The organism is Novosphingobium endophyticum (assembly GCF_014640675.1).
Lineage (GTDB): Bacteria > Pseudomonadota > Alphaproteobacteria > Sphingomonadales > Sphingomonadaceae > Novosphingobium > Novosphingobium endophyticum.
In genome coordinates this window covers 1-113,754 of sequence record NZ_BMHK01000008.1, presented here as the reverse complement: position 1 = coordinate 113,754, position 113,754 = coordinate 1, and the positions used below count along the sequence as shown (strand labels likewise).

General features: G+C 64.2%; 105 protein-coding genes and 3 tRNA genes (1 of these 108 only partly in view). 51 read left to right on the top strand and 57 right to left on the bottom strand.

The window, feature by feature from the left end; translation table 11 throughout:
- Positions 1-1,544, bottom strand: the 5' portion of a protein-coding gene (locus tag IEX32_RS08145; RefSeq protein WP_188770298.1) for a TonB-dependent receptor. It extends 1,846 nt beyond the left edge of the window; the window shows 1,544 of its 3,390 coding nt (coding positions 1-1,544); it begins with the start codon at positions 1,542-1,544; its stop codon lies beyond the left edge, outside the window.
- Positions 1,545-1,910: 366 nt separating this feature from the next.
- On the opposite strand from IEX32_RS08145, the gene IEX32_RS08140 reads away from it, so the two are divergent.
- The gene (locus IEX32_RS08140; protein WP_229736245.1) at positions 1,911-2,687 is read left to right on the top strand and encodes a hypothetical protein; all 777 of its coding nucleotides are present in this window, start codon (positions 1,911-1,913) and stop codon (positions 2,685-2,687) included.
- 6 nt (positions 2,688-2,693) lie between these two features.
- On the opposite strand, the gene IEX32_RS08135 is transcribed toward IEX32_RS08140, so the two are convergent.
- Both IEX32_RS08135 and gyrA read right to left on the bottom strand, forming a co-directional pair.
- A complete protein-coding gene (locus IEX32_RS08135; protein ID WP_268236721.1) occupies positions 2,694-3,056 on the bottom strand; it encodes a DUF952 domain-containing protein in 363 nt (120 codons plus the stop codon).
- Positions 3,053-5,812 (bottom strand): DNA gyrase subunit A, encoded by a 2,760-nt coding sequence (gene gyrA / locus IEX32_RS08130; RefSeq protein ID WP_188770295.1) that lies wholly within the window; start codon positions 5,810-5,812, stop codon positions 3,053-3,055. Before gyrA ends, IEX32_RS08135 begins: the two co-directional genes overlap by 4 nt.
- Positions 5,813-6,153: 341 nt before the next feature.
- Between gyrA and IEX32_RS08125 the strand changes: the two genes are divergently transcribed.
- Positions 6,154-7,503: a hypothetical protein gene (locus IEX32_RS08125; RefSeq protein ID WP_188770293.1), complete on the top strand. Its 1,350-nt coding sequence runs from the start codon at positions 6,154-6,156 to the stop codon at positions 7,501-7,503.
- Between the two features lie 132 nt (positions 7,504-7,635).
- Here the strand turns inward: IEX32_RS08125 and IEX32_RS08120 are convergent, their stop codons facing one another.
- Positions 7,636-8,289: a carbonic anhydrase gene (locus IEX32_RS08120; protein ID WP_188770291.1), complete on the bottom strand. Its 654-nt coding sequence runs from the start codon at positions 8,287-8,289 to the stop codon at positions 7,636-7,638.
- A gap of 89 nt (positions 8,290-8,378) precedes the next feature.
- Between IEX32_RS08120 and lipA the strand changes: the two genes are divergently transcribed.
- Both lipA and IEX32_RS08110 read left to right on the top strand, forming a co-directional pair.
- Positions 8,379-9,341 (top strand): lipoyl synthase, encoded by a 963-nt coding sequence (gene lipA / locus IEX32_RS08115; RefSeq protein WP_188770289.1) that lies wholly within the window; start codon positions 8,379-8,381, stop codon positions 9,339-9,341.
- 40 nt (positions 9,342-9,381) lie between these two features.
- The gene (locus tag IEX32_RS08110; RefSeq protein WP_188770287.1) at positions 9,382-9,828 is read left to right on the top strand and encodes a type II toxin-antitoxin system RatA family toxin; all 447 of its coding nucleotides are present in this window, start codon (positions 9,382-9,384) and stop codon (positions 9,826-9,828) included.
- 146 nt (positions 9,829-9,974) lie between these two features.
- Here IEX32_RS08110 and IEX32_RS08105 read toward each other — a convergent pair whose 3' ends face one another.
- Genes IEX32_RS08105 through IEX32_RS08095 form a run of 3 tightly spaced genes read right to left on the bottom strand, consistent with a single transcriptional unit; the run spans position 9,975 to position 12,262 of the window.
- On the bottom strand, positions 9,975-10,484 hold the full coding sequence (locus tag IEX32_RS08105; protein ID WP_188770285.1) for a CinA family protein: 510 nt from the start codon (positions 10,482-10,484) through the stop codon (positions 9,975-9,977).
- A 1-nt stretch (position 10,485) separates the two neighbouring features.
- Positions 10,486-11,052 carry a hypothetical protein gene (locus tag IEX32_RS08100; protein WP_188770283.1) on the bottom strand — a complete coding sequence of 189 codons (567 nt, stop codon included), beginning with the start codon at positions 11,050-11,052 and terminating at the stop codon, positions 10,486-10,488.
- 10 nt (positions 11,053-11,062) lie between these two features.
- Entirely contained in the window at positions 11,063-12,262 is a 1,200-nt protein-coding gene (locus tag IEX32_RS08095) for a bifunctional 2-C-methyl-D-erythritol 4-phosphate cytidylyltransferase/2-C-methyl-D-erythritol 2,4-cyclodiphosphate synthase (RefSeq protein WP_188770281.1), read from the bottom strand.
- A gap of 80 nt (positions 12,263-12,342) precedes the next feature.
- Here IEX32_RS08095 and dusB point away from each other — a divergent pair, with 80 nt between their 5' ends.
- From dusB to hflX, 7 genes are all read left to right on the top strand, one after another.
- Positions 12,343-13,359, top strand: coding sequence for a tRNA dihydrouridine synthase DusB (gene dusB / locus IEX32_RS08090; protein WP_188770279.1), 1,017 nt, complete (start codon positions 12,343-12,345; stop codon positions 13,357-13,359).
- Entirely contained in the window at positions 13,356-14,483 is a 1,128-nt protein-coding gene (locus IEX32_RS08085; protein ID WP_188770277.1) for a two-component system sensor histidine kinase NtrB, read from the top strand. The genes dusB and IEX32_RS08085 overlap by 4 nt, the downstream gene beginning before the upstream one ends.
- Positions 14,480-15,895, top strand: coding sequence for a sigma-54-dependent transcriptional regulator (locus tag IEX32_RS08080; RefSeq protein ID WP_188770275.1), 1,416 nt, complete (start codon positions 14,480-14,482; stop codon positions 15,893-15,895). Before IEX32_RS08085 ends, IEX32_RS08080 begins: the two co-directional genes overlap by 4 nt.
- 124 nt (positions 15,896-16,019) lie before the next feature.
- Complete coding sequence (locus IEX32_RS08075) at positions 16,020-18,191, top strand: sensor histidine kinase (RefSeq protein ID WP_188770272.1); 2,172 nt, start codon at positions 16,020-16,022, stop codon at positions 18,189-18,191.
- A 49-nt stretch (positions 18,192-18,240) separates the two neighbouring features.
- A complete protein-coding gene (ntrX, locus tag IEX32_RS08070; protein ID WP_188770271.1) occupies positions 18,241-19,638 on the top strand; it encodes a nitrogen assimilation response regulator NtrX in 1,398 nt (465 codons plus the stop codon).
- A gap of 132 nt (positions 19,639-19,770) precedes the next feature.
- Positions 19,771-20,340, top strand: coding sequence for an RNA chaperone Hfq (gene hfq, locus IEX32_RS08065; protein ID WP_188770268.1), 570 nt, complete (start codon positions 19,771-19,773; stop codon positions 20,338-20,340).
- A 19-nt stretch (positions 20,341-20,359) separates the two neighbouring features.
- Positions 20,360-21,700 carry a GTPase HflX gene (gene hflX, locus IEX32_RS08060; protein WP_188770266.1) on the top strand — a complete coding sequence of 447 codons (1,341 nt, stop codon included), beginning with the start codon at positions 20,360-20,362 and terminating at the stop codon, positions 21,698-21,700.
- Here the strand turns inward: hflX and mazG are convergent.
- The 11 genes from mazG to IEX32_RS08005 all read right to left on the bottom strand — a co-directional run bounded on the left by mazG (position 21,677) and on the right by IEX32_RS08005 (position 30,951).
- Positions 21,677-22,465: a nucleoside triphosphate pyrophosphohydrolase gene (mazG, locus tag IEX32_RS08055; RefSeq protein WP_188770265.1), complete on the bottom strand. Its 789-nt coding sequence runs from the start codon at positions 22,463-22,465 to the stop codon at positions 21,677-21,679. The two genes, hflX and mazG, sit on opposite strands and share 24 nt — an antisense overlap.
- 8 nt (positions 22,466-22,473) lie before the next feature.
- Complete coding sequence (locus tag IEX32_RS08050) at positions 22,474-22,779, bottom strand: ferritin family protein (RefSeq protein ID WP_188770263.1); 306 nt, start codon at positions 22,777-22,779, stop codon at positions 22,474-22,476.
- A gap of 109 nt (positions 22,780-22,888) precedes the next feature.
- A complete protein-coding gene (locus IEX32_RS08045) occupies positions 22,889-23,074 on the bottom strand; it encodes a hypothetical protein (protein ID WP_188770261.1) in 186 nt (61 codons plus the stop codon).
- Positions 23,071-23,850 carry an MBL fold metallo-hydrolase gene (locus tag IEX32_RS08040; RefSeq protein ID WP_188770259.1) on the bottom strand — a complete coding sequence of 260 codons (780 nt, stop codon included), beginning with the start codon at positions 23,848-23,850 and terminating at the stop codon, positions 23,071-23,073. The genes IEX32_RS08045 and IEX32_RS08040 overlap by 4 nt, the downstream gene beginning before the upstream one ends.
- Positions 23,847-24,623, bottom strand: coding sequence for a TatD family hydrolase (locus IEX32_RS08035; protein ID WP_188770379.1), 777 nt, complete (start codon positions 24,621-24,623; stop codon positions 23,847-23,849). The genes IEX32_RS08040 and IEX32_RS08035 overlap by 4 nt, the downstream gene beginning before the upstream one ends.
- 2 nt (positions 24,624-24,625) lie before the next feature.
- Positions 24,626-26,185, bottom strand: coding sequence for a methionine--tRNA ligase (metG, locus tag IEX32_RS08030; protein ID WP_188770257.1), 1,560 nt, complete (start codon positions 26,183-26,185; stop codon positions 24,626-24,628).
- 31 nt (positions 26,186-26,216) lie between these two features.
- Positions 26,217-27,191, bottom strand: coding sequence for a DNA polymerase III delta subunit-related protein (locus IEX32_RS08025; RefSeq protein ID WP_188770255.1), 975 nt, complete (start codon positions 27,189-27,191; stop codon positions 26,217-26,219).
- A complete protein-coding gene (tmk, locus tag IEX32_RS08020; RefSeq protein WP_188770252.1) occupies positions 27,188-27,826 on the bottom strand; it encodes a dTMP kinase in 639 nt (212 codons plus the stop codon). Before tmk ends, IEX32_RS08025 begins: the two co-directional genes overlap by 4 nt.
- Positions 27,823-28,971, bottom strand: a complete 1,149-nt coding sequence (locus IEX32_RS08015) for a D-alanyl-D-alanine carboxypeptidase family protein (protein WP_229736244.1) — start codon at positions 28,969-28,971, stop codon at positions 27,823-27,825. The genes tmk and IEX32_RS08015 overlap by 4 nt, the downstream gene beginning before the upstream one ends.
- Before the next feature lie 59 nt (positions 28,972-29,030).
- Positions 29,031-29,933, bottom strand: coding sequence for a septal ring lytic transglycosylase RlpA family protein (locus tag IEX32_RS08010; protein WP_188770250.1), 903 nt, complete (start codon positions 29,931-29,933; stop codon positions 29,031-29,033).
- Complete coding sequence (locus IEX32_RS08005) at positions 29,917-30,951, bottom strand: lytic murein transglycosylase (protein ID WP_188770248.1); 1,035 nt, start codon at positions 30,949-30,951, stop codon at positions 29,917-29,919. Before IEX32_RS08005 ends, IEX32_RS08010 begins: the two co-directional genes overlap by 17 nt.
- 143 nt (positions 30,952-31,094) lie before the next feature.
- Between IEX32_RS08005 and IEX32_RS08000 the strand changes: the two genes are divergently transcribed.
- The 3 genes from IEX32_RS08000 to IEX32_RS07990 all read left to right on the top strand — a co-directional run bounded on the left by IEX32_RS08000 (position 31,095) and on the right by IEX32_RS07990 (position 35,320).
- Positions 31,095-31,184 (top strand) — tRNA-Ser (locus IEX32_RS08000).
- Positions 31,185-31,442: 258 nt separating this feature from the next.
- Positions 31,443-34,232, top strand: a complete 2,790-nt coding sequence (locus IEX32_RS07995) for a TonB-dependent receptor (RefSeq protein WP_188770246.1) — start codon at positions 31,443-31,445, stop codon at positions 34,230-34,232.
- A complete protein-coding gene (locus IEX32_RS07990; RefSeq protein WP_188770245.1) occupies positions 34,232-35,320 on the top strand; it encodes a phytase in 1,089 nt (362 codons plus the stop codon). The genes IEX32_RS07995 and IEX32_RS07990 overlap by 1 nt, the downstream gene beginning before the upstream one ends.
- Before the next feature lie 108 nt (positions 35,321-35,428).
- Here IEX32_RS07990 and IEX32_RS07985 read toward each other — a convergent pair whose 3' ends face one another.
- Both IEX32_RS07985 and IEX32_RS07980 read right to left on the bottom strand, forming a co-directional pair.
- Positions 35,429-36,406, bottom strand: a complete 978-nt coding sequence (locus tag IEX32_RS07985) for a polysaccharide deacetylase family protein (RefSeq protein ID WP_188770243.1) — start codon at positions 36,404-36,406, stop codon at positions 35,429-35,431.
- Complete coding sequence (locus IEX32_RS07980) at positions 36,403-36,585, bottom strand: hypothetical protein (RefSeq protein ID WP_188770241.1); 183 nt, start codon at positions 36,583-36,585, stop codon at positions 36,403-36,405. The genes IEX32_RS07985 and IEX32_RS07980 overlap by 4 nt, the downstream gene beginning before the upstream one ends.
- A 315-nt stretch (positions 36,586-36,900) precedes the next feature.
- Here IEX32_RS07980 and IEX32_RS07975 point away from each other — a divergent pair, with 315 nt between their 5' ends.
- On the top strand, positions 36,901-38,211 hold the full coding sequence (locus IEX32_RS07975) for a UDP-glucose dehydrogenase family protein (RefSeq protein WP_188770239.1): 1,311 nt from the start codon (positions 36,901-36,903) through the stop codon (positions 38,209-38,211).
- A 45-nt stretch (positions 38,212-38,256) separates the two neighbouring features.
- Here IEX32_RS07975 and acs read toward each other — a convergent pair whose 3' ends face one another.
- On the bottom strand, positions 38,257-40,206 hold the full coding sequence (gene acs / locus IEX32_RS07970) for an acetate--CoA ligase (RefSeq protein WP_188770237.1): 1,950 nt from the start codon (positions 40,204-40,206) through the stop codon (positions 38,257-38,259).
- Between the two features lie 266 nt (positions 40,207-40,472).
- Here acs and IEX32_RS07965 point away from each other — a divergent pair, with 266 nt between their 5' ends.
- Positions 40,473-40,796, top strand: coding sequence for a PilZ domain-containing protein (locus IEX32_RS07965; protein ID WP_229736243.1), 324 nt, complete (start codon positions 40,473-40,475; stop codon positions 40,794-40,796).
- A gap of 71 nt (positions 40,797-40,867) precedes the next feature.
- Here the strand turns inward: IEX32_RS07965 and lpdA are convergent, their stop codons facing one another.
- From lpdA to IEX32_RS07950, 3 genes are read right to left on the bottom strand one after another with little or no spacing between them, the layout of a single operon-like run.
- Positions 40,868-42,283, bottom strand: coding sequence for a dihydrolipoyl dehydrogenase (lpdA, locus tag IEX32_RS07960; protein WP_188770235.1), 1,416 nt, complete (start codon positions 42,281-42,283; stop codon positions 40,868-40,870).
- A 2-nt stretch (positions 42,284-42,285) separates the two neighbouring features.
- On the bottom strand, positions 42,286-42,675 hold the full coding sequence (locus IEX32_RS07955) for an acyl-CoA thioesterase (RefSeq protein ID WP_188770374.1): 390 nt from the start codon (positions 42,673-42,675) through the stop codon (positions 42,286-42,288).
- A gap of 1 nt (position 42,676) precedes the next feature.
- Positions 42,677-43,999 (bottom strand): pyruvate dehydrogenase complex dihydrolipoamide acetyltransferase, encoded by a 1,323-nt coding sequence (locus IEX32_RS07950; RefSeq protein ID WP_188770233.1) that lies wholly within the window; start codon positions 43,997-43,999, stop codon positions 42,677-42,679.
- 163 nt (positions 44,000-44,162) lie between these two features.
- Between IEX32_RS07950 and IEX32_RS07945 the strand changes: the two genes are divergently transcribed.
- Positions 44,163-44,618 (top strand): universal stress protein, encoded by a 456-nt coding sequence (locus tag IEX32_RS07945; RefSeq protein WP_188770372.1) that lies wholly within the window; start codon positions 44,163-44,165, stop codon positions 44,616-44,618.
- 330 nt (positions 44,619-44,948) lie between these two features.
- On the opposite strand, the gene rnr is transcribed toward IEX32_RS07945, so the two are convergent.
- The 11 genes from rnr to IEX32_RS07890 all read right to left on the bottom strand — a co-directional run bounded on the left by rnr (position 44,949) and on the right by IEX32_RS07890 (position 55,868).
- Entirely contained in the window at positions 44,949-47,216 is a 2,268-nt protein-coding gene (gene rnr / locus IEX32_RS07940; RefSeq protein WP_188770231.1) for a ribonuclease R, read from the bottom strand.
- Positions 47,217-47,266: 50 nt separating this feature from the next.
- Positions 47,267-47,851: a DUF805 domain-containing protein gene (locus IEX32_RS07935; RefSeq protein WP_188770229.1), complete on the bottom strand. Its 585-nt coding sequence runs from the start codon at positions 47,849-47,851 to the stop codon at positions 47,267-47,269.
- Between the two features lie 19 nt (positions 47,852-47,870).
- Complete coding sequence (proS, locus tag IEX32_RS07930; protein ID WP_188770227.1) at positions 47,871-49,409, bottom strand: proline--tRNA ligase; 1,539 nt, start codon at positions 49,407-49,409, stop codon at positions 47,871-47,873.
- 100 nt (positions 49,410-49,509) lie between these two features.
- Positions 49,510-50,067, bottom strand: a complete 558-nt coding sequence (phaR, locus tag IEX32_RS07925) for a polyhydroxyalkanoate synthesis repressor PhaR (protein WP_188770225.1) — start codon at positions 50,065-50,067, stop codon at positions 49,510-49,512.
- A gap of 97 nt (positions 50,068-50,164) precedes the next feature.
- Positions 50,165-51,208, bottom strand: coding sequence for an alanine racemase (alr, locus tag IEX32_RS07920; protein WP_188770370.1), 1,044 nt, complete (start codon positions 51,206-51,208; stop codon positions 50,165-50,167).
- Positions 51,198-52,829: an MFS transporter gene (locus IEX32_RS07915; RefSeq protein WP_188770224.1), complete on the bottom strand. Its 1,632-nt coding sequence runs from the start codon at positions 52,827-52,829 to the stop codon at positions 51,198-51,200. The genes alr and IEX32_RS07915 overlap by 11 nt, the downstream gene beginning before the upstream one ends.
- A 57-nt stretch (positions 52,830-52,886) precedes the next feature.
- Positions 52,887-53,306, bottom strand: a complete 420-nt coding sequence (locus IEX32_RS07910; RefSeq protein WP_188770221.1) for an iron-sulfur cluster assembly scaffold protein — start codon at positions 53,304-53,306, stop codon at positions 52,887-52,889.
- Between the two features lie 8 nt (positions 53,307-53,314).
- A complete protein-coding gene (locus IEX32_RS07905) occupies positions 53,315-53,842 on the bottom strand; it encodes a CvpA family protein (RefSeq protein WP_188770219.1) in 528 nt (175 codons plus the stop codon).
- Between the two features lie 12 nt (positions 53,843-53,854).
- Positions 53,855-55,222, bottom strand: coding sequence for a DNA repair protein RadA (gene radA / locus IEX32_RS07900; protein WP_188770216.1), 1,368 nt, complete (start codon positions 55,220-55,222; stop codon positions 53,855-53,857).
- A 41-nt stretch (positions 55,223-55,263) separates the two neighbouring features.
- The gene (locus IEX32_RS07895) at positions 55,264-55,602 is read right to left on the bottom strand and encodes a PNPOx family protein (protein WP_188770368.1); all 339 of its coding nucleotides are present in this window, start codon (positions 55,600-55,602) and stop codon (positions 55,264-55,266) included.
- Positions 55,581-55,868 (bottom strand): PNPOx family protein, encoded by a 288-nt coding sequence (locus tag IEX32_RS07890; RefSeq protein WP_188770214.1) that lies wholly within the window; start codon positions 55,866-55,868, stop codon positions 55,581-55,583. Before IEX32_RS07890 ends, IEX32_RS07895 begins: the two co-directional genes overlap by 22 nt.
- Positions 55,869-56,023: 155 nt before the next feature.
- Here IEX32_RS07890 and IEX32_RS07885 point away from each other — a divergent pair, with 155 nt between their 5' ends.
- Complete coding sequence (locus IEX32_RS07885) at positions 56,024-58,333, top strand: patatin-like protein (protein WP_188770212.1); 2,310 nt, start codon at positions 56,024-56,026, stop codon at positions 58,331-58,333.
- Positions 58,334-58,378: 45 nt separating this feature from the next.
- On the opposite strand, the gene dnaJ is transcribed toward IEX32_RS07885, so the two are convergent.
- Positions 58,379-59,506: a molecular chaperone DnaJ gene (gene dnaJ / locus IEX32_RS07880; RefSeq protein ID WP_188770210.1), complete on the bottom strand. Its 1,128-nt coding sequence runs from the start codon at positions 59,504-59,506 to the stop codon at positions 58,379-58,381.
- A gap of 78 nt (positions 59,507-59,584) precedes the next feature.
- Positions 59,585-61,501 carry a molecular chaperone DnaK gene (gene dnaK / locus IEX32_RS07875; protein ID WP_188770208.1) on the bottom strand — a complete coding sequence of 639 codons (1,917 nt, stop codon included), beginning with the start codon at positions 61,499-61,501 and terminating at the stop codon, positions 59,585-59,587.
- A gap of 194 nt (positions 61,502-61,695) precedes the next feature.
- Here dnaK and IEX32_RS07870 point away from each other — a divergent pair, with 194 nt between their 5' ends.
- Entirely contained in the window at positions 61,696-62,217 is a 522-nt protein-coding gene (locus tag IEX32_RS07870; protein WP_188770206.1) for a copper chaperone PCu(A)C, read from the top strand.
- Positions 62,218-62,282: 65 nt separating this feature from the next.
- The gene (locus tag IEX32_RS07865) at positions 62,283-62,720 is read left to right on the top strand and encodes a basic secretory family protein (RefSeq protein ID WP_229736241.1); all 438 of its coding nucleotides are present in this window, start codon (positions 62,283-62,285) and stop codon (positions 62,718-62,720) included.
- Between the two features lie 61 nt (positions 62,721-62,781).
- Here IEX32_RS07865 and IEX32_RS07860 read toward each other — a convergent pair whose 3' ends face one another.
- The 3 genes from IEX32_RS07860 to hrcA all read right to left on the bottom strand — a co-directional run bounded on the left by IEX32_RS07860 (position 62,782) and on the right by hrcA (position 64,815).
- On the bottom strand, positions 62,782-63,039 hold the full coding sequence (locus IEX32_RS07860) for a YMGG-like glycine zipper-containing protein (RefSeq protein WP_188770204.1): 258 nt from the start codon (positions 63,037-63,039) through the stop codon (positions 62,782-62,784).
- Positions 63,040-63,170: 131 nt separating this feature from the next.
- On the bottom strand, positions 63,171-63,755 hold the full coding sequence (grpE, locus tag IEX32_RS07855; protein ID WP_188770202.1) for a nucleotide exchange factor GrpE: 585 nt from the start codon (positions 63,753-63,755) through the stop codon (positions 63,171-63,173).
- Between the two features lie 16 nt (positions 63,756-63,771).
- Positions 63,772-64,815: a heat-inducible transcriptional repressor HrcA gene (hrcA, locus tag IEX32_RS07850; RefSeq protein ID WP_188770200.1), complete on the bottom strand. Its 1,044-nt coding sequence runs from the start codon at positions 64,813-64,815 to the stop codon at positions 63,772-63,774.
- An 82-nt stretch (positions 64,816-64,897) separates the two neighbouring features.
- Between hrcA and rph the strand changes: the two genes are divergently transcribed.
- The 4 genes from rph to IEX32_RS07830 all read left to right on the top strand — a co-directional run bounded on the left by rph (position 64,898) and on the right by IEX32_RS07830 (position 68,424).
- A complete protein-coding gene (gene rph / locus IEX32_RS07845; RefSeq protein ID WP_188770198.1) occupies positions 64,898-65,614 on the top strand; it encodes a ribonuclease PH in 717 nt (238 codons plus the stop codon).
- 126 nt (positions 65,615-65,740) lie between these two features.
- Positions 65,741-66,367, top strand: coding sequence for an RdgB/HAM1 family non-canonical purine NTP pyrophosphatase (gene rdgB / locus IEX32_RS07840; RefSeq protein WP_188770196.1), 627 nt, complete (start codon positions 65,741-65,743; stop codon positions 66,365-66,367).
- A gap of 9 nt (positions 66,368-66,376) precedes the next feature.
- Positions 66,377-67,528, top strand: a complete 1,152-nt coding sequence (gene hemW / locus IEX32_RS07835) for a radical SAM family heme chaperone HemW (protein ID WP_188770194.1) — start codon at positions 66,377-66,379, stop codon at positions 67,526-67,528.
- On the top strand, positions 67,525-68,424 hold the full coding sequence (locus IEX32_RS07830; protein ID WP_188770192.1) for a tyrosine recombinase XerC: 900 nt from the start codon (positions 67,525-67,527) through the stop codon (positions 68,422-68,424). Before hemW ends, IEX32_RS07830 begins: the two co-directional genes overlap by 4 nt.
- Here IEX32_RS07830 and IEX32_RS07825 read toward each other — a convergent pair.
- The 4 genes from IEX32_RS07825 to rsmI all read right to left on the bottom strand — a co-directional run bounded on the left by IEX32_RS07825 (position 68,403) and on the right by rsmI (position 71,430).
- Complete coding sequence (locus IEX32_RS07825; RefSeq protein ID WP_188770190.1) at positions 68,403-69,020, bottom strand: DedA family protein; 618 nt, start codon at positions 69,018-69,020, stop codon at positions 68,403-68,405. The two genes, IEX32_RS07830 and IEX32_RS07825, sit on opposite strands and share 22 nt — an antisense overlap.
- An 18-nt stretch (positions 69,021-69,038) precedes the next feature.
- Entirely contained in the window at positions 69,039-70,010 is a 972-nt protein-coding gene (gene gshB / locus IEX32_RS07820) for a glutathione synthase (protein WP_188770188.1), read from the bottom strand.
- 233 nt (positions 70,011-70,243) lie between these two features.
- A complete protein-coding gene (locus tag IEX32_RS07815) occupies positions 70,244-70,606 on the bottom strand; it encodes a YraN family protein (RefSeq protein ID WP_188770186.1) in 363 nt (120 codons plus the stop codon).
- The gene (gene rsmI / locus IEX32_RS07810) at positions 70,603-71,430 is read right to left on the bottom strand and encodes a 16S rRNA (cytidine(1402)-2'-O)-methyltransferase (protein ID WP_188770184.1); all 828 of its coding nucleotides are present in this window, start codon (positions 71,428-71,430) and stop codon (positions 70,603-70,605) included. Before rsmI ends, IEX32_RS07815 begins: the two co-directional genes overlap by 4 nt.
- Positions 71,431-71,470: 40 nt before the next feature.
- Between rsmI and IEX32_RS07805 the strand changes: the two genes are divergently transcribed.
- Together IEX32_RS07805 and parE are read left to right on the top strand one after the other, a co-directional pair.
- Positions 71,471-72,622 (top strand): penicillin-binding protein activator, encoded by a 1,152-nt coding sequence (locus IEX32_RS07805; protein WP_188770182.1) that lies wholly within the window; start codon positions 71,471-71,473, stop codon positions 72,620-72,622.
- Positions 72,623-72,848: 226 nt separating this feature from the next.
- A complete protein-coding gene (gene parE / locus IEX32_RS07800; RefSeq protein ID WP_188770180.1) occupies positions 72,849-74,855 on the top strand; it encodes a DNA topoisomerase IV subunit B in 2,007 nt (668 codons plus the stop codon).
- 27 nt (positions 74,856-74,882) lie between these two features.
- On the opposite strand, the gene IEX32_RS07795 is transcribed toward parE, so the two are convergent.
- Positions 74,883-75,401 carry a hypothetical protein gene (locus IEX32_RS07795; RefSeq protein WP_188770178.1) on the bottom strand — a complete coding sequence of 173 codons (519 nt, stop codon included), beginning with the start codon at positions 75,399-75,401 and terminating at the stop codon, positions 74,883-74,885.
- 213 nt (positions 75,402-75,614) lie between these two features.
- Positions 75,615-76,331, bottom strand: coding sequence for an NYN domain-containing protein (locus IEX32_RS07790; protein WP_229736240.1), 717 nt, complete (start codon positions 76,329-76,331; stop codon positions 75,615-75,617).
- A 146-nt stretch (positions 76,332-76,477) separates the two neighbouring features.
- On the opposite strand from IEX32_RS07790, the gene IEX32_RS07785 reads away from it, so the two are divergent.
- The 3 genes from IEX32_RS07785 (at position 76,478) to IEX32_RS07775 (ending at position 79,111) form a co-directional block, all read left to right on the top strand.
- On the top strand, positions 76,478-77,323 hold the full coding sequence (locus IEX32_RS07785) for an AAA family ATPase (RefSeq protein ID WP_188770174.1): 846 nt from the start codon (positions 76,478-76,480) through the stop codon (positions 77,321-77,323).
- Positions 77,324-77,493: 170 nt separating this feature from the next.
- Positions 77,494-77,925, top strand: coding sequence for a GFA family protein (locus tag IEX32_RS07780; protein ID WP_188770172.1), 432 nt, complete (start codon positions 77,494-77,496; stop codon positions 77,923-77,925).
- A 4-nt stretch (positions 77,926-77,929) separates the two neighbouring features.
- Positions 77,930-79,111, top strand: a complete 1,182-nt coding sequence (locus tag IEX32_RS07775) for a vWA domain-containing protein (protein ID WP_188770170.1) — start codon at positions 77,930-77,932, stop codon at positions 79,109-79,111.
- Positions 79,112-79,269: 158 nt separating this feature from the next.
- On the opposite strand, the gene IEX32_RS07770 is transcribed toward IEX32_RS07775, so the two are convergent.
- Positions 79,270-80,472: an exo-beta-N-acetylmuramidase NamZ family protein gene (locus tag IEX32_RS07770; protein WP_188770168.1), complete on the bottom strand. Its 1,203-nt coding sequence runs from the start codon at positions 80,470-80,472 to the stop codon at positions 79,270-79,272.
- On the bottom strand, positions 80,469-81,005 hold the full coding sequence (locus IEX32_RS07765; RefSeq protein ID WP_188770166.1) for a DOMON-like domain-containing protein: 537 nt from the start codon (positions 81,003-81,005) through the stop codon (positions 80,469-80,471). The genes IEX32_RS07770 and IEX32_RS07765 overlap by 4 nt, the downstream gene beginning before the upstream one ends.
- 177 nt (positions 81,006-81,182) lie before the next feature.
- Between IEX32_RS07765 and tyrS the strand changes: the two genes are divergently transcribed.
- The 6 genes from tyrS to IEX32_RS07735 all read left to right on the top strand — a co-directional run bounded on the left by tyrS (position 81,183) and on the right by IEX32_RS07735 (position 88,192).
- Positions 81,183-82,412: a tyrosine--tRNA ligase gene (gene tyrS, locus IEX32_RS07760; protein ID WP_188770164.1), complete on the top strand. Its 1,230-nt coding sequence runs from the start codon at positions 81,183-81,185 to the stop codon at positions 82,410-82,412.
- A gap of 147 nt (positions 82,413-82,559) precedes the next feature.
- Positions 82,560-82,898, top strand: coding sequence for a PilZ domain-containing protein (locus tag IEX32_RS07755; RefSeq protein WP_188770162.1), 339 nt, complete (start codon positions 82,560-82,562; stop codon positions 82,896-82,898).
- 160 nt (positions 82,899-83,058) lie between these two features.
- On the top strand, positions 83,059-85,239 hold the full coding sequence (locus IEX32_RS07750; RefSeq protein WP_188770160.1) for a TonB-dependent receptor: 2,181 nt from the start codon (positions 83,059-83,061) through the stop codon (positions 85,237-85,239).
- Positions 85,240-85,294: 55 nt separating this feature from the next.
- Entirely contained in the window at positions 85,295-86,572 is a 1,278-nt protein-coding gene (locus IEX32_RS07745; protein WP_188770158.1) for an MFS transporter, read from the top strand.
- Entirely contained in the window at positions 86,562-87,479 is a 918-nt protein-coding gene (gene cysK / locus IEX32_RS07740) for a cysteine synthase A (RefSeq protein WP_188770155.1), read from the top strand. The genes IEX32_RS07745 and cysK overlap by 11 nt, the downstream gene beginning before the upstream one ends.
- Positions 87,476-88,192: a dienelactone hydrolase family protein gene (locus IEX32_RS07735; protein ID WP_188770153.1), complete on the top strand. Its 717-nt coding sequence runs from the start codon at positions 87,476-87,478 to the stop codon at positions 88,190-88,192. The genes cysK and IEX32_RS07735 overlap by 4 nt, the downstream gene beginning before the upstream one ends.
- On the opposite strand, the gene IEX32_RS07730 is transcribed toward IEX32_RS07735, so the two are convergent.
- The 4 genes from IEX32_RS07730 to IEX32_RS21000 form a co-directional block, all read right to left on the bottom strand.
- Positions 88,185-88,898, bottom strand: a complete 714-nt coding sequence (locus IEX32_RS07730) for a DUF4760 domain-containing protein (RefSeq protein ID WP_188770151.1) — start codon at positions 88,896-88,898, stop codon at positions 88,185-88,187. The two genes, IEX32_RS07735 and IEX32_RS07730, sit on opposite strands and share 8 nt — an antisense overlap.
- Positions 88,899-88,999: 101 nt before the next feature.
- Positions 89,000-89,374 (bottom strand): phosphoribosyl-AMP cyclohydrolase, encoded by a 375-nt coding sequence (hisI, locus tag IEX32_RS07725; protein WP_188770148.1) that lies wholly within the window; start codon positions 89,372-89,374, stop codon positions 89,000-89,002.
- A 361-nt stretch (positions 89,375-89,735) separates the two neighbouring features.
- The gene (locus IEX32_RS21005) at positions 89,736-90,032 is read right to left on the bottom strand and encodes a ComF family protein (protein WP_308421034.1); all 297 of its coding nucleotides are present in this window, start codon (positions 90,030-90,032) and stop codon (positions 89,736-89,738) included.
- A 13-nt stretch (positions 90,033-90,045) separates the two neighbouring features.
- On the bottom strand, positions 90,046-90,471 hold the full coding sequence (locus tag IEX32_RS21000; protein WP_308421032.1) for a ComF family protein: 426 nt from the start codon (positions 90,469-90,471) through the stop codon (positions 90,046-90,048).
- A gap of 73 nt (positions 90,472-90,544) precedes the next feature.
- On the opposite strand from IEX32_RS21000, the gene IEX32_RS07715 reads away from it, so the two are divergent.
- Positions 90,545-91,303, top strand: coding sequence for a class I SAM-dependent methyltransferase (locus IEX32_RS07715; RefSeq protein ID WP_188770146.1), 759 nt, complete (start codon positions 90,545-90,547; stop codon positions 91,301-91,303).
- Positions 91,304-91,324: 21 nt separating this feature from the next.
- On the opposite strand, the gene ppdK is transcribed toward IEX32_RS07715, so the two are convergent.
- The 3 genes from ppdK to IEX32_RS07700 form a co-directional block, all read right to left on the bottom strand.
- The gene (ppdK, locus tag IEX32_RS07710; RefSeq protein ID WP_188770144.1) at positions 91,325-93,988 is read right to left on the bottom strand and encodes a pyruvate, phosphate dikinase; all 2,664 of its coding nucleotides are present in this window, start codon (positions 93,986-93,988) and stop codon (positions 91,325-91,327) included.
- A 232-nt stretch (positions 93,989-94,220) separates the two neighbouring features.
- On the bottom strand, positions 94,221-96,605 hold the full coding sequence (glyS, locus tag IEX32_RS07705) for a glycine--tRNA ligase subunit beta (RefSeq protein ID WP_188770142.1): 2,385 nt from the start codon (positions 96,603-96,605) through the stop codon (positions 94,221-94,223).
- Positions 96,602-97,519 carry a glycine--tRNA ligase subunit alpha gene (locus IEX32_RS07700; protein WP_188770140.1) on the bottom strand — a complete coding sequence of 306 codons (918 nt, stop codon included), beginning with the start codon at positions 97,517-97,519 and terminating at the stop codon, positions 96,602-96,604. Before IEX32_RS07700 ends, glyS begins: the two co-directional genes overlap by 4 nt.
- Before the next feature lie 149 nt (positions 97,520-97,668).
- On the opposite strand from IEX32_RS07700, the gene IEX32_RS07695 reads away from it, so the two are divergent.
- The 6 genes from IEX32_RS07695 to IEX32_RS07670 all read left to right on the top strand — a co-directional run bounded on the left by IEX32_RS07695 (position 97,669) and on the right by IEX32_RS07670 (position 102,122).
- The gene (locus IEX32_RS07695; protein WP_229736239.1) at positions 97,669-98,613 is read left to right on the top strand and encodes a TraB/GumN family protein; all 945 of its coding nucleotides are present in this window, start codon (positions 97,669-97,671) and stop codon (positions 98,611-98,613) included.
- 6 nt (positions 98,614-98,619) lie between these two features.
- Positions 98,620-99,471: a TraB/GumN family protein gene (locus IEX32_RS07690; protein WP_188770136.1), complete on the top strand. Its 852-nt coding sequence runs from the start codon at positions 98,620-98,622 to the stop codon at positions 99,469-99,471.
- A gap of 155 nt (positions 99,472-99,626) precedes the next feature.
- Entirely contained in the window at positions 99,627-100,262 is a 636-nt protein-coding gene (locus IEX32_RS07685) for a 50S ribosomal protein L25/general stress protein Ctc (RefSeq protein WP_188770133.1), read from the top strand.
- Positions 100,263-100,347: 85 nt separating this feature from the next.
- Positions 100,348-100,917 carry an aminoacyl-tRNA hydrolase gene (gene pth / locus IEX32_RS07680; protein ID WP_188770132.1) on the top strand — a complete coding sequence of 190 codons (570 nt, stop codon included), beginning with the start codon at positions 100,348-100,350 and terminating at the stop codon, positions 100,915-100,917.
- A 199-nt stretch (positions 100,918-101,116) separates the two neighbouring features.
- The gene (locus tag IEX32_RS07675) at positions 101,117-101,395 is read left to right on the top strand and encodes a PEP-CTERM sorting domain-containing protein (RefSeq protein WP_188770130.1); all 279 of its coding nucleotides are present in this window, start codon (positions 101,117-101,119) and stop codon (positions 101,393-101,395) included.
- A 25-nt stretch (positions 101,396-101,420) separates the two neighbouring features.
- Positions 101,421-102,122, top strand: a complete 702-nt coding sequence (locus IEX32_RS07670; protein ID WP_229736238.1) for a cistern family PEP-CTERM protein — start codon at positions 101,421-101,423, stop codon at positions 102,120-102,122.
- A gap of 82 nt (positions 102,123-102,204) precedes the next feature.
- Here IEX32_RS07670 and IEX32_RS07665 read toward each other — a convergent pair whose 3' ends face one another.
- Complete coding sequence (locus IEX32_RS07665) at positions 102,205-103,731, bottom strand: tetratricopeptide repeat protein (RefSeq protein ID WP_188770128.1); 1,527 nt, start codon at positions 103,729-103,731, stop codon at positions 102,205-102,207.
- Positions 103,732-103,833: 102 nt separating this feature from the next.
- On the opposite strand from IEX32_RS07665, the gene ychF reads away from it, so the two are divergent.
- Together ychF and IEX32_RS07655 are read left to right on the top strand one after the other, a co-directional pair.
- Positions 103,834-104,934: a redox-regulated ATPase YchF gene (gene ychF / locus IEX32_RS07660; RefSeq protein ID WP_188770126.1), complete on the top strand. Its 1,101-nt coding sequence runs from the start codon at positions 103,834-103,836 to the stop codon at positions 104,932-104,934.
- Positions 104,935-104,953: 19 nt separating this feature from the next.
- Positions 104,954-105,400 (top strand): MaoC family dehydratase, encoded by a 447-nt coding sequence (locus IEX32_RS07655; RefSeq protein ID WP_188770124.1) that lies wholly within the window; start codon positions 104,954-104,956, stop codon positions 105,398-105,400.
- 20 nt (positions 105,401-105,420) lie between these two features.
- Here IEX32_RS07655 and mutL read toward each other — a convergent pair whose 3' ends face one another.
- Entirely contained in the window at positions 105,421-107,223 is a 1,803-nt protein-coding gene (mutL, locus tag IEX32_RS07650; RefSeq protein ID WP_188770122.1) for a DNA mismatch repair endonuclease MutL, read from the bottom strand.
- A gap of 185 nt (positions 107,224-107,408) precedes the next feature.
- Between mutL and IEX32_RS07645 the strand changes: the two genes are divergently transcribed.
- The 7 genes from IEX32_RS07645 to IEX32_RS07615 all read left to right on the top strand — a co-directional run bounded on the left by IEX32_RS07645 (position 107,409) and on the right by IEX32_RS07615 (position 113,404).
- Positions 107,409-108,455 carry a rod shape-determining protein gene (locus IEX32_RS07645; protein ID WP_188770120.1) on the top strand — a complete coding sequence of 349 codons (1,047 nt, stop codon included), beginning with the start codon at positions 107,409-107,411 and terminating at the stop codon, positions 108,453-108,455.
- 63 nt (positions 108,456-108,518) lie between these two features.
- Positions 108,519-109,397, top strand: coding sequence for a rod shape-determining protein MreC (locus IEX32_RS07640; RefSeq protein WP_188770118.1), 879 nt, complete (start codon positions 108,519-108,521; stop codon positions 109,395-109,397).
- Positions 109,394-109,939 (top strand): rod shape-determining protein MreD, encoded by a 546-nt coding sequence (mreD, locus tag IEX32_RS07635; RefSeq protein ID WP_308421031.1) that lies wholly within the window; start codon positions 109,394-109,396, stop codon positions 109,937-109,939. Before IEX32_RS07640 ends, mreD begins: the two co-directional genes overlap by 4 nt.
- Entirely contained in the window at positions 109,936-112,017 is a 2,082-nt protein-coding gene (gene mrdA / locus IEX32_RS07630) for a penicillin-binding protein 2 (protein ID WP_188770116.1), read from the top strand. Before mreD ends, mrdA begins: the two co-directional genes overlap by 4 nt.
- Positions 112,014-113,126, top strand: coding sequence for a rod shape-determining protein RodA (rodA, locus tag IEX32_RS07625; RefSeq protein WP_188770114.1), 1,113 nt, complete (start codon positions 112,014-112,016; stop codon positions 113,124-113,126). The genes mrdA and rodA overlap by 4 nt, the downstream gene beginning before the upstream one ends.
- A 102-nt stretch (positions 113,127-113,228) precedes the next feature.
- Positions 113,229-113,304: transfer RNA gene (locus IEX32_RS07620), tRNA-Lys, on the top strand.
- 24 nt (positions 113,305-113,328) lie between these two features.
- Positions 113,329-113,404: transfer RNA gene (locus IEX32_RS07615), tRNA-Lys, on the top strand.
- The last annotated feature ends 350 nt before the right edge of the window (positions 113,405-113,754 follow it).

Here is a 113,754-nt window from a genome sequence, read left to right as displayed (position 1 = left end):
TAATCGGCAAGGCCATTGGTGACGTTGGATTCAAGCACCTTTACCGCCGGCCGGCCAATCAGCGAACCACGAAATGCCAGGCGATTGCTCGTCGGAACGTAACCGACCGAGTTGGGATTGTTGTAATAGTCGTAGGGATCGAGGTTGAACGGATTGACGCTGAAGATGTTGGCATTGGACGGAGTGGTTCCGCCGGGAACCACGGCGGCAGCGCCGAGCACCGATGAGACCAGTTGATTGCTGGAATTGAGCGCCGTCGCGAAGGCGGGCGTCGTACCATAGAGTTCCTGGCCGCAATCCTGCGCTGGCACGAGGTCCGATCCCGCGTTGGGTACGCACAGGCCGGGATAAAGTGCGCGCGCGGCGCTCGGCGTCAGTGTATTCCCGGCGGTATTGTAGTTCGCATGGGTGTTATTGCGATTCAGGCCGACGGACGAAACCTGATGGTACGCGCTCTTGTTGCGAAAACGCGAATAGACGCCGTCTATGCTCAGCAAGGTGCGGTCGCTGATCTGCCACTGGTAGGCTGCGGTAAGGCCCAGCCGGTTGTTCTTCACGTCCTGCTGTTCGATCGACGCGAGGGCGGGAATGCGCACGGTCGAATCGTTGAACTGGCCGGGTGTGTTGAACGGGGCGCCAGGAAAGAGGTTGGCGTAAGCGGCGGGATCGGAGCCTGTCAGCTGCGCGATCGCCTCCGGGTTGGTGATCACCGACCCGAAGTTCGTACCCGTCGGGGCCGCGAAGCCGGCGCGGGGCGGCTGCTCGTTACCGGCCCAGGTCGAGCCGCGATAGAGATAGTCCGGCTGACCCGCCAGGCGGCGATACTGGTCGATTTCGTTCTGCGAGCGGCTGTAAGCGGCGGAGATCAAGAGGCCCATGCGGCCATCGGCAAACCGCGTCGAGGCGAGGCCGGCCAGGCGCGGGCTCCATTTGCCACTGTTCTTCTGATAGCTGCCCTCGCTCGATAGAGCCAGGGTGGACTTCTTGTAGTCGAAGGGGCGTCCGGTCTGAAGATCGATGGTCGCGCCCAGTGAGCCTTCGTCGGTTTCCGCCGAGGGCGTCTTGCGCACCCTCAGCGAACTGAACAGCTCGGATGCGAACGTGTTGTAGTCGAAGGACCGGCTTCGGTTCGGGCTGCTGCCCGCGTCATTCGAGCCGGCGGTGGCCAGCGCCTCAAGCCCGTTCAGGCGCGTGCGGTTGAAGTCCCCGCCCAGACCGCGAACGGTGATCGTGCGGCCCTCGCCATTGTCGCGGTCGATCGAGACGCCGGGAAGGCGCTGCAATGATTCCGCGAGATTGGTATCGGGGAAATCGGCGATGTCCTCGGCGTTGATGGCGTCGATTTGAACTACGGCATCGCGCTTCTCGCTGATCGCGCTGCGCAGGGACGCGCGATACCCGGTGACAAGGATCTCGTCGGCCGAGATACCTTCATCGGGCAAGCTTGGCTCGGTGTCCTGAGCGACTGCCGGCGAAGCCAGCAGCAGCAAGGCCAAGATCGAAGTTCCTGCCAGATAGCCATGGCGACGAGCATGATACGTCATCAGTCAACCCACTCCCGTTTTTGTCCTTGGCCGTCACGATTGTTTCGCTGCACGGCTTGCGGCCCCGTTTTCAAATCTCTGTCCGGATTGTCATGGGCTCTTTACGAGCGCTCTTTGACACCGGTTACCTGACTGGTTTTAGCGCAACCATAATTCTGCTGCAAGTCTGTGAAGGATTTACCTAACATGTTGAACTCCCGTATGATTATATGATCGCTATCGATAGCAAACACTTTCTAGATGCCCTTGCTGCGCCATTAACTCATGGTTCACTTCTCCCGATTCGGCCTGTCATGTGTCGCAGCCCGGTTCCTGAATGCGGCGGGTCCAGCCGGATAATCGACGCCCTGTCAGTGTGCATCGACATTGCTCGACACGAGCGGACTGGAAACTGGTCGGCGTGTGGGAATGGATTCTGGGGATGGGGATTGCGCGGGCCACCGGAAGCGTGAGATGCGCTGCCCACTATCAGGAAAAGGAACAACAAGGCTGATGCCCAAGCGTGCATTGATCGAACGCCGGCCATGGCTTTTCGGGAGCATCCTGTTAGCGATGGCTTTCGTCTCGTTGCAGGAAAGCCGTCTGCCGGGCCTTTATCTGCTGGCGCTGAAGGCCGCACCGCTCCTGTTTCTGGCGATCTATGCGCTGCTGCGCCATCGGGGGAACGATACGCGCATTCTCGCCGGTATGCTTGTCTGCGAGGGTATCGGTTCGGCGCTGATCGATTACTTTCCCTATGAGGCGATCACCCTGATCATAGTCGGCTTTGGCTTCGGCATCGGCCTGTTCATAATGCACCGTCGACCGATATTGGCCGCGTCGCAGAAGACGCTGGTGGTCGCGTTGCTCCTGTTGACCCCGCTTGTCGCGCATTTGCTGGCGGAACCCGACTGGAAGACGGCAGCGCTATTCTACGGGTTGGCGGCGGGCGGCATGGCGGCGAGTGCCTGGGGTAGTTCATTCCCGCGTTACAGGGTGGGTGCCGGTGCCGTCGTGATCCTTGCCGGTAATCTGATCGCCATCGAGGCAAGTACGGACATCGACACTCACCGGCTCTTTTGGCTGGGCAGTTGGCCGTTGTTCTACTTGGGCAACCTGATGCTTTCGACCGGGGTCACGGCCGAACTTCGGGCGCGCGGTTGACCAGCGTCAAACTGCGGCAGGCAGCATCAGGATTCCCGCATTGTCGAACCCCACCGAACCATGGGCAATCACGGCCTCGAGCGGCAGGTCCGCGTAGAGGTGCGGGAACAGCGCGCCGCCGCGCGAAACCTCCCATTTCACGGTATCGCCCAGCAGGGCGAGATCCACGGCGGCGATGTACAGGCCTGTCTGTCCCGCGAAATGCTTTTCCAGCGTTGTCCGCACTTGTCCGGCGGTGGACAGGTGAATGTACCCGTCGGCCAGATCAACCGGCGCCCCAGTGAAACTGCCGTTCTCGAGCAGGTTCGCCATCTGGGGCGCGGTCAGGATCTTGTAGGCGATTGTCTCGGCGGACAGTTCGCCACTCAATCCCCATCCCCCGGACTATCCGGGCCTTCCGGCGCCGACAGATCGGCAGCAGGAACCTCGTCACCCTCACCGACTGCCACTTCATCTTCGACGGCTTCGTCAAGGCGCACTGCGCTTACGACGTGCTCGTTGGCGGACACGTTGAACAGACGCACGCCAGCCGAACCACGGCCGATCACGCGCAGCGTGTCGAGCGGAAGGCGGATCAGCTTGGCCTGGTCGGTCACGAGCATGAGCTGCTGGGCCTGCGTTGCCGGGAAACTCGCCACCACAGGGCCGTTGCGGGCAATGTTGTCGATATTTGTGATGCCCTGGCCGCCACGGCCGGTGCGCCGGTATTCGTAGGCGGAGGACATCTTGCCGTAACCGTTGGCACAGACGGTAAGGATGAACTGCTCGCGCTCGGCAAGTTCCCCCATGCGCTCGGCGCCCAGCGAGGGCTCACCCTCCCTGTCGCCCTTCCACGGCGCGAACTTGAGGTATTCCTCGCGTTCCTCGGAGCTTGTGCCCACGCGGTGAAGGATCGAGAGCGAGATGACTTCATCGTCGCCCTTGAGCGTCATGCCGCGCACGCCCGTCGATGTGCGGCTGGTGAATTCGCGCACGTCGTCGCCCGCGAAGCGGATCGCCTTGCCCTGGCGCGAAGCCAGCAGAACGTCGTCGGTCGGTTCGAGCAGGGCGACGCCGATCAGGCGATCGTCCGAGCCGTCGTCGAAGCGCATCGCAAACTTGCCGTTGCTGGGGACGTTGGCGAAGGCGTCCATCGCGTTGCGGCGCACGCTGCCCTTGGCCGTGGCGAAGACTACCGAGAGCTTGCCCCATTCCGCCTCGTCTTCCGGCAGGGCGAGCACCGTCTGGATCGTCTCGTCCTTGTCCAGCGCTGGCAGAAGGTTGACGATCGGCCTTCCGCGCGTGGTCGGGCCGCCTTCGGGCAGCTTCCAGACCTTGAGGCGATAGACCTTGCCGGCGGTCGAGAAGAACAGCACCGGGTTGTGGGTCGAAGTGACGAACATCGTCGTCACCGCGTCTTCTTCCTTGGTCGCCATGCCGGCTCGGCCCTTGCCGCCGCGCGCCTGGGCGCGGAAGGTCGAAAGCGCGGTGCGCTTGATGTAGCCGTCCATGGTGACCGTAACCACCATGTCCTCGCGCTCGATCAGGTCCTCGTCCTCGATACCGTCGAAGGCCGCGGTGATTTCGGACACGCGCGGGGTCGCGTAGGCGTCCCGTACCGCCTGCAGTTCCTCGCGCATGACGCCGTAGAGCTTCGCGCGGTCGGCAAGGATCGAAAGGTATTCCTCGATAGCCACGGAAAGTTGCTTGAGTTCGTCGCCGATCTCGTCGCGGCCCATCGCGGTGAGGCGGTGCAGGCGCAGTTCGAGGATCGCCTTCACCTGCACTTCCGACAGGCGGTAAGTCCCGCCTTCCTCGTCGTCGGACGGGTCGATCGCCTCGACCAGGCGGATATAGGGCGCGATGTCTCCGATCGGCCATTCCCTGGCGAGCAGCTTGGCGCGGGCATCAGCCGGATTCGACGATCCGCGGATCATCACCACGACCTCATCGAGGTTCGAAACCGCGACGACGAGGCCGAGCAAGATGTGTGCCCGGTCACGCGCCTTGTTCAGTTCGAACTTGGTACGGCGGGTGATGACCTGCTCGCGGAACTGGATGAAGGCCTGGAGGATGTCCCGAAGGGCCAGGATCTCCGGCCGTCCGCCACGGATCGCCAGCATGTTGGCCGCGAAGTTCGACTGGGCCGGCGTGTTGCGCCAGAGCTGGTTGAGCACGACTTCCGGCGAGGCATCGCGCTTGAGGTCGATGACCACGCGCATGCCTTCGCGGTTTGATTCGTCGCGAATGTCGGAGACGCCTTCGATCCGCTTGTCCTTGGCGGCCTCGGCGATTTTCTCGACAAGGCCGGACTTGCCGACCTGATAGGGGATCGAGGTCAGCACGATCGAGCGGCGGTCGCCGCGCCCTTCCTCGACCTGGTGGCGGCAGCGCATCATGATCGAGCCGCGCCCGGTGACGGCGGCGTTACGCGCGCCGCCCCTGCCCAGGATCAGGGGCGCCGTCGGGAAATCCGGGCCGGGAATGATCTCGAACAGCTCTTCCGAGGTGATCCCCGGATTGTCCATCATCGCAAAGCAGCCGTCGATCACTTCGCCCAGGTTATGCGGCGGAATGTTGGTCGCCATGCCCACCGCGATGCCGCCCGCGCCGTTGACCAGCAGGTTCGGAAAGCGCGCGGGAAGGACCTGGGGTTCGTGCTCGGCACCATCATAGTTGGGCTGGAAATCGACCGTGTCCTTGTCGATGTCCGCCAGCAGCGCATCCGCGACCTTGGCAAGGCGCGCCTCGGTGTAACGCATCGAGGCCGGCGGATCGGGGTCCATCGAGCCGAAATTGCCCTGACCGTCTATCAGTGGCAGGCGCATGGACCAGTCCTGCGTCATGCGCGCCAGGGCATCGTAGATCGCCGCATCGCCATGGGGATGGTACTTACCCATGGTATCGCCGACGATACGCGCCGACTTGCGATAGGGCTTGCCCGAGACGAAGCCGTTCTCGTGGCTGGTCCACAGGATGCGCCGGTGGACCGGCTTCAGTCCGTCGCGCACATCGGGAAGCGCGCGGCTGACGATCACGCTCATCGCGTAATCGAGGTAGCTCGTCTTCATCTCATCGACGATGTCGATGCGAGTGTATTCGCCTTCGGGGCCGGAATGTTCGAGAATGTCGGTGTCGTCGCTCACGCGCTTGTGTCGTTCGTTGTTTCGATGAAAAGGGCGATGGTCGGCACTAGGCCATGCGCGCGGCGAATGCCACTGAAAGGGGTCTTCAACGGCGCTTGCCCTTGCCTTTTTCCACACTTATGGACCGGAGGCCGGCTCCCGCGCACACGCATGACCGTGCCTCCCTGTCTGAACAAGTGCGACGAAACGCATTCAATCGGCGTTCAGCGGCCCCCATCTATCCCTGCCGCCAGGTTGCCAAAGGCGCATTTTCCCGTCAGTACCGGCGCCGTTTGGTGAGAAGTCCGGCTCGCGGACGCGGGCTTGTGTGTTACGAAATTGTCTTGAGAGGAGTTGCCTTGATGGCGTCCAGGTTCCTGATTTCCCGTATTGCACTTGCAGTGGCGCTTTCCGGCGGAATGGCGGCAGCCATTGTTCCCGGCGCCGCGGTGGCGAAGGAAAAGAAGGCCGAGAAGGTCGAATTTTCGAAGGCGTATGCCACCGTCGCCGCCGAAATCGACAAAACCGTCTCGGAAGCAGACGGCAATGCCGCGCTTCAGGCCGCGACCGCAAAGGCCGGCGCCGCGAAGACAGACGCGGATCTCGCTTCCGCGCGCGCGGAAGTCGATGCTGCCCTCGGCGGCATCACCGCCAAGCTGCAGCAGGCCGGGGCTGCCGCCAGCACACCGCTTGACAAGCTCAAGCAGGGAGAGCTGACGCGCAACGTCGGTATCTACATGGCCGACCCGGCGATGCAGCATCGCGGTCTCGTCATGATGCTCGACAGCGGCCAGGTGCGGCCGGAAGGGCTGGGCCAGGTTCAGTACCTTGCGGGCGTGACCGCCTATCAGACCCAGCAATACCCCGAAGCGGCCCGCTGGCTGCAGGCGGCCTATGACGGCGGCTTTCGTGACCAGCAGGGCATGATCCAGGCTATCCTGGCCGATTCATACAAGCGATCCAACAATCCGCAGGCGGCGCTTGCCATCGTCCACAAGGAACTGGAAGCCGCCAAGGCCGGCGGTGCGAAGCCTGCCGAAACGTCGATCCGCACGGCCCTTCAGGCGGCCTACGACGCCAAGCAGCTTGCTCCTTCCACCGAATACGGCGCCATGCTTGGCCAGTACTATCCTTCACCGCAGAGCTGGAATTCCGCCATTTCGGTCGTTCGCCAGTTGGCCTCGCTGCCGAAGAAGGAAAACCTCGACCTCATGCGCCTGATGTACGTCACCGGCGCGATGCAGGACAAGCGCGACTACCTTGAATATATCGAGAACGTCGACCCGCGCGCCTATCCGGGCGAAGCGGTCAAGATCATGAACGATGGCATTACCAAGGGCAAGATCACGGCGTCGGAGCTGGGCGGCGAAAAGGCCAATGCCGAGGCCCGCGCGGCCTCCGACAAGGGTTCGCTGGCTGCACAGGAGCGAGAGGCGATGAAGACTGGCGCCTCGGGCGCGACGCTTGTCGCTGCGGGTGACGTTTTCCTGAGCTACGACCAGCCCGCGAAGGCGGAAGCGTTCTATGCCAGGGCGCTGGGCCAGCCCGGAGTCGACGCCAATGCCGTGGCGCTGCACCTCGGCATGGCCCAGGCGTTGCAGGGCAAGTCAACCGAGGCGCAGTCCAGCTTCGCCAAGGTCAGCGGCACGCGTACGCCGGTTGCGAAGCTGTGGTCGGCCTATGTCGCCAGCAAGGCAAGCCCGGCCTCCTGACCGGGCGTTTCCCGTAGACAATCGCAAGAAAGGGCGGCGGACAACGATTCCGCCGCCCTTTTCCATTGGGCTCGGCAGCGCGGCTGCCCTCATGAGGACAGCCATTGTCCACCGCAAGACAGTGTCAGATTGTCACGATACGGGTTCGAACTGCCCGGTCTTTCCATCCATCAGATGCAGCACGCCATCCGAGATGGCGAAGAAGGCCCCGCGCAGCCTGAGTTCTCCGTTGCGGACCTTGCGGCGTACGCAGGGGAAACTCATCAGGTTGTCGATGCTGACACGGACCGCCGCTTGCTCCATCTGCCGCTCGGCCGGGCGTCCGGTGGTTCCGAACTCATCTGCGACAGGCTTACGGGCTTCATCCAACAGTGATATCCAGTCGGCGATGAAGCCGCCTTCGCCGGGCTCCGCACCGTGCAGTTCCTGCGTCAGGGCGGCCTTGCAGCCGCCGCACATCCCGTGGCCCATGACCACGATTTCCTTCACCTTGAGGACCTGGACTGCGAACTCGAGCGCTGCGGAAACACCGTGATGGCCAGGCGAGGTCTCGAAAGGGGGCACAAGCGCGGCGACGTTGCGCACCACGAAGATTTCGCCCGGGGCAACATCGAAGATCTGGGATGGATCGACGCGGCTGTCCGAGCAGGCGATGATCATCACTTCCGGCTGCTGCCCCTCGCGCAGAGAAGCCCAGCGCTCGCGATCGGGCGTCCAGCCGGTGTCGCGGAAACGGCGATAGCCGTCGAGAAAGTGATCGAGAACGTGGCCATTGTTTTCAGTCATGGGGGACTCCGCCTCCTTGCATATCGGCGTATCCATTAGCCGGCATATTCACACTGGCAAGGCCGCAAACTTGAGACTATCTGGGCCGCATGAACGATCTTTCATCCGCTCCGCAGCCCGAACCCAAGCCAGAGCGCCAGCGTAAGCCGGACTGGATTCGGGTCAAGGCACCGACCAGCAAGGGTTATGGCGAGACGCGCCAGCTGATGCGGGACCTCAACCTCAACACGGTCTGCGAAGAGGCCGCCTGCCCGAATATCGGCGAATGCTGGACGAAGAAGCACGCGACGGTGATGATCCTGGGCGATACCTGCACCCGTGCCTGCGCCTTTTGTAACGTCAAGACGGGCATGCCCGGCCGCGTCGACCCGGATGAGCCCGCGCACGTTGCCGAAGCCGCGGCGAAGCTGGGGTTGGAGCACATCGTTATCACCTCGGTCGATCGCGACGACCTGCCGGATGGCGGCGCCGGCCAGTTCGTCAAGGTCATCGAGGAACTGCGCAGGAATACGCCCCGGACGACGATCGAGATCCTGACGCCCGATTTTCGCGGCAAGATGCGCGCCGCGGTAGAGGCGATCGTCGCGGCACGGCCCGATGTCTACAACCACAATCTCGAGACAGTCCCCCGGCTCTATCCGACGATCCGCCCCGGTGCGCGCTACTACGCCTCGCTGCGCCTGCTGGAAGAGGTGAAGCACCACGATCCTTCGATATTCACCAAGTCGGGCATCATGCTTGGCCTGGGGGAGGAGCGCCTGGAAGTTCATCAGGTCATGGACGACATGCGCAGCGCCGACATCGACTTTCTGACCATGGGGCAATACCTGCGCCCCACTCCGAAGCATGCGGAAGTGAAGGAATTCGTTACGCCGCAGGCCTTCAATGCCTATGGCGCGATCGCGCGCGCCAAGGGCTTCCTGCAGGTCGCATCCTCGCCGTTGACCCGGTCCAGCTATCACGCGGGAGAGGACTTTGCCGAGATGCGGGCCGCGCGTGCCCTTCGATTGGCAAAGGAAGAGCGGCGGCAGCCGGCCAAGGGACAGAAGTAATGTCCACTTGGGACAATGCCGCGACCGAAGAGGGCTGAAAATGCCCGGAATCCACGATGTCCAGCGCTTGCCATACAGCGCCGAGCGGATGTTCGATCTGGTTGCGGACGTCGGTCGCTACCAGGAATTCCTGCCCTGGGTCGTGGCCACGCGTGTCCGATCGGACAACCAGGCGGAAATGGTTGTCGACATGCTGGTGGGCTTCAAGGCACTGCGCGAAAAGTTCACGTCGCGGGTCGAGAAGCGCCGCCCGTTCGAGATCAAGGTCCATTATCTCGACGGCCCGATGCGGGATCTCGACAATATCTGGCAGTTCCATCCTGTTGACGCGAACAGCTGCGATGTCGAATTCGACGTGCGCTTTTCGTTCCGCAACGCATTGTTCGAAAAGCTGGCGGGGCAGCAGTTCGACAAGGCCTTTCGCAAGATGGTCGCAGCGTTCGAGGAACGTGCGGCCGATCTTTACGGGGCGCCGGAGCGATCCTGAAGGTGGCTTGAGTTACATTTTGTGACCAACGGTTTCGAAATGTAACTGGTCACAAGGCTCCACAGGTTACACAAAGTTACGTCCCGCCAGAACATAGGCACTATGTGTAACTGGTCGCGCGGTGAGAAACCACAACGCTTTGATAATCAAATGTTTTCTGGCAGAAGCAGCTCCAACGCCACGATCGCGGCCTGGTGCCGGATTTCCGCCCGGGTGCTGCCGTCGATCACCTTCTGCTCGGCATTGACATCTTCCTCGCCCCGGATGGCGCGGGCAAAGACGACCGTGCCGACGGGTTTCATCTCGCTGCCGCCCTCCGGGCCGGCAATGCCGCTGATGGCGACGGCGATATCGGCCCTGCTTTCGCGAATGGCACCTTGGGCCATGGCCCAGGCCGTCGCGGGCGAGACGGCTCCGAAGGTCTCGATGAGTTCGTCCTGGACGCCCAGCATTTCGTGCTTGGATTCGTTCGAGTAAGTTACGAATCCGCGATCGAGCACCGCCGAGGAGCCCGGAACTTCGGTGAGGGCCGCGCAAACGAGACCGCCGGTACAACTTTCGGCGATCGCCACCTTGCGGCCTAGTGCCCTGTTTTCGGAGATGACCCGCTCGGCCAGTTCGTAGAGGTCCTGCGGGAAGAGAAGGTTCCTGGCCATGTCAGTCCTCGCAGATGGCAAAGCCGCCTAGGCTCGCCTGCTTGTCGGAAGTCCGGGCGCGTTTGCCCGTTTCGGATCCGATCTCGATGAACAGCGCGATCAGGCCGGCGGTGTTTTCGGGTGGAAGCGGTGAAAGAAGGTCGATCGCGAGGTCGATTTCCTCGCAGGTCTCTGGGCGGATGCTCTGGGAAACCATGCCTTCGACGGTGAGATCGATCAGCGGCTGCATCGATTCGTCGGGAAGATTGCGGGCGAACTGGCCCAATTGCGGGTCGCTGGCGTTGCCGAGCTTGAGAAACGCCGCCTTGGCTTCCGGCCAGTAACGGGCCTTCTGCGCGCCGTAACGCGCGGCCAGTCCGCTGCCGTGCCGCCGCAGATAGGAGTTGTCCGGCAGAACCGCCTCGCACCGCTTGCGCGTCCCGTCGATGACCTGGGGCAGGGCGTAGACGAGGAGCGAGCGCGCCTCTGTCTTGCTGAGACACGCCGGCTGCGCGGCCGACGCGACCTGCGGAACAACCGCCAGCAGTGAGGCGGTCAGGGCGGCGGCGGCACGCAATGTTCGTTTCATGGTTGACCCTTCATGTCCGGATCAGGACAACCGCCGCCTGGGCGGCAATCCCCTCGCTGCGGCCGGTGAAGCCCAGCTTCTCGGTCGTCGTTGCCTTGACGCTGATCGTGGTGGGATCGACGCCGAGGATTTCCGCCAATCGCGCCCGCATCGCCTCGCGATGGGGGCCGATCTTCGGTGATTCACATATGATGGTGATATCCGCATTGCCAAGGGCATAGCCCGCCTGCGCCACCAGCGTACCGGCGTGGGACAGAAAGCGGTCCGAAGAGGCCCCACGCCATTGAGGGTCGCTCGGCGGAAAGTGCTGTCCGATGTCTCCCGCGCCGATCGCGCCGAGCATCGCATCGACGAGAGCGTGGATTGCGACGTCGGCATCGCTGTGCCCCGAGAGACCGTGCGTGTGCTCGATCCTGATCCCGCAAAGCCAAAGTTCCCCGCCTTCTGTCAGGCGGTGGACATCATAGCCTGTCCCCACCCGGACGGCCGGGGCCGGCGCGTTGAAGTCGGACGCGAACGTCAGCTTGTGCAACGCTTCATCTCCTTCGACGAGCGCGATCTCCATGCCCCATGCCTGCGCCACCTTCGCGTCGTCTCCCGCAAGGGCAGGGCCCTCCCACGCGCGATGGGCCGCGAGGATCTCGGCATAGTGGAAGGCCTGCGGCGTCTGGACACGGCGCAACTGCGCGCGGTCGGCCGGTGCGCCCATGATCGGACCGACGGTATTGTCGGAGACATGATTGTCGGACACATGGGTCAGGCTGTCCACTACGGACAGGACCGGGATTACGCCTTTCGAATGTTTCAGGGCATCGCGGATTCGCGCGATGACAGCGCCGGACAAAAGCGGCCTGGCGGCGTCGTGGATCAACACCAGATCGGGAGCATCGGCGGCAAGGGCCTCCAACCCCAGGCGTACCGATTCCTGGCGTGTCTCGCCGCCACCGATCAGCCGGACACCGGGAACGCCATCGAGGGCAGTCTGCGCCAGTTCCTCGCAATCCCGCGGGATCACGACCAGGATGGGGCCAATGCCGGCCGCCGCAAGCGCCTCGGCCGAATGGCGCACGACAGGCTTGCCCCGCCATGCTGCGAACTGCTTGGGCACGCCCTGGCCGGCGCGCAGTCCTTTGCCCGCCGCGACCACGACGGCAGCGATTCTGCGGGCGTCCGTACCGTGATCGGAGTCGGGGGGCGTCTCCTGCGACATTGAGCTTGCCGGTAATCGCTTGCCGTGAAGAGGGCAATCCACTATGCGCTGCCTGTTTTTTAGGCAGTGTTATAGACTTGATGACCCAGTTGCCCGCTCCTCCGGCGCTAAAGCCCATCCACGTCGGTCCGGTGACGATCGATTGTCCGGTCGTGCTCGCGCCGATGACGGGCGTGTCCGACCTGCCGTTCCGCAGGATGGTGCGCGGTTTTGGTTCGGGGCTCAACGTGACGGAGATGATCGCCAGTCCGGCGGCGATCCGCGAGACGCGCGTGTCGATCCAGAAGGCGATGTGGGATCAGATCGAGGATCCGGTCTCTATGCAACTCGTCGGCTGCGAGCCTGACCAGATGGCAGAGGCCGCCAAGCTGGTCGAGGACCGGGGCGCAGCGATCATCGACATCAACATGGGGTGCCCCGTGCGCAAGGTCGTCAACGGCGATGCGGGCTCGGCGCTGATGCGCGACGTTCCGCTGGCAACAAGGCTGATCGAGGCGACCGTCAAGGCGGTCAAGGTGCCGGTCACTGTCAAGATGCGCATGGGCTGGTGCCATGACAGCCTGAACGCTCCGGAGATGGCGCGCATCGCCGAGGATATCGGCGCTCGGATGATCACCGTCCACGGGCGCACCCGTAACCAGATGTACAAGGGCGAGGCTGACTGGGCCTTCGTGCGCAAGGTCAAGGACGCGGTGTCGATTCCCGTCATCGTCAATGGCGACATCTGCGGCATCGAGGATGCGGCGAGGGCGCTGGAACAGTCCGGCGCTGATGGTCTGATGATCGGGCGCGGCGCATACGGCAAACCCTGGATTCTCGCCCAGGTCATGCAGTGGTGGCGCGGTGGCGGCCGCATGCCCGAGCCATCCGTCAGCCAGCAGTACGAGATCATCGTCGAGCATTACGAGGCGATGATGTCGCACTACGGCCGGGATACCGGCGTGAAGATGGCCCGCAAGCACCTGGGCTGGTACGTGAAGGGGCTGCCGGGTTCGGCCGAGTTCCGCAACCGGGCCAATTTCATCGACGATCCCGATGAGGTCCTGCGGGCGCTGGCTCAGTTCTACGGCCCCTACCGGGAGCGCCAGGCGGCATGAGCCTGCTCAGCCGGACGGCTCTGCCTGAAGCCAGCCGGTTGCTAGCCAGCCTGCCCCACGCGGTTGTCCTGCTGGAGCCCGGCCTGCGTATCGCCTCGGTCAATCCGGCGGCGGAGCAGTTCTTCGGCCAGTCCCTGCGCCGCCTTGTCGGCAGCCGTCTGGGCGAGGTGATGTCCGTGCCGGACCCGCGCCTTCTTGAACGATTGAATGACTACGAGACGCCGGTTTCGGCGCGTGAGGTCATAGTAGCGCTGAAAGGCAAGGGGGCCAGGCGTATCGACATCAACGTGGCACCGGTGGCCGATACCCTGGGATGGCAGGTGCTCACCATTCACGACAACAGCGCAGCCGACGCGCTTGGCGACGATTCCGGCGTGGCCGACAATGCCTTCCTGCGCGGGCCCGAGATCATGGCGCATGAGATCAAGAATCCGCTGGCGGGGATCCGCGGCGCCGCGCAGCTTCTGGCGCGCAAGGTCGAGGAAAAGGACCGCGCCCTGACCAACCTGATCACATCGGAAGTGGATCGCATCGCCAACCTCATCGAGCAGATGCAGAAGCTCAGCCGACGGACGGCCCCTCCGGTAGAGCCCTGCAACCTGCACGAGGCCGCGCGCCGCGCCATCGACGTGATCGAGGCGGCAGCGGGCGAACGTCCGCAGCCGGTCAGGATAGTCGAGGAGTTCGATCCCTCGCTTCCTCCGGTCCTCGGCAGTCCCGACGGACTGGTTCAGGTGATCATCAACCTCGTGTCCAACGCGATGGAAGCGAGCAGTGACGCGGAATCGCCGAAAGTGACGATCCGCACGCGTTTCGCCAGCGGTCTTCAGCTTCATACCACCGACTCGGGCAGGCCCGTACGCCTCCCGGTCGAACTGCGCGTTACCGACAATGGCCCCGGCGTGGACGCCGGCATGCGCGAACACATCTTCGAGCCATTCGTGACGACCAAGAAGGCGGGCCAGGGGCTCGGCCTGCCGCTGGTCCGCAAGCTGGTGCGCGACATGAACGGCCGGATCACCCATGAACGGGACGAGGAGCTCAAGCTCACGCATTTCCGTGTCCATCTGCCGCTGGCCCGCGAAACGCGGAAGAAGCTCTTGAAATGGAGACCGGGCGCATGAGCGTTCTGCTCGTCGAGGACGATATGTCCATCGCCATCGTCATTACGGCAGCCCTCGAATCGGAGGGCTTCGAAGTGACGCACTGCCAGACGATCGAAGAACGCGACCGGCTGCTTTCCGAACAGTCGTTCCAGGCGATGGTCACGGATGTCATGCTGCCCGATGGCGACGGCATCGAGACGATCGGCCGGGTCCATTCGCTGCGGCCTGACATGCCGGTATTGATCCTGTCCGCGCAGAACACGCTGGATACGGCAGTCCGCGCGACGGACACGGGCGCCTTCGAGTATTTCCCCAAGCCTTTCGACATTGACGAACTCGCACGCACCGTGAGGCAGGCTGCCGGGGGCGGGCAGGGGCACGTGCCGAACGGTGAAGAGCCGATGGGCGACGGCTTGCCGCTCGTTGGCCGCAGCCCGGCGATGCAGTCGGTGTTTCGCATGATTACGCGGGTCATGCGCAATGATCTGACCGTCCTGATCCTCGGCGAGTCGGGCACGGGCAAGGAACTCGTGGCCGAGGCGATCCATCAGCTGGGCAACCGCCGGACAGGCCCGTTCATCGCCGTCAACACGGCGGCGATTCCTGCGGAGCTTATCGAAAGCGAGCTGTTCGGTCACGAGAAGGGCGCTTTCACCGGGGCGGTGGCGCGGCACGTGGGCAAATTCGAACAGGCGGCCGGCGGCACACTGTTCCTCGACGAGATCGGCGACATGCCTCAGCAGGCGCAGACCCGCCTGCTGCGGGCGCTGCAATCGGGCCGGATCCGGCGGGTGGGGGGGCGTGACGAAATCCTGCTCGACGTCCGCATCATCGCGGCGACGAACAAGGATCTCGAACCGGAGATCGCCGCAGGCCGGTTTCGCGAGGATCTCTATTACCGACTCAACGTCGTACCGATCCATATGCCGCCGCTGCGCGACCGGCCTGAGGATATCGATGCGCTGGCACGTCATTTTCTTCAGCACGCCGTAAACGAGGGCCTCCCACGGCGACAGCTTACCCAGGAGGCCACCGATCTGCTGCGGCGTCAGCCGTGGCGCGGGAACGTGCGCGAGCTCAAGAACTTCATCTACCGCCTTGCCCTGCTGGCCCGCGAGGACGCCATCGATGCGGAGAGCGTGCTGCCGCTGCTGGCTTCGGATCGGCAGGGACTGGAGGGCGGCGGCCGGGCAGGGGGAGACATCGCCGGAGCCATATCGCAATGGCTTTCGGACGAGAGGCCGGCGAGCGGAACCATCTACGCCACCGCCATGGCGGCCTTCGAGCGCCCGCTGTTCGCCGCGGTGCTCGCGCAAACCGGCGGAAACCAGTTGCGTGCCGCCCAGGCTCTCGGGATCAATCGCAATACGCTGCGCAAACGGCTCAGCGAACTGTCGCTGGACCCCGAGGAATTTGCCCGCCGTTCATGATTGTTCGCCCATGAGGCGCATTTGACGGAAAGGTCTTGCAACAGCGCAACAGCGGTGTTGTAACAACGCAACGATGTACGAACGGGCAGCACGGAAACGCACATGGCCACGCTGGTGGCGTCGTATGCAGGTTGCTGCGCGGCGGGCGAATTTCTTTGCCGTCGTGGAAGTCCTGTCGGTCGTGGCATTCCTGCTCATGACGGCGGCGACATGGGTGGCGCTCAACCACGGCGCCGACAAGGGCCAACTGCTGCCGTCCAATCTCACGGCGACATTGCTGATTGGCACGCTCGTGCCCGCAATGGCGATTCTCGTGCTGCTCGGCAGGCGGATGGCCTTGCGGCGGGGCGCCGAGAACATCGGCGGAACAGGGCGCATGCACGTGCGCCTGGTTTTCATCTTCTCACTGATCTCGGCCGTCCCGACGCTGCTGGTCGTGGTCTTTGCCTCCTGGCTGTTCCAGTCGGGCGTCGAGTTCTGGTTTTCTGACAGCTCGCGCGGACTGCTGGAAAACGCGAACAAGCTCGCGCGGGGGTATTACGAGCAGACGCAGCGCGATGTTGGCTACGAATCGGTCGCCATGGCCGAGGATACCCGCACCATGCTCAGCGAGTACCCGATCGCCAGTCCGGAGTTCCAGGCGTTCTACGCGGATCAGGTCTATCGCCGGAACCTCAGCCTTTCCGCCATCATCCAGATCGGCGGCGACGGCAGACAACGAACGCCGATCATTGTCGATCCGGAAGGAAGCACCGAAGACAAGCGGATCGGAGAGGAAGTCCTGAAGCGCCTCGATCAGGGCGAGCCGATGGTCGTTACCTCGAACCCCAACAAGATCGTGGCGGTCGTGCCGATCGAACGTGACGCTGGCGTCTATCTCTATGCGGCCCGCAGCAACGATCTGGTTTCGCTGAGCCAGGGGCAGCATGCGGAAAACATCGTCCAGGCCTATGAAGTGCTGACGAACCGCGCTCGTGTTCTGCAACTGCGCTTCAATGTCGCCTTGTTTGTGGCATCGCTGGCGCTGGTGGGGCTCGCGGTCTGGTTCGCTCTGCGCTTCGCGGACCGTCAGGTGAAACCGCTATACGAACTGGTCGACGCCGCGCGGCGGGTGGGCAGCGGCAATTTCGCTCTGCGGGTCGAGGGCCGTACCGGCGCGGACGAGATCGGCCTGCTGAACCGCGCCTTCAACCGCATGACCGCGCAGATCGAAAAGCAGACGCAGGCGTTGCTGGGTGCCAACCGGCAGCTCCACGAACGCAGCGTGTTCATCGAAGCGGTCCTTGAATCGGTCACTTCGGGCATCATCTCGCTCGACGAATCGGGGCGGATCCTGCTGATGAACAGCACCGCGCTGAAACTGCTGACCGATCGGGAAGAGGGTGTCCCCGAGGACATGACGCTCGCCCGGCTCGCGCCGTCGTTGTCGGATCTGGTGGAGCAGGGCGTCCCTGCGGGCATTGTCCAGTACAGCCGTAACGGCGAGCTCCTGACGCTTGCCGTAAAGACGAGCCGCGACGCCACCGGTTACGTCATCACCTTCGAGGACATCACGCGCCAGCTTCTCGACCAGCGCACGGCGGCATGGTCCGATGTGGCCCGGCGCATTGCGCATGAAATCAAGAATCCGCTCACCCCGATCCAGCTCGCGACCGAGCGCCTCAGCCGCCGCTATCGCAAGCAGATCGTCGACAACCCCGAGCTGTTCGAGGACCTGACCCGTACGATCATCCGCCAGGTGGGCGACCTCAGGAAGATGGTGGACGAATTCTCTTCTTTCGCGCGCTTGCCAAAGCCGCTGTTCCGCGTCGAAGACCCTGTCGCCCTGACGCGCCAGGCGCTGTTCCTTCAGGAAGTGGCGCGGCCAGACATCGATTTCGTGTTCGGAAGCGAGCCCGATATCGGCATGATCGATTGCGATCGCCATCAATTCGGTCAGGCCATGACCAATGTTCTCAAGAACGCGGTCGAGGCAGTCGAGGCGAAGGCGAAGGACAGCGGCGAAGATTATCGCGGCACGATCCGCGTCACCGTCTCCGGCGAGCCGGAATCGATCCTCGTCCAAGTGACCGACAACGGCATCGGCCTGCCCCAGGACGGCGAACGGATCATCGAACCTTACGTGACAACGCGCGAGAAGGGCACAGGACTGGGCCTCGCTATCGTGAACAAGATCGTCGAGGAACATGGCGGCGAGATGCTGTTCATGCCGGCCGAAGGCGGCGGCACGACGGTTTCGATGCGTTTCTCGACCGATCCGCTGGCGCAACGGCGAAAACCGGAGGCTGCTGAATGATGTCGCATGACCTTCCCCTCGAATTCACGAACACGAAGAAGAACTGACCATGGCCCTCGAAATCCTGATCGTCGATGACGAGCGCGACATTCGCGAACTGGTTGCAGGCGTCCTGAGCGACGAAGGGTATGAATGCCGCACCGCCGCCGGGAGCGAGGATGCGCTTGCCGCGATCGACACGCGGCGCCCATCGCTGGTTCTGCTCGACGTATGGCTTCACGGCAGCCCGATGGACGGCCTGGAAGTGCTCGACGCGATCAAGTCGCGTGAGCCGGAACTGCCAGTCATCATCTTTTCGGGCCACGGGAATATCGACACGGCGGTCGCCGCGATCAGCCGGGGGGCCGTCGATTTCATCGAAAAGCCGTTTGAGGCCGAGAAACTGCTTCACCTCGTCGGGCGCGCCACCGAAACCGAGCGCCTGCGCCGGGAAAACGCGCAGCTCAGGCAGGACTACTCGATAGGCGAGGAGTTCACCGGGTCGAGCGGCGCGATCAATCAGGTCCGCGCGACGCTCAAGCGCATCGCCAACACAGGTAGTCGTCTGCTCATTTCCGGCCCCGCCGGATCGGGCAAGGAAGTCGCGGCCCGCCTGCTCCACGCGTGGAGTCCGCGCGCGGGAAGCGCCTTCGTCAGCGTCAATTCCGCGCGGATCACGCCGGAGCGCTTCGAGCAGGAACTGTTCGGAGAAGAGGCCGATGGCGCGCTCGTGAGGCCGGGCCTGCTGGAGATGGCCGATGGCGGCACGCTCTATTTCGATGAAGTGTCCGACATGCCGCTCTCGACCCAGGCGCGAATCCTGCGCGTCCTGACCGATCAGGCATTCGTGCGCGTGGGGGGGACCCGGCAGATTCGGGTCGACGTGCGCGTGGTCTCGTCGACGTCACGCGATCTCGAAACGGAGATTGCCGAACGACGTTTCCGCGAGGACCTGTTCTATCGCCTGAACGTCGTTCCGATCTCGATCCCGGCCTTGCGCGAACGTCGCGACGACATTCCCGCGCTCGTCGATCACTTCTTCGCCCGCTATGCCAGCGAGCAGGGCGTACAGCCGCCGCGAATCAGCGGCGAGGCCATGACCGCGCTACAGGCCTACGAATGGCCCGGAAACGTGCGCCAGTTGCGCAATGTCGTTGAACGCACCGTTATCATGGCGCCCCGCGACAAGCTGGAGACGATCGAGGCCGACATGCTGCCGCCGGAAATCCTGAACAATCGCCCCAATGGCGACAACGGCATCACCGTCATGATGAGCGCCCCACTGCGTGAAGCGCGCGAAAGCTTCGAGAGAGAGTATCTCCGCGTCCAGATCCGGCGGTTTTCCGGCAACATTTCCAAGACTGCGTCGTTCATCGGCATGGAACGCTCGGCGCTCCACCGCAAGCTCAAGCTGCTTGGCATGTCGGACCGGCGCGAAGGCGAGAACGAAAGCGAGGAACAGGGGTAATCATCCGGACATATTCTTTTCGCATTTACTGCACTGCAGCAAATGGGTAGATTTCGATTCGACAACGGCATCCGAAGCTGCGGATGCCAGATCGCGGTTGGCTTTGCCGGCCGCCAAAAATAGGAGAAACGCATGGCTGGTCGAACGCTTTCGGTGCGATCGAAACCCACACCGCCCCCCGCGCCCGAGGCGGAAAAGCCAGCGGTCAGCGCCGGCACTTCGGCGGGGAAAGGGCAGAATTTGCAGGATCAGTTCCTCAATCTGCTCCGCAAGAACAAGACGCCGGTTACCATGTTTCTCGTCAAGGGCGTGAAGTTGCAGGGCATCGTCACGTGGTTTGACAATTTCTCCATTTTGTTGCGCCGCGACGGTCAGTCGCAGCTCGTCTACAAGCACGCGATCTCCACGATCATGCCTTCGACGCCGGTGGACGCCGCGCAGTTTGCGCCCGGTGTCGAATCGACGAAGAAGACCCGGCTGCTGCAGGATGTGTTCCTCTCAAGCATTCGCAGTGCCGGTGTGCAGGTGACCATGTTCCTCATCAACGGCGTGATGCTGCAGGGCAGGGTGGCTGCGTACGACCTGTTCTGCATGCTGCTTGAACGCGAAGGTTACGTGCAACTGGCCTACAAGCATGCCGTCTCGACGATTCAGCCCGTGACACCGGTCGATCTTCAGGCCCATGAAGAAGCCGAGGATTGAGAAGCGAAGCTGAACTGAATTGAACGACGAACTCAAGGGAGAGGTTACGCGCGGCGCGCGTGCCCTCGTCGTCTATCCGCAGATGCGCGGGAAGGGGGATATCGACCCCGACGCCCGTCTCGAGGAGGCGAGGGGGCTGGCGCTCGCGATCGGCCTCGTGGTGGCTGACGCCGTGGCAATTCCGATCCGCGAACCGCGGGCCGGAACGCTTTTCGGCGAAGGGCAGATTCAGAATATCGCCACCGCCTGCGAGCTGGGCGAGGCCGAACTGGTGGTCGTCGACGGCGCGCTTTCCGCGATCCAGCAGCGCAATCTCGAAGAAAAGCTGGGGCGCAAGGTCATCGACCGCACCGGCCTGATTCTGGAGATTTTCGGCGAGCGCGCGGCGACGGCCGAAGGCCGCTTGCAGGTGGAACTCGCCCATCTCGACTATCAGGCCGGCCGCCTGGTGCGAAGCTGGACCCACCTAGAGCGCCAGCGAGGCGGCTTCGGATTCCTGGGCGGTCCGGGTGAAACGCAGATCGAGGCCGACAGGCGCATGATCCGCGACCGCATGGCGAGGATCCGGCGCGAACTTGAACAGGTCCGGCGCACGCGCGGCCTGCATCGCGACCGGCGCGAGAAGGCGCCCTGGCCGGTCATCGCGCTGGTCGGCTATACCAATGCCGGAAAATCGACGCTGTTCAACCGGTTGACTGGCGCCGATGTGATGGCGCAGGACCTGCTCTTCGCGACACTCGATCCAACCATGCGCGCGGTTCGATTGCCTGGCCTCGAAAAGGCTATCCTGTCCGACACGGTGGGCTTCATCTCCGACCTGCCGACCCAACTCGTAGCGGCTTTCCGGGCCACGCTCGAGGAAGTGACCGCGGCCGACCTCATCCTCCACGTGCGGGACATAGCCAATCCCGACACCGATGCGCAGAAGCGCCAGGTGCTCGATGTCCTCGATGACCTTGGCGTGCTGGGCGAGGAAGGGGTCGACGATGGAGAGGGCGCAAGCGATCCGGGTATTCCCGTCATCGAAGTGTGGAACAAATGGGATCTGCTCGGCCCGGCGCGGTCCAAGGAACTGCGCGAAGTGATCGCGCATCGCGAAAGCGAAACCATCGTGCCGCTTTCGGCGATGACCGGAGACGGCTGCGAGCACTTGCTGGAAGTCATGGGTGGTGCGCTCACGCACGGCGCGAAGCTCTACAGCTTCGTCCTTCCGGCCGCCGATGGCCAGCGCATCGCGTTTCTCCATGCCCGAGGCGAAGTCGTCACCGAGGAGCCCGCGGGCGAGGGGCCGGAAGGGCCGCAACTGCGCATGCAGGTCCGGCTCTCGGAACGGGAACTAGGGCGTTTCGGCGCGCTCTGACGCCTTGACCGCCTGCCAGTACCGCTCCTGCTCATCGAGCGTCAGGCCGTCAAAGGCGTGGCCATCGCGGGCAGCGAGATCTTCCATGGCCCGAAAGCGCCGTTCGAACTTGGCGTTGGCGGCACGGAGTGCATCTTCCGGCGCAATGCCGTTGAGGCGGACGAGATTGACGGCCGCGAACAACAGATCACCGGCTTCCTCCGCCTTGTCTTCAACCGCCGCCTGTTCGAGTTCGTCCATCTCCTCGCGCACCTTTTCGGCGGCGCCGCCGGGATCGGGCCAATCGAAACCGACTCGCGCCGCCCGCTTTTGAAGTTTCTCGGCGCGCAAGAGGGCCGGAAGCGAAAGCGCGACTCCATCGACCGCGCTGCTGGCGCCCTTGGCCGCGCGTTCGAGTGCTTTCAGTTTTTCCCAGCGCTCGGTCTGCGCGTCTTCCGTGGCGTCCTCCCCGAAGATGTGGGGGTGCCGTGCTTCGAGCTTGTCCGAAATCGAAGCGGCAACATCGGCGAAAGCGAAATGCCCATCCTCCTCGGCCATGCGTGCGTGGAAAACGACCTGAAGCAGCAGATCGCCAAGCTCGTCGCGCAGCGCGGCAAGATCCTCGCGTTCGATGGCGTCGGCGACCTCGTAGGCTTCCTCGATGGTGTATGGCGCAATCGTCGCGAAGTTCTGCGCCCGGTCCCATTCGCACCCGGTTTGGGGATCGCGCAGGCGCGCCATGATGGAAAGGAGACGGTCGAGCTGATGGTGCCTTGTTTCGCGCATGCCGGGTTTCAGTCCTTCGACTGTTGCTCTTTTGCCGCGATGTCTCCGTCGGTGAAGAGGTACTCGCGAAGTTCGCGGTCGAAATCGGGGCTGTTGCGCCGCAGCCATTCGAGCACCATGGCCGCGTGCTCGATCTCTTCGCGCATGTTGTGCAGAAGGATGGCCTTGAGGGCGTCATCGTCGCAATCGTCGGCACGCTGGCGGTACCAGTCGGCCGCTTCGAGTTCTTCCATCAGCGACGTAATGGCCTGATGCATCGCAAGCGTCGTTTTGCTGAGGCGTTCGCGAGGGGCGTGTAGTCCTTCACTCGACATCTGCTTTCCTTTCAATTTCTCAGGTTCGTCAGCCGGGGAGTGTTGGTAGCGGAAGAATGATAATATATATTATGTTAAATCAAGGGCGATCCGAGAGAGGGCCTGACGATCATTGTTCCAAACTGAGCCCGGTCAACTGGACCACGAGCACCAGCCCGATGATGATTGCACCCCAGATCAGCGCCAGGCGCAACATCCGGCTCATGCCGAGATTGCGAAACTGCGCGCTGCTTGTCGCGAGTATCAGCGCGCCGAGCACCGCAATGATGGATACGATCGTAGCCGCCGTGTTCATGCCTCGATCACCATGCCGTCGTAAGCCACCTGGACGTTCTCGGGAACTTCGCGGGTCAGTGTCGCATAATCCATGCTCTTGTCGAGGTGCGTCAGCACCGCCGATTTCGCGCGGCAGGCTTCTGCAAGTTCAAGCGACATGGCGAGATGCGCGTGCGTAGGATGCGGTTCGCGGCGCAGGCAATCCACGATCAGGACGTCCGAACCGTGGAACAGATCGATCATGTCCTTCGTGATTTCGCTCAAGTCTGTCGCATAACTAACTGATTTACCGTCACACTCGAATCGATATCCGGTGGACTGCGCCGGTCCGTGCGGCATCTGCACATGCCCGATCCTGAAGCCCTCGCAGAGACGAAGCGTGTCGAGGTTGTCGAGGCTGACGATCGTGGGATAGCCGTGCTGCCCGGCGAACACATAGCCGAAACGCTGGCGCAGCCGCCGGACTGTCTCGGCTGCGGCAAAGCCCGGTATAGGACCGGCCCGTCCGTAGCGAAGCGGCCGCAAGTCGTCGATGCCGTGACAATGGTCGGCATGGTCATGTGTCCAGAATACCGCGTCGATCCGGTTTGTATCGTTCGCCAGCAACTGGGACCGCAGGTCGGTCGGCGTATCGACCAGAATGCGGCTTCCGGCATCGCTTTCGAGCAGGATAGCGACCCGCGTCCGTCTGTTTTTCGGCTCGCCGGGATCGCACAGTCCCCAGTCGATACCGTGCTCGCCGCCAAGGCGCGGCACGCCGGTCGACGTGCCACTCCCGAGGATCGTCGCTTTCACGCCGCGGCTTTCTTGAACAATGCGAAGAAGTTGCGTGTCGTTTCTTCGGCCAGTTGTTCGAACCCCACGCCTCGCAGGTCGGCCACGAAGCGGGCAGTGTCGGCGGTGAACGCCGGCTCGCATTTCCTGCCCCGGTGCGGGACCGGCGCGAGGAATGGCGAGTCGGTTTCGACCAGCAGCCTGTCTCCCGGGACGATCCTGGCGAATGCCTGCAAGTCGGTGGCGTTCTTGAATGTGATAATTCCCGACAGCGAAATCGTAAGACCGAGGTCCAGAACCTTGCCGCCGAATTCAGCCGAAGCCGTGAAGCAGTGGATAAGAGCGGGGAAAGCCCCCTTCCCCATCTCCTCTTCGAGGATCCGGGCGGTGTCTTCCTCCGCGTCGCGCGTGTGGACTATCAGCGGCAGCCCGGTTTCACGCGCGACCGCAATGTGGGTGCGGAATAGCGCTTGCTGCACCGCGCGGTCGGACTTGTCGTAATAGTAGTCGAGCCCCGTTTCACCGATGCCGATCACCCTGGGATGATCCGCCGCCTCCAGCAGGGCGCCCTCGCCCAGATCGGCGTGCTGATCGGCTTCATGCGGATGAATGCCCACCGAAGCCCAGACGTCGGGCTCGCGTTCGGCGGTTCCGACTACGCGATTCCACTCGCGCCGGCGGGTCGAGATATTGAGAAAACCTCCGATTCCGACCTCTCTGGCGCGATCGAGCACACTTTTCTGGTCTTCGACGAGCCCTTCGTATTCAAGATGGCAATGGGAATCGATCAGCATCATCAGGCCGGCGCTTCCTCCGGGAGTTCAAGGCGCGGAAACACACCCTGCGGCTTGTCGACCTTGAAGCCGGATGCGACCAGCGCTTCGAACCAGTCCGTCACTTCCAGAGCGGTGTATCCGCGAGAATCCGCGCTTTGCCCCATCTGGTCGAGCAGCTTGTCGATAGCGCCCGGAACGACCGGCCGCACCGCGATGGCAAGATCTCGCACAGCATGGAAAAGGACCATAAGAACGGCCTCCATGCGCTCCGGATCGGTCTTGCGCAGCGCCCAGGGCGCTTGCTCGTCCACGTACTGATTGCAGGCGAAGACGGCGCGCATCCAGCTTTCAAGGCCATCGCTGAAGGCGAGATTCATGAAAGCTTCGCGCAAGCTGGCGATTCCTTCTGAAACCGCCGCGAACAGTGTCGTGTCCGCTTCCATTTCGGGAAGTCCGGACTTAAGATTGCCGTCCATATTCTTGAAAATCATGGATAAACTTCGCTGCGCCAGATTGCCGAAGCTGTTGGCGAGCTCGGCATTGCAGCGCGTGACGATGGCCTCCGGCGAATAGGAACCGTCCTGTCCGAAGGCGACCTCGCGCATGAGAAAATAGCGCAGGGCATCGACCCCGAACCTCTCGGCAAGGCCGATCGGGTCCGTGACGTTACCGAGCGATTTTGACTCCTTCTGACCCCTGTTGAGCAGGAAACCGTGGCCGAAGACCTGTTTGGGCAACGGCAGCCCGGCGCTCATCAGGAAGGCGGGCCAGTACACCGTGTGGAAGCGCACGATGTCCTTCCCGATCAGGTGCAGGTCGGCCGGCCAGTATTTCGCATAGTCGCCGCTTTCGTCGGGAAAACCGAGGCCGGTGAGGTAATTGGTCAGGGCGTCGACCCAGACGTACATCACATGGTTCTCGCTGCCGGGTACCTTAACGCCCCAATCGAAGCTGGTGCGCGACACCGAAAGATCGCGCAGACCGCCTTCGACGAAGCGGGAAATTTCGTTCCTGCGGCTTTCAGGACGGATGAAATCACCGGAACCGTAGAGTTCGAGCAGCTTGTCCTGATACTTCGACAGGCGGAAGAACCAGGATTCCTCGACTGTCCACTCCACCGGCGTGCCCTGCGGAGAGAGTTTTTCCCCGCCCTCGCCCGCGATCAGTTCGCTTTCGTCGTAGTAGGCTTCGTCGCGAACCGAGTACCAGCCCTCGTAGCGGTCCAGGTAGAGATCGCCATTGGCTTCCATGCGCCGCCACAATTCCTGTGAGGCCGCGTGATGGCGCGGTTCGGTGGTGCGCAGGAAAACATCGTAACCGACATTGAGAGTATCGCACATGTCAATGAAATACTGCGACATTTCAGACGCGAGGTCAGCCGGCGTCATGCCCAGGTCGCGCGCCTTTTGGGCCATCTTCAGGCCATGCTCGTCGGTTCCAGTCTGGAAGCGGACATCGTACCCTTCCGCTTTGCGGTGGCGGGCGATGATATCGGCGGCGATCGCTTCGTAGGCATGGCCGATATGCGGCCTGCCGTTGGGATAGCTGATGGCGGTGGTGATGTAATAAGGCTCGGCCATGCGGGCTTCGCGGCTTTCTCTTCAGGTGTTGTCAGCGTGCCGCTTCTCTAGGCATCGCGGCCGAGGCCAGCAACCCGCCAATTTCCATTATCAGAAGCCCGGCGTCGAAATTGTAGGTCGGTGCCTGCGTGGACAACTTCGTCAGCGCGCCGTGAGCCTCGATAATCCGCAGCTGACGCGCACGCGGCGCGTCGGGCAATTCGTGGGCGAGCACCGTACGGGCCAGTTCCAGTGCGGCGAGCTGTCGTTCGCGGCCCGGACGGACGCCCATCTCCTCGGCCAGGGCGCCACGAAGGTGAAAGTCCGCGTCACCCTCGCGCAGGATCCGCAGCATCAGTTGGTGGATCGTCCCGAGTTCCTGTTCGACAAAACTGAGGGCGACGCCGGGTGAGCCGTTCGAGGCGGCGATGGCGGCCTGCCGTGCCCCGGTATCGGCCTGCGGAAGATCACGCCGGATCACGGCGTCGATTTCATCCGGATTCAGCGGCGCAAAACGCAGGATGCGGCAGCGGGAACGAATAGTCGGCAGAAGCCGACCGGGCTGGTGCGCCACGAGTAGGAAATACGTGCCCGAGGGAGGCTCCTCGAGGCTCTTGAGCAGGGCGTTGACAGCGCTCTTCTCAAGATCGTCGGCCGGATCGATGATGATGGCGCGGCGAGCGCCGAGCGTGGGACGCGTCGTCAGCCGCTGTTGCATCTGGCGGATTTGTTCGATCGTGATGTTGCGTTTGGTCTGGAACGGCTTGCCTTCCGCCTTCTTCTTCGCCTCGTCGTCATTGGCCGGAAGATGCTCGAGCACGTGGATGTCCGGATGAGCATCCGCGTCAGGCAGCCTGGCGCCCGGCTCGCGCACCAGTTCGCCTGCCGCCGCGCGGGCGAAGGCGCGCTTGCCCAGCCCCTTGGCACCGGAAAGCAGCCACGCGTGGTGCATCCGTTCCGACGCCACGGCGGCGAGCCATTCGTCCCATGCCGCCTCCTGGCCGATGAAGGGCTTGCCGGCCTTCATGGCACATCCGGCAGCAGCCGGCCAATCGCCTCGAACACGCGGGCCTGCGTCTCTTCCAGCCTGCCATCGCCATTGATGCGGACGAACCGCCCGGGCTCCTCGTCGGCATAGCGCACGAATGCGGCCGCGACGCGGGCATGGTAGGCCGCATCGCGGCTGCCGATCCGGTCGGTGCCTTCGGGATCGCGCCGGGAAACCCGCTCGGCGGCGACTATCGGTGAGACTTCCAGCAGAATCGTGAGATCGGGCAGAAGCCCCGTGCTGCCGATACGGTGCAGTTCGCGGATATCCTCGTCGGACAGTCCGCCCCCGCCTCCCTGATAGGCCCGGCTCGAATCGAGGAAGCGGTCGCAGACGATCCACGCGCCGCGTGTCAGTGCCGGCCGGATCAGCTTCTCGACGTGGTCCGAGCGCGCGGCGGCGAAGAGCAATGCTTCCGCCCGCGGGTTCCAGCCTTCGCCTTCACCGTGGAGCAGCAGTGCGCGAATCGCCTCGGCGCCCGGCGTCCCACCCGGCTCGCGAGTAGTCACGACTTCAAGACCGCGCGCGCGCAGGGCATCGGCGAGGAGGCGCGCCTGGGTGGACTTGCCAGCCCCCTCTCCGCCTTCGAGCGCGATGAATCGTCCCGGTGTCATGAGAAGATGTTGATAATCCCGTTCAGCAGTCTGTCCAGCGGACCTGCCTCTTCCACATCGCGGCCGACGTAGAGCGGGACCTTGCCGGGTGCCAGATCCCCCACCCTGATCTCCAGTTCTCCGACCTGTTCTCCCTTGCGCAGCGGCGCGACCAGCGGGCCGCTGTAACGGACCGAAAGGGAGACCGGCTGGTTGCCTGCGACGGGGACGCTCGCATGCAATTCGCGGTCGGCAACGAGCGGGACCGTACGGACGTCACCCCCTTGCACCTTTGCCTCGATCACCGGCTGCCCTTTGTCGAACAGGTGCCGCGCGCGCCACTGCGAAAACCCCCATTCGAGCAGGCTGCGCGCGGCGGCGTCGCGGATTTTCGGAGTGGGCGATCCGGCCAGGACCATGACCAGGCGCCGTCCTTCGCGCTGTGCGCTCCCGAGGAAGTTGTAGCCGGCCTCCCGGGTATACCCAGTCTTGATGCCATCCGCGCCGGGTACGACGCCCACTGTGGGATCGTGGCTGCGCATCGAAACATCGCGCCAGAAGTAGCGCTTTCTCCCCGAGAATTCGCGGTAGAGCGCGCCGTGCCGGGTAATCATGGCATCTGCCAGCTTCACCAGATCGCTGGCGGTGACATAAGTGTGCCCTTCGTCCATCCAGCCGTTGGGCGTGCTGTAGCGGCTGCGGGTCATGCCCAGGCTTCTTGCCGCCTCGTTCATCTTCGCGGTCCAGTTCGCGACGCTGCCGGCATAGCCCTCCGCCAGCACGATTGAGGCATCGTTCGCGGATGCGGTCATGATGCCGTGAAGCAGTTCCTTGGTGGTGGGGCTGTCCTTCGGCGTGAGATACATCGATGTGCCCTTGGCGAACCATTCCCGGCTCGTTTCCGGCTTGACCGTGAACCGACGATCGAGAGGCAGGCGCCCCGCGTCGATTTCCTCGAACGCCACGAATGCGGTCATCACCTTGGTCACCGAGGCCGGCAGGAAGGGCACGTCGGGCCGGCGTTCCACGAGAACCTGTCCCGATCCCAGATCGACAAGCAGGCTTACCGGTATCGGTGCGAGTTCGGGAGGCGGTGCGGGCGTTACGGCACTGGCAGAACCTGCGCCGAGCATGCAGATCAGGATAAACTTCAGAAACGATTTCAAGACCCGGACTCTCCCGCGCGCCCTCGTGGCGCCCCGAGCGCGCGGAATCGGCCGTCAGGTCAGTCCGCGCGCTGGATTCGTGCGTCCCTATAACCCGCTGCCCGGGCCTTCTCCAGCGCCGGTGCGGCTTGTGCACCGTTCGCGAAGGGCCCGAGGCGAACGAGCCAGTATTTGTCCGGTTTGCTGACAAAGCCGCCTAGTGGCTTGGCGACCTTGGTCGCACTCGCTTCAGTGGAGAATGCCGCAACCTGGACGATGAGGGAATCCTTCGGCACGTGCTCCGCCTCAGGCGGTTTTGCGGAAGCCGTTGGCGGCGCGGGTAGTTTCTGGGGCTCCAGCATTGACGGCGAGGGAGAAGGCGTTTCCTGCGGCGCGGCAGGCGGTTTCGATGTCGGCGCCACAAGGGGGGACTGCTCGGCCAGCTTGCGGCGCAGGACTTTCAGGAGCGGTTCCGGCGTTTCCATGCGGTCGGGTGCGGGTTCGCCGCCGCGCAGCATGGCCCGCTCCTGCTCCGGCGGGTTCGTGCGGCGCAGACGGACCGCAAGCCGCGAGCCCGCCGCCATGCCGAGGTGCCGCGCGGCATCTTTCGAAAGCTCGATCAGCGTGTCGTTGACCATCGGCCCTCGCCGCTCGACCCGCACCAGAATGGTCCGCCCGGTATCGAGCGAAGTCACTTCGGCGTAGCTCGGCAGGGGCAGTGTCTTGTTGGCGGCCGTGATCCCTGCGTGATCGTCGGTTCCGACCGAAGCATGGCCGACCGCGTCGTAGTTGAGCTGGTCCGAAGGCGTCCAGGTCCTGTCGCCGATGGTAAAGGCATCGCCCACCACCACCGGGTAGTCGGCCGCCGGTCCGTTTTGTGGCTGGGCGAGTTGCAGCGCCGCCCCGGCTTGCCCTCCACCGGCACACCCGGCAAGAACGATCAGCGCCGCAAGCGGCAGGTATTGATTAACGGGCAATCTCATCTGCAAGCAACCCCACGGACAACGCGTAGTAGTTCGAGCAGTTGTACTGGAGGATGACCCGATAATTCCCGGTTAACAGGTAAGCAGGCGTGCCGGGACCATCGGGCTGGAATAGCGAAGCGAGCACGTCGCCGCCGATGGGAGCCATCGGAGCCACCCCCAGCGCCCGCCATTCGGAAACGGACTTCCACCGCGAGTGGCGTTCGTGAACGCGCTCGCACCGCGGAGCGGTCAACCGGGTGGAATAGGCGCCGACGTTGAACCCCGAAGGAACCGAGGCGCGCACGCCCCAGGGCTGTCCTTGGCGCCAGCCCGCGTCGCGAAAATAATTGGCGATGGAGGCAAGAGTATCAGACGGACTGGAAAAGATGTCGGCGTGCCCATCCCCGTCTCCGTCCACCGCAAGACGAAGATAGACGCTCGGCAGGAACTGCGGATAGCCGAAGGCGCCCGCCCAGCTTCCCTTGAGTTTGTAGCTCGGAACGCCCCGATCGACCATCTTGAGGAGCGCGATCAATTCACCCTCGAACAGGTCCCTTCGGCGCCCTTCCCAGGCGAGCGTTGCCAGCGAACGGGCAAGGTCGAAGTCTCCGACATAGCTGCCGTAGTTCGTCTCGTGCCCCCAGATCGCGAGCAGCACCGGCCCGGGAACGCCGTAGCGCGCTTCCACTTTGCGGATGACGCCGGAAAGCTCGGCATGTCGCCCGCGTCCGCGTGAGACGATGCTGGGGCCGACGTGCCTTGCGATATAGGGCGCCATCGGAGGCGGTCCCCCTTGGCTTCCGGGCTGGGCGGAGTCGAGTTCGATCACGCGCTGGTTGGGCGTGAGGCCGCTCAGGGTGCGCGTGATCGCCGTCTCGCTGATCCCTTCGCGCCGGGCCTTGGCCGCGACGGTCTGCAGATAGCCCGAAAAGCTTTCACCCTGAGGCTGCGCCAGCGCGGCCGGAAGCGGCCAGACCGCCAGTGCGGCTACCAGGAATAAACATTTGAGCGAAGGGGATTTCGATGCAGGCTTCATCGCTGCCAAGTCTCGCACAAAGTTCCGACCTTGCAAATGGCCCTCGCGCAACCTCCCGTGGACGGCCGCCACAAATGGATTTCTTCTCGGCGACAAGCAGGGTCTTGCAAGGCCCGGACTTTGCTCTATGCGCGAAAACCAGCGGACAGGTGGCCGAGTGGTTTAAGGCAGCGGTCTTGAAAACCGCCGTGGGTGCAAGCTCACCGTGGGTTCGAATCCCACCCTGTCCGCCAAGTACCCTTCCGCGGGGGTTCTCAAGCTGCCGCCAGATTGACGTTTTCCCATAAAAACCGACGCTTAGGCGGTCAGGCTCTCGTCCAGCCGAAGGATTCGCTGCGGAGCCGGTTGTCATCATTGATCGCGGGCATCCTCTCCGTTCGGGTCATTGCATATCGCGGCTGTCACCAAACTGTCTTGGCTATGGCACGGCGGTGTCATTAACCAGCCTTAGTGGGCGCTCCCGAAACAGACGTTACCAGGGGGTATCCACGATGAGATCTTCGATCCGCGTTCTTGCGGGACTGCTTGCCACGGCATCTTCCGCCACCATCGCCCATGCGGGAGAAATCTCGGGCAGCATTCACGATGCGACGGGCACCCGGTCCCTCCAGGCGGTTAGCGTCAGGATACTGGAACTCGACCGTTCGGCCCGCACCGACCGCAGCGGCAGCTATATCTTCGCGGATGTGCCGGCCGGCACCTATACGCTCGAAGTCAGCTATGTGGGCGCCGAGGTGGAGCGCAAGGCCGTGACGGTGCCGTCGGCGGGCCGCGCCGCGGGTGATTTCGACCTTGCGGGCATCGGCGGCGGCGACATCCTGGTCATCGGCCAGGCGGCCAATCTCAGTAGCGCACTGTCGCGCCAGAAGGCGGCGGACGGGGTTATATCGGTCCTGACCCGCGACGCGATCGGTCAGTTCCCCGACCAGAACGTCGCGGAATCGCTGCGCCGTCTGCCCGGCGTCAACATCCTCAACGACCAGGGCGAGGGCCGCTTCGTCTCCGTCCGCGGCCTCGATCCGGAGCTGAACGCCACGTCACTGAACGGTGTACGCGTTCCCGCGCCGGAGTCGGATGTGCGCTCGGTCGCGCTCGACGTCATCTCCTCGGACACGATCGAATCGATCGAGGTGAAAAAGTCGCTCACCCCCGACATGGACGCCGACACCATCGGCGCTTCGGTCGAGATCAAGACCACCAGCGCCTTTGACCGCAAAAAGGACTACTACGCTGCGCGCGTGGAGGGCAGCTACAACGACTATTCGGGTGACGTCACGCCGAAGGGCAGCTTTGATTTCTCGAAGCGCCTCGGCGACGATTTCGGTATCTCGGGCGGGATCAGCTACTACAAGCGCAGTTTCGAAACCGACAACATCGAAACCGGTGGCTGGGACAGCGCAGACGACGTCGCCTACGCCGAGGCCGTCGAATATCGCGACTATGATGTCGCGCGGGAGCGCCTGAACGCCACGCTCAACTTCGATTGGCGGGTCTCCGATACGACCGCGGCCTTTGTGCGCGGCAACTGGAGCCAGTTCGGCGATCACGAATACCGTCGCCGCACCACTTTCGACTTCGGCGATTCGACCGACATCAGCGGGAATGGCGCGAGCGCGCGGATTTCCGATGCGCTCGATGCCAACGATGAAGGCGGCTTCACCATCGAGCGCGATCTCAAGGACCGCGTCGAGCGCCAGCGAATCCGCACGGTTTCGATCGGCAGCGACACCGATACCGGCACCTGGAAGTTCAACTGGCACGCCAGCTACGCCAAGTCGACCGAGCGCGAGAATTTCTCGCTCGACCCGCTGCGCTTCGCCCATGATTTCGAAGGCGACGGTGTCGTCATCGACTGGGACTACTCCGACCCGCGCGCACCGCTCTATTCGCTCTCGAGCGGCGCGGATGACGTCAATGACGCGACGAACTACACGTTCGACAAGCTCGAGGTGACGACGCTTTCGGACAGCCGGGACCGTGAATACGCGGTCAAGGCCGACCTCGCCCGCACTTTCGCGATGGGCAACGGCGATTTCACCATCCAGGCGGGCGCCAAGCAGCGCTGGCGCAAGAAGTCCTACGATTTCAACGTATCGGTCTTCAAGGACTACGACGGCGACTTCACCCTGGCCGACGTGCTGGGCGAGCAAACCTATCGCCTCAGGGGCATCAGCCTCGGCCCCGTTGCGAGCAAGACCGGTCCCAGGGACTTCTACCTGGCGAACGAAGGCAACTTCGAGCTCGAAGCCTATGACACCGCGAACGATTCCGCCGCCGACGACTACGCAATCAGGGAAGATATCACTGCGGCCTATCTGCTCGGGCGCTGGGATTCGGCCGCGCTGCGCGTGATCGGAGGCGTGCGCATGGAGCGCACGAAGAACGTCCTCAACGGCAATGTCCTCACCGAGCGCGACGATGACGACTTCGCTTCGCCGCTGATCGAGCCGGTCCGGTTCAAGCGCAGCTACACCGACTGGCTGCCGAGCCTGACCTTGCGCCTGGCTCCGCAAGACGATCTCGTTTTCCGCGCCGCCGGCTACAAAAGCCTGGTGCGTCCCAAGCTGTCAGACATGGCGCCGCGCAATGCCGTCAACGAGGACAACGAGGCCGTATTCGGAAACCCCGATCTCAAGCCCTACGAGGCCTGGAACGCCGATATCGGCTTTGAGTACTATTTCTCCAGCAACGGAGCGGTCTCGGTCGGCGGCTTCTACAAGTCCATCAGGAACTATGCCGTCACCCAGACTTTCGACGACTTCACTTTCCAGGAAACCACGTACGACGAGTTAAGGACCACGATCAACGGCGACAGCGCCGAGATCGTCGGCGTCGAGGCGAGCTACAGCCAAGTCTATTCGATGCTGCCTGCGCCCTTGGATGGGCTCCTGACCCAGCTCAACTATACCTACACATACTCGAAGGGCACGCTGGCGGACGGCCGCACGATCTCGTTGCCGAGCTCGTCGAAGAACACTTTCAATGCCGTGCTCGGCTACGAGAAGGGTCCAATCGACCTGCGTTTGGCGGGTACGTATCGCGACCGGTATCTCGACGAGATTGGCGATGGCGCGGACGAGGATCGCTGGGTGGACAACCACTTCCAGCTCGACTTCTCGGGCAAGTACAAGGTGAGCGACTTCCTGCGCTTCACGGTGGACGTGATCAACATCAACAATGCCAAGTACTTCGCCTACCAGAATTTCGCGGGCGCCCAGCGCCTCTTGCAGTTCGAGAAATACGGCCCGACCTTCAAGTTCGGCGCAAGGCTGACCTTCTGATGAAGGGTCGCAACATAACGCAATACGGGCCGGGAGCACTGCTCCCCGCCATCCTGCTTTCGGCCTGCGCCACCACCTCGGCGTCCAAGGCTTACCTCCCGGCGGTCGATGTCCCGGCCATGGCCGAGACCGTCCCCGTCGGCACCGCCAACGACGACGCGGCGGACGATCCGGCGATCTGGCGCAATGCGGCCGATCCCGGCGCGAGCCTGATCGTCGGCACAGACAAGAAGGCGGGGCTCTACGTCTACGGCCTCGATGGCAAGGTGCGCGATTTCGTCGCAGCAGGCGCGCTCAACAATGTCGGTTTGCGCGAAGTCACGATGGCCGATGGCTCGCGCCGCATCCTCGTCGCGGCCAGCGACCGCACCGACCGAGCCGTGCCGCGCATCGCGCTCTTCATGCTCGGCGGCGCGAGCGGCAAGCTCTCCAGCCTCGGCGCGGTCACCTTCCTGCCGCCCGGCCATGCCCCGGCCGAGGCCTACGGCTTCTGCATGGGCGGTCCGCTCAGGGCCGGCGAACTGGCGCGCGCTTACGTCGTGCTCAAGGACGGCACAGTCGCCGAGGGCGCGCTTGTCGAACAGGGCGGCAGCGTCGCGGCCATGCATCTGCGCGACGTGAAGCTCGCAACGCAGTCGGAAGGCTGCGTGGTCGATGACGCCGCCCGCACGCTCTATGTCGCCGAAGAGGACATCGGCATCTGGAAAGTACCGCTCGATCGCGAGACGCTCGGGGCGGAGGCTTTTGCCCGTGTGAGGGACGAGGATGGTCTCGTCGATGACGTGGAAGGCCTCGCCGTCGCGCGCGGGGCGGATGGCAAGGGCTGGCTGGTCGCTTCGAGCCAGGGCGACAATGCCTATGCGCTCTTCGATCTCCAGACCGCGCGGCTCGCCGGCCGATTTCGCATCCGGGGCGGCGCGATCGACGGCACCAGCGACACCGATGGCATCGAAATTGCGCTCGGCGATTTCGGGCCGGCCTTTCCCGAGGGCCTGTTCGCCGCGCAGGACGGAGACAACGCACCCGACGCGCAAAACTTCAAGCTGCTGTCCTGGCACGCGATCCGTACGGCCCTCGGTCTTGACTGAGAGCGGACCCCGCGTCGCGGGCTGCTTGAGGGTCCCACCACAAGGCCGCCTCGGCGAGGGATTCGGGAGCGTTGCGCAAGTGTAAGGACGTCCATACTGATCCCCACCCTACCTGGCACCATACACGACATTGGCAATGGCCTGTTCGGCATAACGTAGCCCGGTTCGCAGCATGCTGGGCGGCAAGGGCTCGGCAACCTTGCCGGCGAATGGCGTCGGGGGCGCGCTCCGGTACGTCGCGTGACCCACCCCCTCAAGCCCCGACAAGGCTGCACAGAACCTTTCAAAGCGTCTTTTGACAATGTGGTTCACACTACGCCTGTCGCGACTGAGCAGCTCAAAGCTGTGAGAGACAAGCGTGATGCTGGGCTGTTTCTCGTCGCGGGCGTGTCGCAAGGCGGCGACCATCTCGCGGTCTGTCAGCGCGGTCAGTTGAAAATGCCGCAGGCCATTGACGGCTCCGGCAATGCATCCCACCGGCACCTCCGTTACCCCGCAATGTCTGAGCGGCAGGCGATCTTCTGGGCCGAGCGAAATGCGACAGGCTGAGTTCGCGATACCCGGACAGTGGCTGGAATCGTACGCAATGCCAATCTCTGCAAGAGCGCGTAGCGTGTCGTCGTTCGCTCCGTAATTGCCCGCCCTGAACGCAACCGGTTTTTGGGCCCCCGCCGCGACCAGCGCCTGACTGGCATAGGCAAGAATCTCACATTGCTCCTCAAATGTGAAATCGGCCATATTCTGGCCAGTTCGACCGCCTAACGGGTTTTGCGAGCCGGAAAGGGCCAGCCATTCGCTATGGGCATGCAACTGCACATCATGCCCACGGTCGATGATGGGCCCGACGACATCCGTAATTGCCTCAATGCCCCAAACGAGCGCCGGCATCGGATCGACGAAAAAGACTGCCTTGAGGCCGTGACGTTCAAAGACATCCATTTGATAGCCGATGCCCGCGCACCCGCTGTCCGTCCGCCCCTCGATCGACAAGCGAAAGTTCTCGCGTCGGTCCGCTGCGCTGAGGACGCCACGCGCGGCGAAGCCAGCGGCGTATTCCGTGTCGATGGTGATATACACGGCCGTCATGACGCGACGCCGCCGGGCGAGAGCGATGCCGCGAGGGGGGCCAAGGCATCCAGAGACACAAGCGGATGTCGCCCCAGATCATTCAAGGGCTCGCCGGCCTGCTTCGGAAAATCCTCCCCGAAAGCGGCCTTCCCGGCGTTCTGGAACACGCGTTGCATCGAATATACTTCGCTAGCCATTCCCGCCTTCCCTAACCGGGAATGGTAAAATTCCGGTTGTCTTTGCGGTGTCCTGCCAGGATGGTCGCCTGTCAAAGTGGGTGCCGGAGCCTGAAGTTCGCATCCTTGCTCTTTCGTCATCCTCCTGACCAAGATCGATCCAGCGTTCAGGCGCCAGCCGATGCGAAGCGTTTGCCGCTGCTTTGCAACATCTTATCGCGGGTTTTCGCACATGCAAAAAACAAGAGTGGAAATTCGCCGCCCTGTTCGCCTAGGGAACGAATTTCCTGAAGAAGCTCAACGGGTCCTTGAGCGTATGACAATGGTGGCAATGGCATGAAGATCGCGATGGTTGGTTCGGGCTATGTGGGCCTGGTTTCGGGCGCCTGTTTCGCCGATTTCGGGCATGAGGTCGTCTGTATCGACAAGGATCAGTCAAAGATCGATCGGCTGCGCGACGGCGTGATGCCGATATACGAGCCGGGTCTCGAAGCTCTGGTGGCGAACAACGTCAAGGCCGGGCGGCTGTCTTTCACGACCGATCTGGCCGAAGGAATAGGCGGCGCCAGCGCAGTCTTCATCGCCGTGGGAACGCCATCGAGGCGCGGGGACGGTCACGCGGACCTTTCGTTCGTCTATGCCGTGGCGCGCGAGGTTGGCGAGCACCTGACGAACGATGCCGTGGTTGTCACCAAGTCGACCGTACCCGTCTGCACGGGCGACGAAGTCGAGCGCATCATTCGCGAGAGCGGCACGCGATACCGGATTGCGGTGGTTTCCAATCCCGAATTCCTGCGTGAAGGCGCCGCTATCGGCGATTTCAAGCGGCCGGATCGCATCGTCATCGGCGCGGAGGACGATTTCGGCCGCGAAGTCATGCGCGAGGTCTATCGGCCGCTGTTCCTCAACGAATCGCCACTCCTGTTCGTCAGCCGGCGCTCCGCCGAGATTACCAAGTATGCGGCCAACGCCTTCCTCGCGACCAAGATCACCTTCATCAACGAAGTCGCGGACTTGTGTGAGAAGGTCGGTGGCGACGTCCAGGACGTGGCGCGCGGCATCGGTCTCGACAACCGCATCGGATCGAAATTCCTTCATGCGGGGCCGGGCTATGGCGGTTCGTGCTTCCCCAAGGACACGCTGGCCCTGCTCAAGACGGCGGAGGACTACGACAGCCCTCTGCGGATTGTCGAGGCCGTGGCCAAGGTCAACGACAGCCGCAAACGCGCGATGGGGCGCAAGGTGATCGAGGCGCTGGGGGGGATGGATGCGGCCCGGGGCAAGCGGGTCGCCATGCTGGGCCTGACGTTCAAGCCGAACACCGATGACATGCGCGACAGCCCCTCGATCGCCATCGCGCAGACGCTCATGGACGCGGGGGTCGCGGTTACCGCCTACGACCCGGAAGGCATGGAACTGGCCGCGCCCCTGATGCCCGAGGTCGAGATGTGCAAGGATCCCTACACGGCGATCGAAGGCGCCGATGGGGTTGTTCTCGTCACCGAATGGGACGCTTTCCGCGCGCTCGATCTGGAGCGCGTCAAGCAGCTTGCCAAGGCGCCCGTGCTGGTGGACCTGCGCAACATCTACAAGCCGGACTTCGTCCGCGCGGCAGGCTTCGAATACTCTTCGGTCGGTCGGGGCTGAGGCCCGCGGCAAGAGCGCTATTGAGGCGCTCTTGCCGCGCCGTTCTCAGGTCGATCCGGTCCGCGGCCGGTTGGCGATCAGGTGGTCGACCACCGATGGATCGGCCAGCGTCGAGGTGTCGCCCAGATTCGAGAAATCGTTTTCGCCGATCTTGCGCAGGATGCGGCGCATGATCTTGCCCGAGCGGGTCTTGGGCAGACCCGGCGCGAACTGAATCACATCGGGCGTCGCGATCGGGCCGATCTCCTGACGCACCCATTGCACGAGTTCCTTGCGCAGCGAGTCGTCCGGTTCGACCTCGGCATTGCAGGTGACGAAGGCGTAGATGCCCTGCCCCTTGATCGCGTGGGGCATGCCGACGACCGCGGCTTCGGCCACCTTGGCGTGGGCAACGAGGGCGCTTTCGATCTCAGCGGTCCCCATGCGGTGGCCCGAGACGTTGATGACATCGTCGATGCGGCCGGTGATCCAGTAATAGCCGTCCTCGTCGCGGCGGCATCCGTCGCCGGTGAAGTAGTAGCCCTTGAAGGTGCTGAAATAGGTCTGGAAGAAGCGATCGTGGTCGCCCCATACGGTGCGCATCTGGCCCGGCCAGGAATCGGCGATGACGAGGCAGCCGTCGGTTGCGCCCTCGAGAATCGAGCCGTCGTTGTCGAGCAGCATGGGCTTCACGCCGAACATCGGCTTTGACGCGGCCCCGGGCTTGAGCGCCGTCGCGCCCGGAAGCGGCGTGATCATGGCGCCGCCGGTCTCGGTCTGCCACCAGGTGTCGACGATCGGGCAGCGCCCCTCACCCACCACGTCATGATACCAGGCCCAGGCTTCGGGGTTGATCGGCTCGCCCACCGAACCGAGCAGGCGCAAGCTCTTGCGCGACGTCTTCTTCACCCATTCGTCCCCTTCGCGCATCAGAGCGCGCAGGGCGGTGGGAGCGCCGTAGAAGATCTCGACTCCGAACTTGTCCACCACCTGCCAGAAGCGGCTCGGATCGGGGAAGTTGGGCACCCCTTCGAACATCACGGTGGTCGCCCCGTTCATCAGCGGGCCATAGACGACGTAGGAATGGCCGGTGACCCAGCCGATATCGGCCGCGCACCAGTAGATCTGGCCGGGGCGGTAGTCGAAGACGTATTCATGCGTCATTGACACCCAGACCGAGTAGCCGCCCGTCGTGTGGAGCACGCCCTTGGGCTTGCCGGTCGAGCCGGACGTGTAGAGGATGAACAGCGGATCTTCCGCGTTCATTTCCTCCGGCTCGCACGCGGCGGCTTGGCCCGCGACGCCGGTGGCCCAGTCGATGTCGCGTCCTTGCGCCATCGGCACGTCCGCGCCCGTGTGCCTGAGCACGATCACCGTATCGACGCTGGTACACTGCTTCAGGGCCTCGTCGACATTGGCCTTGAGCGGAACCTTCCTGCCGCCGCGCAGCCCCTCGTCGGCGGTCAGGACGATGCGGCTGTCGCAGTCGGTGATGCGGCCCGCCAGCGCGTCGGGCGAGAAGCCGGCGAAGACGATCGAGTGGATCGCGCCGATCCGCGCGCAGGCCAGCATGGCGACGGCCGCTTCGGGCACCATCGGCAGGTAGATCGTGACCCGCTCGCCGCGCTTGACGCCGTGGGCCTTGAGCAGGTTGGCGAACTTGCAGACCTGCTCGTGCAATTCGCGATAGGTGATGCGTCGTTCCGGATTGCGCGGATCGTCGGGCTCCCAGAGGATTGCCACCGCATCGCCGCGCTGTGCAAGGTGACGGTCGAGGCAATTGGCGGAGAGGTTTAGCGTGCCGTCCGCAAACCAGGAAATGCCGAAGTCAGCCTCGTGAAAACTGGTCTGCTTCACGGCGGTGAACGGCTTGATCCAATCGATTCGCCGGGCTTCCTCGCGCCAGAAGCCATCGGTGTCCTCCACGGAACGTCGATACATTTCCCGGTATCGCGCTTCGTCGATCAATGCATGTTCTGCCCAATCAGCGGGGACGGGGTAGACGGTCTCAGCCATGTTTTCTGAATCTCCTACGGTGGAGCCTTCCGAACCCTGTGTTCCACCAGCACAGTCGACGGGTTCACAGGAACATTAGCCAATGGCCGCAGATTTGCGACCCATTTCCGACGCTCTTTGGGGCATATCCTGCGGCAATCACAATCCGGGACGAGCGCGGGAAAGGATGTGTCCGTCGATTTCGTGAGACAATAAACCCGTCCACGATAACCCGTTGGTAACCTGCTGGCAGCCAAAGGGATTTCCGATCAGCCAGGAGTCCCCAATTGCTCTACGAACGCATCGCGGGCCGCGACGGGCGGCACGTTTCACGTTCAGCGCGCGCCGGAGTCGCGCTCGTGTGCGATGCGCGCCAGGGTACGCGCCCGTGGAAGAAGGTACGACTGGAGGACCTTTCTGCCTGCGGATTTCGTATCGCATGGTTTCCCGCTGCACGGCCGGACATGCCGCTGCGCCTCAAAATCCCCGGCATGCAGATCCTGAGCGCACAAATCGTCTGGCAGAGCGAGAATAGCGTCGGCTGCAAGTTTTCCGCGCCGCTGCACATCGCGGTCTTCGAGCACATCGTTCGCTCGTCCGGCCCTGCCTGACCTTACAAGAATGGCGCGCGCTCCCAGGAACGCGCCCCTTTTCCGGTCCGGGGCCGGTCCCGCGGCAGCCGTCAGATGTGCAAGGCGCGCCCGTAAGCGGCAAGCGTCGATTCGTGCATCATTTCCGAGAGCGTCGGGTGCGGGAATACAGTGTTCATCAGTTCGGCCTCGGTGGTTTCCAGCGTCTTGCCCACGACATAGCCCTGGATCAGTTCGGTCACTTCAGCACCGATCATGTGCGCGCCGAGCAGTTCGCCGGTCTTGGCGTCGAACACGGTCTTGATGAAGCCTTCCGGCTCGCCCAGGGCAATGGCCTTGCCGTTGCCGATGAACGGGAAATTGCCGACCTTGACCTCGAACCCGGCTTCCTTCGCCTTGGCCTCGGTCATGCCGACGGAGGCGATCTGCGGGTGGCAGTAGGTGCAGCCGGGGATGTTGTTGCGGTCCAGCGGATGCGGGTGGACGTCCTTGTTGCCCATCTCCTTCGCAATGGCCTCTGCGGCAGTGACGCCTTCGTGGCTCGCCTTGTGCGCCAGCCACGGGCCTTCGACGCAGTCGCCGATGGCCCAGACGCCCTTGACGTTGGTGCGGCCATAGCCGTCCACCTTGATGTGGAAGCGCTTGTCCGGCTCGATGCCGAGATCTTCCAGGCCGATGTTCTCGACATTCGGCACGATACCGATGGCGACGATGACGTGGCTGAACTCGGTGGTTTCTTCCTTGCCGCCCTTGTCCTTGATCGCGACCTTCACGCCGGACTTGGCCGCTTCGATCGTCCCGATGTTGGCGCTGGTCATGATCTTCATGCCCTGCTTCGTGAGCGCCTTTTCGAGGAAGGTGGAAACATCGGCGTCTTCCACCGGAACGATGCGGTTCAGCATCTCCACCACGGTCACGTCCGCGCCCATGTCGTTGTAGAAGCTGGCGAACTCGATGCCAATCGCGCCCGAGCCGATGACCAGCAGCTTGCTCGGCATTTCCTTGGGCGTCATCGCGTGGCGGTAGGTCCAGATCCGCTCGCCGTCAGCCTTGGCCTTGGGCAGGTCACGCGCGCGGGCGCCGGTGGCGATGATGATATGCTTGGCCTCGAGCGTCTCGGTGCCCTTCTCGCCCACGACTTCCAACTTGCCCGGCGCGACGAGCTTGCCGGTGCCCATGTGCACGGCGATCTTGTTCTTCTTCATCAGGTGCGTCACGCCCTTGTTGAGCTGCGATGCGACCCCGCGCGAACGCTTGACCACGGCGTCGAGGTCGGCCGTGATGTTCTCGGCCGCCAGGCCATAGTCCTTGGCGTGCTTCATCTGGTGGAACATCTCGCCCGAACGCAGCAGCGCCTTGGTCGGGATGCAGCCCCAGTTGAGACAGATGCCGCCCAGCAGCTCGCGCTCGACGATGGCCGTCTTCAGGCCAAGCTGTGCACAGCGGATAGCCGAGACGTAGCCGCCGGGGCCGGAACCGAGAACGATGACGTCGTATTGTTCGGACATGCTTACTCCATCAAATCTCTTAATTGGACCGCACAGGGACGGTCATTTTCATCCAACGCCACGAACGTGAAGTGGCCCCGGGCAACTTCGATTCGGTCCTCGCTGCTGCGCGCGCGACCGATACCTTGCGCGGCAATGAGAACAGAGGTGCGGCCCACGCGCTTTATCGCGGCGTAGACCGAAAGTTCGCCCCCGACAGCCATGGCATCGGGAAACGAGAAATTGGTGGCGCCGACGAGGATCGCCTTTCGACCGGTGCGCCGCGTCGCCAGCGAACTGGCGCCAAGGGCAAGCTGGCTCATCAACCAACCGCCGAAGACGCCGCCGTAAGGATTGAGGTCAGCCGGCATCGCCGTCACACGCGTGACAAGCTCCCCCGCGCCCGCAATCATCTCAGGCAACCATACCCAGCGGGCTCTCCACGTATTCCTTGAACGCTGCCATCAGCCGCGCGCCGTCTGCACCGTCCACCGCGCGGTGATCGAAGCTGCCGGTCGCGCTCATGACCGTCGCCACGCCCAGCGAGCCGTCCGGCATGACCCAGGGACGCTTTTCGCCCGCGCCAATGGCGAGGATGGTCGACTGCGGTGGATTGATGACCGCGGTGAACTGTTTGATCCCCATCATGCCCATATTGGAGATGGAGGCGGTGCCGCCCTGGTATTCTTCCGGCTTGAGCTTGCCTTCCTTGGCGCGCTTGCCAAGGTCCTTGGTGGCATTCGCGATCTGCGACAAGGACTTGCCGTTCGCATCCTGCACGATCGGCGTGATCAGCCCGTTCGGGATCGAAACCGCGACGGAAACGTCGGCACGTTCGTACCGGATCAGCTCGTTCCCGGCGAAAGTCACGTTGCAATCCGGCACGTCGATCAGCGCCTTGCCCAACGCCTTGATCAGCATGTCGTTGACCGAGACCTTCACGCCCTGCTTTGCAAGCGCGGCGTTGAGTTCGGCGCGCATCGACATCAGCTTGTCGAGCCGGACGTCCACCGTGAGGTAGATGTGCGGTGCTTCCTGCATCGACTGGGTGAGGCGGCGGGCGATGGTCTTGCGCATGCCCGAAAGCTTTTCGACCGTGTGCGGAATGCGATCGTCCAGCAGCGCGCGGGTTTCGTCCGCCATTTCGACCGTGGCGGGCTTGGCCGGCGCTGCGTCATTGGCGGCCACGGGAGCGGCGGCCTTCGGTTTCGCGGTGCCGGGTTGGGCGGCCTCGACGTCGGCCTTGACGATGCGGCCGCCCGGACCCGATCCGGTCAGGCCTTCAATATCGACGCCCTTTGCGGCGGCGAGGCGCTTGGCAAGCGGAGATGCAATCACGCGGCCTTCCTTCGAGCTTGTGGTTTGTGGAGCGGCCGGAGCAGGTGCCGGCGCGGATTTGGGAGCCTTGGATTCCTCGGCGGCTTTCTCGGGTTTCGGCGCCTCGGCTTTGGGCTTTTCGGGGGCGGAGGTTTCCGCGACGACCGAGGCATCTTCGTCCTCGCCGGCGAGCAACGCGATTACGGTGCCAACTTTCACGCCCTCGGTCCCTTCGGAAACAGTGATCTTTCCGATGGTCCCCTCGTCGACGGCTTCGAATTCCATCGTCGCCTTGTCCGTCTCGATCTCGGCCATGATGTCGCCGGAACTGACGGCATCACCTTCCTTCACCAGCCATTTCGCCAGCTTCCCTTCTTCCATGGTTGGGGAAAGCGCGGGCATCTTGATCTCGATGGGCATGGAAGTGTTATGGTCCCTTGCTATCGTGGGGGAGGTTTTTGGATCGCCCTCTCCTTGAACAACTTGAAGCCGCCAGACAAGCGCCTTGGCGTCCCTTTTTCGCATTCCCGATGCTTGCGCCGGCCATCGAATGGCCCGATAAGCCGCCGACGAGAGGAACATGATGCGCGTCTATCTAGTAATCGTCGATGAAACCGAGGAAGCGCTGGTTGCCCTGCAGTTCGCCGCACGTCGCGCCGCCAAGACCGGCGGGTCGCTGCACCTGCTGGCACTGGTGCCGTCCCAGCCTTTCAATGCCTTCGCCGGCGTGCAAGCCACGATCGAGGAAGAGGCCCGCGCACGGGCCGAAACCCTGGTCACGGCCGCCGCGGGCAATCTTCTGTCCCAGGGCGCGAAAATGCCGGTGATCGCCGTAAGAATGGGCGAAGACGTGAAGGTGGTGCGCCAGTACCTGAAGGAGCATCCGGAGGTTTCGGCGCTCGTGCTCGGCGCCGCGAAGGAAGGAGGACCGGGACCGCTGGTCGCGCACTTCACCGGTGCGGGTATCGGTCAGATGTCCTGCCCCGTCTTCGTGATCCCCGGCACGCTGGACCCGGCTGCGATCGAACGCCTGAGCTAGGCGGCGCGGACAGATTCCGACGTCAAGGATCGTGCGCTATCAAGATGACAACTTGGTTGACCGAATGACCGAAAGGTTGGGGGGAGCGGTCGTTGCGGATGCCCACCCGGCTGCGGCTACGCTCGCCTGACGGCTCGCCAAGTCTCGCACCCTTCCCGCAGGCGGGAGGGGTTGGGGGTGGGCTTTTTACGCAACGTCCGCAATTTGGCGGGTCCGGTAAGCCCGCTTTCGGATCAACACCCTGAAAATGCTACCGATGAGCGCCGTGCCGAATTTGTCCACGCGGTCCAGCCGCTTGTACCGTTCCTGTCGCGGAACGATTGAGCTGGCCTACCGTTTTTTCCTGCCCTGATGGCGGATGTTCACGGGACGCCCGCGTTTTCCGGCGAGATGCTTGCCGCGCTTTTTCAGGGGGACTGGTTTGCCGCGCGGTTCGACGCGGCCGGAGCCGCCCTCCTCCAGCTCGAACTTCAGCGCGCCGGTGAGCGGGTTGGCCTCTGCCAGACGCAGGCGCAGAATCTGGCCGATCGCATAGCTGGTGCCGCTGTCTTCCCCTTCGAGGACATGCGCCTTTTCATCGTAGGCAAAGCGCTCGTCGCCCAGCGTGGAGACCGGCACCAGGCCGTCGCCGCCAAGAGCGATGATGGTCGCGAAAAAGCCGAACTTCTGCACGCCGGTGATGCGCGTTTCGAACACCTCCCCGACGCGTGAGGACAGCCATGCCGCGACGTAGCGGTCGATCGTTTCGCGCTCGGCTTCCATCGCCCGGCGCTCGGCCGACGAAATGGCCTCGCTGATGCGGCCGAGATCATCCCGGTCGCGTTCGGAAAGGCCTGATGCGGGCGGGATGTCGCCTGTGGGTTTCGGCTGCTCGAGCCCATAGGCATCGACGAGCGCGCGGTGGACCAGCAGGTCGGCATAGCGTCGGATCGGCGAGGTGAAGTGCGCGTAAGAGCCTAGAGCGAGGCCGAAGTGCCCCTCGTTGCGCGGGCCGTAGTAGGCCTGCGTCTGGCTGCGCAGCACGGCTTCCATGATGAGCGCCTTTTCCGACTCGTCGGCGATGTCCTTGAGCATGCGGTTGAACAGGCCCGGCGTGATGACCTGCCCCAGAGCCAGCTTCTTTCCGAACGTGGCGAGGTAGTCCTTCAGCGCGACCAGTTTCTCCCGGCTCGGTGTCTCATGGACGCGGTAGACGACCGGCGCGACTTTCGCTTCCAGCGCCTTGGCGGCGGCGACATTGGCGGCGATCATGAAATCCTCGACCACGCGGTGCGCGTCGAGCCGTTCGCGGATCGCGATTTCGGTGATGCGTCCTTGATCGTCTAGCTTCACGCGCCGTTCGGGCAGCTCCAGTTCCAGAGGATCGCGCTTGTAACGCGCGGCGGCGAGAGCTTTCCAGCAAGCCCACAGGTTCCGGAGACCGTCGATGGAGGAGGCTTCGCCGCCAGCGTCTATCCGCGCCTGGGCATCCTCATACGCGATCACTTCCGAAATCCGCACGATCGCCCGGGTGAAGCGCCAGTCCGTTACCCTCCCCTCGCCGTCTATACGCAGATGACAGGCCATGGCCGCCCGGTCCTCGCCGGCGCGCAGCGAGCAGACGTCCGCGCTGAGTACTTCGGGCAGCATCGGCACCACGCGGTCGGGGAAATAGACCGAATTGCCGCGTCGACGTGCCTCGCTGTCGATCGCTCCGCCGGGACGAACGTAGAACGAGACGTCCGCAATCGCGACGAGCGCCTTGAAGCCCCCTTCCCCGTCCGGCTCGGCCCAGATCGCATCGTCATGGTCACGCGCATCCGACGGGTCGATCGCGACGATGGGCAAGTGCCGCAGATCCTCGCGCTTGTCCGCGCTGAGCGGAAGCTTCGCGGCACGCTCGGCCTCGTCGAGCGTCTCTTCGGAGAAGACGTTGGGAATGCCGTGCTTGTGGATGGCGATCAGGCTGAAGGCCTTGGGCGCGAGCGGTTCCCCCAGCACTTCGGTAACCTTGACCGAAGCCCGCGCTGATCGGCCGATCGGTTCGGCCAGCACCAGTTCGCCGGCCTCGGCCCCTCCAAGATCGGAAATCGGCGAGGAATTGCGGATGCGCTTGTCGACCGGGGCCAGCCAGGGTTTGCCCGCGCCGTCGACCTCCACCACGCCGAGGAGCTGTTCGGAGCGCAGCGTCAGCTTTTTCATCGGCCACGCGCGCCAACCGGTATTGCTCTCCTCGGTCCGCGAAAGCACGCGGTCTCCCTTCTTGAGAGCACTGCCCCGGCCCTTCTCGACAAGCCGGATGCGCGGCGGCGGCGTGGCATCGTCGGGCTGCCAGGTGTCCGGAACGGCGATCGCCTCGCCCTCATCGATCTCGATGACCCGCAGCACCGTGACCTTGGGCAGGCCGCCCATCTTGTGGAATGCGGTGCGCTTGCCGTCGATCAGGCCTTCCTCGGCCATGTCCTTGAGCAGGGCTTTTAGCTGGATTTTTTCCTGCCCTTTCAGGGCGAACTCGCGCGCGATCTCGCGCTTGCCGGCGGGTTCCGGCGAGTTCTGGATGAAGTCGAGGATCTGCTTGCGCGTCGGCAGGCCGGGCGCGGGCCGGTTCTTGGGAGGCATGGCCCCTGCAATGGGGCCGAACGCGCCTTATTGCAATGGCGCGCGGGGCGTCAGAGGTGGTCCGGCTCGGGTCCGTAGCGATTGTCGCCGTCGCTCGAAGGCCAGACGCCGAAGACGATGACGATCAGATACCCGATCCAGGATAGGGCGCTGGCCGCAAGCAGCGGCTGCTGAGCCTCCAGAGCCGCCGCCGGATTGGATGCATCCATGCTCGCCATCGCCTCAAACACCGCGTCCATGTTCGCCATGGAGATCGATTGCGCGGCCAGCACGAGCAGGAACGGAATAGCCGCGATCCAGCCCGGCCGGTTGGAATCGTGCAGGCGCCGCACAAATGCGGCGACGAGGCCAAGCGCGCAAATCAGGGCCACGGCCATCGAAAGGATCATCGTCGTGCGCATCGTTCCACTCATGGTCGCGAACATCTGTTTCTGAAGCTCGGCCTCCGATGCGCCCTGACGCACGGCGTCGAACGCATCGCGCGCTACTCCGCCCATCATGGGCAACGAGATCAGCAAGCCGGCCACGAACTGCACGATCACAATGAACAGGACGTAGAACCAGAACGTGGACCGCCCGTCGCGTCCCGCGAAGTTTGTCAGATTGCCGAGATTATGCCTGATCGCGCCCAGCATGCAGTGTTTCTCCTGCGTTTCAGTAAGCCCTTGCGACGTATATCCTTTCAACGGCGGGGCGTCCTGTGAAAATACAGTCACCGTCCACCGGCTCGGCATCGAGCGGGATGTTGCGCATGGTCAGCTTGAGCGCCTTGAGCTTCTGCACGACCTGTTCCAGTTCGGCCCCGGTCGGCCGCGCCCATTCGACTTCCACCCAGCCCGGATAGCGCTTGTCCTCGGAGAAGAACGCCTCGACCTCAGCGAAGCTGGAGGCACGGGCAATGTTTGCGTCCCGCTTCGCCTCGGCTTCGGTGAAGAGCGAGGACTGGATGTCTCCCAGTTCCGCGGCGGCGCGGGCGATGAAGTCTTCCCTGGGCATTGCCTGAATGTTCGCCTTGGCCTTGTCGTTCCAGAGCCGGTCGCGGCGCAGCATGGAAACCTGTCCACCAGCGGCATCGCGCCCGCCGATCTCGAGGATCAGCGGCGCGCCCTTCTTGACCCAGGCCCAGCGCTTCTGCGTGGCCTTGCCGGGCCGCTTGTCGAGCAGGACGCGGATCGGTTCGCCCAGCGCATGCTGCGCAGCAATTGCCGCGTGCAGCTCTTCGCAATAGGCCAGCAGAGCCTCGTCCTCGTCGTTCTCGCGCAGCATCGGCAGGATCACGATTTGGTGCGGCGCGACCGCCGGCGGCACGCGCAGGCCGTCGTCGTCGCCGTGAGTCATGATCAGGCCGCCGATCAGCCGCGTAGAGACGCCCCAACTGGTGGTGTGCGCATATTGCTGCGTGCCTTCCCGGTCCTGGTACTGGATGCCCGAAGCTTCGGCGAAGCCGGTTCCGAGGTAATGCGACGTGCCGGCCTGGAGCGCCTTTCCGTCCTGCATCATCGCTTCGATCGAATAGGTCGCGACCGCGCCGGGGAACCGCTCGTTCTCCGGCTTTTCACCCGCGATCACCGGCATCGCCAGCACCTGTTCGGCAAAGCCGCGGTACATTTCGAGCGCGCGCAGCGTCTCGTTCATCGCATCGTCGCGGTCGGCATGGGCGGTGTGCCCCTCCTGCCAGAGGAACTCGCTGGTGCGCAGGAACATCCGCGTGCGCATTTCCCAGCGCACGACATTGGCCCACTGGTTGGTGAGCAGCGGCAGGTCGCGCCAGGACTGGATCCAGCGTGACATGGCGGCGCCGATCACCGTCTCGGAGGTGGGGCGCACGATCAGCGGCTCTTCCAGCTTCGCTTCGGGGTCGGGTATCAGCCCGCCCTTGCCGTCGGCGATGAGCCGGTGGTGCGTGACGACCGCCATTTCCTTCGCGAAGCCTTCGACGTGCTCGGCTTCCTTGGCGAAGTAGGAAAGCGGAATGAACAGCGGGAAATAGCAGTTCGAAACGCCCGCGGCCTTGATCCGGTCATCCATCAGACGCTGGATACGCTCCCAGATGCCATAGCCCCAGGGCTTGATGACCATGCAGCCCCGGACGCCTGATTCCTCGGCCATCTCGGCCTCGGAAATGACTTCCTGGTACCACTGGGCGAAATCGTCCTCGCGGCTTGTCGAGAGGGCGTGGCGAATGGCGGACAAGGGTGCGATCTTCCTGACATGGTGCAATGCGGCGGACCATCCGCCGCACTATCCGAAACGGCGGCCGGTTGAGCCGCCGCTGGTTCGCACCCGCTGGCCCTTATTTGCCCAGCGCGTCAAGCCTCTTCTGCATTTCGGCCATCTGTTCGCGCAGCGCGGAAAGGTCGTCGCTCTCGGTCGGCGATGACGGCTTGGCCTCGTTCTTGTCGGCGCCGGGCATGAAAGCGGAGGCGGCGGCCTTGAACATCGCGATGTTCTGTTCGGCCAGCTTGGCAAGCGGATTGTTGCCCAGGCTGTCTCCGAACGTCTTGGCGAGCTTCGTCTGGTTGGCGCGGAAGTTTGCCATCGACGCCTCAAGGTAGTGCGGGATCAGCGACTGCATCGAATTGCCGTACATGCTGATCAGTTCGCGCAGGAAACTCACCGGCAGCATCTGCTCGCCGTTGGATTCCTCTTCCATGATGATCTGCGTCAGGATCGTGTGCGTAATGTCGGTACCGGTCTTTGCGTCCAGCACTTTGTAGTTCACGCCTTCGCGGGTCATCTTCCCCAGATGATCGAGCGTGATGTAGCTCGACGAGCGCGTATTGTAGAGCCGCCGGTTGGCGTACTTCTTGATGATGACGGTGTCGTCGTCGTTCGACGTTGTTTCAGGCATGACCAATCCCCAGTCCAAGCAGGGCGTATGGTACCACTCCGCATTATCGCAACGCAACACAAATTGCTGCGCAGCAAAAGTCGATGCGGGCCGGGGATCAGCGGCTGAAACGGCCGCCAAGCAAGGTCAGCAGCTCGTACTGAGACAGGCCGGACGCAGTGGCCGCTTCCGCGAGTGCGTAATCCGCCGTCACCCAGTCGCCTTCACCGAGACCGGGCGCATTGCTCAAGTCCACGACCGTCATGTCCATGCTCACCCGGCCCAGCACGGGCAGTTCATACCCTCCAGCGCGGAACGTGCCCTTGCCCGACCAGCAGCGCAGGTAGCCATCCGCATAACCGAGCGAGATCGTGCCGACGCGCATGCGCGCGGGCGCGGTGAAGGTCGCGTTATAGCCGATGCCTTCGCCGGCCTCCACATCGCGGACCTGCATGATCATCGCCTGCGGGCTCACCACCTGACGGATCAGGTGCGCCATATCGGCACGCGGAACGCCGCCATAAAGCGCAATGCCCGGCCGGGTCAGATCGCCATGATAGTCGCTGCCCAGCGCGATTCCGGCGCTGTTGGCCAGGCTGGCGCGAGTGTGCGCAATTGCTGCGCGCGCCTCACGCCACTTGCGGCATTGGCGGGCATTGTTCGGGCTGTCCTCCTCCGCCGCGATGAGGTGGGAATGCAGGACATCGACCCGGAGGCGCGCAAACACCTCGTCACCGATTTCGCTCATCGGCACGCCGAGCCGGTTGATGCCCGTATCGACCATGAGATCGCAGGCTCCGCCACCCGCGTCCAGCCAGCGCCGGGCCTGTGCGGCCGAATTGATGACCGGTTTCACCCCGCTGGCGATCGCATAGCCTGCATCGGCGGCTGATTGCAGTCCGTGCAGCACCGCGATCGACGGGGCCGGCACGAGGTCCAGTAACTCCGCCGCCTCGGTCCAATGCGCGACGAAGAAATCCCGGCAACCGGCCTGGTGCAGCAACGGAACGACGAGGCGGGCGCCAAGCCCGTAAGCGTCCGCCTTCACGGCCGCGCCGGCACGGGCCTTTCCCGAGAGGCGGTCGAGCGCCTGCCAGTTGGACGTCAGGGCATCGCGATCAAGCGACAACCGCAGCGGCGGTTCGGGTACTTCAGGCAGCATCTTCACCAAAATCGCGCGGCGGGCCGCCCTTCAGACCCCACAGTGAAACGATCAGAGCGAAGGCCACGACGCCCCACGTGTACCACAGGCCCTGATAATGATTGCCGCTGCTCGCGACCATGTAGCTTGAGATCAGCGGCAGGAAGCCTCCGAAATAGCCGGTGCCGATGTGATAGGGAATGGACATCGAGCTGTAGCGGATGCGCGGCGGGAACATTTCCGACAACAGCGCCGCGACCGGCCCGTAGGTCGCGCCGGACAGCGCCATGAATACGAGCAGCGTCAGACTGATCATCACGGCGTTTCCGAGCGTCGGAGTGACTTGGTCGAAATCGTAACCCGCATTGGTCAGCCAGGCTTTGAGCTGCGCGTCGCGGGCTGTCTTGTCGTCCCAGTCATAGCTTTCGATCGGCACGGCCCGCTCGCCTATGCGAAGCTCAAGCTCGGGACTCTCGGTCAGTTCGTAGGAAATGCCCGCGCCGGTCAGGTCGCCCAGCAGTTTGCCGCAATTGCTCTCCTGCTCAGACTCGAACGGGTTGTAACTGCACTCCGGCCCCGAAACGAAGATGGAGGCTTTAAGGCTGGCGGTGTTGAGGCCGGGATTGGCGTGGGCGCCGATGTTCCAGAACAGCGGGAACATCAGCACCAGCGTCAGCCCGTAGCCCCAGACGATCGGCTTCTTGCGGCCGATCCGGTCAGACAGGGCGCCGAACAGCACGAAGAAGACCATGCCGAACGCGGCGGAAATGCCAATGATGATTTCCGCCGTCGTCGCCTCCATGCGCATCGCGCCCTTGAGGAAGCTCAGCGCCGAGAACATCGCCGTGTACCAGATCACAGTCAGGCCCGCCGCCACGCCGAACAGGGCGATGAAGATCCGCTTTTTGTTGCCCGGATAGGTGAAGCTCTCGACAAAGGGATTGCCCGCGATCTCACCCTCTTCGCGCATCGCCTTGAAGACGGGGCTTTCCGAAAGTTTCAGGCGCATCCACAGCGAGATGCCGAGCAGAGCGATACTGAGGAGGAAGGGCACGCGCCAGCCCCAGTCGTTCCACAACTCGTCGCTCATCACCGCCTTGCAGCCGAGCACGACAACGAGGCTGAGCACGAATCCGCCGACGACACTCGCCTGGATGAATCCGGTGAAGAAGCCGCGCCGGCTGGGCGGGGAATGTTCGGAGACATAGATCGCCGCGCCGCCATACTCGCCGCCGAGCGCCAATCCCTGAAGGACGCGCAGCAGGAGCACGATCGCCGGTGCCGCATAACCGATTGTCTCTGCAGAGGGGATCATGCCGACGCCGGCCGTGGCGATGCCCATCAGCGTGACGGTAACGAGGAAAGTGTATTTGCGGCCCAGTTTGTCGCCCAGGTATCCGAAGAGGATCGCCCCCAGGGGCCGGAAGCCAAAGCCGACCGCGAAACCGGCCCAGACGAGCAGCGTTTCCAGCGTGGCGCTGCCGGAGGGGAAGAAGGTCTTGCCGATGATCGCGGCGAGCGTTCCATAGATGAAGAAGTCGTACCACTCGAACACCGTGCCCATCGAGGACGCCGCGATGACGAGCTTTATGTCCGAAGCGCTCGGTTCCGGTGTCTGCGGATGTTGCTGCGCGTCGGCCATGATTCCGTCTTTCCCCCTGCCCGATTCCGAACGTCGGACGGCCGTTTAGACCGGCATTCAGCTTGAGGGAAGGACTCCGATGGCGGCAGTCCACGGCAGGATCACCGCGCCGTGGCGACCGGGATAGTCGCGCGCCGCAGCGATGCGCCCAAGGCCCGGCCAGTCCGGCAGACCTTCTTCACCCGCGAGCCAATCGGCCACGGCCTTGCCTGCCGCGCGTACTCTCGATGCTTCCATGCCGATGACCGCCTGGGCAAAGATCGCCGCTGCCGCCTGCCCTATCGCGCAGGCCTGGCTGCGCACGGCCACATCGGTAATCACGCCGCGTTCGTCGATATCGAGCCCGAGCGTGATGGTGCTGCCGCAGGATTTGGAGCGCGCCTCGCCCCGCAGCGGCAGGTCTTCCTTCCAGGGAAAACGCGAAAGCTCCACCGCGAGAGCCAGGACATCGGGAGTATAAAGTACGGTTGCCGACACGTGTCTGCTCAGTTCTCTTCGTTTCCGGCGCCTTCGTCGTTCAACTGGCGGCGCCGTTCGCTGATCGTCTTCACCAGCGCCTCGCTGCTGGCGTCGATGAACGGATAGGTCCGTGCCGTAACGATCCAATCGGGCCGGCCGGCAACGCCCCACACCGTATCATATCCCAGCACCAGTACCGAAAAGCCCAGTACGACGATGATTATACCCTTGATCGCCCCGAACCCGAAACCCAGCACGCGATCGATCGGCCCCAGCAACGAGGCCCGGCTTTTCTTTCCGGCCCAGCTCGCCACAAGTTTGACCGCTGCATAAGGGACAAGGAGGAGCAGCGCGAACGCCAGAATGGCGGAGCCCGATCCCGCGCCGACATAAGGCACGAGCGCCTCTGTCACCGGCGTGTGCAGCATGCGGATCGCGAAGATCGCGAAGATCCACGAGCCCAGCGCCAGTACTTCCTGCACGAACCCGCGCATGAAACCTGTAATGGCCCCGAGACCGACGAACAGGAGTACAACGATATCGAAGCCGTTCATGGTGCCGAGGAATTACGCATCCGACAGAATTCGGTCAACGAGATTGGGAAGCATGCTCAAACCGGAAAACCTTATCCCCTTGTCCGCGGCGGGACCGTTCGCGGGCCCGAACGCCCGTCCGAACCCGAGCTTTGCCGATTCCCGCTGTCGGATGGATGAATGGGCGACCGGCCTGATCTCTCCGGCGAGCGAGACTTCGCCGAACCACACGGCGTCGGTCGGCAGCGGTCTGTCACCAAGGGCCGAGACGAGTGCGGCGGCGACCGCAAGGTCGGCCGCCGGATCGGACAGGCGATACCCGCCCGCGACATTGAGATAGACTTCCGCACCGGAGAAATTGAGGCCGCAGCGCGCTTCGAGCACGGCCAGCAACATCGCCATGCGGCCATTGTCCCACCCGACAACGGCGCGGCGCGGCGTCGCGCCGCTCTGGAGGCGGACGATCAGCGCCTGAATTTCGACCAGGACGGGGCGGGTTCCCTCCATCGCCGGGAAGACCGCGCTGCCCGCCATCGGCTCCTCGCGCCCCGAGAGAAACAGCATCGAGGGATTGCCGACTTCGGCAAGGCCGTCGCCTTCCATCGCGAACACCCCGATCTCGTCGACCGGACCGAACCGGTTCTTGAGGCTGCGCAGAATGCGGTACTGGTGGCTGCGCTCGCCCTCGAAGCTCATCACCACGTCCACCATGTGCTCCAGCACGCGCGGTCCGGCGATGGTGCCGTCCTTGGTGACGTGGCCCACGAGCACGAGCGTGACGTTGCTCTCCTTGGCGTAACGGATCAGCTCGAAGGCGCATCCACGCACCTGGCTCACCGACCCCGGCGCGCCCTCGATCTGGTCCGAATGCATGGTCTGGATCGAATCGATGATGAGCAGCGCGGGCGGCTTTTCCATACCGAGCGTCGTCAGGATATCGCGTACCGACGTGGCCGACGCGAGCCGGATCGGCGCATTCGACAACCCCAGACGTTCCGCCCTGAGCCTTACCTGCCCCGAAGCCTCCTCCCCGCTGACATAGACCGCATCGCGGCCCGCCCTGGCAATGTGCGCCGAAACCTGAAGCAGCAGGGTCGACTTGCCGATGCCCGGGTCGCCGCCCATGAGTATCGCGGAGCCTGGAACGAGGCCGCCGCCGAGCGCGCGGTCGAATTCGGCAATTCCGCTCGCTTGCCGCACCGGAAGCTCGCCCGGCTTGTCGAGCGGCGTGAATTCGATGGCCCGCCCTCCGGACGACAGGTCATGCCTCGCGGAAAAGACAGTCTGCGGCGCATCCTCGACCAGCGAGTTCCACTCCCCGCAATCTCCGCACTGCCCCTGCCAGCGGGTCGCGACGCTCCCGCAGTTCTGACAGACATAACGGCGCTTCGGCTTTGCCATGGCCTTTCGCGTAATGAGAACAGATTGTGAACGCAAGCCCTTCAATAGAGCTTGCTGTCGCTTTCGTCAGCAATCCTGTCGAAAGGCTCGCGCAGGTCCGGTTGTTCCAGTGCTTCGGCATAGATGCGCCCAAAGGAGATTCGGGTCGTTGCGTCCCAGCTCGCCGGATCCCATAGCTTCGCGCGCCGGGCGGATCGGACGCAATGAAACGCGGCGCGCTCTATTGCGACACGAACGACCAGGACGGCTGGCTTGCCGCCAGCCGACAGCCGTTCGCACAGATCGGCATCGTCATGCAGAGTAGCCCGACCGGAAATCCGGAGCACTTCATCTGTTGCCGGCCGAACCAGCATCAACCCTACCCGGGGGTTAGCGAGAATGTTCTGGAGGCCGAGCGCAAGGTGGTTCCCCGCATATTCGGGAGCAGCAACGTGCGATCGTCCACCTGCCGGACAAAGCCGGGCTCCCCGCCTTTCGGGCTGAGTTCAATTCCTGCCGGGCCAATCGTTCCGAGCACAAGGAAAGGACAGCGGTCGATGAACGCCCTCCCCTGATCGCAGATGCGATCGCGGATCTTGGCGGCGCCGCGAGGACCGTAGTCGGCTATTATCTCGCGCAATCGACTGACGGTCTGGATCTGGGCCATGAGGTTTCTCTCCCGTGCGGGCGGACTGCATGCCACAAATTGCGCTGCGACGTATCAATCAACGATGCAGACATTGCCAGCACGATTGAACGGTCCGTTCGATCGTGGTCACGATAGGTGTGGCGCTCCTGCGCAGTCTCTGTCATTTCAGTGGCATGCAGCAGAAAGAACTGCGGATAGCACTCATCTGTTACGGCGGCGTCAGTCTCGCTGTCTACATGCACGGCGTCACCAAAGAGCTGTGGAAGGCGCTGCGTGCCAGCCGTGGCTTCTGGGCCTGGGAGATGATCGATGAGGGCAGCGAGGCCGTTTACGTGCGCCTGCTGCGCCGCCTCGAACATGGCAGCAACCTGAAACTGAGAGTGCTTTGCGACATCGTCGCCGGGGCCAGTGCCGGGGGCATGAACAGCGTCTTTCTGGCGCAGGCGATCCATTCCGGACAGTCGCTGGAGCCTTTGACCGAACTCTGGCTGGAATGCGCCGACGTCGACGTGCTGCTTGATCCCGATGCCCGGCCCTGGTCCCGGGTCGCGAAGTTCTGGGCGAACCCGCTGGTCTATTACCTGCTGCATCGCCGTGGCAACGCGGTGAGCGCATCCGTCGCGCCGGAGACGCGCAATGAAGTGCGCGAAAAGCTCTCCCGCCTGATCCGCTCGCGGTGGTTCGAGCCGCCGTTCAGCGGCATCGCCTTTTCCCGCCTCATCAACCGGGCCATGGTCGCGATGAGGGGCTCGAGTGCCGGCAAGCCTCTCCTTCCCGAGCACCACCCGCTGGACCTGTTCGTCACGGCGACGGACTTCAAGGGACATCTTGAGACCCTGCGACTCCATTCGCCCGAACTCGTGCTGGAGAGCGAGCATCGGCTGACGATCGACTTCCACGCGAAGGCGAGCACGCAAGGCGGGCACGACTTTGCCGCTATTCCCGAACTTGTCTTTGCCGCGCGCTCCACGGCCAGTTTTCCTGGTGCCTTCCCGCCGCTCCAGATCGGCGAGATCGACCGTCTTGTCGCCGAGACGGGAAGCACGTGGGAAAACCGGAACGCCTTCCTGGGACGAATCATGCCTGAGCATTTCGGGCGTGGTGATGTCGAAAGCGTGTCCCTGATTGACGGTTCGGTGCTGGTAAACGCGCCGTTTGCCGACGCCATGGCCGCGCTGCGTGATCGCCCTGCGGCCCGCGAAGTCGACCGGCGCTTCGTCTACATCGATCCCACGCCCGATCCCACCGGCGCCCGCGCAGGCCGGGAATCCGGGCCTCCCGGCTTTTTTCCGGTGATCTTCGGATCGCTCTCCGCCATCCCGCGCGAGCAGCCCATCCGCGACAACCTCGAAGCGCTCGAACGCGATTCACGAGAGAGGACGAACCTGCGCGAGATCGTGCGAGCGCTCCGGCCCGAAGTCGAAGAGACCGTCGAAAAGCTGTTCGGCAATACGTTCTTCCTCGACCGGCCTACCCCCAAGCGCCTTTCCGCCTGGCGCGCGAGGGCACAGCAGGCCGCGCTACAGCAGGCGGGCTTCGCCTATCACGGTTACGCCCAGGTCAAGTTCAGCGGCGTTCTGGCGACGATGGCGAGAATGGTGGACGAGGCCGTGCCCGAGCAGGAACTGTCCTCAACCGAACCGATCGTCGAGCGACTGCTCGATCACCTCGCCCGGAACGGCCTGGATCGTGGGCAGGCGCTGCGCGATGGCGCGACGGCGGCCATTATCACGTTCTTCCGAACGCATGACATCGCCTTCCGCGTGCGCCGACTGCGTTTTCTCGCCCGCCGCGTGACGCAGGACTGGGAAAAGGACGAAAGCATCACCGAGCAGGACCGCGACGACGCGCGCGCTGCCTTCTACCGCGCGCTGGCGCTCTATTTCGAGCGTGAGCCGGTGTCGTTCCTGGGCGAGGATTTTGTCCCCGTCGCCCGCAATTTCTTCGCCGCGCCTGGTGCCGTCATCGACTACATCGCTGAGCGGCGCGCCCTCATCGAGGTCGACGAGCAGGTCGACCTCATGCTCTGCGAGGCGTTCGCGCAAATGACGCCGACGTTGCGCCGGCCGGTTCTGCTCACCTATCTGGGCTTTCCCTTCTACGATACGGTGACGCTGCCGCTGCTGCGGGGCGAGGGGCTGACCGAATTCGATCCGATCAAGGTCGATCGTATTTCGCCCGAGGACTGCCACGCGATCCGCAAGGGCGCGGCACATGACATGCTGCGCGGTTCGGAATTCTACAACTTCGGGGCCTTCTTCAGCCGCGCCTATCGGGAGAACGACTATCTCTGGGGCCGGCTTCACGGGGCCGAGCGCATGATCGACCTCATTGCCTCGACACTGGAAAGCGGCCACGAAATCCCGGCGCGGGAACTCGATGTCTTCAAACGGGAAGCCTTCCTCGCGATTCTGGAGGAAGAGCGTGACCGGCTCCGCGCCGATCCCGGGCTGTTGGAGCGGATCAGGAGCAAGATCGCGTAGCTCGCGGTCAACAAACCGGACTTGCTCGGGCTTGCCGACCGCGCGCTACGTCAGGTCGTTCCAGGCGTCCTTGATGCGATCGAAGAAGCCCTTCGATTGCGGGCATTCATCGCCGGTTTCGGTCGCCTGCAGTTCTTGCAGCAGTTCCTTCTGGCGAGTGGAGAGCCGGGTGGGCGTCTCCACCGTAATCTCGATAACGAGATCGCCCCTGCCCCTGCCCTGCAGCACCGGCATGCCCGCGCCGCGCTTTCTCAGCTGCTTGCCGGACTGGATGCCGGCGGGAATATCGAGCGCGAGCTTGTCGCCATCGATCCCCGGAATGTGGATCAATCCGCCGAGCGCGGCTGTCGTGAACGTGATCGGCACGCGCGTCATCAGCGTGGTGCCGTCGCGTTCGAACACATGGTGCCGCCTGACGTGCAGGAAGATATAGAGATCGCCCGGCGGCGCGCCGAAGGGACCGGCCTCGCCCTTGCCGGAAAGGCGGATGCGCGTGCCCGAATCCACGCCCGGCGGGACATCGACCGTGAGCGTCTGCGGCTCGTCCACACGCCCCTCGCCGCGACATGCGCGGCACGGGCTTTCGATCACTTCGCCCCGGCCGTGGCACGTCGGGCAAGTGCGCTCCACGACGAAGAACCCCTGCTGCGCACGGACCTTGCCGTGGCCAGCGCACATGTTGCAGGTGCGTTTGCCGGTGCCCGGCTCGGCCCCGGAGCCGCCGCAAGGCTTGCAGACCTGCGAGACTTCTATCGTGATATCGCTCTGCTTGCCGTGGAAGGCCTCCTCAAGGGTCACCTCCATGTCGTAGCGCAAGTCGGCGCCGCGCCGCGCCTGCTGGCGCGCACCACCGCCGAAGGCGCTGCCGAAGATCGATTCGAAGATGTCGCCGATGTCCCCGAATTCGGCGCCCATGCCGGGGCCGCCGCCGCCCATACCCTGCTGGAACGCGGCATGACCGAAGCGGTCATAAGCAGCGCGCTTCTGCGGATCCTTCAGGCAATCATAGGCCGCGTTAATCGCCTTGAAGCGCGATTCGGCCTCGGCGTCTCCCGGATTCTTGTCGGGATGATAACGCATGGCAAGCCGGCGGTAGGCCGACTTGATGGCCTTGTCGTCGGCGCCCCGCTCGACCTCGAGCAGTTCGTAGAAATCCAGTTCGGTAGCTGACACGTATCCAACCCCCATAGACAACCTAGGCGCCACCGGCGCGAATTGCACCGGTGACGCCTGCGGTCTTCATCAGGACGTTCAGCCCTTGTTTTCGTCGACTTCCGAGAACTCGGCGTCGACCACGTCCTCGTCTCCACCCTGCTGCGCCTCGGCGGCGCCAGGAGAAGCGGCCGCGGCCTGTTCCTTCTCGTAGATCGCCTGGCCCATCTTCATGGCGACTTCGGTGAGCGCTTGGGACTTGGCGGTGATTTCCGCGGTATCGTTGCTTTCGATCGCGGTCTTGGTCGCGGCGATCGCGGCCTCCACCTCGGACTTGAGCGAGGCGTCGATCTTCTCGCCGTGCTCGGCAAGCTGCTGCTCGGTCGCGTGTACGAGGCTGTCGGCGTTGTTCCGGGCCTCGGCGCCCTCGCGGCGCTTCTTGTCCTCTTCAGCGAACTTCTCGGCATCCTTGACCATCTGGTCGATGTCTGCGTCGGACAGGCCGCCCGATGCCTGGATGCGGATCTGCTGCTCCTTGCCGGTACCCTTGTCCTTGGCGGACACGTTGACGATGCCGTTGGCGTCGATGTCGAAGGTCACTTCGATCTGGGGCACGCCGCGACGCGCCGGCGGGATGCCGACAAGATCGAACTGGCCGAGCAGCTTGTTGTCCGCGGCCATCTCGCGCTCGCCCTGGAACACGCGGATCGTCACCGCCTGCTGGTTGTCCTCGGCGGTCGAATAGACCTGGCTCTTCTTGGTCGGGATCGTGGTGTTGCGGTCGATCATGCGGGTGAACACGCCGCCCAGCGTCTCGATGCCCAGCGACAGCGGGGTCACGTCGAGCAGCAGCACGTCCTTGACGTCGCCCTGCAGCACGCCGGCCTGAATCGCGGCGCCCATGGCCACCACTTCGTCCGGGTTGACGCCGGTGTGCGGTTCCTTGCCGAAGAACTCCTTCACCGTCTCGCGCACCTTGGGCATGCGGGTCATGCCGCCCACGAGCACGACGTCGTCGATCTCGGAGGCGGAGATGCCGGCGTCGGCGAGCGCCTTGCGGCAGGGCTCGATGGTGCGCTTGATGAGATCGGCGACCATCTTCTCAAGGTCGGAGCGGGTAACCGTTTCCACGAGGTGCAGCGGCGTGGTGCTGCCGCCTTCCATGCGCGCGGTAATGAAGGGCAGGTTGATCTCGGTCGTGGCGGTCGAGGAAAGCTCGATCTTCGCCTTCTCGGCTGCTTCTTTGAGGCGCTGCAGAGCGAGCTTGTCGGTCCGCAGGTCCATGTTTTCCTTGGCCTTGAACCGATCGGCCAGCCACTCGACGAGCTTGGTGTCGAAGTCCTCGCCGCCGAGGAAGGTATCGCCGTTGGTCGACTTAACCTCGAATACGCCGTCGCCGATCTCGAGGATCGAGACGTCGAAGGTGCCGCCGCCGAGGTCATAGACCGCGATGGTCTTGCCTTCCTGCTTGTCCAGACCATAAGCGAGCGCGGCCGCGGTCGGCTCATTGATGATGCGCAGCACCTCGAGGCCCGCGATCTGACCGGCGTCCTTGGTTGCCTGACGCTGGGCGTCGTTGAAGTATGCGGGCACCGTGATGACCGCCTGCGTGACCGTCTCGCCGAGATAGGCTTCGGCGGTTTCCTTCATCTTCTGCAGGGTGAAGGCAGAGATCTGCGAGGGGCTGTATTCCTCCCCGCCAGCCTGGACCCAGGCGTCGCCGTTCTTGCCCTTCACGATGTGATACGGGACGAGCTCGGTGTCCTTCTTGGTCACCGGATCGTCAAAGCGGCGGCCGATGAGGCGCTTCACCGCGAAAATCGTGTTGTCGCCGTTGGTCACGGCCTGGCGCTTCGCCGGCTGACCGATCAGGCGTTCGCCTTCCTTGGTGAAGGCGACGATGGACGGCGTCGTGCGCGCGCCCTCAGAGTTTTCGATGACCTTGGGCTTGCCGCCGTCCATCACAGCGACGCAGCTGTTGGTGGTGCCGAGGTCGATGCCGATTACTTTTCCCATTATCCCCATTCCTCACGTCAGTGGTTGACACCATGCGGATCGCCTCCCCGAAAAGAGGCAAGGCGGCTTGCACGGCTCGATGACGTTCACGTCGTCGCGGGGCGATATAGGGTCGGTTTTTCTTGGAACAAGACTGTCTCAATGGCATTACCCCGGCTAAATTTTCGCGGATTTCCGGCAAGGATGATTCTAGAGTGAAAATCTTTCGTGCGCTGACCCTTTCGTCCGCCGCCCTCGCGGCTGTCTCGCTCGCTGCCTGCCAGCAGGCGGAGCCCCCTGTAGAGCAAGAGGCCGGGGTGGCGCAGACCGGACCTGACGCAAAGCCCGGGTTCTCGGCCACCGGCGGCCGCCTTGTCCTGCCGGCCGTCGCCGAACGCCCCTCCGCCGTCTACTTCACGGTGCGAAACGACGGTTCCGCTGCCGCGACGCTGGTGGGGGTTCACGTCGACGGTGCCGGCGAGGCAGAGATGCACAAGACCGAGGGCGGCTCCATGAGCCCGGTGGATCAGCTCGAGATCGCACCGGGAACCGCGATCGAATTCGCGCCTGGCGGCCTGCACGTCATGGCCTTCGGCCTGAGCAGGGAGCTCACGGCGGGCGGAAATTCCGAGGCGACGCTGACCTTCTCGGACGGAGACAAGATCTCGATCCCGCTTCAGGTCGAGGCGATGGGTGCAGGGACGAGTGACGGGCATATGCCGGGCATGGACCACTGATCGCCACTGTCGGAGCGCAAGCCTGTGAGCCAGGCGGCGAGCGCGGCCTGACTTCCGGCGAGATCGTGCTCGCCAGATCGGTCTTTGGCAGTTCCGTCGATCTTGCCACTGTGAGGATCAAACGCAGGCGCTGGTTTCCGTTTCAGCCCGTCGAAACGGTCATGGCGCCATGCGGGCATATCCACTTCCACCCGCGTTGCGAACGCTACGCGAACGACTTCTCCCTCGCGCCGCACGCCATGCAAGGGCTTTTCATCCATGAGATGACCCATGTCTGGCAGGCCCAGACCCGGGGGCGGTGGTACCTGCCGCTGATGCGCCATCCGCTGTGTCGCTACGAATACGCACTCAAGCCGGGTTGGAAACTCGAACGCTACGGCATCGAGCAGCAGGCGGAGATCGTCCGCCACGCCTTCCTCCTGTCATGCGGACAGCATGTGCCCGGTGCGCCGCCATTCGCGTCCTATCGCGGCATCCTGCCGTTCGACGGCTCGCTCGCATAGACAAATGGGGCACGAGGCAACGTGTGCCCCGCGCCCCATTCTCGGGCTTACGCAACTGCGTTCAGCAATCGCGGTCCCAATAACGCTCGCCGTAGCGGTCGTAGCGATAGCAGCCCTTGTCCTTGTCGACCTGTGAGCCCACGGCCGCGCCGGCCGCTGCGCCGATCGCCGCCCCGGTCCCGACGTCGCCGCCGGTCACTGCTCCGACACCAGCGCCCAGTGCGCCGCCGGCGAGAGCGCCCTCGCCGGCATAGTGGCCTGCGCAGGCGCCAAGCCCAAGTGCCCCGGCTGCGATTACGGGTAGGATGAACTTGCGCATGAATCGTCTCCGAAAGATCAGCAGTAATCTGCCTGATTCAACGGAAAGACCCTGCGTATTGTTCCCGAGCCCGCTTCGAATCGTCGTCGGCCTGCACCCGGTCGCCCCGGCGCGCGGGGCCTCAGTCCAGGTCAGTCCGGCTTCTTGGCGACAGCAACCATGGCGGGACGCAGCAAGCGGTCCTTGATCATGTACCCGGCCTGCATTTCCTGCACGACGGTGCCCGGTTCGGCCTCGTCGGAAGGAAGCTCGATCATCGCCTGATGCTGGTTGGGATCGAGCGGCAAGCCCATGGCGGCAATTCGCGTGATACCGTGGGCGCTGAAGACCTTTTCGATCTCGCGGCTGGTGGCTTCGATACCGGCCACGAGGTTCTTCATCTTCTCGTCCTCACGCAGATCGGCGGGAATCGAAGAAAGCGCGCGGGAAAGATTGTCCGCCACGGACAGGATGTCGCGTGCAAAGCCGGTTGCCGCGTAATTGCGCGTGTCGGCTATGTCCTTTTCGAGGCGGCGGCGGACATTCTGGGTTTCGGCGCGGGCGTAGAGCACGTCCTGCCTGGCGGCATCGAGTTCATCGCGCAGCTTCGCGATCTCGTCCTCGCCTTCACTGTCACGGCCATTATCCAGCATTTCTTCCGGCACACCTTTCAGTTCGTCGGCCACTGCGCGATCCGCAGCCCGATCCTCCGGCGGCTGTGTCTTGTCTTCAGTCATTATGCAAAAGTTCCAGCTATCCGATGAGCTTGCCCAGGCTCTGGGCGGTGAAGTCCACCATGGGGACGACTCGCGCATAATTCAACCGCGTCGGGCCGATAACCCCCACCACGCCGACGACCCGCCCTTCGCGGTCACGATAGGGCGATGCGATCACCGATGAGCCTGAAAGCGCGAACAGGCGATTTTCCGAGCCAATGAAGATTCGCGTCGCGTCCGCCTCGCGCGCCATGTCGAGCAGGTCGGCTACCGACTGCTTGTTTTCCAGGTCGTCGAGGAGCGATCGGACACGCTCAAGGTCGGAAATCGCCGCTTCGTCGAGGAGATTGGCCTGTCCGCGCACGATCAGCACCGGTCGCTGCATGGCGTCTTCGCTCCACGCCGCAAGGCCGCGCTCCACCAGATCGCTGCTCGCGGCGTCCAGCGCGGACCTGCCCGAGGATACCTCCGCCTGCATGAACCGCGACGCCTCTTCCAGCGTGCGCCCGGCAAGCCGCGCCGAAATATAGTTCGATGCTTCCTCCAGCGCGCCCGAGGGTAATCTGGCGGGAAGTTCGACCACCCGGTTTTCCACCGCACCGTCATCCCCCACCAGCACGGCCAGCGCCTTGTTGGGGCCAAGCGGGACGAGTTGAAGCTGCCGCAGGCGCGGTTCGCGCTTGGGCACCATGACCACGCCGGCGCCCGAAGACAGATTGGAAAGGAGCACACTCGTCGCCTCGAGCGCCACCTCGATGGGGCCGGGCGCGGAAAGTCGGCTTTCGATCGCCGCACGCTCTTCCGCCGTGGGTTCGGCCACTTGCATGATGCCGTCGACGAAGAGCCTGAGACCCGCTTCGGTAGGAAGACGCCCCGCGCTCGTGTGCGGTGCCGCCAGCAGTCCGTAGGCTTCGAGGTCGGCGAGAACCGACCGAATCGAGGCGGAGGAAAGATTGACCCCGCCTGGCCCCGCCAGCGCCTTGGACCCGACGGGCGTGCCTGTGGCAAGGTACCCCTCGACCACGAGACGGAATATCTCGCGTGCGCGGGTGGTCAGCTCGGTGATGGGCGGTGTCGACATCGCCTGCAATTTAGGCATTGGGCTTGCGGCCTCAAGCCTAATGCGCGAAGGGGCGCGAGATAATCCACCACGAGGAATTCCCATGCGACCTTCCGGCCGTGCGCCTGACGAAATGCGCGCCATCGACATCCAGACCGGTTTCACCAGGCATGCCGAGGGCTCGGTACTGATTTCCTTCGGCGATACCCGCGTGCTCGTCACCGCCTCGGTCGAGGAAAAGATACCGCCGTTCCTGCGCGGCAAGGGCGAAGGCTGGGTCACCGCGGAATACTCGATGCTCCCGCGCGCTACCCATACTCGGGGGTCGCGCGAGGCCGCCAAGGGCAAGCAGTCCGGCCGCACGCAGGAAATCCAGCGCCTGATCGGCCGCTCGCTGCGCGCCGTGGTCGACATGAAGAAGCTGGGCGAGCGGCAGATCGTCCTTGATTGCGACGTGCTCCAGGCCGACGGCGGCACCCGCACCGCCGCGATTTCGGGCGCCTGGGTGGCGCTGCGCCTCGCGGTCGACAAGCTGATGGCCGAAGGGAAGATCACTGCCGACCCGATCGAGGGACGCGTCGCGGCGATCTCCTGCGGCATCTGCGAGGGAACGCCGGTGCTCGACCTTGATTACGATGAGGACAGCAGCGCCGATGCCGATGCGAATTTCGTCCTGATCGAAGGCGGGAAGATCGCGGAAGCACAGGCGACGGCCGAAGGTGCGTGCTATGACGAGGAAGGCCTGCTGCGTCTCCTGCGTCTCGCCCGCATCGGCTGCGACCGGATTTTCGCCGCGCAGGCGAAAGCCGTGGGGCGCTAACAAACGCCCCGTCCTCCCGGCGAAAGCCGGGACCGGTAGCAGTCGTTCGGCGAAATGGTGCGGCGAGGCGGTGGGTAAATACCGGCACCGGTCCCGGGGCAAGCCCGGGATGACGAAGGAGGATTTATGCGCAAGCTCGATACCAAACGCCTTGTCATCGCCACGCACAACGCCGGCAAGCTGAAGGAAATCGGCGCCCTCCTTGCACCCTACGGCATCGAGTGCCTGTCCGCCGGCCAGCTCGGCCTGCCCGAGCCTGACGAGACGGGAAAGACCTTCGTCGAAAACGCGCTCATCAAGGCTCGCGCCGCGGCCAAGGCGTCACAGCTTCCCGCCTTGGCGGACGACAGCGGCCTGTCTGTCGCCGCGCTCGATGGCCGCCCCGGCGTTTACACCGCCGACTGGGCCGAGCGGCAGTGGTTCGAAGGCCCCTCGGGCCGCGACTGGTATATGGCCATGGGCAAGGTCGAGGGCCTGCTGTGCGAGCAAGGGCCGGATGTCGATCGCTCGTGCTGGTTCTCGTGCGTCCTCGCGATCGCCTGGCCCGACGGCGACAGCGCGGTCTATGAAGGCCGCGTCGATGGAACCTTCTCATGGCCGCCGCGCGGAACGATGGGCTTCGGCTACGACCCGGTTTTCATGCCCAAAGGGGGCGACCTGACTTTTGCCCAGTTCGATCCCGAAGAGAAGCACCGGATCAGCCACCGCGCCGACGCCTTCGCCAAGCTGGTCGCGGAGCAGTTTGGCGGCTAGAACTTCGCGATGGCCCGAGCCCTTTACATCCATTGGCCCTTCTGCCTGGCGAAGTGCCCATACTGCGATTTCAACAGCCATGTCCGCGCCTCCGTCGATCATGCACGGTGGCAGGACGCGCTGCTTGCCGACATGCGCCATGAGCACTCCATGGCCGGGGGCGAGGCACTGGATTCGATCTTCTTCGGCGGGGGCACGCCTTCGCTGATGCCCCCCGCGCTCGTCGCGCGGCTGCTCGAGGAGGCGGACAGGCTCTGGGGTCTGTCCAGCGGAATAGAGATTACGCTGGAGGGCAATCCCTCGTCGGTTGAAGCGGCTAACTACGCGGAATTGGCCAGCGCGGGTGTCAACCGCGTTTCCCTGGGCCTGCAGGCGCTGGAGGATGAGACCCTGCGTTTCCTGGGGCGGCTCCATGATGCGCGCGAAGGTCTTGCCGCGCTCGACGTTGCCCAGCGTCACTTCGCGCGCGTCTCGTTCGATCTGATCTATGCACGCCCCGGCCAGACGGTGGAGCAGTGGCGGCAGGAACTCACGCGCGCGCTGTCCTTCGGGACCGGCCATCTGTCGCTCTACCAGCTCACCATCGAGCCGGGCACGCGCTTTGCGACAATGGTTCGCCAGCGCGAATTCGCCCCGCTCGACGACGATGCCTGCGCCGACATGTTCACGCTGACGCGGGAGACGACGGCAGCGGCGGGGCTGCCGGCCTACGAGATCAGCAACCACGCCCGCCTCGGCGAGGAGAGCCGGCATAATCTCACATACTGGCGCTATCAGGACTACAGCGGCATCGGTCCCGGTGCCCACGGGCGGCGCGCAGGCGCGGCGACGGTCCGCCATCGCAAGCCCGAGAACTGGCTCTCGGCCATCGCCGAACAGGGCCACGGTATCAGCGAGGAGCGGCCGCTGGGCCGCCGCGAGCAAGCCTCCGAAGCCATGGTCATGGGCCTGCGCCTGCGCGAAGGTGTCGACCTAGACGTCATGGCGTCCCGTTTCGGTCTCGACCGTCCGGCGCTGTGCGACCATGCAAAGGCCGAGTTCTACGACCGACAAGGGCTCGTCTGGCGAGATGGCGCGCGTCTGGGCGTCACCGAAGCCGGGATGCCGCTGCTCGACGCGCTGCTCGGCGAACTGGTGCCGGGGGAACTCGTCGAAACGTGAGCGCAAAGGCGGACATCCTCGAAGCCTGGGGCGGCCATCTGACGCAAGCGCGGCGGCGCAGCCCGCATACGGTTCGCGCCTATCTCGCCGCGGCCTCGCGGCTGCTCGACAGCCTTGGCGATGCCGACTGGCCGACGCTCGCCCGGCTCGAGGCTGCGGCGCTGCGGCGGCAACTGGCGGCGCGGCGGCAGGACGGGATCGGCAATGTCTCGGCCGCGCGAGAGCTATCCGCGCTCAGGGCATTCCTGGCTTTCGCGCGTGAGCAAGCCGGCGTCCCCGACGCTGTACCGCCGCGCTTACGCGGGCCGAGGGTCAAGAAAGGCATCCCGCGCCCGGTCACGCCCGACGAGGCGGTGAACCTGGCCTTCACGGTCGAGGAGGAAGCGCGCGAGCCGTGGATCGGCGCGCGCGACCGTGCCGTTCTGCTGCTGCTCTACGGCGCGGGGCTGCGCATTGCCGAGGCTCTGTCGCTCACCGGCTCGGCTTTGCCCCTCGGCGAAACCCTGATGGTCGCCGGCAAGGGCGGCAAGCAGCGGATCGTTCCGCTGCTGCCGATCGTGCGCGAAGGCGTCGCCGATTATGTCGCCAAATGCCCCTGGAGCGTGGAACGGGACAGCGCGCTCTTTCGCGGCGCCAAGGGTGGTCCGCTATCGCAGGGCATGGTGCAGAAGGCCGTGGCGCGGGCTCGTGTGGCGCTCGGCCTGCCGGCCACGGCAACGCCGCACGCCCTGCGCCACAGCTTCGCCACGCATTTGCTGGGCGCCGGCGCGGACCTGCGCTCACTGCAGGAACTGCTGGGACACGCCTCGCTGGGTTCCACGCAGATCTATACCAAGGTGGATGCGGCCACGCTGCTCGACGTCTACCGCAGCGCTCACCCGCGCGAGCAGGACTGATCGCGCGGTTTCCAGCGCACGACGCGCCAGAGATACGCGGCGAGCGTGGCCCCCACGAACGCCAGCGTCATCCAGCCCAGAAACCCTTCCGCGGCGGACAGCGCACGGCCAAGCCATTGCCCGCCCAGAATCAGCAGCGCGTTCCAGATCGCGGCACCCGCCGCGGTGAATATCAGGAACTTGACATGCGGCATGTGCGCAAGGCCGGCGGGTATCGAAATCACCGTCCGGAATATCGGCGCGAACCGCAGGGCAAAAACGACCCAGTGACCGTTCCGCCGCAGGAAGCGCCCGGCGGCTTCGATATCGTGCCACTCAAGCGTAAGCCAGCGTCCCCAGCGCTCGACGAAAGGCTGTAGCCGTTCGTAGCCGAGCCGGTCCGCCATGAAGAACAGGATGTAGTTGCCGATGGTGACCCCAACGGTTCCCCATAGCAGCAGCGGCCAGAATTCCATGTGTCCGCGCGCGACCGCGATCCCGCCCAGCCCCATGATGAGTTCGGACGGGATGGGCGGAACGATATTTTCCAGCGCCATCAGGAACACGATGCCGAGATAGCCGCCCTGCCGGACGATCTCGTATATCCATTCAGCCATGGCCCGCCTCGCGCCGGGTTACAGCGCCGCGTGGCGCGCTTCTATCGCGTCCCATATCCGTGCACCGGTATCGGTCCCGTTGAACCGGTCGATCGCCACGATGCCTGTGGGCGAAGTCACGTTGATTTCTGTCAGCCATTTGCCACCGATCACGTCAATGCCAACGAAAACCAGTCCTCTCGCCCTGAGTTCCGGCCCGAGCGTCGCGCAGATTTCCTCTTCCGCCGAAGTGAGTTCGCACGCCTCCGCCGACCCGCCTACCGCGAGATTGGAACGGAACTCGCCCTCGCCCGGCTTGCGGTTGATGGCCCCGGCGAACTCGCCGTCGACCAGCACGATGCGCTTGTCGCCTTCGCTCACGTCCGGAAGGAAGGGCTGAACCATGAAAGGCTCGGCCCACGCATTCTGGAACATCTCGACGAGCGCGCCCAGATTGCTGCCGTCGGCGGGAACGCGGAACACCGCCTTGCCGCCGTTGCCGTGGAGCGGCTTGATCACGAGGTCGCCCGGATGCCGCTGCTGGAACAGGCGCACGTCCTCGATCCGCCGGGCTATGAAGGTCGGCGGCATGAAGCGGGCGAAGTCGAGCACGAAGACCTTCTCGGGCGCATTGCGCACCGACACCGGATCGTTGACCACCAGCGTCTGCCCGGCAAGCCGTTCGAGCAGGTGCGTGGCGGTGATATAGCCGAGATCGAAAGGCGGATCCTGACGCATCAATACCACGTCGACGTCGCTTGCAAGGTCGATCAGCCGGTATTCGCCGCGCGTGAAATGCGCACCCTCGACGCGCTGAAGGGTTACCGGCGCGCCCCAGCAGGTCATCCTCCCGCCAGCGCCCTGTGAGGTGTCATAGGCCAGCGTGCGCACATCGTAGTGGAACAGCGTATGCCCGCGTGCCTGCGCCGCCAGCATCAGCGCGAACGAGGAGTCCCCGGTTATGTTGATGCTTTCGAGCGGGTCCATCTGGACGGCGACGCGTAGAGTCATGGGTACTGATCCTGGAGGTTGCTGTTCGGGGGCGGCTTAGTCGGAATTGCGATCCGGCGCGACCGGTTTTGGTCCGATGAGGGCAATGATGATGGCGACCGTCATCCCGGCGAACGCCGGGACCGCTGGCCGCCTTCAGGCACGCCCTCTCGTGAGAGAACCTCCGCCGCGAGGCTGCGCGTAAACACCTCCAGCGGTCCCGGGTCGAGCCCGGGATGACGGGCCTTCCTGCCTTAGGTCCCCGGCTGCCACGCATTGACGATCCGACGCGGCCAACGACCCGGCGCGAGCAGCAGGACGTCTAAGCGCAGATCGTCGCCGGGCTTCGCGTAGCGTGCCGCCAGTGCCTCAGCAGCGGCGGCGACGCGGCGCAGGCGATAGGAATCGATCGCCGATTCGCGCTCGGCCGCCCTGGCCCGCCATTTCACTTCGACGAAGCAAATCACCCTGCCGCGCCGCGCGACGATATCGACCTCGCCGCGCGGGGTTCTGGCGCGGCGGGCGAGGACACGCCAGCCCGTCAGGCGCAGGGACCAGACCGCCAGTGCCTCGCCGCGCCGGCCGCGCTGTTCCGCTCGCGTTCTGCGGTTGCTCACTTGAGTTCGAGCGCCCGCGCGTAAAGCATCTTGCGGTCAAGCCCGGTCGCCCGCGCCACTTTTGCCGCCGCCTGCGACGTCTTCGATTCCATGAGTTCCGCGCGCAGCAGCGCATCGATGTCGATGTCACCGGCAGGCTCGTTCGATGGCGGAGCGACCAGCAGCACGATTTCCCCCTTGGGCGGATGCTGCGCGAAATGCGCGATCAACTCTTCGGGCAGGCCGGTCCGGCATTCCTCGAATTTCTTGGTGAGTTCCCGCGCCACGGCGACGTCACGGCCCGGCAGGACGGCCGCAATCGCCTGAAGCGACGCTTCCAGTCGCGGCGCGGTTTCGTAGAAGATCAGCGTCGCGCGAACCGGCGCCAGCTCCGCCAGTACCGCTTCGCGCGCTTTCGCCTTGCCGGGCAGGAAGCCGGCGAACAGGAAACGGTCGTTGGGAAGGCCGGAAAGCGTCACCGCCATCACCGCCGCATTTGCTCCCGGCAGGCTCGTCACGGCAATGCCGCGCTCACGTGCCATGCGCACGAGGCGGTAGCCCGGATCGGAGATCAGCGGCGTTCCCGCGTCGCTCACCAGCGCAACCGGCTGCGTTTCCATCAGAGCCAGCAACCGCTCGCGGTCGCTTTCGCTTGCATGGTCATCGTAGCGGATCATGCGCTGCTTGATATTCAGATGATGAAGCAGCTTTCCGGTGACGCGCGTGTCCTCGCAGGCTATGGCGCCCGCACCACGCAATACCTCGACCGCTCGGTGCGTTATGTCGCCCAGATTGCCAATGGGGGTTGCCACTATGTAGAGGCCCGGCGAAAGAGTGTGTTCCATCGCGGGGACTCATGGCCCAAGCACTGCGGGAGCGGCAAGCATGTTCGACAAACGCCTGAACCGACGCAATCTTCTGGCAGCGGCGGCCATGGCGGCGCTCAGCGCCTGTACCATCGTCCCCAAGGCGACCCCGCCGGCGCCCACCCCGACGCCGACGCCGAGCGAGATCCCCGAGGATACCGAACATCATCGCGTGGCCCTGCTCGTGCCGATCTCGGGCGCGAACGGTGTGGTCGGCCAGTCGATCGCCAATGCCGCCAACATGGCGCTGCTCGATACGAACGCTACAAACCTCAGAGTAACGACCTACGACACTTCCGCGAATCCGACCGAAGCGGCCCGGCGCGCCATCGCCGACGGCAACAAGCTGATCCTTGGCCCGCTCCTTTCCGACAACATTCCCGCCGTCTCGGGAGTGGCGCGCCAGGCCAAGGTGCCGTTGATCTCGTTCTCCAATGACGAGGAGGCCGCGTCCAAGGACGTCTTCATCATGGGCAACCTGCCCGGGCAGTCGGTGAGTCGGACCGTCGAATTTGCCCGCTCGAAGGGAATCACCAGCTTCGCCGCGCTGATCCCCCGGGGCGAGTACGGCGACCGCGCCAGCAGTGCCCTGCTATCCGCGGTGCGCGGTAATGGCGGCAGCGTCATTGCCATGGAACCGTATGATCGCACCGCCGCCTCGATCAATGCCGCAGCCCAGCGCATCAAGGCCAAGGACGGCTACGACGCGCTCCTGATCGCCGATGGCGGCAGTCTGTCGAACAGGGCAGCGACGCAGTTCAAGGCGGGAGGGGCAAAGGCGTCCGTCCGCCTGCTCGGCACCGAACTGTGGAGCGGGGAGCGCGTGGTTTCCACGACGCCCGCCCTCAGCGGCGCCTGGTTTGCCACCGTTTCCGACCAGCGTTTCGGTCAGTTCGCCAAGAGTTACCGCAGCCGTTTCGGCAGTCAGCCCGCGCGCATCGCGACGCTCGGCTACGATGCCGTGCTGCTCACGCTGCGCGTCGCGCGCGAATGGAGGGTCGGCCGCAGCTTCCCGACCTCGGAGCTGACCGGCGGCGGCGGGTTCCTCGGCCTCGATGGCCCGTTCCGCTTCACGCGCGGCGGGTTGATCGAGCGGGCGCTGGAAGTGCGCGAGGTGGAAAAGGGCGCGGTCAAGGTCGTGAGCCCTGCCCCGGCCCGCTTCGGCGAATAGCGCCGGTATATTATGTATATTACAACGTCGTCATCCCGGACCTGATCCGGGACCGCTGGCGCCCGTTCGGCGGGATCTCTCGCGCAGGCTCCGACGCGGCACTCCGGGAGGCTGTGCGTAAACACCGCGCCCGGTCCCGGATCAAGTCCGGGATGATGACGACGCCTGCGGATAAGCGTCAAGGCCTGCTTGATCGCGGATTCCTCCGCACCGTATAGGATGGGGCATGTCCGATGACCTGTTCGACAAGCTTCCGTCCGCCGGCGGTGAATCCTACGACGGTTCCGCTATCGAAGTTCTGGAGGGGCTTGAGCCTGTCCGGCGGCGCCCCGGCATGTACATCGGCGGCACCGACGAACGCGCGCTGCACCATCTTGCCGCCGAAGTTCTCGACAACGCGATGGACGAAGCGGTTGCCGGCCATGCCAATCGCATCGAAGTCTTGCTGGAAGAAGAGCCCGGTACGGCTGGCCGCCTGACGATCACCGACAACGGGCGCGGCATTCCGGTCGACGAGCATCCGAGGTATCCGGGCAAATCAGCGCTCGAGGTGATCCTTTCGACGCTCCATTCGGGCGGCAAGTTCTCAGGCAAGGCCTACGCAACTTCAGGCGGCCTTCACGGCGTCGGCATTTCCGTGGTCAACGCGCTTTCTGTGAAGACCCGCGTCGAAGTCGCCCGCAACAAGGAGCTATTCGCGCAGGAATTCTCCCGCGGCGAGACGCTCGGCCCCTTGCAGAAGATCGGCGCGGCGCCCAACCGGCGCGGCACTTCGGTCACCTTCACGCCCGACCGCGAGATCTTCGGCGACCAGAAGTTCAAGCCCGCGCGCCTGTTCAAGCTGGTGCGCTCCAAGGCCTATCTCTTCGCGGGCGTGGAAATCCGCTGGAAATGCTCGCCGTCCCTGGCGGCGGAGGATGTGCCGGCCGAAGCCACGTTCCAGTTTCCCGGCGGCCTTGCCGATCACCTTGCCGAACAGGTTGGCGGCCGCGAATGCGTCACCAGCCAGTTCTTCTCGGGCTCGCAGGACTTTGCCCCCAGCGAGGGCGGGATCGAACAGGGCCGCGTCGAATGGGCCATCGCCTGGCCGCTCTACTCCGACGGTTCCTATTCCTGGTACTGCAACACGATCCCCACGCCCGATGGCGGCACCCACGAACAGGGCCTGCGCGCCGCGCTGACCAAGGGCATTCGCGCCTTCGCCGATCTGGTCGGCCAGAAGAAGGCCAAGGACATCACGCCCGATGACGTGGTGACCGGCAGCGAAGTCATGCTCTCGGTCTTCGTGCGCGAGCCGCAGTTCCAGAGCCAGACCAAGGATCGCCTGACCAGCCCCGAGGCCGCGCGCTTGGTCGAGAACGCCGTGCGCGATCACTTCGACCACTTCCTTGCCGACAACATGGATCGCGGCAAGGCGCTGCTCGGCGCGGTCATGGAGCGGATGGACGACCGCCTGCGCCGCAAGGCGGAGCGCGAGGTCAAGCGCAAGACCGCCACCAACGCGCGCAAGCTGCGCCTGCCGGGCAAGCTCACCGACTGCTCGGGCGAAGGCAGTGGCGAGACCGAGCTGTTCATCGTCGAGGGCGACAGCGCGGGCGGCAGCGCCAAGCAGGCGCGCGACCGCAAGACGCAGGCGATCCTGCCGATCCGCGGCAAGATCCTCAACGTCGCCAGCGCCACCGCAGACAAGATCCGCGGCAACGCGGAGATCGCCGACCTCCTGCTGGCGCTCGGCTGCGGCAGCCGCAAGGACTGCAATCCGGACAACCTGCGCTACGACCGCATCGTCATCATGACCGACGCCGACGTGGACGGCGCTCATATCGCCACGCTGCTGATGACGTTCTTCTTCCAGGAAATGCCCGAGGTCGTGCGGCGCGGCCACCTCTACCTCGCGCAGCCGCCGCTCTACCGCCTGACCGCGGGCTCGACCTCAGCCTACGCCCGCGACGATGCGCATCGCGCCGAACTGGAAGCGACCATGTTCAAGGGCAGGAAAGTCGAAGTCGGCCGCTTCAAGGGCCTCGGCGAAATGAACCCGCAGCAATTGCGCGAGACGACCATGAGCCCGGCCACGCGCTCGCTCGTCCGCATAACCCTGCCGCCCGAATATGAAGGGCGCGCTGCAGTGAAAGACCTCGTCGACCGGCTGATGGGCCGCAATCCGGAGCACCGCTTCATGTTCATCCAGAACCGCGCGGGGGAGATCGATCCGGAGCTGATCGATGCGTAGGCGAACCGATCAGCTCCGGATCATGCCTTACTCAGGCGCTATTTCGGAAGCTTGCGCGGCGGCAACGGGGACATCCACCACCTTCGGCTGAACAGCAACGGTCCGGAAGACGATGTCCTCGTCAAGAAAACCCTTCACTGCTGAACCCGTAGGGATCATTGCGCTGGTGCCTGTAGTGAAGAAGCCGGCGATCGGTACAAGAGCAACCGCCGCCACAACGCCGCCAGTTCCGGTCACACCCTTATCGTCGAAAGTACCCGTCAGGCGAATGTGCCGATCGCCCAGACGCAGCGAGACAATTCGGGCGTTGATGTAGCCCGACTTGCCCCACATCCCTTTGTTGCGCACTTCGGTGATCTCACCCACCGCTGGGGTTCCTGCCGGAACGACCACCACTCCATTGCGCTCGATATTGCTCGCCACTTCCATCTGAAAACGCTGACCGACACGAAGCTTTTTTTTCTTCGTCGTCAGTTCCTCGCGTGTCAGCAGGGGAACCTCGGCTCCCGCACGCAGTATGTTGTCTTCGCTCGCCGGTGCGACCACCGCCGCCTACAAGATCGGTGTTTTGGGTGCCTCCACAACTGCCGCGTCCTGAGCATGAATCGGCAGCGCAGCGGCAAGCAGCAGGCCGCAGCCCGCAAGAAAAATCGTTCGCATCGAAATCCCCCTTTAGAAGCGGCACTCAAAGAGCACCGCAGCAGGTAACTTGTCCCAACCGGTGATGCTGTCAACTTTCAGTTTGTTAATGGTAACAGTTCACCGCAACCGCCTTACAAACAGCCCGCTCTCCCGTTTCTCGGTGGCGAAGTTCGGCAGGCTCTGCACCAGTTCCGACAGCCGCGAAAATCCATAGCTCCTGGCATCGAAGCTCGACCGGTTCGCCACGCGCTGTCCGACTTCGGACAGGCTGGCATAGCCATCGTCATCGCGCTTGCTGGCCTTCCAGGCATCGCTGAGCAGCTTGATCAGTTCCTCGTCGATCGGCGTAGCGGTGCCCTTGCCAGTGCCCGGGGTTTCCTCGTCGCCCGGCAGCGCTTCGAGATCGATGAAGCGCGTGCAGGCCTCGCGAAAAGCCTCCGGCGTGCGCGACGAGCCGAAGCCGTAAACCGGCGTGCCATTCTGGCGGATGCGGATGGCGAGCGGCATGAAATCGCTGTCGCTGGTCATCAGCCCGAACCCGTCGACATGCCCGCCATAGAGCAGGTCCATGGCGTCGATCGTCATTTTCATGTCGGTGGCGTTCTTACCCTTGGTCAGGTCGAACTGCTGCTGCGGCTCGAGCGCGTGCCGATGGACGAGCTGCGACCAGCCCTTGAGCGCCACCTTGCTCCAGTTGCCGTAGACCCGCCGGACATTGACCGTGCCGAGATCGCCGAGGATCGTCAGCGCCGGGTCCAGCGTGGCCGGCGAGGCGTTGTCGGCGTCGATCAGCAGGGCGATGTTGCTGCTCTCTCGGGGTTTGCGTTCAGACAATTTCGGTTCCTCTCGAATGCTTTCGCCGGGATTTGCAACGCCTGCGCGAGGATGTCCATCGTTCCCGTGTTCCGCAATCGGTCTTGCCATGCTGCGGCGCACCAAATAGGGGTTAATCGGACAGTTAAGTTATGCGAGAATGATTGATGCAGCGTTTCGAGGGCACCAGCAGCTACGTGGCGACCGAGGACCTCAAGGTCGCGGTCAACGCGGCGGTCCATCTGCGCCGTCCCTTGCTGGTGAAGGGGGAGCCGGGCACCGGCAAGACCGTTCTGGCCGAGGAAATCGCCCGCGCCGTGGATGCGCCGCTGATTACCTGGAACGTCAAGTCGACCACCAAGGCGCACCAGGGGCTCTACGAATACGACGCGGTGGCGCGCCTGCGCGACGGCCAGCTCGGCGACGAGCGGGTGCATGACATCTCCAACTACATCCGCAAGGGCAAGCTGTGGGAGGCCTTCACCTCCGAACGGCTTCCCGTCCTGCTGATCGACGAGATCGACAAGGCCGACATCGAGTTTCCCAACGACCTTCTGGCCGAACTCGATCGCATGGCCTTCGACGTCTACGAGACCGGCGAGCATATCGCGGCCGTCGACCGCCCGATCGTGGTCATCACGTCGAACAACGAGAAGGATCTGCCCGACGCCTTTCTGCGCCGCTGCTTCTTCCACTACATCAAGTTCCCCGATCGCGAGACGATGGAAGCGATCATCGACGTCCACTTCCCCGGCATCCAGAAAACGCTGGTGCGCAAGGCAATGGAGATCTTCTACGAACTGCGCGACGTGCCGGGGCTTAAGAAAAAGCCTTCGACCAGCGAACTGCTCGATTGGCTCAAGCTGCTGCTGAACGAGGACATGCCGCTCGACGTGCTGCAGGCGCAAGACCCGACCAAGGCGATCCCGCCGTTGCACGGCGCGCTTCTGAAGAATGAGCAGGACGTGATGCTGTTCGAGAGGCTCGCGTTCATGGCAAGACGGGGGAACTGATTCACTGTCATCCCGGACTTGATCCGGGACCGGAGGCGGTGTTTACGCACGGTCTTGCATGGGAATGCCTCGCCGGGAGAGCCTGCCTAAAGACAGCCAGCGGTCCCGGATCAAGTCCGGGATGACGACTCATTTTGAATGGGGCATCATTCCAGAATCGGAGAAAATGCATGACTTACACCGGACGCTGCAACTGCAGTGCCGTTACCGCAAGGCTAACCGGGGAAGCACAATGGGTGCGCCAGTGCTGGTGCCGCCAATGCCAGCGGATCGCGGCGGGAAGCGCGACGACCAACGCCCTGTTCGCCGTCGATGCGATCGAACTGTCGGGCGACCTGTCATGGTTCCGTTACGAGGCGGAGAGCGGCAATACCGTCGAGCAGGGATACTGCCCATCCTGCGGCACTCCGGTAATCGGCCGCAACTCCGCTCGTCCGAACGCCTGCGTGGTCCGGGTCGGCTTTATCGAGCCGCCGCACGACCTCAAGCCGACATCAGCGATCTGGCTCGATGAAGCGCCGGAGTGGGCGGCGATCGATCCCGCGCTGGAGCAATTCCCGCGCCAGTTGCCGCCACCGCCATCGCCATCGCCGACGAGTTGATGCCATGCTTTTGAACTTCGTCGACGAATTGCGCGCCGCCGGGATTCCCGCCTCGCTCAAGGAGCACCTCGTGCTGCTCGAAGCGCTCGACAAGGACGTGATCGAGCAGACACCCGAGGCGTTCTATTATCTTTCGCGCGCGACGTTCGTGAAGGACGAAGGACTGCTCGATCGCTTCGACCAGGTGTTCCAGAAAGTCTTCAAGGGCATTTTCACCGACTACGGCCAGCAACCTGTCGAGATTCCCGAGGACTGGCTGAAAAAGGTCGCCGAGCGCTATTTTTCCGAAGAGGAGATGGAGAAGATCAAGTCCCTGGGGTCATGGGACGAGATCATGGACACGCTCAAGAAGCGGCTGGAGGAGCAGCAGAAGCGCCACCAGGGCGGGAACAAGTGGATCGGCACGAGCGGCACCTCTCCTTTCGGGCATTCGGGATACAACCCGGAAGGCATCCGCATCGGCGGTGAAGGCCAGCACGGGCGCGCGATCAAGGTCTGGGAGAAGCGCGAGTTCGCCAATCTCGACAACACCCGCGAGCTGGGTACCCGCAACATCAAGGTGGCGCTACGCCGCCTGCGCCGCTTCGCGCGGGAGGGCGCGGCCGAGGAACTCGATCTCGACGAGACGATCCGGGGCACCGCCAAGCAGGGCTGGCTCGACCTGCACATGCGGCCAGAGCGGCACAATGCGGTCAAGGTCCTGCTGTTCCTCGACGTTGGCGGTTCGATGGACCCGTACATCAGGCTGGTCGAAGAGCTGTTCAGCGCGGCGACCAGCGAATTCAAGAACATGGAGTTCTTCTACTTCCACAACTGCCTCTACGAAGGTGTATGGAAGGACAACCGCCGCCGCTGGTCGCAGCGTACGCCGACCTGGGATATCCTCCACAAGTACGGCCACGACTACAAGGTGATCTTCGTCGGCGACGCCTCGATGAGCCCGTACGAGATCAGCCACCCCGGCGGCTCGGTCGAACACATGAACGACGAGGCAGGGGTAGTGTGGCTGAACCGTGTGATGCAGACCTATCCGGCGACGGTCTGGCTCAACCCCACGGCTGAACGGCAATGGGACTACAGCAGCTCGACTCGCATGATCCGCGAGATCATCGGCGACGCCATGTTCCCGCTCACCCTCGACGGGCTGGACGCGGCGATGAAGGAATTGACGAGAAAAAAGGGGTAACCCCCGTCATCCCGGGCTCGACCCGGGACCGCTGGCGGTCGTTCGGCCCGGCCTCTCGGCGAGGCTCTTCCGGGCGAGGCTCTTGTCCGCGAGGCTTTGCGTAAACACCGCCACCGTTCCCGGATCAAGTCCGGGATGACGGGGTCAATAGACGGGGGTCAATAGATCAGGAGTTCTCCGACGTTCTCCCGCCACGCGGCCTCATCGCGCGTGGCAATGGCGTCGAGATCGCCCGGTAGCGCCACGGGATCGTCCACCCATTCGCGCAAGGCCGGGCCGCCATTGATCACGTCGATCGCGAGCCGCTCGAATTCGTACTCGTAGGGAAAGTCGCGCCAGATGGGATAGTCCGGCATAATGTTCCGGATCGCCTTGAACGCCAGCGCCTGAAGCCGCCACGGGCGGAACGCGCGGTGATCGTAGAACGGCCTCTCGGCATGGATCATCAGGGCATTGCAGAGCTTGCCCTGATGCTTGTGGAAAGTCGGCTCGAACCAGCATTCACGCAAGGCGCAGCCGGTTAGCCAGTCGGAGGCGAGCCGCTCCATCTCGGCAAGGACGGCCCTGGCGTCGACATCAGGCGCACCGAACAGCACTTCAAGCGGGCGGGTGGTGCCCCGCCCTTCGGAAAGCGTCGTGCCTTCCAGCATCACCGTGCCGGCATAGGCGCGGGCCATGTTGAGGTTCGCCGCGTTGGGGCTGGGATTGATCCAGATCCGGCTTTCCGGCCAACCGAAGCCGGGCGCGCTTTCGGGTTGCCAGCCTTCCATGGCGATCACGCGGTAATCCACCTTGAGCCCGAAATGGCGGATAAACCAGTGGCCCATCTCGCCCAGCGTCAGGCCGTGGCGCATCGGCATGGGACCGGCCCCGACGAAGCTTTCCTGCCCAGGCAGCAGTGTGGTCCCTTCGGCCGGGCGGCCGGCCGGATTGGGACGGTCCAGCACCCACACGCTCTTGCCTTGCGCCGCAGCCGCCTGAAGCATGTAGAGCAGCGTGGTCACGAACGTGTAGATGCGGCAGCCGAGGTCCTGCAGGTCGAACAGGAAGACGTCAGCGGTATCCATCATCGCCGCCGTCGGCCGGCGCACTTCGCCGTAGAGGCTGAACACCGGGATGCCATAGGCGGGATCGCGCTCGTCGGCGCTCTCCACCATGTTGTCCTGCTTGTCGCCCTTGAGCCCGTGCTGCGGACCGAAAGCGGCGGTCAGGGTGATATCGGGGCAAGCCGCGAGGGCATCGAGCGAGTGGACGAGCCCTTGCGTGACCGAGGCGGGATGCGCGACGAGCGCGGCGCGCCTGCCGATCAGGGGCTTGCGCAGTTCAGGTTCCGCCAGCAGGCGATCGATACCGAATTTCATGGCGCACCGGGTGCCGCAACCTCGTGCGTGAAGCAAGCCGGATCGTGGAAATCCGGCGCGGAGGCATCGCCGTGCGCCAGCGCCCAATAGGACTTCGCGCCGCCTTCCTCGATCACGGCGCTCATGCCGCAGCGCCACGGGTACGGCGGGAGGCCAGCGGCAGGAATGGCGGCATCGAAGATCGCCATGTCGGTGCCCTGGCGCATCGCGCAGTCCGGTTCGCGAGGCATCGGCCGCTCGCTCATGCCTTCGCGGCGGCCGGTGAAATCGTAGACGTTCCAGCGCTCGGAGGGCGAGAGGTTGATCTCGGCGTAACCGGCCTCGCCGGGAGCCTGGAGGAACAGTTCGAAGCAGGTGGTCTTCCACAGCTCGTCCGCCCTCCCCTTGCCGGAAAACGCCGGAACCACGAGATTCGCCGCCCCGAGAACCTTCCAGCGTACACGAACCCAGGTATGGTCGAAGCCGATGAACCGCGCCTCGACGCTGCGCACGAGCGAGGGCGAATGGGCGGGGTGGTGTATGAGGTTGGGCATGACCGGGGGGACTACGGCGCATCGGGCGTCAAAAGGCAATCCCAATCGTCACCGATCCCGAGCGGCGATACGATCACTCGCCCCGGATGTGCGGCGCAGTCGCGAGCGGCTTTGTTTCGCGCGTCCTGCGTGCTAGGCGCGCCGCTCCGACCAACCCTAGCCGATCCGAACAAGGCCATGACCTACAGCTCATCCCTTCTCCGCCTGCTCGACGAGCGCGGCTACATCCATCAGATGACCGATGCGGCGGGGCTCGATGCCCTGGCTGCCAGACAGGTCATTCCCGGCTACATCGGCTTCGACGCCACGGCACCGTCGCTGCATATCGGCAGCCTGGTGCAGATCATGATGCTGCGCCGTCTGCAGCAGGCCGGGCACAAGCCGATCGTGCTGATGGGCGGAGGCACCACCCGCATCGGCGATCCCACCGGCCGCGACGAAAGCCGCAAGATGCTCTCGGATGAGACGATCGAGGCCAATATCGCCTCGATCCGCACGATCTTCTCACGCCTGTTGACCTTCGGTGACGGCCCGACCGACGCGGTGATGGTCAACAACCACGACTGGCTCGGCCAGCTCGGCTACATTCAGCTTCTCCAGGAAGTGGGCACGCATTTCACCGTCAACCGGATGCTTTCATTCGATTCGGTGCGCCTGCGCCTCGAACGCGAGCAGCCGATGACGTTCCTCGAATTCAACTACATGATCCTTCAAGGGTACGACTTCCGCCATCTCTCGAAGACGATGGGCGTGATGCTGCAGATGGGCGGCTCGGACCAGTGGGGCAACATCGTCAACGGTATCGAATTGACCCGCCGCATGGACGCCAGGGAAGTCCTCGGTCTCACGACGCCGCTGCTCACTACTGCCGACGGCGCCAAGATGGGCAAGACCGCCGCCGGCGCCGTCTGGCTCAACGAGGACCAGCTTCCGGCCTACGATTTCTGGCAATACTGGCGCAATTGCGATGACCGCGACGTCGGGCGCTTCCTGCGCCTGTTTACCGACCTGCCGCTGGATGAGATCGCGCGACTCGAATCGCTGGAAGGCGCCGCGATCAATGATGCCAAGGTTGTCCTCGCCAATGAGGTGACCGCGCTTTGCCGGGGCAGGGATGCCGCCGTGGCCGCGGAAGCGACCGCGCGCGAGACTTTCGCCGGCGGCGGCCTCGGGGAGGACCTGCCCACGGTCGAAGTGGACGGCGACGGAATTCGCCTCGCCGCGGCGTGCACCGCGCTGGGCTTCACCGCTTCCAATGGTGAAGCGAAGCGCAAGATCGCGGAAGGCGCGGTGCGGCTCGACGACTCGGTCGTAGAAGACGCCGCCATGCTGATAGTCGTTCACGCCGGCGCGACCCGAAAGCTCAGCCTCGGCAAGAAAAAGCACGGAATCCTCAAGGGTATCTGACCAGGAACCGGCGCTTGCCGCGCCCTGCCCATGCAGGTTCATGCCCCCGGAGACATCCTTAGGCGGCAAACTCTTGCCGGGTTTACCGATTTTTTGCCAATTGGCTTCATTCTGCCAATTCCAGAAACCAGGCAGAGGCAGCACACGATGGGCTCCGGCGCACAGCTCACTGTAACCGACAAGCGTCGCGCAGCGCGCCATCCCGTGGACTACGCTGTAATCGGCGAGCATCGCCAGTTTGGCGACGTCCATCTGCATATCGTCAATATCTCCGCGCAGGGGTTCATGACCGAGGGCGAACTCGGCCTGGAACGCGGTGAGCGGCTTGTCATGCGCCTGCCGGTCATCGGCCGGATCGAAGCGCACCTGATCTGGTCGCATGAGGGCCGCGCCGGTTTCCAGTTCGAGCGAATCATCCGCATCGACGACTTCCTCAAGCTCATCGACACGCTCCAGCCCAACCCGCGCCTGCGCCCTCGTCGTTGAACGGCGGCTTCGGGCTTCTTCCTCGCGGACCGTCCGGGTCACGCCCCGTGCGTTGCCTGATGGGCACACTTTGCGCGCCGCACGCAAGTATGCGACTGAAGCAGTAGGAAGCGACCGAAGCAGTATTGATATATTATATCATTACTTGTAGCGGAGCCGCATGTTGTCACGCTCCTTACGATTCGCCGCCCTTCTGGGCTCCGCCTCACTCATCGCCGGCACAACTGCCGTTCCCGCTGGCGCACAGACCCAGCCTGACGAGACGGAAAATTCCGCCCCGTCCTCATCCAGGACATCCGCGCACGATTCGCCGCATGACCGCCCGGCGGCCAGCGAGATCGTGGTCGTCGGGCACCCGCCCACGGATTTCGGACTTCTTGCCGCCACCGGAACGATCTCCGGCGATGCGCTCGTCAGCAGCACGCGTGCGCAAATCGGCGAAATCCTGAACTCGTTGCCCGGCGTGTCTTCGACCAGTTTCTCTCCCGGCGCTTCGCGTCCGGTTCTGCGCGGCTTCAGCGGTGATCGCGTCAGCGTGCTGACCGATGGCATCGGCTCGCTCGATGCCTCGAATGTCTCTGTCGACCACGCTGTCGTCTTCGACGCCCTGACCGTCGATCACATCGACGTCTATCATGGCCCTTCGGTGCTGCTGTTCGGCGGCAATGCCATAGGCGGCGCCGTCAATGCGCTCGACAAGCGCATCCCCCGTCAGGTGCCCGGCTCCATCACGGGTACCGCCATCGGCAGCTACGGCACGGCCGCGGACGAGCGCGCCCTGAGCGGCGCACTCGACGTTCCCCTTGGCGATCGTTTCGTCGCCCATGTCGACGGGTCCTGGCGCAAGAGCGACGATCTCAGGATCGGAGGCCACGTCTATTCGAAGGCGTTGCGGGCCGAGATGCTGGAATCCGCGGCGGAACTGCGCGGCGAGGGAGAAGCCGGCGAAGCGGACGAACTGGAGGAGGCAGCCGGCCGCAAGGGACGGATCCCGAACTCCGCCGCGCGGACCTCGACGATCGGGGCAGGCCTTGCCTTCATCGACGCCGGCGGAAGCCTTGGAATTTCCTATCAGCGCTACGACACGCGTTATGGCGTGCCGGCCCGGCCCGCGACCGAACATCACGACGAAGAGGAAGAAGGCGAGGAAGGCGGCCATGAACATGGCGAGGAACCGGTCACCATCGACCTCGTCCAGGATCGCTTCGACTTGCGTGGGGAAGTCAAGCTAGGCGGTTTCTTCGACAGCTTCCAGGTCCGGGGGGCCTACGCCGATTATCGTCACGTCGAATATGAAGGAGAAGAAACCGGGACGGTCTTCGAAGGCGAAGGTCTGGAAGCGCGCGGCGATCTTGTCCAGGCAAACCGTGCGGGCTGGCGCGGACGCAGCGGCGTGCAGTATCTGTGGCGCAGCCTCACCGTCACCGGGCCGGAAGCGGTCGTGCCGGACTATGACATCGAGCGGCTGGGCTTTTTCACGCTCCAGTCATTCGAACCGGGCGGCGGTTTCAGCATCGATGCATCGGGCCGTTACGATCAGGCCCGCATCAGTTCTCGCGGCGCAGACTACAGCAAAGACTTCGATCTCTGGTCCGGTGCTGTCGGCGCTGCCTGGAAATCGGACGGCGGGTTCAGCCTCGGCGCCAACTATGTTCACGGTGCCCGCGCCCCCTCGCCCGAGGAACTCCTGAGCGACGGCATCCACATAGCGACGCAGTCCTACGAGGTGGGCGACAGGACGCTCGGCATCGAGCGCAGCAACGGGTTTGAAGCCTACGTCCGCTTCGGATCTCCCAAATTCGACCTGTCGCTGACGGGCTACTATACCGATTTCGACAACTACATCGCCCCGCTCGCCACCGGAGAGGTTCGCGAAGAGCAGCCGGTCTACCAGTATACCGGTGTCGATGCCGTCTTCAAAGGCTTCGAGGCGTCCGGCAGCGTCGAAGCATTTGGATGGGACGGCGGATCTCTCCGCTTCGATGCGGCTGCGGACTATACGCATGCGCGGATCAAGAACCTCGGCCCCGTGCCGCGGATCCCGCCGCTTCGCATTCGCGGCGGCAGCGATCTCAGGCTCGGGGACCTGAACCTTCGCGCTGAAGTTGAGTGGAACGCCAGCCAGGACCGCGTGGGTGCATTCGAAAACCCCACGGACGCATTCACCCTGGTGAACCTGAATGCCGATTGGCATCCGCTCGGCGAGGACGGTCCCGTCACTGTCATACTTGCCGCCAACAATCTTTTCGATGTCGTCGGTCGGCGCTCGGCCTCGTTCACGAGAGACTTCGTGCCGATTGCCGGACGCGACGTGCGCCTGACGACCAAATTCAGCTTCTGATCCCAAAACAAACGACCGACTTGGCAAGGTGAGGCGGCGATGCCATGCGTCCGGCGTGAGCACGCCGTCCTCTCCTCTTCGTATTCCAGACTACCGCAGGTTCTGGTTCGCCCGGTTCACATCCGTCATCGCCACCACGGGGATGGTGGTCATCATCGGCTATCAGCTCTACGATGTGGCCCGCAGTGAATACGGCATGTCGATTTCCCAGGCATCGCTGCAACTGGGCCTCCTGGGGCTGGTCCAGTTCCTGCCGATTTTCCTGCTGACACCGATCGCCGGCGTGGTCGCCGACATGTTCGACCGGCGCAAGGTCGCGGCTGCCGCGATGTGCATTGACCTTTTCATTGCCTGCGGGCTGGGCATCTCCACCGCGCTCGAGGTTCACAGCCTGCCGCTGCTCTTCACCTTTGCCGCGCTTCACGGCAGCGCGCGGGTGTTCGTCGGTCCTGCCATGAATGCCATCGCGCCCAACGTGGTGCCGGCCGCCCTGATCCCGCGAGCGATCGCCTTCAATTCGATCGCCTGGCAGGCCGGGACCGTCATCGGTCCGGCTACCTACGGTTTCCTGTTCGCATACGATCGAGCCACGCCCTACTGGACGTCGCTCGTCCTGATCGTGCTCGCGACGGCAAGCGTCCTGGCAATCCGCAATCTGCCTCCGCCCAATCCGGAGGCCCGCAATGCGCATCCGGTCCGTCAGATCATTCGCGGCTTCCATTTCGTCTGGCACGAACGCTTCCTGCTCGGCTGCATCACACTCGACCTCTTCGCGGTCCTGCTCGGTGGGGCAACCGCGCTGTTGCCGGTCTTTGCCCGGGACATCCTGCAGGTCGGCCCGGAAGGGCTCGGCCCGATGCGCGCGGCGCCGGCTTTCGGCGCTGCCATCGTCGCGCTCGTTCTCGCCTTCCGGCCGTTGAGTTCCAATGTCGGCGTCAAGATGCTCCTGGCGGTGGGTGCCTATGGCGCGGCGACCATCGCCTTCGGGCTTTCGTGGAACTACTGGCTCTCGCTCGGCTTCCTGGGCCTGCTGGGTGCCGCGGACATGGTTTCGGTCTTCATCCGCAGCTCGCTCATCCAGCTCAACACGCCGGATGACGTACGCGGAAGAGTATCGGCGATTTCCGGCGTCGCGGTTTCGGCATCGAACGAACTGGGAGAAATGCAGTCCGGCGTGGCTGCCGCTATCCTCGGCGCAAGCTGGGCGGTTGTTTTCGGCGGCGCCGGTGCCATAGTCATTACCGCCGTCTGGGCATGGCTGTTTCCCGAAATCCGCCATGCCCGTACATTCGCGCCACAGTACCGTCAGAGGGAGCCAGTGCATGAAGGCTGAAAGCATTCTCGCCACGATCGGCAATACGCCGCACATCCGCCTCTCACGCCTGTTTCCCGACCATGAGGTATGGGTGAAGGCCGAGCGCGCCAATCCGGGCGGGTCGATCAAGGACCGCATCGGTCTTTCGATGATCGAAGCCGCCGAGGCCGATGGCAGCCTCAAGCCCGGCGGCGTGATCATCGAGCCGACATCCGGCAATACCGGCATCGGCCTCGCCATGGTGGCGGCGGTCAAGGGTTACAAGCTGATCCTGGTCATGCCTGAATCGATGTCGGTCGAGCGGCGACGCCTGATGCTCGCCTATGGTGCGACCTTCGATCTCACGCCCAAGGAAAAGGGCATGAAGGGTGCGATTGAGCGCGCCCGGGAGTTGGTCGAAACCACGCCCGGTGCATGGATGCCCCAGCAGTTTGACAACCCGGCCAACGTCGAGATCCACGTGCGCACGACCGCGCAGGAGATCCTTGCCGACTTTGCCGACGCGCCGTTCGATGTCCTGATCACCGGTGTCGGCACCGGCGGCCACCTCACCGCCTGCGCGGAAACGCTCAAGGCCAAATGGCCCGGCTTGAAAGCCTATGCCGTGGAGCCGACGCTTTCGCCGGTGATTTCGGGCGGACAGCCCGGTCCGCACCCGATCCAGGGTATAGGCGCGGGCTTCATTCCCTCAAACCTGCACACGAAGTCGATCGACGGCGCGATTCAGGTCGATCCCGTCGATGCCAAGGAATGGGCACGCCAGTGCGCCAGGCTGGAAGGCATGCTGGTCGGCATCAGTTCCGGCGCGACGCTGGCGGCAATTTCGCAAAAGCTCAAGGACCTGCCCGCCGGAGCGCGCATTCTCGGTTTCAACTACGACACTGGCGAGCGGTACTTGTCTGTACCGGAATTTCTGCCTGAATGAGCGGATTGGAAGCCGTTGCCTATTCGCATGCGGGCGTGAACCTGACGGGCTGGCTCGCCCGGCCGTCAGGTTCGCCCCGGGCGGTCGCCGCCATCTTTCCCACCATCGCCAACGTCAACGCACCAGTGGAACGACGCGCGCGGATGCTGGCGGATCTCGGATATCTGGCGATGGTCGCCGACTTCTATGGCGAGCCCGTCCCCGACTTCGAAGCCGCTCGCCCGCTCGCGGAGAAGCTGCGCGCTGACAATGGCCATTATCGTGCACGGTGTGCCGCAGCTATCACCGCCTTGCGCGCCTTGCCGGACGCCGGTGGATTGACAATGTTCGGCATCGGCTACTGCATGGGCGGACAGGCGGTCCTCGAAGCCGCGCGCGATGAGCAGAATCTCGCCGCAGTGGTCAGCTTTCACGGTCTGCTCAATACGGCCGCGCCCGCGCTGCCGGACAGCATCAAGGCACGCATCCTTGTCTGCCATGGCGATGCGGACCCGCTCGTCCCGCGCGAACAGGTCACGGCGTTCTGGGAGGAAATGGACACGGCCGGCGCCGACTGGCATTTCCACTCCTACGGCGATGTCCGGCACGGCTTTACCGATCCGGGCAGCGACGAGCGCGGGTTGGACGCGGTGAAGTACGATGCCAGCGCGGACCGCCAGAGCTGGGCTGCGATGATCGCCTTTCTTGACGAAGTGCTCGGCACGTTTAGTTGAGCTGTTCCCACCGCCACTGGTCATCGGAACATAGCCGTTTCGGCACCGGCCCCAGCCTCGCGCAATGTAGAGACCGCTCGGCGTCGGTCGCGATCACGAACCAGACCGCGCAAAGATGTTCGATGTTCGTCTCATCCTCAGCGCGCATGTCTCCGATCACAACCGCGTAGCGCGAGACGAGCTCGCGAATCAGGTCCTGGACAAGATCCTCGAATATCTGGCGGTTTATACGGTCATCCACGTAGGCGGTGCAGACGTGCTCCCAATAGTTGAGGACCGGAATAATTGCATAGGCCGCATTCATCGCATGGGCCGGATTCTCGGGATCGGCGCCGGTTTTCCATTCCAGCGCGAACAGATCTTTGAGACCGGTCTCGTGAGTGACCTTGCCTGATCGCGTAAGGACGCTGCTCATCCGTACGTTCGAGGCATAGTCGCCGTCGTCGAAACGCCGCGCAATCAGGTCGAGCGTGTACTGATCACGTGCATTCTCGCGCGCACGGGCCAAGCTGAAGACGATGGAGGCGGCCGCGACCGAACCGGTTATCAATCCCGGCAGCAGTGAATGGGCTTTCAGCAATAGTGCCGCGAGCCAGCCCGCAACCAGAACGAACAGGGCCGCAATGAAAAGCGCCCTGGGCCAGAACCATGAAAAGCTGCGATAATGCGAATTGCGCGGCGACCGGCGCTGAAGAAATCTTCGCACCGTAACGCGTCAGAAAAGGTCGTATGGGCCGCGCATGATCATTCTCCTAGATTGGGAACGTAAGCGAAACAAGCACGTCTTTCAAGTCGCGTCGCCGCCGGTTACGCAATCGGTTCAAGGTCTTCCCCGTCCAGCCTGCGATAGAAACAGCTTCGCGCGCCGGTGTGGCAAGCGGGGCCTTCGGGCTTTACCAGCAGAATCAGCGCATCCTGGTCGCAATCCACGCGCATTTCCTGAACGCGCAGGAAATGCCCGGAAGTCTCGCCCTTCAGCCAGAGCCTGCCGCGTGAGCGCGAATGGAAATGGGCCAGTCCGGTCTCGCGCGTCTTCGCCAGTGCCTCTTCATCCATATAGGCGACCATAAGGATATCCTTGGTCTCCGAATCGACGGCAATCGCGATCAGCAGGCCTTGGGAATCGAATTTGGGCAGGAAGGCCTTGCCGCATTCTCGTTCCGCGGATGAGACGTCTGACATGCCGGAGATTTCCCTTTCCCTCTATAACAGGATGTGAATGTTGCATGATAACCACAGCTGATGAGCAAAATCCACGCCGCGAAGGAAATGGACTTCCCATCATCGGCATTTCGTAAGACTCTGCCACTGCAGCCGGAGGGCTGTTTCTGACCTAAAGGTCGCTGACACACAAGCGCCACGGTTCAGGGAATTGCCGATCGGAGGTCGCCGAGCGGACCGATTAGCAGACTTGAGGGATCAGGCCAGGCTGCATGCAGGGGTGCGGCCGAACTGCGAAAGCAGGGTCCAGGAGTTTCGTCACGAGGACGCCCGGAGCCGAAAGGCCCGGGCGTTTTCGTATCGGGCGATACCAGATCGTCGTTCAGACCAGATCCCGCGCTTCGTCGAGAACGCGTGAGAAGCATGCGATCACGACCTGGGCCGCGCCGGCACGCTTCAGGCTGCGAACACAGGCATCACTGGTCGCTCCGCTGGTCAGCACGTCGTCCACCAGGACGATCTTCGCTCCCCTGATATCGTCGCGTCGCCGGGGGTTCACACCGATCGCCCCCGAAAGAACACGCTTGCGCGCCCGCTTGCCCAAGCCCCCCAACGAAGGCGTGGGCCTCTTGCGCTCCAGCAGGTCCACGACGAGCCTTGCGTCACAGGCCTTGCAGATGGCCCGCGCGAGTTCACTGTTTGTAACCGCGCCTCCATATCCGCCAGCGATGGAGGGGAACCGGAGCGATGATCCAGCCCTCGTCGAGAAATGGCAGTTTCGTCGCCATCATGCCAGCCATCATCGGTGCCAGCGAAATCCGGTTCCCGTGCTTGAGCGAGAGCACCAGCTTGCGCGAAGCATCGTTGTAGAGCGTCGCGGCGGCGATGCCGTCATGGCGCGGTGGCTCCGCAAGGCACGGCGCGCAGATTGCTCCATCCGGGATGCCATCGCCGAACGGACGGCTGCAACTGGCGCAGGCAGGCTCTCCGGGAACGGCGAGCGCACTCCAGCACTGCGGGCAAAGGCCGGTCTGCGACGCGATAGCCGCACCGCACAAGGGGCAGCGCGGCGGGAAGACGAGATCGACGAGCGGCGCGAAAGCGGCGGACAGGCCCATCGTGCGATCCTAGACCGTAAACGCGCACCGACAAGCTGTTGCGTGACGGGCGGGGACACGGCAGGGAGCGGGCATGGCCGGCAACGCTCCCCCCCGCATCTTCTCCCCTGCCCGCCGTCTGGCGGCAAGGCGGCGCATGCTCGCGCTGCAGTCCGCGCCCGACGCGCCGCGCTATCTGGTCGAGGACATGATCGAGGACGTTCTCGAACGTCTCGCCTTCCTGCGCTGCGATCCCGGCCGGGCGCTGGTGATCGGTGACTGGACCGGCGATCTGCCCCGGTCCCTGTCGGCCCGAGGCGTCGACGTAACGGAAGCCGAGCCGGGACACGGCTTCGACGAGGAATCGCCCTATCCCTTCGGAGGGTTCGACCTGATCGTCAGCCTCGGCACGCTCGACACCGTGAACGACCTGCCGGGTGCGCTGATCCACATCCGCAACGCACTGGCGGCGGGCGGCATGATGATCGCCAGCTTCATGGCGGCCGGAAGCTTGCCGACGCTGCGCGGGGTGATGCTCACCGCAGACGCCGAGCGTCCCGCGCCGCGCCTGCACCCGGCGGTCGACGTGCGCGCCGGCGGCCAGCTCCTGCAGCGCACCCTTTTCGCCGACCCGGTCATCGACCAGCGGCCCGTCAATGTCGCCTTCCGCAGCCTCGAACGGCTCGTCAGCGATTTGCGGGCGCAAGGACACAGCAACGTCCTTGCCGACGCCGGCCCGGTTCTCGGCAAGGCCGCGTATGCCCGCGCCCGCGAGGCCTTCGCGGCTGCGGGCAAGGACGGGCGGACGCTCGAAACTTTCGAGATCCTGACGCTTTCGGGCTGGCGGCGCTGAGCCCCAGCCCGAAAGAGCAGATCAGCCCAGAGCCGCCTGCGCCGCCGCCAGTCGCGCGATCGGCACCCGGTATGGCGAGGCGCTGACATAGTCGAGACCGGTCTTTTCGCAGAACGCGATCGAGGCCGGATCGCCGCCATGCTCGCCGCAGATGCCAAGCTTGAGGTCCGGCTGTGCGGCCCGACCGCGCTCGGCGCCCATGGTCACGAGCTGGCCCACACCCTCGATATCGAGGCTGACGAACGGATCGCGCGGGTAGATGCCCTTCTCGACATAGGGGCTGAGGAAGCGCGCGGCATCGTCGCGACTGACACCAAGTGTCGTCTGGGTGAGGTCGTTGGTGCCGAATGAGAAGAACCTGGCCTCCTCGGCGATCTCGGCGGCCATGAGCGCGGCGCGCGGCAACTCGATCATGGTGCCCACCATGTATTCGAGCGTGCGGCCCTTTTCTTCGAAAACCCTGGCGGCAGTCTCGTCGACGAGCTTCCTGAGGATCTGCAACTCACGCTTGGTCGCCACCAGCGGGATCATCACTTCCGGCACCGGTGCATCTCCCGAGGCCTCCGCCACGTCGCAGGCCGCTTCAAAAATGGCGCGGGCCTGCATTTCGTAGATCTCGGGATAGGTGATGCCGAGGCGGCAACCCCGGTGGCCGAGCATCGGGTTCATTTCGTGCAGCTCGTCCGCGCGGCGCTTGAGCGTGTCCGCCCCGATGCCGATCGCCTCGGAAAGCTCGGCGAACTCGGCATCGCCGTGCGGCAGGAACTCGTGCAGCGGCGGGTCGAGCAGGCGGATGGTGACCGGCAGGCCGGCCATGACCTCGAAGATCGCGTGAAAGTCAGCGCGCTGTTCGGGCAGCAGCTTTTCCAGCGCCGCGCGGCGGCCGGCTTCCTCTTCAGCGAGGATCATCTGGCGCACGGCCGAGATGCGGCCTGCCTCGAAGAACATGTGCTCCGTGCGGCACAGGCCGATGCCTTCGGCACCGAACTGGCGCGCCATGCGGCAGTCCGCCGGTGTCTCGGCATTGGTGCGCACTTTCATCCGCCGGTGCTTGTCCGCCCACACCATCAGGGTGGCGAAATCGCCGGCGAGTTCGGGCTCGATCGTCGGCACTTCACCGGCCATGATGTCGCCGCTGGCGCCGTCGAGCGTGATGACGTCGCCTTCCTTCAGCTCGCGCCTGCCCATGCGCAGTGTGCGCGTCTTGATGTCGATCGACAGGCCCGACGCGCCCGAGACGCAAGGACGCCCCATGCCGCGCGCCACGACCGCCGCGTGGCTGGTCATGCCGCCGCGCGCGGTAAGGATGCCCTTCGCCGCATGCATCCCGTGGATGTCCTCGGGCGAGGTCTCGACGCGCACGAGGATCACCGCCTCGCCCAGCGCGGCGTGTTTCTCGGCGGTATCTGCGTCGAGCACGATCGCGCCCGATGCCGCGCCCGGCGACGCGGGCAGGCCGCGCCCGAGAATGTCGCGCGGCGCCTTGGGATCAAGCATCGGGTGAAGGAGCTGGTCGAGCGCCATGGGGTCCACGCGCCGGATCGCGGTCTTTTCGTCGATCAGGCCCTCGCCCACCATGTCCACCGCCATCTTGAGCGCGGCCTTGGCGGTACGCTTGCCCGAGCGGGTCTGCAGCATCCACAGCTTGCCGCGCTCTACCGTGAACTCGATGTCCTGCATGTCGCGGTAGTGCTTTTCGAGCAGGTCGAAGACCGCCGCGAGTTCGGCATAGGCCGCCGGCATGGCCTCTTCCATCGACAGCGGCTTGGCGCCGGCGCGCTCGCGGGCGGCCCTCGTCAGGTACTGCGGGGTGCGGATGCCGGCGACGACGTCCTCGCCCTGCGCATTGACCAGCCATTCGCCGTAATAGGCCTTCTCGCCGGTCGCCGGGTCGCGGGTGAAGGCGACGCCCGTAGCCGACGTGTCGCCCATGTTGCCGAAGACCATGGCCTGGACGTTGACCGCCGTGCCCCAGTCCCCCGGAATGTCATTGAGGCGGCGATAGACCTTGGCGCGGTCCGAATCCCAGCTGTCGAACACGGCGCGGATCGCGCCCCAGAGCTGTTCGTTCACGTCCTGCGGGAACGCATGGCCCAGTTCGCCTTCGACGATGCCCTTGTACTGCGCGACGATCTTGCGCCAGTCATCGGCGGTCAGCTCCACGTCGTTCATGTAGCCGTTGTCTTCCTTGACGATCTCCAGCACCTCCTCGAACAGGTGGTGCTCGACGCCGAGGACGACGTCGGAATACATCTGGATGAAGCGGCGGTAGGAGTCCCAGGCAAAGCGCTCATCGCCGGAGGTCTTCGCCAGCCCCTCGACCGTCTCGTCGTTGAGGCCGAGGTTGAGCACGGTGTCCATCATGCCCGGCATCGAGACGCGCGCGCCCGAGCGGACCGAGACCAGCAGCGGGTCCGCCGCCGAGCCGAAGCTTTTGCCGACGGTCTTCTCGATGTGCGTCAGCGCCTCGGCGACTTCGGCGCGCACGGCGTCGGTGAAATGGCCGCGTTCGGCGAGGTACTTCACGCACTGTTCGGTCGTGATGGTAAAGCCGGGAGGCACGGGCAGGCCGATTTCCGCCATTTCGGCAAGGTTCGCGCCCTTGCCGCCGGTGATGACCTTGTCGCGGGCGCGCGGATCGTCATGCTTGACGCCGCCGCCGAAGGTGTAGACCTGCCTGTTCATCTATCCCTTGACTTCCCTGTCTAAGTTTACACGGTTTACACAGTTTGCACGGTTCAAACGGGGAAAAGTCCCCTGTCACCTTGGGCCGGCGTTCGCGCCGCCGGACTCGTCACCCTGAACTTGTTTCAGGGTCCATCTCTCGACACAGACTGACGGCCCGAACGGCACAATGGATCCTGAAACAAGTTCAGGATGACGACCTCGTGATGACGTGAGGTTTGGCGTCACCGCCCTACCCCTCGATCCGCGAGAAATCGGCCACGTTGTGCACCGCAGCACGAAAGCGATCAAGCAGCGCGAGACGCGCGGTTCTCTTGGCGGGATCGGAATCGTTCACCGTCACCTCGTCGAAGAATGCGTCGATGGGTTTTCGCAGGGAGGCCATCGCGGCCATGGCACCCGCGAAATCCTCCGCCTCGACCGCCGCCGCCGCCTGCGGCTCGGCGCTGTCGAGCGCGTCGATCAGGGCCTTTTCCGCTTTTTCGGGGACGTAGGAAAGCCCCTTGTGCGCGGCATGTTCCGCGATCTCGGCGGCATAGACGGCCTTCATGTCGGGATCGTCGACGTTCTCCAGCGGGTCTTCGTCGGCGGTGTGCTCGATCTCGTCGATCCCGTCATTCGCGGACCAGTTCTCCTTCTTGAGGATATTGGCCGCGCGCTTGTACCCGGCGAGCAGGTTGGTGCCGTCCCCGGTCTCGACGAAGGCTTGCAGCGCCCGGACGCGGGCGAGCAGGCGGACCAGATCGTCCTCTCCGCCGAGCGCGAAGACCGCGTCAATCAGGTCGTGGCGAACGCCGGCCTCGCGTTGCTGGACTTTGAGGCGGTCGGCGAAGAACTCCGGCAGAAGAATTCGCTCTATTACCTCCCCTTCACTCAGAGTGGCTTCCTCGCTGGCCGAAAGCTCAGACCGGTCGACCAGCAAACGCGAACGGGAGACAGCTGCCACAGCCACATCGATCGCTTCGTTGAGCGACAACCGTAGCGAACTAACAGTCAACAGGCGGATCACGGAAAGTGCCGCGCGGCGCAATGCAAATGGATCTTTCGATCCCGTCGGATACTCGGCAATTGCAAAGAATCCAACCAGCGTATCGAGCTTATCCGCCAGCGACACCGCCACCGTCACCGGCGCGGTCGGCACTTCGTCGCCCTGTCCGACCGGCTTGTAGTGGTCGCGGATGGCGTCGGCCACGGCGTCCGGCAGACCCTCGGCGCGGGCGTAGTAGCCGCCCATCAGGCCTTGCAGTTCGGGGAACTCTCCGACCATCTCGGTGACGAGGTCGGCCTTGCACAGGCGGGCGGCGAGTTCGGCCTGATCGGCGAGTTCGGCCGTCATCCCGGCGAAAGCCGGGACCGCTGGAGAGGCAGCGCCGAGGTCGCCAGCGGTCCCGGCTTTCGCCGGGATGACGATCCCTTCTTCCACCAGCCACCTTGCCAGCTTCGCCACGCGCTCGACCTTGTCGGCCACGGTGCCCAGCTTCTCGTGGAAAGTGATCCGCTCCAGCTTTTTCGCGTGTTCGGACAGCGGCGTCCTGCGGTCCTGCTCCCAGAAGAACCGCGCGTCCGAGAGGCGCGCGGCGAGAACCTTGCGGTTGCCCGCGACAATCGCCTCGCCGCCGTCGCTGGCGGCGATGTTGGCCGTGCAGACGAAGGCGTTGGCCAGGTCCCCCTCCCGCTTGCGGGAGGGGTTAGGGGAGGGCATGTCACCACCCTCACCCACAAGCCCTCCCCCGACCTCACCCGCAAGCAGGAGGGGAGATGTGCACACGAAATACTTCTGGTTCACCCGCGCGGTGAGCTGGATAACCTCGGGCGGCACCTCCAGGAATTCCTCGTCGAAGCGGCCGAGCAGCGGCACCGGCCATTCGGTGAGGCCAGCGTTCTCGGTCACCAGCCCCTCGTCCTCCACCAGCGTCAGGCCGGCGGAGGAGGCTACTTCGCGGGCCTGCGTGCGGATCAGGTCCTGCCGCTCCGCGTGATCGACGATGACGTGGCAGGCGCGCAGCTTGTCGGCATAGTCGTGCGCGCCGCCGATGGTGATCTCGTCGGGATGGTGGAACCGGTGGCCCATGGTCGCATAGCTGGAACTGATGCCGCCGACTTCGCATTCGACGAGATCTTCACCAAGGATCGCGACGATACCCGAAAGCGGGCGCACCCAGCGCAGCGATTCCGTACTGATCGAGGCCGCGCCCCAGCGCTGCGACTTGGGCCATGGGAACGCGCGGATGATAGCTGGGATTGCCTCGGCCAGTACGTCCTTCACCGCCCTGCCCGGCTTCTCGACGACGGCGAAGTACGTGTCCTTGCCCTTGAGGTCACGGACTTCTAGCTGGTCCTTGCTCAGCCCGGTCTTGCGCAGAAAGCCTTCGAGCGCCTGTTCGGGCGCGCTGGTGGCCGGCCCCTTGGTCTCCTCGCGCACGGCTTCGGTGGCGAGCGGCAGGTCGCGGACGATCAGCGCGAGACGGCGCGGAGTCGACCACACGGTAACCTCACCCACGCCGACGCCAGCGGCTTCCATTTCCTTGCGGAACAGCTTTTCCAGATCAGCACGCGCGCCCGCCTGCATGCGGGCGGGAATTTCCTGGCAGCGGAGTTCGAGAAGGAAGTCAGTCATGCCGTCCACCCCGGAAACTTTGCTTCCCATTCAGCCCTGTTCTTCTCGATCCACGCCTCGCACGACCCCTTGGCGAGATCGCGCACGCGGCCGATGTAGCTGGCGCGTTCCTGCACCGAGATCACGCCCCGCGCCTGCAACAGGTTGAACAGGTGGCTGGCCTCGATCGCCTGATCGTAGGCGGCAAGGGGGATTTCAGCCTCGATACAGCGCCGGCACTCGGCCTCGGCGTGCTGGAAGCCCTTGAAGAGCTGCTCGGTGTCGGCAATCTCGAAATTGTACTTGGACTGCTGCTGTTCGTTGGCGAGGAAAACGTCGCCATAACTGACGCCCTCGTTGTTGAAGCGCAGGTCATAGACCCGGTCGACGCCCTGGATGTACATGGCGAGGCGTTCGAGACCGTAAGTCAGCTCGCCCGAGACGGGCTTGCAGTCGAACCCGCCGACCTGCTGGAAATAGGTGAACTGCGTCACTTCCATACCGTCGCACCAGACTTCCCAGCCCAGCCCCCAGGCGCCCAGCGTCGGGCTTTCCCAGTCGTCCTCGACAAAGCGGATGTCGTGCCTGAGCGGATCGACGCCGATCGCGGCAAGGCTTTCGAGATAGAGTTCCTGAAGGTTCTCCGGGTTCGGCTTCAGGATCACCTGATACTGATAGTAGTGCTGCAGCCGGTTGGGATTCTCGCCATAGCGGCCATCGGTCGGGCGGCGAGATGGCTGGACGTAGGCGGCTTTCCACGGCTCCGGCCCCAGCGCGCGCAGCGTGGTGGCGGGGTGAAAGGTGCCCGCGCCCACCCGCATATCGTAGGGCTGGAGGATCAGGCAGCCCCGCGCGCTCCAGAAATTGTGGAGCGTCAGGATCATGTCCTGGAAGCTGAGCGGCTGGTTGTCGGCCTTTGGCGCGGCGGTCGGCATCGCAATTCCGTCAAGTTCGTGGCTGCGGCGCCTTTGGCGGATCGGGGATGCCAAATCAACAGCGCAGAACATCCGAAAAGAAAAGGTGGCTTGCGTTAATCGGACGTTTGGCCATTGTCGGCCACCTTATGATCGTGATCAGAAACACTTTGACTGGAGCGCGCACGCGGTTCGCTGTCGCCTGCGCGCTGGCGCTGTTCAGCGTCTCGCCCCTGCCGGCGCAGGAGGCCGCTACTCCGCCCGCGATGGAAGCCGCCGCTACGGCCACCCTCCCGACAGCGGAAGCGGCGGTACCGGCTACCCCCGCGCTCTGGAGGATCGCGGACGAGGACACGACGATCTACCTCTTCGGCACGATCCACATCCTTCCCGAGGCCACCGACTGGTACAAGGGGCCGGTCGCCAAGGCGCTCGATTCGTCGCAATTGCTGGTGACCGAAGCGATCATCGATTCGCCGGCGGAGCTGCAGAAGATCTTTCTTGCCAAGGCCGTTCGCACCGACGGTTCGAGCCTGCGGGAGAGCCTGCCGCCGGAGGAGCGCGCGACGCTCGAAAAGGCCATGGCGCAGCTTGGCATGCCCGCCGGCACGCTCGATCCGTTCAAGCCGTGGTATGCCGCGCTTCTGCTTTCAACGCTGCCCATGCAACAGAACGGTTACAAGGCCGAGAACGGCGTCGAGGCCCAGATCGAAGCACTGGCGAAAAAGCTCGGCCTCGCGCGTGAGGCGCTGGAAACGGCCGAATATCAGATCGGCCTGTTCGACTCGCTGCCGGCGGACGCGCAGAAGCAATATCTGAACGACGTGCTCGACCAGCTGCCGACGATGCGTGACGATCTTGGGAAGCTGGTTGCCGCATGGAAAGCGGGCAGGCCCGAGGAACTCGCCGAACTTCTCAATGCCGACGAGACCGACGAGCGCGTGCGCCAGACGCTCCTTGCCGACCGCAACGCTGCCTGGGCCAAGTGGCTCAACGCACGTCTGGACGAGCCGGGGACGGTCTTCGTTGCCGTCGGCGCCGGTCACCTCGCCGGGAAAGACAGCGTGCAGGATCAACTCGCCGCCCAGGGCGTGACCACCACCCGCGTGCAGTAATCCCCCTTGCGCTGGCTCCTGGCCCTCCTCGCGCCCTTCGCGCTGCTGGCGTGCTCGTCCGAACCCCGGCCGGCTGATCCTGCACTCTGGCGAGTCGACGGTCCGGGGGGCAAGCGGGCCTGGCTCTTCGGGACGATCCACGCCGCCAAACAGCCGCTCGCATGGCAAACGCCGACGGTAAGGCAGGCCCTGGAACAGTCCGATACGATCATGGTGGAAGTCGCCAATCTCGCCGAGGAGGCGGAAGTCTCCGCGACTTTCGCAAGGCTGGCGAAGAGCGAGGGACAGCCGCCCCTGTCTCGGCGCGTCGACTCGGATGAGCGTCAAGCGCTCGCCATGCTGCTCGGGAAATCCGGCTATCGGGACAGCGACTTCGCCGCCATGGACACCTGGGCCGCCGCGCTGATTCTGGCACGGGCCGGGGCGAGCGAGGAGGATGCGCGCAACGGCGTCGACCGCGCGGTCATTGCCGAGGCGGGCGAGCGACCGGTGGTCGAACTGGAGGGCGCCGCGCGGCAGCTCGGCCTCTTCGATGCCCTGCCCGAGGCAGAACAGCGCGACCTCCTGGGCGCCGTGGTGCTGGAAGCATCGCGTTCCGATGCCGACCTGGCGGAAAGCTGGCGCACCGGAGACATGGAGGCGATCGAGAAGGAAACCCGGCGCGGCCTGCTCGCGGATCCGGAACTGCGCGAGATTCTCTTCACGGGGCGCAACCGTGCCTGGACCGGAAAGGTCACGGCGGCGATGAAATCCGGGCAGACACCCTTCGTGGCCGTGGGGGCGGCGCATATGGCGGGGCCGCAGGGTCTTCCGGCAATGCTGGCGGCGCGGGGCTATACCGTCACGCGGGCGGAATAGCCGCCGCGACGGTTGCCGCACCTTGCATTCGGGGGTGTTTGCGGATAAGGGCGCGCCCTTCCCGTCATGGTCATCCCTGGAGGCGTGGCGGGGCGGTGCGGATCGGTGGTCGATCCGTCAGCCGCATTCAATCCAGTTTTCGAAAGGCAAGTCCCATGAGCGATACGCTTACCCTGCCGGCCGAGACGCGCGAACGGGCAGGCAAGGGAGCCTCCCGTGCCCTGCGTCGCAGTGGCCGCGTCCCCGCCGTTGTCTATGGCGGCAAGGCAGAACCCCTCGCCATCCACATCGAGGAAAAGGAGCTGATCCGTCAGCTCGGCACCGGTCACTTCTTCAACTCGATCGTCGAGGTCGAAGTGGGCGGCAAGAAGTTCCGGACGCTGCCCAAGGACGTTGCCTTCCACCCCGTCAACGACCGTCCGCTCCACGCTGACTTCCTGCGCCTTGCCAAGGGCGCCACGGTCAACGTGAACGTGCCGGTTGCTTTCATCAACGAAGAGATGGCTCCGGGCCTCAAGCGCGGCGGCGTGCTCAACATCGTACGCCACGAGCTCGAACTGGTCTGCGACGCCGACAAGATCCCTGAAGAGATCGCGATCGACGTCACGGGGTTCGATGTGGGCGAATCGATCCACATCAGCCACGTCACGCTGCCCGCAGGTTCGGAAAGCGCGATCACCGACCGTGACTTCACCATCGCCACGATCGTTGCTCCCTCCGCGATGAAGAGCGAAGAAGGCGACACGACCAAGGCAGAGGCCGAAGGCGAAGCCGAAGCCGAAAGCGAATAATTCGCGGAACCCGGGGCCCCTTCCGCGCCGCGATCACGCGATGCGCGGGAGGGGCCTTTTTCGTTTGCGGGCGGGGAGGTAGCCAATGCAGCTCTGGGTTGGTCTCGGTAACCCCGGGCCGCAGTACGCGATGCACCGGCACAACGTCGGCTTCATGGCGATCGACACGATCGGCGAAGTCCACGGCTTCAGCCCGGTCCAGAAGAAGTTCCAGGGCTGGATGCAGGAAGGCCGCATCGGCAGCGAGAAGATTCTGCTGCTCAAGCCTGCCACTTTCATGAATGAAAGCGGCCGCTCCGTGAGCGAGGCGATGCGCTTCTACAAGCTCGATCCTTCCGATCTCACCGTGTTTCATGACGAGCTCGATCTCGCTCCGTTCAAGGTCAAGGTGAAGCGGGGCGGTGGCCTCGCGGGCCACAACGGCCTGCGTTCGATCGGGCAGCACCTCGGGCCGGATTTCCGCCGCGTGCGGATCGGCATCGGGCACCCCGGTCACAAGGACCGGGTCACGGGCCATGTACTCGGCAACTATTCCAAGGCCGAAATGGACCCGTTGATCGTGATGCTCGGCGCCGTGGCCGCGGAATCCGACCGCCTCGCCGCCGGCGACGACGCCCGTTTCATGAGCGACGTCGCGCTGCGGCAGCAGGACTGATCCCGCTTCGGGCGCGGTTCGGCCGCGATCGGCAAATAGCTGTGTTAGCTGAAAAATCTGCCTTGTTAGTGTCGAGTTAGCTTACAACTGCGGCGCGCCCCGAAAGCCATTAACTATCGAAGATCCCGGATTTCCGCATTTGGCACGCCGCTTGCTGAATGGTGGGCAACCACGACGGAAACAGAGGGAATAATTCAATATGATCCGCAAGACCCTGCTTGCCGCCGCCATCATGGCCGGTTCGACCCTGGCCATCAGCGCGCCCGCCCATGCGTGGGGCTGGGACGGCTGGAAGCACAGCCACTATTGCGGCTGCGGTCACGAGACCTGCGGCTCCACTTCGGGCGGTTCGACCAGCACCTCGGGCGGTTCCACCACTTCGGGTGGTTCCGAGGTACCCGAGCCCGGCATGGTCGGCATTCTCGGTCTGGGCCTGATCGGCATGGCCTACGCCCGCCGTCGCCGCGTCCGCCGCTGATTGTATGCCAACCGGAAGGACATTTATGTCGAGCCTGAAGAATACATTTGCTGGACTGGCCGCTGTCGCCGGCCTTTCATTCGCTGCTCCGGCCTGGGCCGACGCCATCACGCTCGACTCGAGCAACATCGGCCAGTCGTTCTCGGTCAGTTTCGACGGTTTTGCGGATGGAACCTCGATCAACGGGCTTTCCGCCGATGCGACCTTCACCCTGTCGTCGATCACATCGACCGGCTACGTGTTCGATTACAGCCTGACCAACACCACCAGCGGCGGCCTGGACTCGCGCGTGTCGAGCTTCGCTTTCGACGTTGACCCGACGATCGCCGGCGCGAGCAGCACGGGCGCGTTCTCCTACGCGGTGCTTGACAGTAACTACCCGAACGGCATCGGGACGGTCGACGTCTGCTTCAAGGGCGGTTCCAGCAACTCGTGCGCGGGCAACACCGGCGGTGTCCAAACAAGCGATACCGGCACGGGAACGCTGACACTCTCCTTCGATGCCGCGCCCGATGCGATCACGCTGTCGGACTTCTTCAACCGCTATCAGTCGATCACCGGCGCCGGCAAAGTTACATCGGCCAGCGGATCGGGCACGATCTCAAGTTCCAGCTCATCGGGCGGAACGCCGGTTCCCGAACCCGGCACGCTCGGCATTCTCGGTCTTGGTCTTGCCGGCCTCGCCATGGCGCGCTTGCGCCGCCGCGCTGCTCTCGGCGCGGCCTGATCTGATCAACGCCCTGGATTAGCTCCCTCAGGGCGTCCCGAAGAGGCCCCTCCCGCGCATAGCAGGGGGGGCCTTTTCTCGTTCAGCCTTTTTCCGCTTCGGCAAGATGCCGCGCAATCGTGGCGTTGCCCGGTGCCTTGCGAGCCGCCTCCCGAAGCAGGGCCAGTGCACGCTGCCGGTCCTTGCCCGACCGGTGGAGCAGCCAGCCCATGGTATCCATCACCGAAGGATTATTAGGCGCTAGCTCGAACGCCCGTTCCGCATGATCCATCGCCTTGCTCGCCTGACCGGTCTGGCTGTACGCGAAGGCAAGGTTATTGAGCACCAGCACGTTCCTGCCGTCCGTTTGCGCCAGGATCGTCTCATATTCCCTGATGGCGGTTTGCCAGTCCTTGCGGCGGATCGCCTTGTCCGCGCTCGCAAGCCGGGAGACGAGCCGGGCACCGACCGCCTCGCGCGCTTTCTGCGTCGTGGCGGCCGCCTGCGGGTTGCCGACTTCCTTGTAGGCTTCGGCGAGAAGCCCCAGTTGCTCACTCGTTGCATCTCGAAGCTGCCCGAAGGGCTGCAGGGTTTCCACCGCGCCCGCGGAATCTCCCAGCTTCAGCTTGGTCTCGCCCAGCAGCAGGCGAACCTGGCGGTTGTCCGGCTCGCGCAGAAGCTGCGAGGAGAGCCGCATGCGCGCCTGCTCCCCCTGCCCCAGCTCAAGCAGCGCCCTGGCATAGAGCGCATTGGCCTGCGGTTGCTGTTCCAGCGCACCCTCGCGGGCCTGCAGCTTTTCGCGAACCTTCTGCCAATTGCCGTCAAGAGCGTCGACGCGGGCATCGAGAAGGATGATCTCGGGGTCGTCCGGACTCGCCGAAAGGCTCTTCGCGACGAGCGGCCGCAATTCGTCGATCTTGCCGAGCGCGCCCAGAACATTGAGCTTGCCCAGCAGCGCCGCGCGGCTTTCCGGATAGGCCTTCAGGGCCGCGCCGAACACCGCGAGCGCCTTGTCGAGTTCGTTGTTCGACGCCAGCAGATCACCGCTGACCAGATAGGAATTGAGCGGGCGCGGCTGTTCCCGGGCGGCCAGTTCCGCCAGGCGGCGCGCCTCGGCGGGGTTGCCGGCCTCAAGCTGGAAATTGGCGTAGTCCGCCAGCAACCGGCCCCGGCTGCCCTTGGCCTTTTCGCCCGCGGCGAACATCCGCGCCGCCTTGTCGTGTTCACCCTTGCCGATGTGGGCGAGCGCCCTCACCCGGTATCCCTCCGCTGACGCATCGTTCGCCACCGCCGTGAGGGCATCGTCGTAGCGGCCGAGCATGAGATCGACGTTGCCCCGCAGGATCGGCGCATCCTTTGGCAGCGCGCCCAGGCGTGAGAGCCTTTCGAGCATGCCGTCGGCGGATACCGGATCGGACAGCGCGATGTAGGTCCGCGCCAGCAGTTCCAACGCCTGCGTGTTCTCCGGCGTTTCCTGCACGATGCTGCCGAGATCGACGCGGGCCGCTGAATAATCGTGCGCCGCATAGGCCTTTTCGGCACGGTCAAGACGTTCTTCTGGGCTAGCCCCGCATCCGGCGAGGAGAAGCGCTACGGCGAGCGGGAGAGCGAGGCGAATTGCTGGTTTCATGGCCCCGGTTCCTATGCCGGCCGGGTGAAGATTAGGTGAAACTGGTCAAGACCGATCGCTGCGGCTATGGGCGAGCAAATTTGCATTTTCGCGGAGTTATACATGGGTTTCCGTTGCGGGATCGTGGGCTTGCCCAATGTCGGCAAGTCCACCTTGTTCAATGCGCTCACCGAGACGCAGGCGGCGCAGGCGGCAAATTATCCGTTCTGCACGATCGAGCCCAATGTCGGTCAGGTCGGCGTGCCCGATCCGCGCCTCGACAAGCTGGCCGCGATCGCCGGCTCGGCCAAGATCATCCCGACCCAGCTTTCCTTCGTCGATATCGCCGGTCTCGTTCGCGGTGCGTCCAAGGGCGAAGGGCTCGGCAACCAGTTCCTCGGCAACATCCGCGAAGTCGACGCGATCGTCCATGTCCTGCGCTGCTTCGAGAACGACGACATCCAGCACGTCGAGAACAAGGTCGATCCTATCGCCGATGCCGAGACGGTGGAGACGGAACTGCTGCTCGCGGACCTTGAAAGCCTCGAAAAGCGCGTCCCCGCCGCGCAGAAGAAGGCGACCGGTGGCGACAAGGAGGCGAAGATCGCCGCGTCCGTTCTTGGCCAGGCGCTGGAACTACTGCGCGAAGGCAAGCCCGCGCGACTGACCGAGCCCAGGGACGACGAGGAAGCCCGCATCTTCGCTCAGGCCCAGCTCCTCACCGCCAAGCCGGTACTCTACGTCTGCAACGTCGAGGAGGAATCGGCAGCCGAGGGCAATGAGTTCTCCAAACGTGTCTTCGAGAAGGCCGCTGCCGAGAACGCCACCGCCGTTATCGTCTCTGCCGCCATCGAGGCGGAACTCGTCGGGATGGACAGCGAGGATCGCATGGTCTTCCTCGAGGAAATGGGCTTGCATGAGACCGGCCTCGCCCGCATCATTCGCGCAGGTTACGAATTGCTCGACCTGCTCACCTTCTTCACCGTCGGCCCCAAGGAAGCGCGCGCCTGGACGGTGCACAAGGGCGCCAAGGCTCCCGAAGCGGCGGGAGAGATTCACTCCGACATGCAGCGCGGCTTCATCCGCGCCGAGACCATCGCCTATGATGACTTCGTCACGCTGGGGGGAGAATCGGGCGCGAAGGAAGCCGGCAAGCTGCGGCAGGAAGGCAAGGAATACGTCGTCCACGACGGCGACGTGATGCACTTCAAGTTCAACGTGTAGGCCCCGACGGGATACGGTGATGGAATTTTTCGAGGACATCGTCGCCGGTCAGAAGTCGCGCTTTGGCAGCCGCCGGGTCACGCGCGAGGAAGTGATCGAGTTCGCCTCGCGCTACGACCCGCAGCCGTTCCACATCGACGACGAGGCCGCCGCCGCCACCCATTTCAAGCGACTCTGCGCCAGCGGCTGGCATACCTGCGCCCTGACCATGGCCATGTTCGTCGAGGAAATGAAGGCACGCGGCCATCAGGGGCTTGGCTCGCCGGGAGTGGACGAACTGCGCTGGCTGAAGCCGGTCTATCCCGGAGACGTGTTGAGCTGCGAACTGGAAGTGCTGGATACCCGCCGCAGCCGGTCGCGGCCGGAAAGGGGGATCGTCCGCCACCGGCTGACGACCTACAACCAGAACGGCGAGGCCGTGATGCACTTCACGGCGAACGGAATGGTCGCGGTGCGCGGCGATTGAGCCGCCGGGCCGGCCTTACCTTACCGGCGGCCAAACAGTTTCTCGATGTCCTCGTGCGCCAGCTTGACCCAGGTCGGGCGCCCGTGGTTGCACTGGCCCGAACGGGGGGTGCGCTCCATTTCCCGCAGCAGGGCATTCATCTCGGCGACTGACAGCGAGCGCCCTGCCCGCACCGAACCGTGGCAGGCCATCGTCGCCAGGACGAGATCCAGCTTCTCGCCGAGCAGCAGGGCATCGCCGTTCTTCGCAAGATCGTCGGCAAGATCGCGAACGAGGCCCGAAACGTCCGCCTTGCCGAGAACCGACGGCACCGCGCGCACGAGCATGGCGCCCGGCCCGAAGCGCTCGATCACCAGGCCGAACCCGGCCATCTCCTCCGCCTTCTCCTCCAGCGCGTCGCACGCGGCTTCCTCCAGTTCGACCACCTCGGGCAGGAGCAGCGCCTGACTGCGCGCCATGGCGTCCTCCGCGCCCGCCGTCTTGAGGCGTTCCAGGACAAGGCGTTCGTGGGCGGCATGCTGGTCCACGATGACCAGACCGTCCTCGGCTTCGGCGACGATATACGTGCCCGCGACCTGTCCTCTTGCGACACCCAGCGGATAGCGTAGCGCCGCCTCCGGTTCATCGCTCGCCTCCTCGGCGCGGGCGGCGGGCGGAGCCATGACTTCGGCTTCGTACGCACGCCATGCGGCGCCGGCTTCGGAAACGCGCGAAACCGGCGCGGAATACTCGCGCGCGAACAGCGAACCCAGCGAGGATGCCGAGGCGGAAGGCGCGACAGGCTCGACCTGCCAGTTGTTCATGGCCGATATCGAAGGCGGCTGCGCGCTCTTCTGCCCAGCCCCTTCCAGCGCATGGCGCAGGGCCCCCACGAGGAAACCGCGCACGAAGGCGGGGTCGCGAAAGCGGACCTCGGTCTTGGCCGGATGCACGTTGACATCGACTTCCTCGGGCGGGATTTCGAGGAACAGCGCCAGCACGGCATGCCGGTCGCGTGCGAGCATGTCCGAATAGGCACCGCGCACGGCGCCCACCAGCAGGCGATCCTTGACCGGACGGCCATTGACGAAAAGATACTGGTGATCGGCGACGCCGCGATTGAAGGTCGGCAGCCCGGCGACGCCGGTCAGCCTTGCCGTGCCGCGTTCAGCCTCGATCAACACGCCGTCCTCGGCCAGCTCACGCGCGACGAGCCGTGCCACGCGCGCCGCCAGTTCCTCGCGCGGCTGCACGGCCAGCACGCGCCGCCCGTCGTGTTCCATCACGAACCCGACGTCAGGCCGCGCCATGGCGAGCCTGCGCACCACGTCCTGGCACGCGGCATATTCGGATCGTGGGGAGCGCAGGAACTTGCGGCGCGCGGGAACCTTGCCGAAGAGGTTTTCAACTCTGATGCGCGTGCCCGGCGGCAGCGCGGCGGGGCCATCATCGACGAGTTGCCCATGATCGACGATTCGCTTCCAGCCCTCGCCGCTGGCGGACGGGCGACTCTCGATGGTCAACCGGGCGACCGAGCCGATCGAAGGCAGTGCCTCGCCCCGGAAGCCCAGGGTCGAGACCTGTTCGATCTGCTCGTCCGGCAGTTTCGACGTCGCATGGCGTTCCAGCGCCAGTGCGATTTCGTCGGGACTCATGCCGCAGCCGTCGTCGGTGACCTCGATCAGGTCGAGCCCGCCCGATGCGATGCGAACGGTTACCTGTCCGGCCCCCGCATCGATCGCGTTTTCAACGAGTTCCTTGAGCGCGGACGCCGGGCGTTCGACCACTTCGCCCGCGGCAATTCGGTTGACGAGATGTTCCGGAAGGCGGCGAATTGTCGGCATCGACACAGCCTAGCGGTGAAACGCGGGCAATTCGAGATGGACGCCCAAAATATCCCACCGCAAATCTGCACAAAATTTTGGCATTTCCCGAATCGATGGGTTAAGGGAGCGCCTCTCACCCCTGAAAGCCTGTCAACCGATCCCAGCTCTGTTCGGCAACTGACTTGAAAAACAACGGATATCCAATGGCCTCGCCCTTCTCGCGATTCTTCAAATTCGGCTCCCAGAACATGGCGATAGACCTCGGGACGGCCAATACGCTCGTCTACGTGCAGGACCGCGGAATCGTGCTGAACGAACCTTCGGTCGTCGCGATCGAGACGCTGAACGGCGTGAAGAAGGTCAAGGCCGTGGGCGACGACGCGAAGATGATGATGGGCAAGACGCCCGACAACATCGAGGCCATCCGTCCGCTGCGCGACGGCGTCATCGCCGACATCGAGATCGCCGAAGAGATGATCAAGCACTTCATCCGAAAGGTGCACGGCAAGAAGAACCTGTTCCGCTATCCCGAGATCGTGATCTGCGTGCCTTCGGGCTCGACATCGGTGGAACGCCGCGCGATCCGCGACGCCGCCTCGAACGCCGGCGCCAGTCAGGTCCACCTGATCCTCGAGCCGATGGCCGCGGCGATCGGCGCCGACATGCCGGTTACCGAACCGGTCGGCTCGATGGTCGTGGACATCGGTGGCGGCACCACGGAGGTCGCGGTGCTCTCGCTGCGCGGCCTGGCTTATACCACCTCGGTCCGCGTGGGCGGCGACAAGATGGACGAATCGATCGTCTCCTACGTGCGCCGCCACCATAACCTGCTGATCGGCGATGCCACGGCAGAGCGCATCAAGAAGGATTACGGTATCGCCGTCATACCGGCAGACGGTGTCGGCGAGACGATCCACATCAAGGGGCGCGACCTCGTCAACGGCGTGCCCAAGGAAATCACCATCAGCCAGGCCAACGTGGCCGAAGCGTTGGCCGAACCCATCGGCGCCATCATCGAGGGCGTGCGCATCGCGCTGGAGAACACCGCGCCCGAACTGGCCGCCGACATTGTCGACCAGGGCATCGTCCTCACCGGCGGCGGCGCGTTGATCCAGGGCCTCGACGACTACCTGCGTGAGGAGACCGGCCTGCCCGTCAGCGTTGCCGAGGATCCGCTGTCCTGCGTCGCGCTCGGCACCGGCCGCGCCATGGAGGATCCGATCTATCGCGGCGTGCTGATGTCCGCCTGATCTGTCGAACGGGGGCGGCACCGGCGAGGTCGTGCGCCGCTCAAGCGAAGGAGTGCAAGGCGCATGGCGCCGCCCGCAAACCGGCGCTCCGGATTTTCCCGCAGAGCGCAATATTCGACATTCCTCAGCTATACCGCCGGCGTGCTGGGCGTCGTGGTCGGACTGGGGCTGGTCGTTGTCTCGATCGTCAATCCGGGCGCGTTTTCGTCGCTGCGCGGCGCCGCCACGGACATCACCGAACCCGCGGCGAAGGCGACCGCTGGCGGAAGGGTGGCCGGCTCGGGCGTCCTGAGCAGCATCGCCGGCTTCTTCACGATGGGCAGCGAGCAGGCCCGGATCAGGCGCGAGCTTGCCGAAGCCAAGGTACGGCTCGTCGAAGCGCAGGCGATTGAGGCCGAAAACCGCCGACTCAAGAACCTGCTCGACCTCACCCGGGAAGATGACGGCGCCGTGGCCGCGGCGCGTTTGACGAGTTCGACGGGCGGGAGCACCCGCCGCTTCGCCACGATCGACTCGGGCCGCGACAAGGGACTGACCCAGGGCATGCCGATCCGCTCGACGCTGGGCCTCGTCGGACGCGTGCTGGAAGTCGGCGGCTCGACCTCGCGCGTGCTCCTAATCACCGACACCGAAAGCATCGTGCCCGTACGCCGCTCGACCGACGGTGTACCCGCCTTCGCGCAGGGCAATGGCGACGGCACCCTGCGCGTCCGCCTCATCAACCTGGGGATCAATCCGCTCAAGAAGGGCGACGTCATGGTCACGTCGGGGTCGGGCGGGCTCTACCGACCGGGGACGCCGATGGCGATCCTGACCGAGATCCTGCGCGATGGCGCGGTCGCGCGGGTTCTGAGTGATCCTGCCGACACCGATTATGTGATGGTCGAGCAGGTCTGGGCACCGCCGCCTCCGCCCGCCCCCAACGAGAACACCGGCGAATGATGGGGCCTCGCCGCAGCGCGCTGCCCCGTTCGCGCATCAACCGCGTTCCTTCCCCGCTGGTGGCGCATTCGCTGCCCTGGCTGACGATCATGCTGGCTTCGGTGCTGCCGGGCTGGATCGTGATCGCTTCGGCTCCGGTATTGCCTCCGCTGGGCTTCCTGATGTTCGTTTCCTGGCGGCAATTGCGCCCCGGCCTGCTGCCGATCTGGGCCGGGTTGCCACTGGGTATCGTCGATGACCTCTACTCCGGCCAGCCTTTCGGTTCGGCCGTCCTGCTGTGGTCCCTTGCTGCCATCGTTCTCGAAGTGGTCGAGGCGCGGCTGCCATGGCGCAATTTTCTCACCGAGTGGCTGGTAGCGATCGGGCTTATCGTGGCATATATCGTGTTTAGCCTGGTCCTTGCGAATGTCGCGGGCGCCAGTTCTTCACTTCATGTCATCGTGCCGCAGATGGTGATCTCCATACTTTCCTTCCCGCTCGTCGGCCTCATCGTCGCCAAGGTAGACCGGATCCGGCTCACCCCGTTCGTGGTCCTGCGATGAAGTTTCGCTTTCAGCGCCATGTCACAATGGCGACGCTGCGCAACAGTTTCGACCGGCGCAGCGTCGTGCTGGGTGCTGTTCAGGGCGGCCTCGGCGTGCTGCTTGCCGGACGCCTGAGCTATCTCGCGATCGCGCAGAACAGGAAGTACCAACTCGAAGCCGAGAGCAATCGCGTCAACCTCTCGCTGATCCCGCCGCGCCGGGGCTGGATACTCGACCGCCACGGAACTCCGCTGGCATCGAACCGCGCGGACTTTCGCGTCGACGTGATCCCCGAGCGGATGCAGGACAGCGCGCGTACGGTCACCCGATTGGGCCAGCTCCTCAATTTCGGTCCGGTCGCCATGCAGGACTTGCAGGACAAGCTCGACAAGGCCCACGGTTTTGCTCCGGTCGAAGTCGCCTCGGGTCTCGATTGGGAGCGTTTCGCCGCAGTCAGCGTGCGTCTGCCCGATCTTCCCGGCGTGGTAACCCAGCGCGGCTATTCGCGCGACTACCCGACCGGGCCTTCAGTCGGGCACCTCATCGGCTATGTCGGCGCCGCATCGGCCGAGGAATACGAGAAAGACCGCGACCCCATCCTCATCACCCCCGGCTACAAGGTCGGCAAGGACGGGCTGGAAAAGATCTTCGAGCAGGAACTGCGCGGCAGGCCCGGCGCGCGCCGTGTGGAGGTGACCGCGGGCGGACGCATCGTGCGCGATCTCGAAACGCGCGAGGACGTGCCCGGCAAGACCATCAGGCTGACCATCGACAGCGGCCTGCAGGACTATGCCTCACGTCGCCTCGGCGCCGAATCCGGCGCCGTCGTCGTCATGGACTGCCAGAACGGCGACATCCTGGCCATGGCATCGATGCCCAGCTTCGATCCCAACAGCTTCTCAGACGGCATCGGCCGCGTCGAATGGAAGATGCTGTCGGACGACGATCATGTTCCCTTGCGGAACAAGGTGCTGCGCGGGCTCTACCCGCCCGGTTCTACGGTCAAGCCGATGGTCGCGCTCTCGTTTCTCAAGGCAGGCCTCGATCCCGAGGAATCGGTGTTCTGCGGCGGCGGCCTCAGGGTCGGCAACCGGGTGTTCCACTGCTGGAACCGTCGCGGGCATGGTCGGGTCAACATGGCCAAGGGCATCTACCAGAGCTGCGACGTCTACTTCTACCACTTCGCCCAGCGCATCGGCATGGACCCCATTGCGGCAATGGCGCGCAGGCTGGGTCTCGGTCAGGAATACGACCTGCCGGTTGTCGGCCAATCGTACGGAACCGTGCCGGACCCGATGTGGAAGCTGCGAAAATACGGCAGGGAGTGGCAAACCTTCGACACCGTCAATGCCACGATCGGTCAGGGCTATTTCCTGGTGAACCCGCTGCAGCAGGCGGTGATGTCCGCGCGTATCGCCAGCGGCAGGGAACTGATGCCGCGCATGCTCCTGACGGACAAGGCGCAGAACGCTCCTTCTCTGGGTATCACGCAGGAGCATCTGGATTATGTCCACCAGGCCATGTCGGACGTGGTGAACGGCCCCGGCACCGCCGGCCGCGCGGCCCTTCCGATCGAGGACGTCAAGCTCGCCGGCAAGACGGGGACCGCCCAGGTCGTGGGCCTGCACATCAGCAGCGGCAAGACCGGTCCCTGGAAATACCGCGATCACGGCCACTTCATCTGCTACGCACCGTTCGACAAGCCGCGCTACGCTTGCGCGGTCCTGGTGGAACACGGCGGCGGTTCGAGCTCGGCCTATCCAATCGCGCGCGACGTCATGACCTACCTGTGGGATCCCGAGCTGGCACTGGAAAAGCTGCACGAGCTCGAAAAGCAATGGGGCGGGACCGCACAGGAACGGCTCAACGCCCGTTATCAGGCCTATGTCTCGCAATACGGCGTAAGCGCTCCGAAGATTTCGACGGAGGATGAGACCCGCAAGGCGCGCGAAGCGGACGAGGAGAGGAGCGCGAACCAGCCCATCGTTAGCGAGGCGCAGTCGCCGCGGCCAGAGCCGGTGGGGACAGGCAGCGCCGAAGCCGGCGCGGGGCAGCAGGGCACCGAGCCGTCGCCCCGTGGTGGAGGAGAGCGGTGAGCCGCTCGATCGTTCCCGACGCGATCGCGCGTCAACCCTGGGAGATGCTCATCCCGCTTTTCGGGCTGGTCGCGCTGGGCGCCGCCGTGCTCTATTCCGCGGCGGGCGGCCATCTCCAGCCCTATGCGCTGAGCCATGTGATCCGTTTCGCGGTGTTCCTGGGCATGGCCATCGCGATCTCCCACTTCAGCCGCAACCTGTTCCGCGCCGCTGCCTACCCGGTCTACGGCGTGATCGTCGTTCTGCTGGTACTGGTCGAAATGATCGGAGCCATGGGCGGCGGCAGCCAGCGCTGGCTCAACCTCGGCTTCATGACGCTGCAACCGTCCGAACTGATGAAGCCCGGCATCGTGCTGGTGCTCGCCCGGTTCTATGAAGCGCTGCCCGCCTCGATGACCGAGAGCTGGCGCGGCCTCGTCCCGGCCGGCGTCCTGATCGGAATTCCGGCCTTTCTCGTCATGCTGCAACCTGATCTCGGCACGGCGCTCGCCATCTGCTTTGGCGGGGCGATCACCATGTTCCTTGCGGGACTGCCGCTGCGGTGGTTTCTGGGCGCGGGAACGGCCGCCCTGATCGCGGCGCCGATCGCCTTCTTCACGCTGCTTCACGACTATCAGCGCAACCGCGTCCTTACCTTCCTCAATCCCGAAGCCGATCCGCTCGGAACCGGCTATCACATAACCCAGTCGAAAATCGCGATCGGATCGGGCGGCGTCTTCGGCAAGGGCTTCGGCGAAGGCTCGCAAAGCCACCTGCAATACCTTCCCGAACCCCATACGGATTTCGTCTTCGCGACCATGGCCGAGGAATGGGGCATGGTTGGCGGCTTCTTCGTCCTGCTCGTCTTCGGGATAATCCTGCGCTGGGGCATGAGCGTGGCGCGCAAGGCGCCCGACCGCTTCTCGAACCTGCTTGCCACCGGCATGACGGCGACGATCTTCTTCTATGTCGCGATCAACCTGATGATGGTCATGGGGCTCGCGCCGGTCGTCGGAATTCCTCTCCCGTTCATGAGCCACGGCGGCACTTCGATGCTGACCAACATGATCTGCATCGGCACGATCATGGCGGTAAATTGCTGGAATCGCAGGCCGGGATCGCTGTCCTGAAATTGTTGCAACTTTCCCCTTCAAATCCGCGAAGCAGACGTTATACGGGCCGCTCCGCCGCCGAATCGGCAGGCCGCAAGGCCCTCAAGGCTTGGCAGGCGTGGACGCATAGCTCAGTTGGTAGAGCAGCTGACTCTTAATCAGCGGGTCCTAGGTTCGAGCCCTAGTGCGTCCACCAGCCACCCTCCCGCGGAACCCGTGGGGACGCATAGCTCAGTTGGTAGAGCAGCTGACTCTTAATCAGCGGGTCCTAGGTTCGAGCCCTAGTGCGTCCACCATCCTTAAATGATTTGGGCTCCCGACACACCGCACACCCTGGTCAAGGCTGGATGAAATCCCTGGCGGTCGCTGGACGCAAAACGTCAGTTCCCGGCAACCCACAATCATAGGAAAATCCCGTGTCGGCTTGCCGAAGCGCGCCTATTCTTGCGTTGAGCGCCTGGCCGATCGAAGAAAGCCGCTGCGTTCGAGGCGCGAGACGGAATCGCGCGCAACTGGCGCGAGAACACCGTTGAGCAGTCTTATACCAGAGCGCGGAGAGGCTGACTCACGTCGGGGATTCCCAAACTGCTGAGATTATGATTCGTTGGCACAGGCACACGGAGGCTTGTGATGGCGGCAGCGATTG

What these genes read in the sequence shown, in the direction of transcription:
- glyS (WP_188770142.1), bottom strand. Translation starts at nt 96,605, where the DNA reads ATGACTGACTTCCTTCTCGAACTCCGCTGCCAGGAAATTCCCGCCCGC.
- IEX32_RS07670 (WP_229736238.1), top strand. Translation starts at nt 101,421, where the DNA reads ATGTCGAGCCTGAAGAATACATTTGCTGGACTGGCCGCTGTCGCCGGC.
- IEX32_RS07990 (WP_188770245.1), top strand. Translation starts at nt 34,232, where the DNA reads ATGAAGGGTCGCAACATAACGCAATACGGGCCGGGAGCACTGCTCCCC.
- IEX32_RS07765 (WP_188770166.1), bottom strand. Translation starts at nt 81,005, where the DNA reads ATGCCCAACCTCATACACCACCCCGCCCATTCGCCCTCGCTCGTGCGC.
- IEX32_RS07685 (WP_188770133.1), top strand. Translation starts at nt 99,627, where the DNA reads ATGAGCGATACGCTTACCCTGCCGGCCGAGACGCGCGAACGGGCAGGC.
- IEX32_RS07975 (WP_188770239.1), top strand. Translation starts at nt 36,901, where the DNA reads ATGAAGATCGCGATGGTTGGTTCGGGCTATGTGGGCCTGGTTTCGGGC.
- IEX32_RS07955 (WP_188770374.1), bottom strand. Translation starts at nt 42,675, where the DNA reads ATGATTGCGGGCGCGGGGGAGCTTGTCACGCGTGTGACGGCGATGCCG.
- IEX32_RS08110 (WP_188770287.1), top strand. Translation starts at nt 9,382, where the DNA reads ATGCCCGGAATCCACGATGTCCAGCGCTTGCCATACAGCGCCGAGCGG.
- ychF (WP_188770126.1), top strand. Translation starts at nt 103,834, where the DNA reads ATGGGTTTCCGTTGCGGGATCGTGGGCTTGCCCAATGTCGGCAAGTCC.
- IEX32_RS07640 (WP_188770118.1), top strand. Translation starts at nt 108,519, where the DNA reads ATGGCGCCGCCCGCAAACCGGCGCTCCGGATTTTCCCGCAGAGCGCAA.
- IEX32_RS08050 (WP_188770263.1), bottom strand. Translation starts at nt 22,779, where the DNA reads ATGTCGAGTGAAGGACTACACGCCCCTCGCGAACGCCTCAGCAAAACG.
- mreD (WP_308421031.1), top strand. Translation starts at nt 109,394, where the DNA reads ATGATGGGGCCTCGCCGCAGCGCGCTGCCCCGTTCGCGCATCAACCGC.
- IEX32_RS08095 (WP_188770281.1), bottom strand. Translation starts at nt 12,262, where the DNA reads ATGTCGCAGGAGACGCCCCCCGACTCCGATCACGGTACGGACGCCCGC.
- ppdK (WP_188770144.1), bottom strand. Translation starts at nt 93,988, where the DNA reads ATGAACAGGCAGGTCTACACCTTCGGCGGCGGCGTCAAGCATGACGAT.
- IEX32_RS08080 (WP_188770275.1), top strand. Translation starts at nt 14,480, where the DNA reads ATGAGCGTTCTGCTCGTCGAGGACGATATGTCCATCGCCATCGTCATT.
- grpE (WP_188770202.1), bottom strand. Translation starts at nt 63,755, where the DNA reads ATGACTGAAGACAAGACACAGCCGCCGGAGGATCGGGCTGCGGATCGC.
- acs (WP_188770237.1), bottom strand. Translation starts at nt 40,206, where the DNA reads ATGGCTGAGACCGTCTACCCCGTCCCCGCTGATTGGGCAGAACATGCA.
- rdgB (WP_188770196.1), top strand. Translation starts at nt 65,741, where the DNA reads ATGCGCAAGCTCGATACCAAACGCCTTGTCATCGCCACGCACAACGCC.
- IEX32_RS07860 (WP_188770204.1), bottom strand. Translation starts at nt 63,039, where the DNA reads ATGCGCAAGTTCATCCTACCCGTAATCGCAGCCGGGGCACTTGGGCTT.
- cysK (WP_188770155.1), top strand. Translation starts at nt 86,562, where the DNA reads ATGAAGGCTGAAAGCATTCTCGCCACGATCGGCAATACGCCGCACATC.
- IEX32_RS08035 (WP_188770379.1), bottom strand. Translation starts at nt 24,623, where the DNA reads ATGCTGATCGATTCCCATTGCCATCTTGAATACGAAGGGCTCGTCGAA.
- IEX32_RS07750 (WP_188770160.1), top strand. Translation starts at nt 83,059, where the DNA reads ATGTTGTCACGCTCCTTACGATTCGCCGCCCTTCTGGGCTCCGCCTCA.
- pth (WP_188770132.1), top strand. Translation starts at nt 100,348, where the DNA reads ATGCAGCTCTGGGTTGGTCTCGGTAACCCCGGGCCGCAGTACGCGATG.
- IEX32_RS07805 (WP_188770182.1), top strand. Translation starts at nt 71,471, where the DNA reads ATGTTCGACAAACGCCTGAACCGACGCAATCTTCTGGCAGCGGCGGCC.
- IEX32_RS07980 (WP_188770241.1), bottom strand. Translation starts at nt 36,585, where the DNA reads ATGGCTAGCGAAGTATATTCGATGCAACGCGTGTTCCAGAACGCCGGG.
- ntrX (WP_188770271.1), top strand. Translation starts at nt 18,241, where the DNA reads ATGGCCCTCGAAATCCTGATCGTCGATGACGAGCGCGACATTCGCGAA.
- hfq (WP_188770268.1), top strand. Translation starts at nt 19,771, where the DNA reads ATGGCTGGTCGAACGCTTTCGGTGCGATCGAAACCCACACCGCCCCCC.
- tmk (WP_188770252.1), bottom strand. Translation starts at nt 27,826, where the DNA reads ATGACACCGGGACGATTCATCGCGCTCGAAGGCGGAGAGGGGGCTGGC.
- rph (WP_188770198.1), top strand. Translation starts at nt 64,898, where the DNA reads ATGCGACCTTCCGGCCGTGCGCCTGACGAAATGCGCGCCATCGACATC.
- IEX32_RS21000 (WP_308421032.1), bottom strand. Translation starts at nt 90,471, where the DNA reads ATGGGCCTGTCCGCCGCTTTCGCGCCGCTCGTCGATCTCGTCTTCCCG.
- lipA (WP_188770289.1), top strand. Translation starts at nt 8,379, where the DNA reads ATGAACGATCTTTCATCCGCTCCGCAGCCCGAACCCAAGCCAGAGCGC.
- IEX32_RS07700 (WP_188770140.1), bottom strand. Translation starts at nt 97,519, where the DNA reads ATGCCGACCGCCGCGCCAAAGGCCGACAACCAGCCGCTCAGCTTCCAG.
- mazG (WP_188770265.1), bottom strand. Translation starts at nt 22,465, where the DNA reads ATGCGCGAAACAAGGCACCATCAGCTCGACCGTCTCCTTTCCATCATG.
- IEX32_RS08010 (WP_188770250.1), bottom strand. Translation starts at nt 29,933, where the DNA reads ATGAGATTGCCCGTTAATCAATACCTGCCGCTTGCGGCGCTGATCGTT.
- radA (WP_188770216.1), bottom strand. Translation starts at nt 55,222, where the DNA reads ATGGCAAAGCCGAAGCGCCGTTATGTCTGTCAGAACTGCGGGAGCGTC.
- IEX32_RS07755 (WP_188770162.1), top strand. Translation starts at nt 82,560, where the DNA reads ATGGGCTCCGGCGCACAGCTCACTGTAACCGACAAGCGTCGCGCAGCG.
- hisI (WP_188770148.1), bottom strand. Translation starts at nt 89,374, where the DNA reads ATGTCAGACGTCTCATCCGCGGAACGAGAATGCGGCAAGGCCTTCCTG.
- IEX32_RS08045 (WP_188770261.1), bottom strand. Translation starts at nt 23,074, where the DNA reads ATGAACACGGCGGCTACGATCGTATCCATCATTGCGGTGCTCGGCGCG.
- IEX32_RS07945 (WP_188770372.1), top strand. Translation starts at nt 44,163, where the DNA reads ATGCGCGTCTATCTAGTAATCGTCGATGAAACCGAGGAAGCGCTGGTT.
- IEX32_RS08105 (WP_188770285.1), bottom strand. Translation starts at nt 10,484, where the DNA reads ATGGCCAGGAACCTTCTCTTCCCGCAGGACCTCTACGAACTGGCCGAG.
- dnaK (WP_188770208.1), bottom strand. Translation starts at nt 61,501, where the DNA reads ATGGGAAAAGTAATCGGCATCGACCTCGGCACCACCAACAGCTGCGTC.
- IEX32_RS07715 (WP_188770146.1), top strand. Translation starts at nt 90,545, where the DNA reads ATGGCCGGCAACGCTCCCCCCCGCATCTTCTCCCCTGCCCGCCGTCTG.
- IEX32_RS08085 (WP_188770277.1), top strand. Translation starts at nt 13,356, where the DNA reads ATGAGCCTGCTCAGCCGGACGGCTCTGCCTGAAGCCAGCCGGTTGCTA.
- IEX32_RS08075 (WP_188770272.1), top strand. Translation starts at nt 16,020, where the DNA reads ATGCAGGTTGCTGCGCGGCGGGCGAATTTCTTTGCCGTCGTGGAAGTC.
- hemW (WP_188770194.1), top strand. Translation starts at nt 66,377, where the DNA reads ATGGCCCGAGCCCTTTACATCCATTGGCCCTTCTGCCTGGCGAAGTGC.
- gshB (WP_188770188.1), bottom strand. Translation starts at nt 70,010, where the DNA reads ATGACTCTACGCGTCGCCGTCCAGATGGACCCGCTCGAAAGCATCAAC.
- IEX32_RS08120 (WP_188770291.1), bottom strand. Translation starts at nt 8,289, where the DNA reads ATGACTGAAAACAATGGCCACGTTCTCGATCACTTTCTCGACGGCTAT.
- parE (WP_188770180.1), top strand. Translation starts at nt 72,849, where the DNA reads ATGTCCGATGACCTGTTCGACAAGCTTCCGTCCGCCGGCGGTGAATCC.
- IEX32_RS07890 (WP_188770214.1), bottom strand. Translation starts at nt 55,868, where the DNA reads ATGGCCCAGATCCAGACCGTCAGTCGATTGCGCGAGATAATAGCCGAC.
- IEX32_RS07950 (WP_188770233.1), bottom strand. Translation starts at nt 43,999, where the DNA reads ATGCCCATCGAGATCAAGATGCCCGCGCTTTCCCCAACCATGGAAGAA.
- IEX32_RS07915 (WP_188770224.1), bottom strand. Translation starts at nt 52,829, where the DNA reads ATGGCCGACGCGCAGCAACATCCGCAGACACCGGAACCGAGCGCTTCG.
- phaR (WP_188770225.1), bottom strand. Translation starts at nt 50,067, where the DNA reads ATGCCTGAAACAACGTCGAACGACGACGACACCGTCATCATCAAGAAG.
- lpdA (WP_188770235.1), bottom strand. Translation starts at nt 42,283, where the DNA reads ATGTCCGAACAATACGACGTCATCGTTCTCGGTTCCGGCCCCGGCGGC.
- metG (WP_188770257.1), bottom strand. Translation starts at nt 26,185, where the DNA reads ATGGCCGAGCCTTATTACATCACCACCGCCATCAGCTATCCCAACGGC.
- IEX32_RS07825 (WP_188770190.1), bottom strand. Translation starts at nt 69,020, where the DNA reads ATGGCTGAATGGATATACGAGATCGTCCGGCAGGGCGGCTATCTCGGC.
- IEX32_RS07905 (WP_188770219.1), bottom strand. Translation starts at nt 53,842, where the DNA reads ATGAACGGCTTCGATATCGTTGTACTCCTGTTCGTCGGTCTCGGGGCC.
- IEX32_RS07995 (WP_188770246.1), top strand. Translation starts at nt 31,443, where the DNA reads ATGAGATCTTCGATCCGCGTTCTTGCGGGACTGCTTGCCACGGCATCT.
- tyrS (WP_188770164.1), top strand. Translation starts at nt 81,183, where the DNA reads ATGACCTACAGCTCATCCCTTCTCCGCCTGCTCGACGAGCGCGGCTAC.
- IEX32_RS07735 (WP_188770153.1), top strand. Translation starts at nt 87,476, where the DNA reads ATGAGCGGATTGGAAGCCGTTGCCTATTCGCATGCGGGCGTGAACCTG.
- IEX32_RS08005 (WP_188770248.1), bottom strand. Translation starts at nt 30,951, where the DNA reads ATGAAGCCTGCATCGAAATCCCCTTCGCTCAAATGTTTATTCCTGGTA.
- mutL (WP_188770122.1), bottom strand. Translation starts at nt 107,223, where the DNA reads ATGCCGACAATTCGCCGCCTTCCGGAACATCTCGTCAACCGAATTGCC.
- IEX32_RS07665 (WP_188770128.1), bottom strand. Translation starts at nt 103,731, where the DNA reads ATGAAACCAGCAATTCGCCTCGCTCTCCCGCTCGCCGTAGCGCTTCTC.
- IEX32_RS07675 (WP_188770130.1), top strand. Translation starts at nt 101,117, where the DNA reads ATGATCCGCAAGACCCTGCTTGCCGCCGCCATCATGGCCGGTTCGACC.
- alr (WP_188770370.1), bottom strand. Translation starts at nt 51,208, where the DNA reads ATGCTGCCTGAAGTACCCGAACCGCCGCTGCGGTTGTCGCTTGATCGC.
- IEX32_RS07935 (WP_188770229.1), bottom strand. Translation starts at nt 47,851, where the DNA reads ATGCTGGGCGCGATCAGGCATAATCTCGGCAATCTGACAAACTTCGCG.
- IEX32_RS07885 (WP_188770212.1), top strand. Translation starts at nt 56,024, where the DNA reads ATGCAGCAGAAAGAACTGCGGATAGCACTCATCTGTTACGGCGGCGTC.
- rnr (WP_188770231.1), bottom strand. Translation starts at nt 47,216, where the DNA reads ATGCCTCCCAAGAACCGGCCCGCGCCCGGCCTGCCGACGCGCAAGCAG.
- mrdA (WP_188770116.1), top strand. Translation starts at nt 109,936, where the DNA reads ATGAAGTTTCGCTTTCAGCGCCATGTCACAATGGCGACGCTGCGCAAC.
- IEX32_RS08125 (WP_188770293.1), top strand. Translation starts at nt 6,154, where the DNA reads ATGGCGTCCAGGTTCCTGATTTCCCGTATTGCACTTGCAGTGGCGCTT.
- rsmI (WP_188770184.1), bottom strand. Translation starts at nt 71,430, where the DNA reads ATGGAACACACTCTTTCGCCGGGCCTCTACATAGTGGCAACCCCCATT.
- IEX32_RS07655 (WP_188770124.1), top strand. Translation starts at nt 104,954, where the DNA reads ATGGAATTTTTCGAGGACATCGTCGCCGGTCAGAAGTCGCGCTTTGGC.
- IEX32_RS07770 (WP_188770168.1), bottom strand. Translation starts at nt 80,472, where the DNA reads ATGAAATTCGGTATCGATCGCCTGCTGGCGGAACCTGAACTGCGCAAG.
- hrcA (WP_188770200.1), bottom strand. Translation starts at nt 64,815, where the DNA reads ATGTCGACACCGCCCATCACCGAGCTGACCACCCGCGCACGCGAGATA.
- IEX32_RS07785 (WP_188770174.1), top strand. Translation starts at nt 76,478, where the DNA reads ATGCAGCGTTTCGAGGGCACCAGCAGCTACGTGGCGACCGAGGACCTC.
- IEX32_RS07780 (WP_188770172.1), top strand. Translation starts at nt 77,494, where the DNA reads ATGACTTACACCGGACGCTGCAACTGCAGTGCCGTTACCGCAAGGCTA.
- IEX32_RS07985 (WP_188770243.1), bottom strand. Translation starts at nt 36,406, where the DNA reads ATGACGGCCGTGTATATCACCATCGACACGGAATACGCCGCTGGCTTC.
- IEX32_RS08100 (WP_188770283.1), bottom strand. Translation starts at nt 11,052, where the DNA reads ATGAAACGAACATTGCGTGCCGCCGCCGCCCTGACCGCCTCACTGCTG.
- IEX32_RS07645 (WP_188770120.1), top strand. Translation starts at nt 107,409, where the DNA reads ATGGCCTCGCCCTTCTCGCGATTCTTCAAATTCGGCTCCCAGAACATG.
- dusB (WP_188770279.1), top strand. Translation starts at nt 12,343, where the DNA reads ATGACCCAGTTGCCCGCTCCTCCGGCGCTAAAGCCCATCCACGTCGGT.
- IEX32_RS08025 (WP_188770255.1), bottom strand. Translation starts at nt 27,191, where the DNA reads ATGAAGGCCGGCAAGCCCTTCATCGGCCAGGAGGCGGCATGGGACGAA.
- IEX32_RS07775 (WP_188770170.1), top strand. Translation starts at nt 77,930, where the DNA reads ATGCTTTTGAACTTCGTCGACGAATTGCGCGCCGCCGGGATTCCCGCC.